Raw genomic sequence first — 115343 nt, 5'->3', positions numbered from 1 at the left:
GGCCAGCTGCGGCTGCGAGACGGGCAGCATATCTGCCACCCGCAGCGTGCGCCCGGCGTGGCCGCCGAACTGGCCGAGGGTAAAGGTGGCGCGGCTGCCGAGGTACTCGGGCACGTCAAGGCCGTTTCTCACCGCCAGATAGGTGCGGCAGCCCTGCTGTGCGCGGCCCAGCGTCAGCGTCTGCCCGGCCCTGACCTGCACCGGCTGCCAGTACGCCACGGGCTGGCCGTCAAGGTCTGCCGGGCAGTCGGCACCGGTCAGGGCGATCAGCGCCGCGCTGTGGAAGCGCAGCGTCGGGCCCTGCAGGGTAAACTCCAGCCCGGCGGCGGCGGCATGGTTGCCAACAATGCGGTTGGCCAGCCGGAACGCCTGGTCATCCATCGGCCCGGAGGGCGGCACGCCGATATCCCAGTAGCCGAGGCGGCCGGGGTAATCCTGAACGGTGCTGAAGGTACCGGGCTGCAGCACCTCAATCACCGGCGATGCGGCACTGAAGCCGTCGAGCCAGCGCGTCCACACCTCGCCGCTGCGAAACGCGTCGGCGGCGACGATCTGCCGCAGGTAGTCGAGGTTGGTGGCGATACCGTGCAGCTGGGTGGCGGCCAGCGCCGCCTGCATTTTCTCCAGCGCCGCCTCGCGGGTGTCGGCGTGTACGATCAGCTTGGCGATCATCGGGTCGTACCACGGCGACACCTCGCTGCCGCTGGCTACCGCGCTGTCAACGCGCACGTCGTGCGGGAAGCTGACGTGGGTCAGGGTGCCCGGGCTGGGCTGGAAGTTTTTCAGCGGATCTTCGGCGTAGAGCCGCACTTCAATCGAGGCCCCCTGCGGCGGCTGCTGCAGACGATCCCAGTCGATGGCGTCGCCGGCCGCCACCTGCAGCATGCAGGCCAGCAGATCCAGCCCGGTGACGCACTCGGTTACCGGGTGCTCCACCTGCAGGCGGGTATTCACTTCGAGGAAGTAAAACGCGTCCTGCTCTGCGTCGTAGATAAATTCCACCGTGCCGGCGCTGCGGTAGCTGACCCGCTCACCCAGGCGCACCGCGGCGGCCAGCAGCGCGTCGCGGGTGGCGGCGGGCAGATGCGGAGCCGGGGTCTCTTCCACCACTTTCTGGTTACGGCGCTGTAGCGAGCAGTCGCGCTCGCCCAGTGCCACGACTTTGCCGTGGCCGTCACCAAAGATCTGCACTTCAATATGCCGGGCGCGATCGATGCAGCGTTCAAGGAACACACCGGCGTCGCTGAAGAACTGCTCGCCGAGGCGGCGCACGCTCTCCCAGGCCTGGCTCAGCGCTGCCGCATCGGCACAGCGGGTCAGGCCGATACCGCCGCCACCGGCGGTACTTTTCAGCATCACCGGATAGCCAACCTCAGCGGCGGCCAGCAGCGCGGCGTCGAGCGAGGCCAGCAGCGGGGTGCCCGGCGTCATCGGTACGCCGGCCTCGGCGGCCAGCTCCCGCGCCCGGTGCTTCAGGCCGAACTCGCCGATCTGTTGCGCGGTCGGGCCAATAAACACCAGTCCGGCCTGTTCACAGGCGTCGGCAAAGGCCAGGCTTTCGGAGAGAAAACCGTAGCCGGGCCACACCGCCTGCGCGCCGCTGGCCTCCGCGGCGGCAAGGATTTTATCAATGCGCAGATAGCTGTCGCTGGCCTTGTCGCCGCCGAGGGCGATCGCCTCGTCGGCGTCTTTAACGTGCAGCGCGTTGCGGTCGGCGTCCGAGAACACCGCGACGCTTTTAATCCCCAGACGTTTCAGGGTGCGGATCGCGCGGCAGGCAATTTCACCGCGGTTGGCAATCAGAACGGTATGGAACATGTTAGCGACTCCCCTCAGTGGCCAGCCAGTGACGCCAGCCGCCTGATGCAGTAATGTCCAGCGCGTTGCTCAGCGCCAGCCCTTCACAGATAAAGCCCTTCACCACCCGGCCATCGGCCAGCGTCAGGCTGCCGATGCCCAGCGGCGCCGGGACCTCGGCGACAAACTCGCCGAAGCGCGCCAGCGGGATATCCCACAGCTCGACGACGATCGCCCGGCCACTGTCGCTATCCGCCCGCATCAGGCCCGGCTTCTTCACCGGTCCGCCCGGCAGGGCAAACAGCCGGTAGCAGGGGGCGGTGGTGGTCTCTTCAACCCACACCGCCCGGCGGCTGGTGAGCTGGAAATTCAGCGGCATGCCGCTGAGGTGCGCGCCGACGACGGCAACGCGCACGTGGCTGGCTGAAGGGGGCAGCGGTGTCGCAGTGGCAGGCAGTGGCCGTGCGGTGGCACCCGGTGCCAGCGCCAGATGCTGCTGCCAGCGCTGACCAAAGTCCGCCAGCGCCCGGTCATGCCACGCCGGGGCGATCAGCGTGATGCCGGCGGGCAGGCCGTCGGCGCGGAACGGCGCGGGCAGCGCCAGCGCCGCCAGGTCGGCGAGGTTGGTGAAGTTGGTGTAGGTGCCAAACTGCGAGTTGAAGCGCACCGGCTCCTGCTGCATCTCGTCAAGGGTATGAATGGTGGGAGAGGTGGGGACCAGCAGCGCATCGACCTCACCTAACGCGGCGTTAATCTGCCGGCTGAGCTCCGCGCGCTGATATTCGGCGTTCCACGCGTCCACCGCGCTGAATTTTTTCCCCTGCGAGATGATGTGGTGGACGGTCGGGTCCATCTCACCGGGGCGATCCAGCATCGAACCCACCGCCGCGGTGCGCTCTGCCACCCACGGGCCGGTATAAAGCTGTTCGGCCAGCTGAGAGAACGGCGTGAAGTCGATGGTTTTGAAACGCACGCCCAGTGCCTGCAGCTGCGACAGCGCCGCCTGCCAGGCGGCCCCGGCCTGCGCGTCGCCGAAGAAGGTGACCTCGTCCGGGATAGCCAGCAGCGGCGACGGCGGCAGGGCCGCCGGGGCGCAGGCCGGATCGCGGCGTGAATAGGCGTCGGCGGCATCCTCGCCTGCGGCCAGCGTGGCAACCAGGAAGGCATCGGCCACCGTCAGGGCAAACACCGAGAGGGTGTCGTTCAGCCGGCAGGCCGGTACCACGCCGCTGGCCGACAGCCAGCCTTTGGTGGGTTTCAGGCCGACGATATTATTGAAGCCGGCCGGTACGCGGCCGGAACCGGCGGTGTCGGTGCCCAGGGCAAACGGCACCAGGCCGCGCGCCACCAGCGAGGCAGAGCCGGCGCTGGAGCCGCCGCTGACGTAGCGCGGGTCAAAGCTGTTTTTCACCGCGCCGTAGGGCGATCGCACGCCAACCAGCCCGGTGGCGAACTGGTCGAGATTGGTTTTGCCGATGACGATGGCACCTTTCGCCTTCAGCCGCGCCACGGCGCTGGCGTCACGCTGCGCCTGATAGCTGAACGCCGGGCAGGCGGCGGTGGTTGGCCAGCCGGCGATATCAATATTGTCCTTCACCGCAAAGGGCACGCCAAATAGCGGCAGGCTGTGCGGATCGTCATGCAGCTGCGCCAGCAGCGGGATCAGCTGATCGGTAATCTGCTGCGGCGTGGCGCGGTAAATCCACGCCTCATCGTCTGACGGTAATGAGGCGAGATAGTCCGTTAAAATCGTTGCGGCATCGCTGGCATGCAGGCTGAGGTGCTGGTGCCATTCACCGATTGTGTAGCCACTGAATATGCTCATTGATGAATCCCTGCTGGTATACAAGATGGGATTCATATAGCAAGGGCTGTGCCATTAATATCAACGCGTTGATTTTATTGTTTTAATTTTAATTTCTGGCGCAATTTAGCCTGTATTTATTATCTTGTTTTTTTTAATTGCACCAGCGCGGGTGATTGTCAGCGAAACAGTCCCCGTGATGGTGCGCACTATTATAAACGGCGCAATATCAGCGGCCAGCTGGCAGTTTTCTGGTGGTTTTCAGGAATAATCCGGAGGGAATAACGGGGGGGAGGAGGAAATAAGCGGAGCGGGCAGCAGGTTATTCTGCCGCCGCGCCCGCCCTCTGCGCAACGAACTAGTTCTGCAGCAGCGCCAGCACCGCCTGCGGCTCCAGCTTCGCCTTTGCCAGCAGCTGGCTGCCGGACTGCTGCAGGATCTGCGCCCGGCTCATCGCCGAGACTTCGCTGGCGTAGTCGGCATCCTCAATGCGTGAACGGGCGGCAGCCAGCGCCACGCCGGTGCTATTTTGCAGGTTCTGTACCGAGCTCAGGCGGTTCGAAATCGCCCCCAGCTGGGATCGTTTGCTGTCGACGCGGGCGATGGCGGCATCCAGCGTCGCCAGCGGGTTATCCGGGTGGCGCAGGCGGATTTCCGCGCCGACTTCGCGCACCGTCATCACCGTGTAGTTGGTGCTGGTGTCGGTGCTGGCGCTGACGGTGGCCCTGAAGTAAATCTGCACGTCACCGACGCCGTTGCTGGTTTTTAACAGCAGCGTGCCGTCGCTGTCCTGGCTGACCAGCGTGGCGGTTTTGCCCATGCCCGGCAGGTCTAACAGATAGCCGCCGTTGCCGTCGGAACGCAGCACGTCGGTGGCCGTTTCACCTTTGGCGCTGGTGTAGTTGAGTTGCACCTTTGCCGGGTCAAGGGTCACCGTTGAGGTGCCAGTGATGGTGGTCACCGCGCTAAAGCTGTTGAGATTAATGGCGTCGGTGGCGCGCACCGCCAGCGTCGTGCTGCTGCCGTCGGTCTCCGCCGCGAAGGTGGCGTTAAAGTACTGCGGGTTGCCGCTGCCGTCATCCACCTGCAGCAGGTACTGGCTGCCCGACTTCAGCAGTCTGGCATCCCCTGCGGGCAGCGGATTGCCGCTGGCGTCGCTGTAGCTCAGTGCGGCGCTGGTGGTATCAACGGCTGGCGTGGTGGTGACCTGGGCCGGCAGCGGGGAAAACGCGTTGTCCAGCTGGCCGCCGGCCCCGGTCAGGGTGGCGGTGGCGGCACCGCTGGCGTCAAAACTCAGCGTCGCCGGGTAGTAGATATCATTCTGCTCAACGTAATACTGACCGTTGCTGAGGGTCAGCGACGGGGCCGGGCTGGCGGGCAGCGCGGCGTTGTTGTCATCAAGGTAACTGTAGCTGGTGATGCTGCGAGCGGGGATCTGCGGTACGTCCGCGTAGAGCGGGCTGGTGCTACTGGCATCTACGGTAATGTAACCCTGGCCGGTAGCGGTATCCCAGCTGCCGGCACGGACGGCCGGATAGTAAACCGTCTTGCCGTCGCTGTCGTTACCCTGAATATAGAGCTGGTTGTTGGCGCTGCTTCTGACCAGCTGCCTGTCGCTCAGCGCGGTCGGCGTGGTGAAATTCACCGCCACGTTAGGATCGGCAAGCGACAGATTGCTGGCGCTGCCGATCACCCTGTTAACCGTGGTGACGGCGCTTTTAATACCGTTGATCACCAGGTCCTTCAGACCCAGTTCGTCAATGCTGAAGCCTGGGGCGGAGAGATCCACACTGACAGAATCGCGATCGTTAGCCCCCACCTGAATAGCCAGTTTACCGGCGCTGCCGTCCAGCACGCTGATGCCGTTAAAGCTGGCGCTGCCGTTCAGTCGGGCAATCTCTTTCAGGTTGAGGTTGATCTCGGCCTGAATGGCGTCGCCATCTTCCAGCGTATTAACGTCGCTCAGCCCCTGTACCGCCAGCTGGCGGATGCGCTGCAGGCGGTTGTTGATCTCGCTCAGCGCCCCTTCGGTGGTCTCCACCAGCGAGATACCGTCGCCGGCGTTACGACTGGCCTGCGCCAGCCCGCTCTGCTGGCTGCTCATGCGGTTGGCGATCGCCTGACCTGCCGCATCATCCTTAGCACCGTTGATACGCATGCCGGAAGATAACCGAAGAATGGCGTCCGCCAGCGAGCTGCCGCTTTTGGCCGCATTGTTTTCGATCTTTAACGCAGAGAGGTTGGTATTAAGGCTGAGCATAACGCGATCCACTGAGTGACTCCTGTCGCAGATTATCGGCAGCGGCAGATTTTACTTAAGCCATTTTTTAGTTATGTCACGCGGGCCAGGGCCCTATGCCGCCGCTGCAGCCCCTTTGCCAGCCCGGCCAGCCCGCTGCACAGCAGGTAACAGAGCACGCCGACCAACAGAAACATCTCCGCCGTGTAGATCTGTTCACGGTTGTTCACCAGGCTGGACACGGTGGTCAGTTCCGGCTCGTTGACTTATCGCAAACAACGCTATGGCGTAGCGGGGGCGGTGGTGAATATTTTTCAGGGATTTCTTTCAGATAGCATAAGGACAGGGAAATTAATTTTCATTTTTTTGTATAAATGGATTTATTACTAGTGACATTTGAAGATTTATTTCAGGTAAGTACTGATCTCATCGCGCGATCACAGATTTTTTTAAATCATGACTTATGGCAACTTAAGCTCTTGATCTGTTTTTTATACTGATGTATCACATGTTGAATGGACATTCAGAGAGGGATTTGATATGAAGATCGCTGATGTTGGAGGAACAAAGCTTTTAAAATTGCCCGGCTTGGAATTTAATGGGAACAAACTATTTGCAAAGTGTGAGCTTTCAAATCCTAGTGGGAGTCATAAGGACAGAACGTATCTACACATCCTCAATACGTTAGAAAACGAAGGGCGTATTCACCCGGGAATGACTCTGGTTGATTGTTCAACAGGAAATGGTGGAGCCGCTTTGGCATGGATCGCAAGAGAGAAAGGTTATAAGGTTGTTATATTTATGCCTGCCGGCATGACCCAGGAGCGAATTGAACAGATTAAAAGTTTTTCAGCAAAAATCATCGAAACTCCTGCCAGTGATTTTTTGAATGGATCAGTTGAAGCGGCTGAGAAATATTCGGAAGGAAAGAAGGATGTATATTTTATAAATCAATCCTCTAATACCTTGAATATGGAAGCATTTTACTCATGTGGGAGAGAGATTGTTAATGATCTCACTATAATGAGCGTGGTTCCTGATTATTTTGTTTGCTCAATTGGCACGGGGGGAACATTTTCAGGAATTGCAAGTGTACTTAAAGACGTATACCCGAATATTGAAACAGTAGGTGTTGAGGTGGATAAATCTTCACCCGTTTATGCAATTCGACACCATTTGAATTTTAAACACCATAGTCATAATTTAATGGGTTTGGGTGCAGGGGTGTTATCTGCAAATACAAAGTTAAGTGTTATAGACGATATCAGGTTGGTAAATGGTGATGCAGCATGGAAAAGAATGAAATCATTTATAAATAGTGAAGGTTTAGGCATCGGGCCAACATGTGCTGCAAATTTGATTGTAAGTGAGGAGATAATGAAAAATATAAGTAACAAAGTCATTGTTACACTTTTTTTTGATAGTGCATGGAAATATAAAAGCCGTTGGGCTGGTGTATATCCTGAGTACTCATGCCAGGAGGGAAGAAAATGCTAATTGAAGAGGTATATAAAAATGCTTTAGTAGTCAGTTCCGGATGTAAACTTACTACAGTCAACGAATTCACCGATCAGCTGCCAGCCCTCAGACCTGAAGTGCTGATTGAGGTTGCTTATGGCATGATTAAAAAAATAGATTGTGATTTTGATAAGGTGGTTACAGAGGAAGACAAGGGGGCACCAATTGCTACAGCCATATCAATGTTAACGGGAAGACCTCTTGCAATGGCAAGATGGTATCCCTACAGAATAAATAATATCAACAATAATATAGTTAAAATAAATTCGGAGTACTTTGACGGTGAAATGTATCTGAATGGGATAAACGAAGGGGATCGAGTTATCATTGTCGATGATACTTTAAGTACTGGAGGAGCCGTTGTTTCTTTAATTAAAGCGATAGAGTCGGCGGGAGGTATCGTGAGCAAGGTGATTTGTGCTGTGGAAAAAATACAGAACAACGGTCGAAAAAATGTAAGAGATAAAACGGGTCATGATGTGATAACACTATTAAAAAAATCTCTTAGCGCTGAATCGGTCACGGTTATGGAATGACTTAATATTAGTCTCAGGGAGTAAGGAAATGATGAGCAAAATTATTGCAAGCGGCATTACCTGCGGCATTATGTTTTGTGTTATCAGCGCTATGTCGGATGTATATATCGCTAAAGTGACTCAGGCACTCGACTCTTCAGTGTTTATCACCTGGTGTTTTGCAATGGCAACAATGGTTTTTTTGACTCTGGCACTGATGCGCAATGGTCGTGCTTATCTGACTAAGGTGAACAAGAATAAAAAAAATCTGCTGCTGATTAATGTTGCGGTATTGCTCAACTGGGGTGGGCTTATCATCTCGTTGAAATACCTTGAACCGGCGGTAGTCGGGATTGCTTCTGTGGCATGTGGCCCGGCACTGACGATCATTTTATCGCGATTTCTCTCCGGTTTTACTACCAGGCCGGATAAAGCCGAGTCGGTCATTTCCTGGGCGGTTATGATCGGCGTAATGATTATGCTGATTAATTCATGGGTTGGCAGTAGCGGAGTGACCTCCACCAGCGCGACGGAGAGAGCCATCGGTATCATCTGTGTATTACTGAGTGCAGTGGGAACTGTGCTCTATACTTTGTTTTCCAAATCATTAGTAAATAAGAAATGGAGTGCCAGTGAAATCCTCGGTTGCAGGAATGTATTAATTCTTTTTACCGCGTTACTGTATAGTGCTGTTATGCATATATCTCTGCAGCTTGATGTGATTTATTTTTTTATTGTGGTGTTACTGTCTGTTGTTGGTCATATTATTCCCATTTTTCTTATACAAAAATCCATTGGGGCACTCAGTCCTCTGCATGTTGCCTTTCTGATGTTGTTGATTCCTGTATTTACCCTTGCATTTCAGTTTACCGACAGGCGTATTGCCGTGTCATGGCAGACCATCATTGCGGTGTTAGCTCTTACGGCACTGTTGGCACTGCTTGGTATCAGTAAGTATTTCTCTGCAACACAGTCGGGAGGTGAAAAATGAACAGGATCGTAGTGGTTGATGGTTTTTCTTCAGGTAAATTTATTGCCCGTCATTTAAGCGAGGCGGGCTGTAAAATGATACATATCGCCTCGGACACCTCACTGGATGACTACTACTACCAGGGATTTGATTCTACCATTTATCAACACTGTTATTGCCATTCCTCCCCTGGGTTAACACTGGATATTATCCGTGAGTTCGGTGCGGAAGGCGTACTGTGCGGCGCGGAAACGGGCGTCGAACTCACTGACTGGATTAACCAGTCACAGAACTTTAAATACAGAAATGATTTTTCACAGCGTGCTGCCCGCCGTAACAAGTTTGAGATGATTGAATCGCTGCGTGAAGCCGGTATAACCGCCACGCCTCAGTGCAAAGTCTGCCGGTGGCCACAGGCGGTAAACTGGCTGAGCGAACAGCCTTATCCGGTGGTGGTGAAACCGCTGGATAGTGCCGGTTCAGATGGCGTATTTATCTGCAACAGCGAAGACCGGGTCAGGTCGGCGTTTGACCGTCTTATTAATCAAAAAAACCGCATGAACAGCACCAATGATGCCGTTCTGCTGCAGTCCTTTCTGACGGGAACAGAATATGTGGTGAATTTTGTCTCTCTGAATAGCCTCAGGCTGGTCACGGAAGTGGTGCGCTACCATAAACGGCAGCTGGCGGGAGGCAATGTTGTCTATGATATTGATGAAATTATCGATGCTTCAGCCGACGAGTTTGCCGGGCTGGTGGCCTACACGCACCGTGTTTGCGACTGCCTGGGTATTGAAAACGGCCCCAGCCATGCAGAAGTGATGTTAACCGCCGACGGGCCCTGCCTGGTCGAAATTGCCGCCCGTAGCGATGGCATACTGCGTCCGGAAATTGTCGACTGCACGACGGGAATGGGGCAACTGCGGGCGACGGCACTCTCACTCTCTCAGCCACAGCGGTTTACGGAGCTGACAAAAGAGCCGGTTTACCGGCTGAAAAACCACGCTTTTAATGTCAGCCTGATCGGTCCGCGAGCCGGGCGCTTTGCCAGCGGGGCGTTTCTGGCACGGCTGCAGGCGTTGCCGTCATTTAAAAAGGTCGAATTCTATCTGGCTGACGGCCAGGCGGTCAGTGAGACCAAAGATGTGTTCAGCCAGCCCGGTACGGTGTATCTGGTCAGTAACGATAAACATCAGTTGTGGCGTGACTATCGGGTCATTCGTGAACTGGAGGCTGAAGGGATTTACTATCAATAGCCTGTCAGCAGTTAAAAGAGGGTCAGTCAGCTCAGGTGATCGAGAGTGAAGTGCGATACCCAGGCCGATAATGCAGTAAAAATTTGGCCTGACGCACAAATCTCCATTTTTCTCTTGTTAGGATTATTCCTGGATCATATTATCGCTCCTGCCCCTCGCAGAGCTAACACCAGTGAGTGCCGGAGATAAGCGCCGGAAGGGGTAAAAAATTAACGGCAAAAGGCCCATCGCCAACGCGGTGGGCTTTTTGTTTTCTGTCGCCTGCCAGCACCAGCACCAGCACCAGCACCAGCACCAGCACCAGCACCAGTAGCCAGTAGCCTGTTGTATCAGCGCATCAGCGATTCCAGCTGTTGATAGAGCTGCGCGAAGCGCGCGCGCTGCGGCTGATAGGCCTGGTGGCGTGCGGCGTCGGGCCGGTGGCGCTGCAGCAGCGGCAGCGCGGGCAGCAATTCGGCCAGCGGCACATCCGGATTTAGCGCCATCCGCGCCAGCTGTGCGGCACCCAGCGCCGGGCCGACCTCGCCTCCCTCTACGTAGTCCAGCGTCTGTCCGCTGACGTCCGCCAGCATCTGCCGCCACAGTTCGCTGCGCGCGCCGCCGCCGATCAGCCGGATGCTCTCCGGCCGTACGCCGCAGGCGTGAACGGCGTCCATGCCCTCCGCCAGCGCAAAGCTCACCCCTTCAAGCACCGCCCGCGCCAGCTCCGGCCGCCCGTGCTGATGGGTCAGGCCAAAGAACACCCCGCTGGCCGCCGGATTGTTATGCGGCGTGCGCTCGCCGGAGAGGTAAGGCAGAAACAGCGGCAGCGGCCGATCGTCGCTGGCGCGTTCGGCCTCCGCCAGCAGCGCCGCCACGTCGGCACAGCCGGTCAGCCGTGCCGCCCAGTCAAGGCAGGAGGCGGCGCTGAGCATCACCGACATCAGGTGCCAGCGCCCCGGCAGCGCGTGGCAGAAGCTGTGCACCGCCCGCTGCGGGTTGCTGGCAAAGCCGTCGCTGACCACAAAATAGACCCCGGAGGTGCCGAGCGACAGCATCGCCTGGCCCGGTTCCGTCAGGCCAACGCCGATCGCCCCGGCGGCGTTGTCACCGCCGCCGGCCACCAGCGGCACCTCGCCGATCCCCCAGCGTTTTGCCAGCGCCGCGCTGAGCCGTCCGGTAAAGGCGTTACCCTCCACCAGCCGCGGCATCTGTGCCCGCGTCAGGCCGCAGGCGGCCAGCAGCGGTTCGCTCCAGTCGCGCTGCGCCACGTTCAGCCACAGGGTGCCGGCGGCATCCGACATATCGCTGGCAAACTCGCCGCTCAGCCGCCAGCGCAGCCAGTCCTTCGGCAGCAGCACTCTGGCGATGCGGGCAAAGTGCTGCGGTTCGTGCTCTTTAAGCCACAGCAGCTTCGGTGCGGTAAAGCCCGGCATCATCAGGTTGCCAGTAATGCTGCGGGCCTGCGGCACCGCCTCCTCCAGCGCCGCGCACTGGGCGGCGCTGCGCCCGTCATTCCACAGGATCGCTGGGCGAATTGTCCCGCCGTCGGCGTCCAGCAGAGTGGCACCGTGCATCTGGCCGCTCAGACCGATGGCCCGTACGCCGCTAAGGTCATGCTGCTGCGCCAGCCCGCGCATCGCCTGGTCGGTGGCCTGCCACCAGCTCTCCGGATCCTGTTCGCTCCACAGCGGCCGCGGGCGTGAGACGTCGAGCGGCGCGCTGTGGCTGGCCAGCAGCCCGCCGTCAGCGTTGAGCAGCACCACCTTCACGCCGGAGGTGCCGAGATCGATGCCTATTACCATGTGCCCATCTCCAGTCAGGTTAACGATCGAACAGATAGCCGTTCACCAGATTTTCCAGCAGCTCCTGGCGGCCGCTCTGGTGCTGCGGCAGGAAGTTGTGCTGGCTGGCGTGCTGCGCCAGGCCGTCGAGGGTGAACTCGCCCTTAAGGATCTGCTGGCCCATCTCGCCGTTCCAGCCGCTGTAGCGGCGCGCCACGCGCTGGTCGAGTTCGCCGCTTTCAATCATCTTCGCCGCCACCTTCAGCGCCAGCGCCATGGTGTCCATCGCGCCGATATGGCCGTAGAACAGATCGTATTTATCGGTGCTCTGGCGGCGCACCTTGGCGTCAAAGTTCAGGCCGCCGGTGGTGAAGCCGCCCGCCTTGAGGATCTCATACATCACCAGCGCGTTCTCCTCCACGCTGTTCGGGAACTGATCGGTATCCCAGCCCAGCTGCGGATCGCCGCGGTTGGCGTCCACCGAGCCGAAAATGCCGAGGGCGATGGCGGTGGCGATCTCATGGTGGAACGAGTGGCCGGCGAGGGTGGCGTGGTTGGCCTCGACGTTGACCTTGATCTCTTTTTCCAGCCCGAACTGTTTCAGGAAGCCGTACACCGAGGCAACGTCATAGTCGTACTGGTGCTTGGTGGGCTCCTGCGGTTTCGGTTCGATCAGCAGCAGCCCCTGGAAACCGATTTTGTGTTTGTGCTCGACCACCATCTGCATAAAGCGGCCGATCTGCTCGCGCTCCTGGCGCAGGTCGGTGTTCAGCAGGGTTTCATAGCCCTCGCGGCCGCCCCACAGCACGTAGTTTTCCCCGCCCAGTTTGTGAGTGGCGTGCATCGCGCTGGTCACCTGGCTGGCGGCCCAGGCAAACACCTCCGGGTCCGGGTTGGTGGCCGCACCGGCACCGTAGCGCGGGTGGGTAAAGCAGTTGGCGGTGCCCCACAGCAGTTTCACGCCGCTCTGTTCCTGTTTCTCCAGCAGCACGTCGGTGATCTCCGCCGCGTTGGAGAGGTAGGTGCGCAGCGAGTCACCCTCCGGTGCCACGTCGATGTCGTGGAAGCAGTAGTAGGGCACGTTGAGCTTGTGGAAAAACTCAAAGGCGACGTCGGCTTTCTGCCGCGCCAGCGCCATGCCGTCGCCGTTGCTCAGCCACGGACGATCGAAGGCGCTGACGCCGAACATATCGGTGCCGCCCCAGCAGAAGGTGTGCCAGTAGCAGGCGGCGAAGCGCAGGTGCTGCGCCATGGTTTTGCCCAGCACCCGCTGGTCAGGATTGTAGTGGCGGAAGGCCAGCGGATTGGTGCTCTGTGGGCCTTCATACTGAATACGGCCGATCTGGTCGAAATAATCCTGCATCTGAAACTCCTTAGTGCGGAAGTAGGGTGAGCGAGAAGATGCGGTGATTGTTACCGGTGACGGCGGGGCGCTCAATTATGTTATTTCACTCTGAGATTAAGATAATTGCTAACTGTGAGTTGCCTCCCGAATGACAAAAAACATAACGGCAGGAGGAAAATCTGTAATTGCCGGCCCGCCAAAACCCGGTCAACAATTCAGCAGCCCGTCACCCTGTACCCTGATAACAACAACCGCAACTGAAAGGGATCAACGATGAAAATGAAAATCACCCTGCTTGCCGCCTGCGCTGCGCTGGCATTGTTCAGCCAGGCCGCCACGGCGAAAGAGGTAAAAATCGGTATGGCGATCGATGACCTGCGGCTGGAGCGCTGGCAGAAAGATCGCGATATTTTCGTCAGCAAGGCCGAAGCGCTGGGGGCGAAAGTGTTTGTGCAGTCGGCCAACGGCAATGAAGAGACGCAGATGGCGCAGATTGAAAATATGATCAACCGCGGCGTCGACGTGCTGGTGATTATTCCCTATAACGGCCAGGTGCTGAGCAACGTGATAAAAGAGGCCCACCGTGAAGGCATTAAGGTGCTGGCCTACGATCGGCTGATTAATAACGCCGATATTGATTACTATATTTCGTTTGATAATGAGAAGGTCGGTGAACTGCAGGCGCAAAGCCTGGTCAGCCGCGTGCCTTCCGGTAATTATTTTCTGATGGGCGGATCCCCGGTGGATAATAACGCCCGCCTGTTCCGCGCCGGGCAGATGAAGGTGCTGCAACCGCTGATCGACAGCGGAAAAATCAAGGTGGTGGGCGATCAGTGGGTCGACGCCTGGCTGCCGGAGAATGCGCTGAAGATTATGGAAAATGCCCTGACCGCCAACGGTAATAAGATTGATGCCGTGGTGGCCTCCAATGACGCTACCGCCGGCGGCGCCATTCAGGCGCTGAGCGCCCAGGGGCTGGCGGGTAAGGTGGCGATCTCCGGTCAGGACGCCGACCTGGCGGCGATGAAACGGCTGGAGAACGGCACCCAGACCATGACCGTCTACAAGCCGATTACTAAACTGGCCGCCGAGGCGGCGCGCATTGCCGTCGAGCTGGGCGAAGGCAAGACGCCCGCCGGTAACGCCACGCTGAACAACGGCCTGAAAGAGGTCCCTGCCTGGCTGCTGACGCCGGTTTCGGTGGATAAATCCAATATCGACAGCACCGTGGTGGCCGACGGCTTCCATAAGAAAAGCAGCCTGTAAGCGGAACGCCGCCGCGCCAGCTGGTGCGGCGGCTCAGCAAGTGAGGTGACACCGTGGCAAGACTGCTGGAAATGAACCATATCACTAAGCGTTTTGGCAGCGTTAAGGCGCTGGATGACGTCAGCCTGCAGCTGGACGCCGGGGAAGTGCTGTCGCTGTGCGGCGAAAACGGCTCCGGCAAGTCGACGCTGATGAAGGTGCTGTGCGGGCTCTATCCATATGGCGAGTACGAGGGGGAGATCCGCTTTGCCGGCGAGGAGCTGCGTGCGGCAACGCTGCGCGACAGCGAACGGCGCGGCATTGTGATTATCCACCAGGAGCTGGCGCTGGTGCGTCAGCTGACGGTGCTGGAGAACATCTTTCTCGGCGCGGAGATCGCCCGCTTCGGCGTGGTCGATGATGAAACCATGACCCTGCGCTGCCGCCAGCTGCTGGCGCGCGTGCGGCTGGACGTCGACCCGGCCACCCGGGTCAGCGAACTGTCGCCCGGCCAGCAGCAGCTGGTGGAGATCGCCCGCGCGCTGAACAAGCAGGTGCGCATTCTGGTGCTCGATGAGCCGACCTCGTCGCTGACCGCGCCGGAGACGGCGGTGCTGCTGGAGATTATCAACAACCTGCGCGAGCACGGCATCGCCTGCATCTATATCTCACACAAGCTCAGCGAGGTGAAAGCCATCTCCGACACCATCTGCGTGATCCGCGACGGTAAGCCGATCGGCAGCCGTCCGGCGGCGGCGATGAGCGAGGATGACATTATCACCATGATGGTCGGGCGCGAGATGAGCGCCATCTACCCGAGCGAACGCCATACGCCGGGAGAGGAGATCCTGCGGGTGGAAAACCTGACCGCCTGGCACCCGCTCAACCGCAATGTTCGCCGGGTGGATAACGTCTCGTTCAGCCTCAGGCGCGGCGAGATCCTCGGCATCGCCGGGCTGGTTGGCGCGGGGCGCAGCGAGACGGTGCGCTGTCTGTATGGCGACTGGCCGGGGCGCTGGCAGGGGCGCATTCTGCTGGACGGCCAGCCGGTGACCATTAACAGCTGCGCGCAGGCGATTGCGCTGGGCATCGCCATGGTGCCGGAAGACCGTAAAAAAGACGGCATCGTGCCGCTGATGGCGGTGGGAAAAAACATCAGCCTGGCGGCGCTGGATCAGTTCAGCGGCCCGCTGACGGTGCTGGACGAGGCCGCCGAGCAGGAGGCGATTCAGCAGGGGCTGGCGCGGCTGCGGGTGAAAACCGCCTCCGCCGATCTGGCGATCGGCCGGCTGAGCGGCGGTAACCAGCAGAAGGCGATTATCGCCCGCTGCCTGCAGCTTAACCCGCGCATTCTGATCCTCGACGAACCGACGCGCGGCATCGATATCGGTGCCCGCGTTGAGATCTACCGGCTGATCGCCGAACTGGTGCGCCAGGGGATTGCCATCATCGTTATCTCCTCGGAGCTGCCGGAGGTGCTGGGGCTCAGCGATCGGGTGCTGGTGATGCACGAAGGGCAGATCAAAGCCGACTTACTCAACCACAATCTGAGCCAGGAGCAGGTGATGGATGCCGCCCTGAGGAGTCCACATCATGCTTAAAACCGATTCTGCCGCCGCGCCGGCGGCCGGGCAGCCCGCAGCAACGGGCAAAGGGCGCACGATCAATATGCAGGTGCTGGTGATGCTGGCGGCGATCCTGCTGATCGGCCTGTTTTTCAGCTGGATGACCGACGGCGCGTGGCTGAGCGCGCGCAATATCTCCAACCTGCTGCGCCAGACGGCGATCACCGGCATCCTGGCGGTGGGGATGGTGTTCGTCATTATCTCGGCGGAGATCGACCTGTCGGTCGGCTCAATGATGGGGCTGCTGGGCGGCGCGGCGGCAATTTTTGACGTCTGGCTCGGCTGGCCGCTGCCGCTGACCATTGTGGTCACGCTGCTGATGGGCCTGCTGCTCGGCGCGTGGAACGGCTGGTGGGTGGCCTACCGCCGGGTGCCGTCGTTTATCGTTACCCTCGCCGGGATGCTGGCGTTTCGCGGCATCCTGGTCGGCATCACCGACGGCAGTACGGTGGCGCCGACCACGGCGGCAATGTCGCAGATCGGCCAGAGCTACCTGCCGGACGGCATCGGCTTTGGCTGCGGGGTGCTCGGGCTGGGATTGTTTGTGCTCTGGCAGTGGCGGCTGCGGCTGCGGCGCATCGCCATGGGGCTGCCGCAGCCGGCGGCGGGCGGCACGATCGGGCGGCAGGCGCTGACCGCGGTGCTGGTACTGGGGGCGATCTGGCTGCTGAACGACTACCGCGGCGTGCCCACCCCGGTGCTGATCCTGACGCTGCTGCTGCTGGCCGGGCTGTTTATGGCTACCCGCACCGCCTTTGGCCGCCGCATCTACGCCATCGGCGGCAACCTCGATGCCGCCCGGCTCTCCGGCATCAACGTGGCACGCACTAAGCTGGCGGTGTTCGCCATCAACGGGCTGATGGTGGCTATTGCCGGGCTGATCCTCAGCTCGCGACTGGGAGCCGGTTCGCCCTCGGCGGGCAATATCGCCGAGCTGGACGCCATCGCCGCCTGCGTGATCGGCGGCACCAGCCTGGCGGGCGGCGTCGGTTCGGTGGCCGGCGCGGTGATGGGGGCGTTTATTATGGCCTCGCTGGATAACGGCATGAGCATGATGGACGTGCCGACCTTCTGGCAGTACATCGTCAAAGGCGGGATCCTGCTGCTGGCGGTGTGGATGGATGCCGTTACCCGCCGGCGCGCCTGAGCAGCGTGGCCCGGCGATGCACAACGCGCCGGGCTGTGCTATTGATGATGCAGGAGCCCCGTGCGGGCAGCAGAAGGAAGAGGCCGCAGTTATGAGTGAAAAGCGTTACCGCATCACGCTGTTATTTAATGCCAACAAGGTCTATGACCGTCAGGTGGTGGAAGGGGTGGGGGAGTATCTGCAGGCCTCACAGAGCGACTGGGATATTTTTATCGAGGAGGATTTTCGCTGTCGCCTCGACAATATTCGCGAGTGGCTGGGCGACGGGGTGATCGCCGACTATGACGACCGGGCGATCGAAAGCGTGCTTAACGCGGTGGGGGTGCCGGTGGTCGGCGTCGGCGGCTCCTATCACCGGGCGGAGGACTATCCGCCGGTGCACTACATCGCCACCGACAACCGCGCGCTGGTCGAGAGCGCCTTTCTGCACCTGAAAGAGAAGGGCATCAACCGCTTTGCCTTCTACGGCCTGCCGGCCGGCAGCGACAAGCGCTGGGCCGCCGAGCGCGAGCACGCCTTCCGCCAGATCGTCGCCTCAGAGCGCTATCAGGGGGTGGTCTATCAGGGGATGGAGACCGCGCCGGAGAACTGGCAGCACGCGCAGAACCGGCTGGCCGACTGGCTGCAGACGCTGCCGCCGCAGACCGGGATTATCGCCGTGACCGACGCCCGCGCCCGCCATCTGCTGCAGGCCTGTGAGCACCTGAAGATCCCGGTGCCGGAAAAACTCAGCGTGATCGGCATCGATAACGAGGAGCTGACCCGCTACCTGTCGCGGGTGGCGCTGTCGTCGGTGGCGCAGGGCACCCGCCAGATGGGCTATCAGGCGGCGAAACTGCTGCACCGCCTGCTGGAGCCGCAGGTGTTACCGCTGCAGCGCATCCTGGTGCCGCCGGTGAAGGTGATCGAGCGGCGTTCCAGCGACTACCGCTCGCTGCGCGATCCGTCGGTGATCCAGGCGATGCACTACATCCGCTTTAACGCCTGTAAAGGCATTAAGGTCGAGCAGGTGCTGGATGCGGTGGGCATTTCGCGCTCCAATCTGGAGAAGCGTTTTAAGGAGGAGACCGGCGAAACCATCCACGCGGCGATCCACACGGAGAAGCTGGAGCGGGCGCGTACGCTGCTGGTCACCTCGTCGCTGTCGATTAACGAGATTTCACAGGTGTGCGGCTACCCGTCGCTGCAGTATTTCTATTCGGTGTTTAAGAAGAGCTATGCCAGCACGCCGAAGGAGCACCGTGACCGCTTCGGCGAGGTGCTGGTTTAGGCCTTAGAGGCACAGGGCGGGCCCAGCCATTACAGGAAGGAGTGCGTGCCTTACAGGCACGCGTGCCGATCGGCCTCACGCGCGGCCTGTTTACGCCGCGCTTTATCCTGATACATCGCCGCGTCGGCTGCGCGCACCGCCTGGTCCGGGGTGAGGTGCGGGTCCACCGCCAGGATGCCAAGGCTGGCCCCGGCGTAGTCAATGGTGCACTCTGCCAGCGGATAGCGTCCGGCGAGAAGCGACGTCAGCTGTTCGCGCAGCGCCTGCAGCGATTCAGCGGCGTCGCTCTGCTGCAGCGGGCCGGGGCAGGCGACGATAAACTCATCGCCACCCAGCCGCCCGAGCACGCTGTCCACCGCCGCAAAGCTCTGCAGCCGCAGCGCAATTGCCTGCAGGAAGGCATCGCCGGTTTCATGGCCGTAGCGGTCGTTAATCTGTTTAAAGCCGTCAAGATCGACAAACGCCATCAGCACCGAACGGGTCTCCAGGCTACAGCGGGCGAACAGCCCCGGCAGGCGATGGAACACCGCGCGGCGGTTGGGCAGGCGGGTCAGTTCATCGGTATAGCTGACGGCGGTCAGCGCGTCGTTCGCCTCACTCAGCTCCTGCAGCAGCTGTTCGCGGCGGATGTGCTGGGCGATCAGCTCGGAGAACAGCATCAGCACCTGATTAGCGCGCTGGGTCAGCGGTTTGCTCTGCGAGCTGGCCGCGCACAGGGTGCCGAAGATCGCGCCGTCGGCGAGGGTCACCGGGGTGCTGACGTAGGTGGTGATGCCCAGCGCGCCGGCCGCCTGTGAGTCGCCCCACACTTCCGGCACGTTACAGGTGTAGGTGCGGCCTTCGTCCAGCGCCCGCTTGCACAGCGTGTCCTGCCAGGGCACCGACAGGCCTTCCGGGATCTGCATCTGCTGGCTGTTGCGGGCAAACAGGATATGCTGCTCAACCCGATCGTCATCAATCCGCGTCAGGTAGGTGGATTCCATGCCGGTGACCAGTTCAAGCATTTCAAGCAGCTGGCGCACAAAGCCTTCCAGCGTTTTTTCTGAACCCAACGCCGTCGAAATGCGTTCGATGAAATTATCGCTCATAGTGTAATTCCTGGTCCCGGATGTTGGTGTTGAGGTAACGAGGCGTAAAACGCAAACGGCAGCCGTCAGGCTGCCCGAAGGTGACTTTTCATGGCGGTCCGCTGCTTTTTTACTACCGGGCAGCGGTACCGCCAGTGGGGCTATCGTAAAAACTTTTTGTCCTAAACTCAAATCAGAAAAGATAATCCGTTACGCGGCCACCTCGTCCGGCCGCCCGTCATCTTCGGTCTGGAAGCGGGTCACCGACTGCTGCAGATGCACCACCTGCTGCTGCAGGGCGCTGGCGGCGGTAGCCACTTCGGAGACCAGCGAGGCGTTCTGCTGGGTGACGCCGTCCATCTGGTTGATGGCGATATTGATCTGCGAAATGCCGCGGGTCTGTTCGCCTGAGGCCAGCATCACCTCATCCATAATGTCGACCACCTTTTTCACGTCGACCATCACCTCATCCATGGTATTGCCGGCGGTTTTGACCAGCCCGGCGCCCTTGCCGATATTGCTCAGCGAGGCGTCGATCATGGTGCCGATCTCTTTGGCCGCCGTAGCGCTGCGCTGCGCCAGCACCCGCACTTCCGAGGCCACCACCGCAAAGCCGCGGCCGGCTTCACCGGCGCGCGCCGCTTCGACGGCGGCGTTCAGCGCCAGCAGGTTGGTCTGGAAGGCGATGCCGTCAATCACGCTGACGATATCACCGATGCGCGCCGAACTCTGCTCAATGGCCTGCATGGTCTGGATCACTTCGGCCACCACCTCGCCGCCGCGCGACGCCGAGTCAGACGCCTGCTGCGCCAGGTCGTTGGCCTTACGGGTGTTGTCTTCGTTGTTTTTCACCGTCGACATAATCTGTTCCATGCTCGAGGCGGTTTCATCCAGCGACGCCGCCTGCTGTTCGGTGCGGCTGGAGAGGTCGATATTGCCGGAGGCGATCTCTTCCACGCCGGAGCCGATTGAGTTGGTGCCGTAGCGCACCGACAGCACCATGCTCTCCAGCCCGTCGCGCATGCGCTGCACCGAGGAGAACAGCCGGGCGATCTCATTTTTGCCGCTGACGTCGATGCGCGCGCGCAGGTCGCCTTCGGCGATGCGGTCAAACACGCCGATCGCCTGATTCAGCGGTTTTACCACCAGGCAGGTCATTACCCACCACGCCAGACCGGCCAGCAGCAGGGCAACCACGATGGCGAAGGTCAGCGTCAGCTGCATGCTTTTCACCCGCGAGTTAGACTCTTCCCAGGCGAGGTCGATGCTCTGCAGCTTAAAGGCGACCAGCGCTTTAGAGGCCTTATCAAAGGCGGCGTACAGCGTGGTGGACTGGCCGGCGCGCTGGCGATATTCGTCGAGGTTGCCCGCTTCCAGCGCGGCAAACGCCGGGGTGATAAAGGTGGTCATCAGCGTGTCACGGTGTGCCGCCATCTCATCGGCAATCACCTTTTCTGCCTCAGACTGCGGGAAGGTCAGGTACTGCTGCCATTTGGCTGCGGCACCCTCGACCTTGCCCCGCGCGCGATCCAGCGCCACTTTCGCCGTGGCGGTGTCGCCTTTGCCGATCAGCGATTCATACAGGCGCAGATCGAGCCGGCCGCGCAGCAGCAGCTCGGAGCTCTCATTCAGCGCCACCAGCCCCGGCAGCACTTCTTTATCCACGTGGGCAAAGGATTTGTTGCCCGACTGCACGGCAACCAGCCCGAGCAGGCCAACGCAGAGCAGCAGCGCGGTCAGTGAAAAAACCATCAGGCTGAGCGCGGTACGGATTTTTATTCGACGAAGCATAAGGTGTTCCCTGTTGCTGGTTGAGTCAGTAGTCAGACAGTGTGCGTAAGGCGCGCGCGGTGCGATCGGTAAACGCCGGTGCATCGCGCGCGTAATATTATTTTTTATCGTTCTGTTTCAGGAACGCGTTTAATTCTTTTTCATACAGCGCGGCCGACATCATGGTGCCGTGCCCGCTGGTTTGTTTCCCGGTCGGAATTAACAGCAGCTCGGCACGTTTTAATTTTTTCAGATCGGCGGCCAGCGATCCGGTTTCCGGCGGATTACGTTCGTCGTCAGCCGAATTAACGATCAGCAGCGGTGCCTTAATACGCGACAGATCGCGCTGCGCATTATAATTCGCCGACGATCCCCACAGGTAAATAAAGTCATTGGCGTCGGCGGTGACCGGCGCGGCCAGCCGTTCCTCAACGCGCTGGTCGGCAGCGGCGCGGGTGGGTGCCTTCTGCTGCCAGCCGAGCGTGCCGCCGGTGGTGGCGACGCTGAACATTGTACTGGCATATTTCAGGGCCGGAGGTTGCTGTTGATAGTTGCCCTGCTGCCATGCCGGGTCGCCTTTGATCGACTCAATCAGCAGCCGGCGCATCATCCAGTTGCGGCCGGAAAGTTCGGCAGGCTGTGCGGCCATCGGCACCAGCTGGTCCATCATCGTCGGGTATTTTTCTCCCCACAGCCAGGTCTGCATGCCGCCCATCGAGTAGCCCATCACCAGCCGCAGGTGGCGGATGCCCAGCCCCTCTGTTAATAAACGGTACTGCGCGGTGACCATATCGCCGTAGTCAAACTGCGGAAACGCCATGCGCAGGCCGTCGGAAGGCTTCGACGACTGACCGGAGCCGATACTGTCCGGCATAATGATGAAATATTTATTACTGTCCAGCGGCTGGCCAGGGCCAAATAACCGCCCGCCGAAGTTGTCGGCCAGCAGGGCTTTAATTGGCTGATTGGTTCCGTGAAGTAATAATACCGCTGGTTTATCAGGTGAGCCCAGCGTGGTGTAATGAATGCGCAGGCCTTTCATTTTTTCACCGCTGTTAAACTGAAATTCAGCGGCGGTCCAGTTTCCCTCGCTGGGTGCTAACGGCGCGGCCAGCGGTGCAGCAACGGGCGCCAGCGTCAGCAGGGAAAAAATAGCAGCAGAGTAAATTTTCACAGACATAAACCACTCGGGTTACGGGGAGTGCCGGGACGGCGATAATAAGGTTAATCACTATTATCCCCAATGAACCCGGCAATAAAATCGTCTAAAAAAATATAATCTGCTGTCGGTTGTCCTTAGCGCGCCAGGATCTCCAGCCGGTTGCTTTTAGGTAAGCAGAAACGTTATTTCACTTTAGTTTTCTTTCGATACAGGCGCCGCGGATGGCCGATATTACCGTAGAGCATCTCCACCTGGACCCAATCGCTGGCCACGCAGTGCTCCAGATAGCGCCGGGCGGTGGTTTTGCTGATGCCGGCCTGTTCCACCACCTCTTCTACGGTGTGGGCAACGTCCGGCTGCTGTTCAAACAGCTGCTGCACCAGCGCCAGGGTATTGGCCTCAATGCCTTTTGCCGCCGGTTCAGCGGCAAACTGTTTGGACTGCAGGTTGTAGAGCGCGTCGACGCTGTGCTGGTCAATCACCCGGTAGCTGTGCTGAGTCTGCACAAACTGCATAAAGCGCTCCAGCGAGTTGCGCAGCCGTTTGTACGACAGCGGCTTAATAATATAGTCGAAGGCGCCGTTGCGGATCGCCTGGCTGCAGGTGTGCATATCGCTGGCGGCGGTGATAAACACCACCGAGCAGCTGGCGGCTTTGACCGCCGCGCTCTCCATCAGCTCAATGCCCTGACCATCCGGCAGGAAGTTGTCCAGCAGGATCAGCCGCGGCTGATGCAGCGCGGCCAGCCGTTTTGCCTCGGCCAGCGTGGCGGCCGTGGCCACCACCCGCAGGTTAAAATGTTGTTCGATAAACTCGGCGTGCAGGCGGGCCAGCAGCGGTTCATCTTCTACGATCAAAACGTCGAGGGCTTCAGACATAGTCGGGTGCTCGGGAGGGTCGGGTGTTGGGAATAAACAGCGAGAAAATGGTGCCGTGCGGATCGTTGTCCGTCACTTCGATGCTGCCGTGCGCCTGGGAGACGTAACGCGCCACCAGCTGCAGGCCGATGCCGTGATCGCGGGCGTCGGCTTTGGTGGTGATCCCCGGCTCGAACAGCGTATCACGAATGTGTCCGGCGATGCCGCCGCCCTGGTCCGCCACTTCGATCACCAGTTCGCCGCTGGCGTCGCTGAGATAGAGCGCAACTGGCCGGAGCTGCGGGCCGCGCAGCGTGGCCTCGACGGCGTTATCCAGCAGGTTGCCGACCACCGACATCAGCTCGCTCTCGTTCAGCCCGTCCGGCAGCGTGCTTAGCTGGCAGGCGGGATCGAAGCGCAGTTCAATGCCTTTTTCGCGCGCGCTGGCGTATTTTCCCAGCAGCAGGCCGCACAGCGCCGGGGGAACAAACCGCGTGGAGATAAAGTCGAGGATCTCCTGCGCGCCTGCCGACTGGGCCTCGACGTAGCGTCGCGCTTCGTCATAGCGCTGCATCTGCAGCAGGCCGGCCAGCGCGGCGGTCCAGTTCAGCTGTTCGTGGCGCATCACCCGCAGGCTGTCGGCGTAGCGTTGCACCTGGCTGAGCTGGCTGCTCAGGGTATTGATATCGTTTTCGCTGCGGAAGGTCACCACCCAGCCCAGCAGCTCCTGCTGCTGCATAATGCGCACCCGGCTGGCAATCACCCGCAGCGATCCAAACCGGCACACCTCGTCGTGGGTATCCTGCTGCTGCCCGCTGCTGAAAAAGTCGGGCTGGCTGCTCAGCACTTCGCTGACCGGTTTACCGATCGCCGCGTCGGCGCTCTGGCGTAAATCCAGCAGCTCGCGCGCCGCCCGGTTGAGCGTAATAATGCGCCCGCTGGCATCGATGGCGATCACCCCTTCGTAGATCGCTTCCAGCAGCGCGCTTTGCTGGCGCACCAGCAGGGCAATCTCTTTCGGCTCCAGCGAGAACATCTGCCGCTTAAGATTTTTAGACAGCAGCCAGGAGAAAATAAACAGCGCGATAAACAGCAGAATAATCGCGGCGGAAATTTGCAGCAGCGTGCGGGTGGTTAAATTATCAATATGCGACTTTAAATAGCCGACGGAAACAATGCCGATAACCCGGCCATTGTTATCCCGTACTGGCGCTTTACTGCGCAGCGAAACGCCAATGCCACCTTTACGCACGGTAATAATGGTTTTTCCGGCCAGCACCTCGCTGTTATCGCCGCCGACCATCGGCTGGCCAATACGGCCGGCATCTTCAGAGTGATAAAGGTGGCGGCCCTGGCTGTCGCCGACCACGATATAGCTGGCGTCGCTGCTGGCGCGAAAGGGTTTCATTAATGCGGCAACCTGCCGCGGATCGTCGGCCTGCACCGCCGCCACCAGCGGGGGGATCAGCGCAATCTCCCGCGCCTGCACCTGCGCCCTGGCCCCGAGGTCGCGGTGCAGCTGGGCGTCGAGCTGATACCAGCTGTAGCCGGCAATCGCCGCCAGCAGCAGGCAGGAGAAGGCAACCAGGCACAGGAACAGCTTAATCTGAAAAGAGAGTTTTAGGCGCATGGCCGGAATTTACCGCTCACAAGAGTCAGCCATTACCCTACCATGTGCAGGGAATCAGACAAGATTGCGCCCGATCAACTTGTGATCGCTGACACGCGTTTAAGCTGAATTGCGATAACGCTTAAATGCAGCAGAGTCGATAAGATTATCCCGCTAAATAACCTTAACACCATTAACTCCACGCGCTGTTTTACATAATGTCAATTAACGCCATAGAAACCATAAGCACCATTAAAAACCCGTTTTAAATTTGAACAGAATCACAGCAGGTTAATAAGGCCTTTCACTATGATGTCGGTGAAACTTAATAAGAGGCCAGACTATGAGCACAACTGATGATTCTTATCTCGTCGCCAGAGAGAAAACCGCCGATATCCCGCTGCGGGAAAAATGGTGGCGGGTTATGGATAATTACAAGGTCGGCATCGTACCGCTGCCGCTGTTTCTGCTGGCCGGTTTTCTGATCCTGCTCGACTGCCTGGCCGGTAAAATGCCGTCTGATATCGTGGTGATGGTCGCCACGCTGGCCTTCTTTGGCTTCGCCTGCGGTGAGTTCGGTAAACGCCTGCCGCTGGTGGGCAAGATGGGCGCGGCGGCGATCTGCGCCACCTTTATCCCCTCCGCGCTGGTGCACTACGGCCTGCTGCCGGACGTGGTGGTGCAGTCCACCACCCAGTTCTACAAAAGCACCAATATTCTCTACCTCTATATCTGCTGCATTATCGTCGGCAGCATTATGAGCATGAACCGTCAGGTGCTGATTCAGGGCTTCCTGCGTATTTTCGTGCCGATGCTGTGCGGTGAGATTGTCGGCATGCTGGCGGGGATGGCGGTCGGGCTGGCGCTGGGGCTGGAGCCGTTCCAGATCTTCTTCTTCCTGATCCTGCCGATCATGGCCGGCGGCGTCGGTGAAGGGGCGATCCCGCTGTCGATGGGCTATGCGGCGATCCTGCATATCGAGCAGGGCGTGGCGCTGGGGCGCATCCTGCCGATCGTAATGCTGGGCAGCCTGACGGCGATCGTGATTGCCGGGCTGCTGAACCAGCTGGGTAAACGCTACCCGCACCTGACCGGCGAAGGCAGCCTGATGCCCGGCGGCCAGGCGGACGGCGAGGCGTCGGCAACGGAGAAATTCAGCGGCAAAATGGAGGTCACCACCCTGGCCTGCGGCGCGCTGCTGGCGATCCTGCTGTATATGGTCGGCATGCTGCTGCACCGGCTGATCGGCCTGCCGGCACCGGTGGGGATGCTGTTTGCGGCGGTCGCGGTCAAGCTGGCACACGGCGTGTCGCCGCGTATTCAGCAGGGATCGCAGATGGTCTACAAATTCTTCCGAACCGCGGTGACCTATCCGATCCTGTTTGCGGTCGGCGTGGCGATTACGCCGTGGCAGGAGCTGGTCGACGCCTTTACCCTGCAGAACCTGCTGGTGATCGTCACCACCGTCAGCGCGCTGGTGGTGACCGGCTTCTTCGTCGGTAAAAAGATCGGCATGCACCCGATCGACGTAGCGATTGTCTCCTGCTGCCAGAGCGGGCAGGGCGGCACCGGCGACGTTGCTATTCTGACCGCCGGTAACCGTATGTCGCTGATGCCGTTTGCGCAGATCGCCACCCGCATCGGCGGTGCGATCAACGTGTCGCTATCCCTGCTGGTGCTGGCGAAGTTTTTTGCGTGATGTCGAAGTATGACGTTTGAAGTCGAAGCCTGAAATCTGTGTACCTTTGCTACGTTGAACTGTCCGAGCTTTATCCCCGCCACGGCGGGGATTTTTTTATCCGGCAACGGGCGTTACCAGCGGCGTTCGCTGCCTTCCCAGTCGATATAGTGGTGGCCGCCTTTGCCCTGCCACTCCTGCAGCCGGTCGGCGATGCCGTTAACGCTCTGTGCGATGGTCAACGTTGCTTCCGCACCGCCCATATCGGTCTGCACCCAGCCCGGATGCACGCACAGCAGGGTTTTGCCCTGTGACTGTGCTTCCGGCAGCAGCCCGCGCGCCAGCATATTCAGCGCCGCCTTGCTGGCGGAGTAGAGCGGATAGGTGGCGTGCGGGTTCTCGTTGAGGCTGGCGAGGTCGGAGGACATCAGCGCCATAATTCCGCTCTGCTCTTTTACCAGCGGCAGCAGTTGGGTGGCGCAGCGCACCGGCGAGATGGCGTTACTCAGGAACAGCGCCGCCAGCTCGTCGTCACTGGTCTGCGTCAGATCCTGCGCCGCCGGGCCAAACACGCCGGCGTTGATAAAAATGGTGTCAAACTGCCGGCCGGCCAGCGCCTCGGCCAGCTCGTCACGCTGCTGCTGCCGGTTAATATCCAGCGTCAGCCACGCAATATTCGCGTCGGTGTGCGGCGTTGCACCGCGGGTGGTGGCCGTCACCTGCCAGCCGCGTTCCGCCAGCGTGGTCGCCAGCCCTAAGCCAATGCCGCGCGATGCGCCGATAATCAAAGCCTGTGGTGTGGTCATTGCCGTTCCTTTTCGTCGCCGTTGAGTAGATAAACGAGGTTAGCAAAGAAACGGGCGCAGCCCGTAGACGGTAATGCCTTACCAGCAGCAGGGACATTTGATATGGCCTGCTGTCCTGCCTGAAGCCTGAAGCCTGAAGCCTGAAGCCTGAAGCCTGAAGCCTGAAGCCTGAAGCCTGAAGCCTGAAGCCTGAAGCCTGAAGCCTGAAGCCTGAAGCCTGAAGCCTGAAGCCTGAAGCCGGGTGGGCTTCACGTCACCTTAGCTGCCCGGTGCCGCCGCGCCGGAAGCGATAAACCAGACCAGAAAGGCCATAGCGGCAATAAAAATCACGGTGGGAGCAATGGCTCTTTTATTCACGGCGGGTCACCTCGGCGTTGAGTTTGACAGGGGGCACCGGAGGTTTCCGGGCGGGTGCCGAGTGTAACACAGACCGGGTACAGCACGGCACCGGTCATCGGGGTGGCAGGGGCGATAAACCGGTAATATGATAGCGCAAACATTTTTCAGGCGGTGGGGCAGTGATGAAAGAACATAGTGAGCTGGGTGGCGTAGCGCCAGCACGTACCGTCACGCTGGAAGACGTGGCGCGGCTGGCGGGCCTGTCGCCGATGACCGTCAGCCGGGCGATCAATAAGCCGCAGGTGGTGCGTCCCGCCACCGTGGCGCGGGTGATGGCGGCGATCCAGGCCACCGGCTATATTCCCAACCTGCTGGCCGGCGGGCTGGCCTCGCGCCGCACCCGGCTGATCGCGGTGGTGGTCCCGCAGATCAACAACAGCATGTTTGTCGACACCGTGCAGGCGATCAGCGACCGGCTGGCCGCGCGCGGCTACCAGATGCTGCTGTGCGTCACCGGCTACTCCAGCGACAACGAGGCGGAAACCGTTAACACCATCCTGTCGCGGCGGCCGGACGGCATGGTGCTTACCGGCATTCACCACCATGCTGAACTGCGTAAAACGCTGCTGAACGCCGCGCTGCCGCTGGTGGAGATCTGGGATCTGACGCCGACGCCGCTGGATATGCTGGTGGGCTTCTCCCATGAAAAAATCGGCCAGCGCATCGGCGAATACTGTCTGCAGCGCGGCTACCGCAGCCTTGGCCTGGTGTGGGCCGGTGACCGGCGCGCTCAGCTGCGGCGCAGGGCGCTGGCCGAGGTGTTGCAGGGGCAGCCGGGCTGCCGCCTGCAGGGGGTGAACGCGCCGGTGCCGACCTCGCTGGGTGCCGGACGTCAGGGGCTGAGCCAGCTGCTGGCGGCGGGGCAGCGCTTCGACGCCATCGTCTGCAGTTCGGACACCCTGGCGCAGGGGGTAATTATGGAGGCGCAGGCGCGCGGGCTGCGCGTGCCGGAAGATCTGGCGGTGATCGGCTTTGGTGACCTGGCCTTTGCGGAACATAACCAGCCGGCGATCACCACCGTCGCCATCGACCGGCTGAAGATGGGGGAGCTGGCCGCCACGCTGCTGGCCGATAAAATCGAGGGGCAGGCCCCGGCGGAGGCGGTGGTCGATCTCGGTTTTACGCTGCGGGTGCGCGAGTCGGGCTGAATTTTACGCTGCGGGTGGGTGAGTCGGGCCAGATTTACACTGCAGGTGCGTGAGTGGGGATAGATTTACGCTGCGGGTGCGTAAGTGGGGATAGATTTTACGCCGGGGTGGGCGAGTCGGCCTGGTTTTACGCTGCGGGTGCGTGAATCAGGCCAGGTTTTGTCCCCAGAGCGCGCAGGGGAATAGACGAATTGTTTGAGTTTGTTCAGCCAGGTGACTATTGCAGAAACGCCACGCTCACGGCGTTTTTTTCCCCGTCAGCCTGCTTCAGGTGCCGGAATTTCCCTTAATAGCGGTGTGGTTAACCCTGTGGCTAACCCGGCGAGGAATGGTGGCATTGTTATAAAATGTTAGAGCAATCATTCCTGTTTAACTAAAAATATTATCTCTTCAATTTTTACATTTTGAATCATCTGTATCGCTAACATTGCGGCCATGTAAAAAAATAAAACCATTTTTTAACCTTCGGTTTCCCCCCGTGGCAACCCTTTACTGGCATGTGAGAGTCGTAACGCTATGCTCCTTCAAAAAGAAACCACCCGTCGTAAGTTTTTACTCGGGTCGCTGCTGGCATTACCGCTGGGCGAGATGGTGTTTAAAGGGCTGACCGCAGCCCAGGCCGCAGAGATGGCCGCACCTGAGCTGGCGGATTATCAGCCGATCTTCTTCAGCCCGGCCGAGTGGCGGTTTATCCTCGCCGCCTGCGACCGTCTGATCCCCGCCGGCGGCGAGGGCAAGGCCCCCGGCGCGCTGGAAACTAACGTGCCGGTCTTTATCGATCAGCAGATGCACGGTGATATCGGCAACGAGATCTACATGCAGGGGCCGTTTGATTCCCAGGCCGCCGCCACCCACGGCTACCAGATCCCGTTCCGCCCGCAGCAGATCTACCAGACCGGCATTAAGCTGGCCAACCAGTGGTGCCAGCAGCAGCACCAGCAGGACTTCCATCAGCTGCCGGTGGCAGAGCAGGAAGCGGTGCTGACGCATCTGCAGAAAAACGAGATCAAATTTGCCGATCTCGGCGAGCCGGATCTGAAGGCATCGCAGTTCTTCAGCGGCCTGCTGAACGATAGCAAACACGGCTACCTCTCCGATCCGATGTACGGCGGCAACAAGGGGATGAAGGCGTGGATCGCCATCGGCTTCCCCGGCGCGCGCGCCAGCTACCTCGAGTGGGTAAAGCAGCACAACGTGCCGTATCCGCTTGGTCCGGTCAGCATTCAGGGCCTGCGCGCCTGATTCCATTTTCTCGTTTTAATGCTGCCCGGCAGGGCTGGCGGCAGGGGCGCTCACGTCTCTGCGGCGGCCGTGCGGGGTAAACAGGGTTTATCATGGCAAAGATTAATAAAGAAGAAGTCGACGTCGTTGTTGTCGGCCTGGGATGGGCCGGCTCGCTGATGAGCATTGAGCTGGCGCTGGCCGGCCTGAAGGTACGCGCGCTGGAGCGCGGCGGCGATCGCGGCTACGAAGAGTTCGCTTACCCGAAACCGGCGGATGAATTTGCCTACGCGGTGCGCAATAAGGTGATGGCCACCCCGGCGGAAGCGGCGGTGACCGTGCGCTATAACATGAGCCAGACCGCGCTGCCGACCCGTAAGTGGGGGGCGTTCTGCCCCGGTACCGGCGTGGGCGGCTCCGGCCTGCACTGGACGGCGGTGCTGATCCGCCCGACGCCGACCGACCTGAAGCTGAAAACCTACGCCGACCAGGCCTACGGCCCTGGCGTGCTGCAGGACGATATGCGCATTATGGACTTCCCGTTCAGCTGGGAGGAGATCGAGCCTTACTACGAGAAGTTCGAGATGATCTGCGGCCAGTCCGGCAATACCGGCAACCTGCGCGGCCAGATCCTCGAAGGCGGCGATCCGTTCGAAGGCCCGCGCGCCAATCCGATGCCGCTGCCGGCGCTGGACGACACGCTGAACAATACGATGTTTGTGAAGGCGGCGAAAAAGCTTGGCTATCATCCGTTCCCTAACCCGTCGGCCTGCGTCTCTCGCGCCTGGACTAACCCCTACGGTAACCAGATCGCGCCGTGCAACTACTGCGGCTACTGCAGTAAGTATCCGTGCCTGAACTACTCGAAGGCGTCGCCGCAGACCGCGGTGATGGACTCGCTGAAGCGCATGGACAACTTCTCTTATGAAGTGCACGCCAACGTGATGAAAGTGGTGCTGCATGACGATAAGAAGACCGCGAAGGGCGTTGTCTATATCGACAAAGACGGCAACGAGTGCTTCCAGCCGGCAAAAATCGTGGTGCTGAGCAGCTTCCAGTTCTGCAACGTGCGTCTGATGCTGCTCTCCGGCATCGGCAAGCCGTATAACCCGATCACCGAAGAGGGGGTGATTGGCCGTAACTACGCCTTCCTCAGCAACGGCGGCGCAACGCTGTTCTTTAAGGACAAGAACTTTAATCCGTTTGCCACCGCCGGGGCCACCGGGCAGATGTTTAACGATATCTCGCCGGGCAACTTTGACGGCCCGTCGCTGGGCTTTATCGGCGGTGCCAAGATCCACAGCTCGCAGGCCACCGGTACGCCAATCAGCACCGCGCTGCCGAAGGGCACCCCGGCGTGGGGCAACGGCTGGAAGCAGGGGCTGGAGGAGTGGTACGGCCACTCGATGAAGATCAGCATCACCACCACCTGTATGTCGTATCGCGATATCTATCTGGATCTCGACCCTAACTACACCGACGAGTACGGCTATCCGCTGCTGCGCATGACCTTTAACTGGAAGCAGAACGAGCTGAAGCTGCAGCAGTATCTGAAGGGCATCGTTGGCAACATTACCAAAGAGCTGAACCCGGACAGCTACAGCGAGAGTTTCCTCGCGATGGATGCCGATTTCGATCTGACCAAATATGTCTCCACCCATAACGTCGGCGGTGCGGTGATGGGCGACGATCCTAAGACCTCGGCGCTGAACCGCTATCTGCAGAGCTGGGACGTGCATAACGTGTTTGTGCCGGGTGGCAACGCCTTCCCGCAGAACTTCCAGGCTAACCCGACCGATACCATCGGCGCGATTACGTTGATGGCGGCGCAGGCAATTAAGGATATCTACCTGAAGAATCCGGGTCCGATGGTGCAGGCATAAGGTGATGAAGATGAAACTGACACGCACGTTAATCGCGTCCGGCCTGCTGGCCGGCATGTCTGCGCTGCCTGCTGCTGCTGCGGACGATCTGGTGAAGCAGGGCGAGTATATTTCACGCCTCGGCGACTGTGGTGCCTGCCACACTATTCCGGGCAAGCCGGCGTTTTCCGGCGGGCTGGCGATTGAGTCGAACCTTGGCACGATCTATTCGACCAACATTACGCCGGATAAAGAACAGGGTATCGGTAAGTACAGCGAGCAGCAGTTCTCGGACGCGGTGCGTAAGGGCGTGCTGCCGGACGGTAAGCGTCTCTACCCGGCGATGCCCTATCCGGACTATGCGAAGATCAGCGATGCCGATATGCACGCGCTGTACGTTTACTTTATGCAGGGCGTGAAGCCGAGCGCGGAGCAGCCGCCGGAGACCGATCTGAGCTTCCCGTTCAGCCAGCGCTGGGGCATGCGTTTCTGGAACTGGGCGTTTACCGGGGATACGCCGTTCCGGCCGATCGGCGGGGCGAGTGCCGAGGTGAATCGCGGTGCCTATCTGGTGGAGAGCCTTGGCCACTGCGGCAGCTGTCATACGCCACGCGGCATCGGTATGAACGAGAAGGCGCTGGACAGCGGCGACGAGAAGTTCCTTGCCGGCGGCAGTCTTAACGGCTGGGAAGTGCCGTCGCTGCGCGGGTTGCCGCACTGGACGGAGCAGGAGACCGTCGATTATCTGGCGACCGGACGTAACGATAAGGCGGCGGTGGGCGGTGAGATGACGTCGGTGGTTGAGCACAGTACGTCGTGGATGACCGATGCCGATCTTAAGGCGATTAGCGCGTATCTGAAGTTCCTCGGCGGGAATCCGCCTGCGCCGGCGAAGGCGGCAGAGGCGGTGAGTGCCACCGAGGCGAAGCTGACGGCGGCGAAGAGTCTGACCACCGGCGAGCGGTTGTATCTGGATAACTGCGGGGCCTGTCATTTTGTGACCGGTAAGGGTGCGCCGCGCATTTTCCCGGAGCTGGACGGGGCGACGATAGTTAACGCGGGCGATCCGACCGGGTTGATCCATACGATTCTGGCCGGAGCGCAGCAGCCTTCAACCGCGAAGGCGCCGTCGACGCTGGCGATGCCGGGCTTTGCGGCGCGGCTGAGTGATGATGAGGTGGCGCAGCTGGCGACCTTTATTCGTCAGGGCTGGGGGAATAAGGCGGATGCGGTGAGTGAGAAGCAGGTGCGGGAAGTGCGGGAGACGCTGAAGCACTGATGCTTTGACATTGTGCACAGGTCTTGTTCTGGCACTGTGCACGGGTCGTCTGTTTGCTGGCACTGTGGACAGGTCGTCTGTTTGATCGAGATTCCCGGGCCTGTCAGCGGGCGACCCTGCGCGGCATAAGCCGCTCCGGGCTCATCCCGCTGCCCTCCCTAAAAATGGGCTGTGTGGTGGCCTGTTTGGCAAGGGCTTAGGGCTTAGAGCTTAGTGCGTAGGGATTTAAGGGCGTGTTGTCTGTTTGATCGAGATTCCCGGGCCTGTCAGCGGGCGACCCTGCGCGGCATAAGCCGCTCCGGGCTCATCCCGCTGCCCTCCCTAAAAATGGGCTGTGGGGTGGCCTGTTTGGCAAGGGCTTAGGGCGTAGGGATTTAAGGGCGTGTTGTCTGTTTGATCGAGATTCCCGGGCCTGTCAGCGGGCGACCCTGCGCGGCATAAGCCGCTCCGGGCTCATCCTGCAGCCCTCCCTAAAAATGGGCTGTGGGGTGGCCTGTTTGGGAAGGGCTTAGGGCTTAGTGCGTAGGGATTTAAGGGCGTGTTGTCTGTTTGATCGAGATTCCCGGGCCTGTCAGCGGGCGACCCTGCGCGGCATAAGCCGCTCCGGGCTCATCCCGCTGCCTTCCCTAAAAATGGGCTGTGTGGTGGCCTGTTTGAGGTTGGGGGGTGGGGGTTATGCTCAGGATGTCTGGGGGGAAGAGACATTTCTTATTTTGGTTTTTTATGGCTGTTCAGTTGATTTATTCGTCTCTGTGGGTCAGGGACTTTTTTTATGAGCGGCCCTTTTTTTTGAAAGCAACACCATTCCACTCAGCCCTGTCAGCGCTATTAATGATGTCATTATCGTAAAGGAAATCATCAGGCTTACGGTGGCAATCAGTCCTGACATTAATCCTGATGCAGCTTCAGCGGTGTTGGCGAGTGTTGAGAAAACACCAAAGTTTTTTCCGATGTTTTCTTGTTCTGAGTGTAACTGTATGGTCGTCACCAGCGTTATATCAACAAATGCTCCACAGACTCCCAACACAAAGGATAGCGGTAAAAGTAAGGAGAGTGAAGAACGTGTTGCCAGGGACATGGTCAGCATCAGAAGGCCATAAACAAACCAAAAAAACATCAATTTATCAGGCGTTACCCGGTGTACAGTTCGGCTGTAAAGCAACCCGCCGAGAATGGTTCCGGCTGCCATCAGAGAAAACAGGTAGCTGGTGAAGATCTCACTTTTATCTGAGTTTACCGCAATCGCCGGAATCACAAAGCGAAGCACTGAACCTGTAAATAAAATGCACACCGCTGAGCCGATAATAGAAATGAAGAGCTCATGGCCTGAGTGATACATCTTTTTGATACACGAACTGGTTTCCCGGTATGCCTTTGATATATGGAAAGGAGTGCGTGGGTGTTGGCGAAAATCATCAAGCGTAATAATAATGAGTGCAGATATAAAATAAGTCAGGGCGTTGAACATCAATACCCAGGCTTTATCAGCAATTAACAGGATAAGCGAACAGGCCAGTGGACCAGCGACCGTGGCGGTTTCTTCCGCTACCTGTGCAATGCTGTTTGCACGAGTAAGATCACCATCACCAACAACTCGGGGTATCGCAGTCTGGAAACTCGGCTGAAAGATGCTGCGGCCTGTAGTTGTAAAAACAGAGGCAATGCACAGAATGACAATGGTAATAGCCCCGTTAAGATAAGTGAAAAAGAGGAGGAGAGAAACAGTCAGCCTCACCCATTCACTAAGCAATAAGTTCTTCTTAAGTCGGCCATTGTCTGCCAGCCAACCGCCAACGGGCCCAAAAAACAGAAATGGAATAAAACGGAAAAAGTAAACCACACCTACCTGGAAATAATCATTTCGGGTGGTTTCCAGTACTATAAAAACGAATGCAACCTCATAGGCATAGTCTCCTGATTTTGAGATAAACAAAGATGATATCAATGCAGGGAAATCCTTAATTTTCAGAAAGCTCATTATTTTCAACCTTTATAATCTCAACGTATCGTTCTTAATGCTGCGGTGCCTGCGCCAGTTCTGAAATTTTGACTTCCTTTAATTTATAATGACTGTGTAAAAAATCGGCGCAAATTGTAGCAAAACCAGGCATTGCATCTGCTCACTGGCTGACACCACCCTGCTTCTGCTTCTGCTTCTGCTTCTGCTTCTGCTTCTGCTTCTGCTTCTGCTCCGCCGCAGTGACGTTTTACGAACGGATGTTTTCACCAGTAACGATACGGGGGACTGTTTTGTTGGCGCTGATTACCAGGATTTGACTGACGGCAGCGGCGAAAACGGTTGCACAGCACGGATGAACATTGCACGATAAAGCTAAATAAAAATCATTATCATCGGAGTGGGCCGTGTCTGAGAGTCCTGTGGCAGGTCAACTGCCACAGAAATACAACCCGGGTTGCACCGGCACCGGCGACAGGAGCAGCGCGGCTGACGCAGTGACTGACCGCCACAGGCAGGGGGGAGAAGTGACAAACCATTTACCTGATGAGTTATCCGCTGACTGGCAGCATGCCGTCCGGCAGGCGGCCGGAAATTTACCGGAACCGGCGCGGCTGGCTTCGCTGGCGGCGTTTCTGGCGGAAAGCGCCAGTCTGGCGCCACAGCTGATGCTGCACGCGCTGCAGCGTAGCGGGTTTACCGACCCGGCCAGCTGGCAGATTGCGTCGCGCTGTCGCGAGCTGCGTCTGGATGCCTGCTTTACCCCGTTGCTGGAGCGCTGGCATCTCCAGCTTTGGGAAGAGGGCTGGCTGGAAAACGCCGACGAGGGCTGGCGGCTGGCCGGTCATGCGCCCGACCTGGGGGCGCTGGAGCAGCGCACAGATGACGCCAGACACCGCCTGCGTCAGCTGATGGGCTGGCTGGAGCAGGGGCATACGCTGGCCGCAGCGCTGTTCAGCACCCCGGAACAGCTGGAGGACTGGCTGGCGGCCCCGGTGCTGCTGCCGTCAACAGTACCCGGGTTGCATCAGCTGCTGCATCAGCCGGGGATTATTGACGACTATTTCAGCGGCATCCTGGCTGAAATTGTACCGCTGCTGCTGGCGGAGCAGGGGAGCGATGCGCCGCTGTTAATCGGCTGTCGGCACACCCTGGCGTTCCGTCGCGGCCTGCCGCCTGGTGCACCGCCTTCCGTGGTAATCGATTTGCAGCAGCCGCTGGCGGCGCAGCTGGCGGCCGGTGAACGGTATACGGCTCTGCTGACCAGCGGCCTGTTCAGCCATCGCGCGCCACAACAGCTGCTCGGCGAACTGCACGGCTGGCTGCAGCCCGGCGCGCCGCTGCTGCTGGAGAACAGCGCAGAGCGACCGCTGCACTGGGTGACGCCTGCCGCGCTCAGGGCACATGCCGTCGGTGACAGCGACTGCCCGTTCAGCGCCGCCGCCGATGAAGCCCGCTGCCGCCAGCAGCTGGAGCAGGCTGGCTATCAACTGCTGGCCGTCTGGCCGCAGCCCGCTACGGCAATGGCGTTCTGCGGCCAGCGGCTGTTGCTGGCCCGGGTCGCGCGCGGATGAGGTCTTGCCCCTGGCGCTATTACGCCATGTTGCAGGAGCAGGAGCAGGAGCAGGTGCAGGTGCAGGTGCAGGTGCAGAAGCAGGGTGGGATACCCGCGTATGCAGGGGCGGAATGTAGCCGGAATCGTCTGTAAAACGGGCGGTCGCCGGTGAGAATATGCAGAGTGTCTATACTGGTAGCTGATGTTAACTAACGGAGGATAACCATGACCATTCATAAGAAAGGCCAGGCACACTGGGAAGGCGATATCAAACGCGGTAAAGGCACCATCAGTACCGAGAGCGGTGCGCTGAGCGCGCAGCCCTATGGCTTTAACACCCGCTTTGAAGGGAAAGCCGGCACCAACCCGGAAGAGCTGGTTGGGGCGGCCCATGCGGCCTGCTTCTCGATGGCGCTGTCGCTGATGCTGGGTGAGGCCGGCCATACGCCTGAAAGCATTGATACCACCGCTGACGTGTCGCTGGATAAAGTGGATGGCGGTTTCGGCATTACCAGAGTGGCGCTGGAGAGCAAAGTGACGCTGCCGGGTATCGATAAAGCCGAGTTTGACAAGATTATTCAGCAGGCCAAAGCCGGCTGCCCGATCTCGAAGCTGCTCAATACTGAGATCACGCTGGACTATCAGCTGAATAACTAATCTCCACACTGTGCAGGGTGCGTCAGGACTGTGTTAAGCCAGAGCAAAGTTAGTGCTAATCCGGTCGTTTTCGGAGTTGAAGCGATACGGAAGTGTTGACGAATGTCCGATAGTGCGGTGAACGGCAGCGGTCAGGCCGTCGGCCAAACTGAGGACATCAAGATGAAAAAAACAACACTGGCACTGGTTATCAGCATTTTCACAGCAGGCACCCTGTTCTCCTCTCTGTCGCAGGCGGAGGGTCCGGGCAATGGCCCGGATCGCCAGTGGCAGCAGCAGGGCGGTCATGATAATCGCGGTAACGGCGGCGGCCATGATGCCCGCAGCGATCGTGGTGGTCAGGATCGTCATGACGCGCGTAACGATCGCGGCGGCCCGGATCGCCATGATGCCCGTAACAATCGCGGTGGTCCGGATCGTCATGATGCCCGTAATGACCGTGGCCCTTCGCCGCAATTCCACCGCGTGGAACGCGATCACTTTGCCTGGAGCGGCCACGACTTTCGTCGCGGCCACCCGATGCCGCCGCGTTTCCGTGGCGATGATTATCGCGTTAACGACTGGCGCGACCGCGGTCTGTACGAACCGCCACGCGGCGCACACTGGGCCTATGTCGACGGCAACTATGTGCTGATCGCGGCGGCAACCGGGATCATTACCGCTATCCTGCTGAATGGCGCGCTCAGCCAGTAAGATGTTACCTCTCCGGCAGCGCCCGCTGCCGGATTTATTGCTTTGCCTCTCCCCAGCATTCAGACCCGTTCTCCCCTTTGTTAAAGCAACGCGTAATCGATATTTTTCAATAAATTAGCGTTGCATTGCATTACATTGTTGTTTTCCGTAGCGGCTCGCAGAAAACCGGCTACTGTATGCTTGTTAATCATCTTGTGGTGGATTTATCATCATGCTGTCAGAACATAATTAAGGATGAGAAAATGGAAAACAGAGTCGAGAAACTGGAAGACAAGTTCACCACGTTGCAGGGAGACGTAAATATTCTTAAGCAGGATGTCACCGTGCTTAAGCAGGATGTGACTGTGCTTAAGCAGGATGTCACTGTGCTTAAGCAGGACGTCACCGTGCTTAAGCAGGACGTCACCGTGTTGAAGCAGGATGTATCCGTCTTAAAAGAAGACGTTAAAATACTTAAAGAGGATGTTAACGGCATCAAGATAGATGTTGCGGTGATCAAGTCAAACTATGTGACGAAAGAAGAGTTCCATCAGCTGGATAAAAAGTTTGATACTAAATTCGAGATGTTACGCAGCGAGCTGCATCAGTCTCTGGCGTCACAAACAAAATGGTTTGCTGCATCGCAAATGGCGCTGCTGGTGGTTGGCCTGGGTGCCGCCAAAATAATCTTCTGAACGCACTCCTTAACGATGGTCAGCGGATGCCGGCGTGGCCAGTGGTTCTCCGCGGGGCGGCGGAATCGCTACAATTCTGAGCGTTACGCTTCCCCCTTCGCTCATTTCCTGTAGAAGCTTATCGTGATTTAAGCATATAGACGTCTGGACATGTAGCCATCACTTTCTGTAGCATGCTGCCATTAGAAAAATCTTACCGGGAGCAGGCTGATGGCGCATAAAATTGCAATTCTGGATGGTGGTATGGGGCGAGAGCTGGCGCGGGTTGGTGCACCATTCCGTCAGCCGGAGTGGTCGGCGCTGGCGCTGTATGAAGCGCCGGAGCGGGTGCGCGAGGTGCATGACAGCTTTATCGCCGCCGGTGCCGGTACGCTCACCACCAACAGCTATGCCGTGGTGCCGTTCCATATTGGCGACGCACGCTTTGCCGCCGACGGTCAGCGGCTGGCCGCGCTGGCCGGCCGGCTGGCGCGCGAGGCGGCCGACGCCGCCCCTGAGCCGGTGCGCGTTGCCGGCAGCCTGCCGCCGGCCTTAGGCTCCTATCGCCCCGACCTGTTTGACCTGCCGCAGGCACTGGCTATCCACCGCGTGCTGATCGATGCTCAGGCCCCGTTTGTGGACGTCTGGCTGGGCGAAACCGTCAGTTCGATCGCCGAAGCGGAGGCGATTCACCAGGCGCTGGCCGGTCAGCCGCAGCCGCTGTGGCTCTCCTTTACCCTCAATGATGAAGCGGAACAGTATGATGCCGTCAGCACCCTGCGCTCCGGCGAAAGCGTGACGGCGGCGGTAACCCGCGCCGTGGAGCTGGGGGCAGAGAACGTGCTGTTTAACTGCAGCCATCCGGAAGTGATGCTGTCGGCGGTACGGCAGGCCGCCGCCGTGCTGAAGCAGCTGAATGCGTCGGTGGGCATTGGTGTTTATGCCAACGCCTTTGAGCACGGCAGCAACGGCGGCGGGGCCAATGAAGGTCTGAGCGGCCTGCGTAAAGACAGCGATCCGGCAGGCTATCTGCACTGGGCGCAGGAGTGGGTGGCGGCCGGTGCCACGCTGATTGGCGGCTGCTGCGGCATTGGCCCGCAGCACATTCAGCGGCTGGCGGAAGCGCTTAAGTAAGACGGACACCGGGTCAGTGCCGCTACGGCGGCAATAAAAAAAACAGCAGAAACTACAGGACACCACCACATGAACCGTCGCAACTTTATTAAAACGACCGGGGCACTTTCCGTTGCAGCAGCCTGCACCGGCTGGCCGCTGCAGTCAGCATGGGCCGCGGACGCCGCGCCCGCTGCCGAGGATGCCACACCGAAAAAAGGCGGGCACCTGATTATCGGCATGGATAACGCCTCCAGCACCGATCGGCTCGATCCGGCGTTCTGGTTTGAGTCCTGGATGTATTTCTTTGGTTCGCAGCTGTTTAACTGCCTGGCCGACGTGGATGAAAACGGCAGGATCGTGCCGTCGCTGGCCGAGAGCTGGGAAACCGCCGACGGCAGCAAAACCTGGCTGCTGAATATTCGTCAGGGCGTGCAGTTCCACGACGGCCGTGCCCTGACCGCCAGAGACGTGGTCTACTCGCTGAACCACCACCGCGATGAGAAGTCCACTTCGTCGGTGAAAGGTTACCTCGACCCGGTGGTGTCGCTGGAAGCGACCACGCCGCACCAGGTGACCATTAAGCTGAAAGAGCCGAACGTTGAATTTATCGCCCTGCTCAGCGACGTTCACTTTGCCATTACCCCGGAGAATGAAAACTTCGATAAGGGCATCGGCACCGGCGCCTTTATCCTTGAGAGCTTTAAGCCGGGCGTGCGCGGGCTGGTGAAGCGTAACCCGAACCACTGGAACCCCAACCGTGGCCACGTTGATTCGGTGGAAACCCTGGCGATGAACGACTCGACGGCGCGCGTGGCGGCGCTGGCCAGTGGTTCGGCGCACATGATTAACCGCGTGAACCCGCGTATCGTCGATCGCCTGAAGGCGCTGCCGACCATTCAGCTGCTGCGTTCGAAAGACAGCCAGATCTTCACCTTCCCGGGGCTGGCGAACGTCGCGCCGTTTAACACCCTCGACGGCCGCCTGGCGCTGAAATACGCCATCGATCGTGAGCAGATGATCAAAACCGTGCTGGGCGGTTACGGCACCGTCGCTAACGATAACCCGGTTTTCCCGTCCAGCCCGTACTTTGCCAAAGATATTCCGCAGCGCCCTTACGATCCGGAAAAGGCCAGATATCACTGGCAGAAATCCGGCTTCAGCGGCCCGCTGGTGCTGTCGGTGGCGGAGAGCGGTTTCCCGGGCGCGGTGGATGCCGGCCAGCTGTACCAGAACTCGGCGCAGCGCGCCGGCATTCCGCTGCAGGTGGAGCGCGTGGCGGATGACGCCTTCTGGGACAACGTCTGGATGAAGAAACCCTTTGTCTCCTCTAACTGGTCGCTGCGCCCGACCGCCGATGCGCTGCTGTCGCTGGTGTTTACCAGCAACGCGCCGTGGAACGAGTCGCAGTGGAAAGAGCCGGCCTTTGACCAGCTGGTGACCGCCGCCCGTGGCGAGCAGGATGAACAGAAGCGCCGCCAGATTTATCACGATATTCAGGTGATGCTGGTCGAGAAGGGCAGTGAGGTGATCCCGCTCTACGCCGATGCGCTGGACGCGGCCAGCAGCAAAATTAAAGGGTTTGTTGCCATTCCGGGCTTCACCATGAGCGGCAACCGCGCTGCGGAAAAAGTCTGGTTTGCGTAATTGTCGATGAGTGATTCTCCTTCTATCCGCGGGAAAGGCCATTTCCCGCTGCTTAAGATGATCGTCCAGCGTCTGCTGGCCGGGGTGGTGATGCTGCTGGTGGTGTCGGCGCTGATTTTTGTCGGCATCCAGCTGCTGCCGGGCAACGCCGCGACGGCGATCCTCGGCCAGACGGCCACCCCGCAGGCGGTGGCGGCGCTGAATCAGCAGCTCGGCCTCGATCAGCCGGCCCTCAGCCGCTATCTCAGCTGGCTGGGCGGCGTGCTGCAGGGCGACTTCGGCCACAGCTTTACCAGCCGCGAGGCGATCGCGCCGGTGCTGCTGGAGCGGCTGGGTAATACCCTGTCACTGGCGTTCTTCACCGCTATCGTTGCCGTGCCGCTGGCGCTGGCGATCGGTTTTGCTTCCGCCCGCTACCAGGGGCGCTGGCCCGATCGGCTGCTGAACCTGTTTACCCGCGCGGCGGTGTCGCTGCCGGAGTTCTTCTCCGGCTACCTGCTGATTCTGATTTTCTCGATCACCCTGTTCTGGCTGCCGAGCAACAGCAGCATCGCCGACGGTATGCCGCTGGGCGACAGGCTGCTGGCGATTGCGCTGCCGTGCCTGACGCTGATCTTCGCTATTCTTGGTCATATGAGCAATATGACCCGCGCCGCGCTGGTCAGCGCGCAGAATGCGGCCTGGGTGGATACCGCGCTGATGAAGGGGCTGTCGCCGTCGGCGATCCTGTTCCGCCACGTGCTGCCCAACGTCTGGGGGCCGGTGATTAACGTGATCGTGCTCAACCTGGCCTGGCTGATGGTCGGGGTGGTGATCGTCGAGAACGTGTTTGTTTACCCGGGCCTCGGCCAGTATATGGTGGACAGCATCAGCAAACGCGATATCCCGGTGATCCAGGACTGCGCGCTGCTGCTGGCCGGGATCTATATTCTGCTCAATCTGCTGGCCGATGTGGTCACCCTGCTGGCTAACCCGCGCCTGCGCCACGCCCGTTAATCCCTTTTAGAGGCCAGCCTGGCGTACCGCGAAGGCACGCCGGGCTGACAAGGAACTGATGTTGATGTTAAGGCTGAAACTTGCCGTGCTCCCCGGTGCCATCGGGCTGAGCCTGTTTATTCTGGTGGCGCTGCTGGCCCCGCTGCTGTCGCCCTATGCGCCCGATCAGGTGGTGGGCAGTGCCTGGGCGGGGGTCTCACCGCAGAACTGGCTGGGCACCGATAACCTCGGCCGCGACCTGCTGTCGCGGCTGATCTGGGGCACCCGCACCTCGATCGGCGTTAGCGTGGTGGCGACCCTGCTGGCGTTTGCCATCGGTATTTTCCTCGGTTTCCTCGCCGGCTTCTGCCGTGGCTGGGTCGATCAGCTGATTTCACGGGTGAACGACGTGCTGATGGCGATCCCTACGCTGATCCTCGCGCTGGTGGTGCTGGCGATGCTGCCGAAAACCATTCCGGTGATCGTACTGGTGCTCGGCCTGCTGGAGTCGACGCGGGTGCTGCGCGTGGCGCGTTCGCTGGCGCTGGATATTGCGGCGCAGGAGTTTATCGAAGTCGCCCGGCTGCGCGGGGAGCGCCTCGGCTGGATCCTGTGGCGCGAGATCCTGCCCAACGCCCTGACCACGCTGGTGGCGGAGTTTGCGTTGCGCTTTATCTTTATTCTGCTGTTCCTGTCGGCGCTGTCTTTCCTTGGGCTGGGCATTCAGCCGCCAACCGCCGACTGGGGCGGGCTGGCGCGGGATAACAAAGACGGCATTCTGTTTGGCGTGTGGGCGGCGCTGATCCCGGGGGCGGCGATTGCGCTGCTGGCACTGGCGCTGAACAGCGTCGCCGACTGGCTGATGAGCCAGCACAGCCGCAGCTGGCAGGAGTAATTAATGCAGTCACAACCGTTGTTAAGCGTGCAGCAGCTGCGCGTCACCGCCGGCAGCGCGGTGCTGGTGGACGATATTTCTTTCACCCTGAATAAAGGCGAAGTGCTGGGGCTGATCGGCGAGTCCGGTGCCGGTAAATCCACCATCGGTCAGGCGATCCTTGGCCACTGCCGCCACGGGATGAAAATCAGCGGCGGGCAAATTATCTTCGCCGGACAGCCGCTGAACGGGCTCTCCGAACGGCAGATGCGCAGCGTGCGCGGCGTACAAATCGCCTACGTGGCGCAGTCGGCCAGCGCCTCGTTCAACCCGGCGAAAACCATCGGTGAACAGGTGATTGAGGTGGCGGTGCGCCACCGGGTGCTGGACCGCCGGGCGGCGATCCAGCGCGCGATGGCGCTGTTTGTACAGCTGCAGCTGCCGCAGCCGGAGCAGTTTTTCCACCGCTATCCGCACCAGGTCTCCGGCGGCCAGCTGCAGCGGGCGATGATTGCGATGGCGATCTGCGCCGGGCCGCAGCTGATTATCTTCGACGAACCGACCACCGCGCTGGACGTGACTACCCAGCTGGAAGTGCTGAAGGCGATTCAGCAGGTGATTGCGCAGAGCGGCGTGGCCGCACTCTATATCAGCCACGATCTGGCGGTGGTGGCGCAGCTCAGCCAGCGAATTATGGTGCTGCGGCACGGCCGTCAGGTAGAGACAGGTGCTACCCCGGCGCTACTGGATCAACCGCAGCAGGCTTATACCCGTGAGCTTCTGCACAGCCACGCGCAGCCGCATACGCCGCGCGGTTCCACTCTGCCGCTGCTGGCCGCGCGTGAGGTCAGCGTTGATTATCAGGGGGAGCGGGTGCTGCACAATGTGTCGCTGACCGTCGGCCGCGGCCGTACCCTGGCGCTGATCGGCGAGTCAGGTGCCGGCAAGTCAACCCTCGGCCGGGCGATCTGTGGGCTGGTCTCCCCGGCGGAGGGCGAGGTGCGCTTTAACGGCCAGCTGTTGCCGCCGGCGCTGCGCCAGCGCAGCCGCCAGCAGCTGCAGTGGGTGCAGATGATCCACCAGCACCCGGACACCGCGCTCAACCCGCGCCTGACCATCCGGCTGCAGCTGGAGCGGGCGATGGTCTGCCTGACCGCGCTGACCGCCCAGCAGCGTAAAGCGCGGGTGGAGACGCTGCTGGAGCAGGTCGGGCTGCCGGTACAGCTGGCGGACCGCTATCCGCACGCGCTCTCCGGCGGTCAGAAGCAGCGCGTCTGTATTGCCCGCGCGCTGGCGGTGGAGCCGCTGCTGATCGTCTGTGATGAACCGACGTCGGCGCTCGATCCGCTGGTCGGGCGTGAGGTGCTGGCGCTGCTGAAGAGGTTACAGGAACAGACCGGCGTCTCGCTGCTGTTTATCACCCACGATCTGCACGTGGTGAACGCCGTTGCCGATGAGGTCATGGTGCTGCGCCACGGCAGAACGGTGCGCCAGGGAGCGTTAGATCTGGTGTTTAACGCGCCGCTGGACGACTATACCGCCCAGCTGCTGCGCGCGGTGCCGCAGATGCGTGCCGGTTGGTTAGAGGAAGTCAGTGCGGTAGTCTGAGCAAATTCAAACAACGGAACAGATCCGGAGGGAAACAATGAGCGTGTTCTTTATTCTGGCAGTGGTGTTTGGCGCGGCAGCCTTGCCGATGCTGGTGCTGAGCGTCACCCAGCGGCGGCGCAGCCCGTGGCTGGCGGCGGGGATGGTCAATCTGCTGCTGGCGCTGGTGTTTGCCGCCAGCGCCCTGTTTGCCTGAACCTGAGCCGAGAAACCGGGCGCTTATTGCCGTCCGGACACCCGTTGAATAACGGCTAAAGCAACGGGTTAAAGGGCAATTGCCGGGCGAGATATTCCGGCCAATGGGCCGGAGGGTGGTGTCAGGCAGGCTTCCTGCCTGCACATCGACAGGCAGGTTCTGTGCCCTGTGCCGTCAGACGATTACTGATGGGCTATCACCGACGCGATCACTCCGGTCGCTACGGCGATCAGCACGTAGTTACCGTTGACGTTCTGCCAGCGGTGCCCGGCCGGCGGTGCCTTCAGACCGTGTTTTTTCCAGTCATTTACCTGATAACCTGCGCCGCGATACTGTCCCGGCAGGGCGTGGCCTTTACGGAAGTCAGGCTGCTGGCCGTGCGGTGCTTCATTGCGTGCCGTTTGCCGTGCGTTTTGCTGTGGCTGGCCCTGGTGTACAGACTGCCCGCGATCCTGCTGCGGGCGCTGCTGCTGTTGCTGGTGCTGAGATTGCTGCGGATGCTTCAGCGGCTGCTCAGGCCCCTGCGCAGAGGCTGCCGCGCTGGAGCCTGCGGCGATCAGAACGGAGAGGGCGATCGAGGCAATTTTTTTCATCTTGTTATTCCTTGCGGGTAGTTTCTGTGTGCCGACGGGGGAAATGTGGCGTTCACAGGCCGCGCTAACAAGGTAAAAAATCTGAAGCCGCCGGATTTAACGCAACCTTTAATCCGGCTTTACGCAAAACTGTCACAGTGCATCAATTGTGTACGCTGAACACCTGCTCCGGCAGCCAGCGCTGCTGCCGCCAATCGCCACCACGCGTCGAATGCGTCCGCGCCAGCACGACTCCCAGCCATCGATCTCATCGGGTGAGGCTTCGTGGCTGACCACTTCAGTCTTATCGGTTAATGGCCGCCCGGGCCTGGGCAGGTGAAGGTGATGGCCCGATCCTGCGGCGAATTAATGATGCTGAAGCGGGTGTCGGAGACGCGCTGTGCCAGCCAGCCGTCGCGGGTGACGGCCGAGGGAATATAGAGCTGACGGTCGCCCGACCACAGTGGGCCGCTGTCGAGGGTGCGGTCAGGAAGCGTCACGGAAAAGGCGCTGACCCGGTCAATAATTTTTCCCTCAACCGTGCCCAGCGGCTGGCCGCTCAGGGTGGTCACCTCGCCATTGCAGGTTGTCCCCTGGTATTTTCCGGCGCAACCGGCCAGCAGCAGCAGGGCAGCACACAGCAGCGGCCTGATGGCCAGCGGGGAGGTAGGGATGAAAGGGGAGAGTCGTGGACATCCGGAAACGGGCATGGTGCATCCTGTCACTGTCACAACGGTTTAACAATCCGTTGAGTATAGCCTGACGGTGATGGCGCGTGTTAGTGGTGCGTGGATTTTGCGGGGTGCCGCCAGAAAGCCTTAAAAACCCCTTAAAAACGCAGGTTAATTATCTGAAACCGGTTACTGAATCAATTCAGCAAAATTGTTAACAACTCTGATAAGCGGTGCTACAATCCGCGCACATTGTGATTTGTATCACATATTTTCGGTAGGGATTCGTGATCCTGGTCAGCGACAAATGTTAAATATTATGAATTATAAAACATAACGCGGTGGCTGACTGCGTAATCCTGTTACATACCGATATACTTTGACAGGTCTGCCTGGCAGCGCATGTAGCGCACTTTGTCAGGGAAAGGCGGGCGCCTGAAATTTCCGTTCTGCATCATTATTGCCGGGCGAAAACGGGCCTGAAACGTTGCTCACTAATGATGAATCACTCCCGTGAATAATAAAAAAACCTCTGCTTATCTTCTGACGCCGCTGTTTGCCCTCTCTGCGGTTGCTGCCAGCTGCGCACAGGCGGCTACCGCCGCCTCTCAGTCAGACTCCTCCACCCTGATGGTCGTCAGACACGTCACCGGGCTTTCGGAGCTGGATACGCCCGCCGCCGTCAGCGTGGTGGACGGCGACGATCTGCGTAACAGCACGGCGCAGGTCAATCTGTCGGAAACGCTCGGCAGCGTGCCGGGCCTGCAGCTGCAGAACCGCCAGAACTATGCCCAGGATCTGCAGCTGTCGGTGCGCGGCTTCGGCAGCCGTTCGACCTTTGGCGTGCGCGGCGTGCGCATGTACGTGGACGGTATTCCTGCCACCATGCCGGACGGCCAGGGGCAGACCTCCAATATCGATATTAACTCGGTAGGCAGGGTGGACGTGCTGCGCGGCCCTTACTCGGCGCTGTACGGCAACGCCTCCGGCGGCGTGGTGAATATTGAGACCGAGACCGGCACCCAGCCGCCCACCCTGGAAGCGGGCACCTACTTTGGCAGCTTCGGCAGCTGGCGTAACAGCGTTAAGGCCAGCGGCGCGACCGGTGACGGCACTCAGGCCGGCGACGTGAATTACACGATTTCCGGCTCGCGTTTTACCACCCACGGCTACCGTGACCACAGCGGCACGCAGAAAAGCCTCGGTAACGGTAAGCTGGGCGTGCGTATTGATGACGTCAGCACCCTGACGCTGATGCTGAACAGCGTGTCGGTGGATGCGAACGATCCAGGCGGTCTGACGGCGGCGGAGTATCAGGCTAACCCGCGCCAGTCGCCGCGTGGCGACCAGTACAACACCCGCAAGAGCCTCGATCAGACCCAGTTCGGCCTGCGCTACCAGCGTGAAATGAGTGAGAACGACCAGCTGACGCTGACCACCTGGCACGGCGAACGCCACACGACTCAGTACCAGTCAATTCCGGTCGGCACCCAGGCTAACCCGGCCTATCCGGGTGGGGTGATCGTGCTGGAGCGTAAGTATCAGGGGATCGACACCCGCTGGAAGCATGACGGCAAGCTGGGCTCCATGCCGGTGACGCTGATCGGCGGGCTGGACTATGAAACCATGACCGAACGTCGTCAGGGATTCCTTAACTACAACACGGTGAACGGTGTTAATCAGCTCGGCGAGAAGGGCGACCAGCGCCGTAACGAAAAGAACACCATGTGGAACCTCGATCCTTACCTGCAGAGCAGCTGGCAGCTGAGCGATAAGTGGTCACTGGACGCCGGTCTGCGTTACAGCACCGTCAGCTTTGATTCCACCGACTACTACATCACCACCGGTAACGGCGATGACAGCGGCAGCGCGCGCTACCATAAGCTGCTGCCGATGGGCTCACTCAACTATGCGGCGACCGATGCATGGAACCTCTACTTCTCCGCCGGTCGTGGTTTTGAAACACCAACCATTAACGAACTCTCCTACCGCTCGACCGACGGTACGCAAACCGGCATGAACCTCGGCCTGAAGCCGGCCACCAGCGACACCTTTGAGCTGGGCAGCAAAACGCGTATTGGTTATGGCCTGCTGACGGCGGCGATTTTCCAGACCAGTACCGATAACGAGCTGGTGGTTGAAAGCAGCAGCAACGGCCGTGCGGTGTATAAAAACGCCGGTGAAACCCGCCGTCGCGGCCTGGAGCTGGGCTTCGACCAGCAGTTCGCTCAGGACTGGAAAATGAAGCTGGCGTGGACGCTGCTGGACGCCACCTACCGTAATGAAACCTGTAATGCTGCCGCGACGTCCTGTACGCCCGCAGGTAACCGCCTGCCGGGCATCGCCCGCAATATGGGCTACGCTTCGCTGCAGTATGCGCCGGAAAGCGGTTTCCACGCCGGGGCGGATATCCGCTATATGAGCAGTATCAAGGCTAACGACGCCAATGACGCCGAAGCCGGCGCATATGCGGTGACCAGCCTGAACAGCGGCTACCGCTTTAACTGGAGCCAGTGGTCGCTGGATCTGTTTGGCCGCGTCGATAACCTGTTCGATCGCCAGTACGCCGGATCGGTGATCGTCAACGAAGGCAACAAGCGTTACTACGAATCGGCCCCTGGCCGTAACTGGGGCGGCGGCGCCACCCTGGCGTATCAGTTTTAAGCATTAAGCGGATCGTCTCCCGGCCCTCTGGTGAGGGGGCAGCCCGGCAGCCTGCACCTGATCTCATTCCGGGCAGAGCGTCAGGCTGATTCGCCGGGCAGATTGCGCGCACCGCGTGCCAGACTTATGCACCGGGCAAACCCCGGTCACAGAATCCAGCAGTAACCGGCCAGCGGGAAGGGGAGCTTCCCGCTGGCCGGCACGGAACACCGGATGGATGGTTAAAACAAAACCGGGTGTTTCAAAAGATTAAGCCTACGCTTAATCGGTGACTTTTCATTTTTGGTAAGGTTCAAACTATGCAAAGTAAAGCATCAAGAGTGCTTCTGCTGCTAACGGCGATATTTGCCGCGCTGAGCGGCCTGTATCTGTTAATTGGCGGCATCTGGCTCGCTAAATTAGGTGGTTCGCTGTACTACATCATTGCCGGTGTGGTGCTGCTGATTACTGCTGTGCTGCTGCAGCGTAAGCGCGGTGCCGCGCTGACGCTCTACGCCCTGTTCCTGCTGGCTACCACCGTGTGGGCGCTGTGGGAAGTGGGTTCCGACTTCTGGGCGCTGACCCCGCGTCTTGACGTCACCTTCTTCTTCGGCCTGTGGCTGGTGCTGCCGTTTATCTGGCGCGGCCTGGTGTCGAAGGGCGCGTTCCCACGCGCGGCGCTGAGCGCGGTGCTGGTGTTCGTCGTCGCGGTACTGGCGTACTCGGTGTTTAACGACCCGCAGGAGATCAACGGTACCCTGAGCCCGGAGCAGGCGGCAGAAGCCACCCCGGCGGATGACGGTATCCCGGCCGGTGACTGGCCGGCCTACGGCCGTACCCAGGGCGGCACCCGCTACTCGCCGCTGAAGCAGATCACCGACCAGAACGTCGGCGAGCTGAAGCAGGCGTGGTCTTTCCAGACCGGCGACCTGAAACTGCCGAGCGATCCGGGTGAGATCACCAACGAAGCCACGCCGATCAAAATTGGCAACGCGCTCTACCTGTGTACCGCGCACCAGAAGCTGTTCGCGCTGGATGCGGCCACCGGTAAAGAGAAGTGGCACTTCGACCCGAAAATGAAGACCGACCCGACGTTCCAGCACGTGACCTGTCGCGGCGTCTCTTACTATCAGACCCCGGAAGCGGCAACGGCACCTGCCGGTACGCAGCTGGCGCTCTGCTCACGCCGCGTGCTGCTGCCGGTCAATGACGGCAGCCTCTACGCGCTGGACGCGGAAACCGGCGCGCTGTGCCCGGAATTTGGCGACAACGGTAAGCTGAACCTGCAGAGCAATCTGCCGTACAACAAGGTCGGTTCTTACGAGCCAACCTCGCCGCCGATCGTCACCGATAAGGTGATTGTGATGGCCGGTGCGGTGACCGATAACTACTCGACCAAAGAGCCTTCCGGGGTGATCCGCGGCTTCGACGTCAACAGCGGCAAGCTGCTGTGGGCCTTCGATACCGGCGCGAAAGATCCGAACGTGATTGCCGAGGGTGAGCAGAACTATACCGCCAACTCGCCGAACTCATGGGCACCTGCGGCCTATGATGCGAAGCTGGATCTGGTTTACCTGCCGATCGGCGTGTCGACGCCAGATATCTGGGGCGGTCACCGTACCCCGGAGATGGAGCGTTTTGCCACCGGCGTGCTGGCGCTGAACGCCACCACCGGTAAGCTGGGCTGGTTCTATCAGACCGTACACCACGATCTGTGGGATATGGACGTACCGGCACAGCCGACGCTGGCGGATATCAATGATAAAGACGGCAATAAAGTGCCGGTTATCTATGTACCGACCAAAACCGGCGATCTGTTTGTGCTGGACCGTCGCGACGGTAAGCCGGTGGTGCCTGCACCAGAGATGAAGGTGCCGGGCGGTGCGGCGAAAGGCGATCGTGTGTCGCCAACCCAGCCGTACTCTGAGCTGAGCTTCCGTCCGAAGGAGCATCTGGCCGGTAAGGATATGTGGGGCGCCACCATCTATGACCAGCTGATCTGTCGCGTGATGTTCCATCAGCTGCGCTATGAAGGCCCGTTCACCCCGCCATCCGAGCAGGGCACGCTGGTGTTCCCGGGTAACCTGGGGATGTTTGAGTGGGGCGGCATTTCGGTGAACACCGATCGTCAGGTGGCGGTTGCCAACCCGATGGCGCTGCCGTTTGTGTCACGTCTGATCCCACGCGGTCCGGGTAACCCGATCGAGCCGGATGAGAACGATAAGGGCGGTACCGGTACCGAGTCCGGCGTGCAGCCGCAGTACGGCCTGCCGTACGGCGTGACGCTGAACCCGTTCCTGTCGCCGTTAGGTTTCCCGTGCAAGCAGCCTTCATGGGGCTATATTTCGGCGATCGATCTGAAGACCAACGATATCGTGTGGAAGAAACGTATCGGTACCGTGCGCGACAGCTCACCGGTTCCGCTGCCGTTTAAGATGGGGATGCCGATGCTGGGCGGCCCGGTATCTACCGCCGGTAACGTGTTCTTTATTGCGGCCACCGCGGATAACTACCTGCGCGCGTTTAACCAGTCTAACGGTAAGCAGCTGTGGGAAGCCCGTCTGCCGGCCGGTGGTCAGGCGACGCCGATGACCTATGAGGTTAACGGTAAGCAGTACGTGGTGATCGTGGCCGGTGGTCATGGTTCCTTCGGGACTAAGCTGGGCGATCACGTGATTGCCTATGCGTTGCCGGACAGCAAATAAGTTTTAATGCTGTGGCAGAAGGGGGCGACTTTAGGGTCGCCCCCTTTTTTTGTGCCTGCGCTTTGGGGCCGGGTCGCTTTGAGGTTGGGTGCCTGGCTTAATCGGGGTTATCCGGATCGCGGACACGCCAATAACGTCCCTGGGCTCTGCCGGGCGCATCCCTGCGCCCGAAGGTCCGCTAACCCGGATAACCCCGATTGCCTGTAATCACTGGTGTTGCTGTCCTGAAATATTCTATATCTGCGCTCAAACGTCAAAACATCAAAACATCAAAACATTAATACGGGTCTTTAATACGGGTCTTTTTGGCTTTTAAGGCAGCAACTCAATTGCTGAAAAGGGAGGCCGTTGGCGAGCAGGTTAGCCGGGCGTATGCCGCACGGATGCGGCATCCGAGCCTCCAGGGATGGATTATTTTTTAAAGCCCGGATTTTTGGGCTTTAAAAAATTAACGGCGTCCCGGCGTTCTGTCGCCAACGGCCGAACCCGTCATCGAAACTAAACGCGATGCCCTTAACAGCAACACAATCGCCGAATCCGCCCCGAAACAAAAAGCCGCATTAGCCCTGGCGTAAACCAGCGGTTGCCGCCAGCGCCTGCAGGGCGGCGATCTGCTCGTGCCAGCGGGCGAGGGCGCTGGCTTCGTCGTTGAGGCTGAAGGTCAGGCCGTGGGTGACGGTGGCGTAAGGCGCGCGGTGGGCGATGACCTGATGAACGGTGGCGCTGAACACGCTCAGGTTGAGATCGGTCAGCGTCTCGTTGCGCTGCACAACCAGCAGCTGAATCTCCCAGATAGCCCCGTCCAGCACCAGCGCCAGCGTGGCCTTGCCGTCACGCTGCAGATTGCGGGTGGTGGTGGAGTGCGGCCAGATGGCAAACAGCAGCTGCCGGGGTGTGAGGGCGAGGATTTCACCGAGGCTGAGCTGAGCGGCGTAGGCCCAGCCGTTATCGCCGACGCTGGACAGGCGAATCGCCTGGTGCAGGTGGCTGGCGGGCAGCGAGCCGTCGAGCAGCGCCAGCAGCGCCGGGGGTAAGAGGGTGTCAGTCATGATCGATTCCTTGATGTCTGGGCGGTCAGTGTAGCCCGCCTGCCCGCAGGCCACCACCTGAGATGTTGCTGACAAAGTAAAGTGACAAAATGATGAAATCTTGCTTATGTTTAAGTGCTGTTGATGTTGTGCGATGAACGGCAGCGTTCTGAACATAAACGGCGATTAAACCTGCGTCAGGTTGCCCTGCACGACATGCTGTTCTTAATCTTTCCCTAATAATTTTCGTTTAACGTGCATATATCCGGGTATTGCTATGCTCTTTTGGGTAATAAGTAGCGCTTTGTCGTTGTTTTTTTAATCTCACGGGCCCTGTGAGGAATAATCTGCTGGCCAGCATCGTTAACGCAGCAGGTTGATTTATTTTTAATCACAACCGTCGTTTTCGATCTTCTTCAGCTAACGTTATTGCTATCAATAGTTTATTGGGATTAATCAATGTCTGAGTTTTTGCCTTTCTCACGCCCGGCAATGGGTGACGCAGAGCTGGCCGCGGTCGACGAGGTCCTGCGCTCCGGCTGGATCACCACCGGACCGAAAAATCAGCAGCTTGAACAGGCATTCTGCCAGCTTACCGGCAATCGCCACGCCATTGCCGTCAGTTCGGCCACGGCCGGGATGCACGTCACGCTGATGGCGCTGGGGATCGGGCCGGGCGATGAGGTAATCACCCCGTCGCTGACCTGGGTCTCCACCCTGAATATGATCGTCCTGCTGGGGGCTACGCCAGTGATGATCGACGTCGATCGCGATACGCTGATGGTCACGCCTGAGCTGATTGAAGCGGCGATTACGCCACGGACCAAAGCGATTATTCCGGTGCACTATGCCGGCGCACCGGCGGATATCGACGCCATCCACGCGCTGGGCGCGCGTCACGGCATCGCGGTCATTGACGATGCCGCCCATGCGGCCGGTACTTACTATCGCGAGCGCCATGTCGGCAGCAGCGGTACCGCCATTTTCTCGTTCCACGCGATTAAAAATATGAGCTGCGCCGAGGGCGGGCTGGTGGTCACCGACGACGCTGCGCTGGCGGACCGGGTGCGCAGCCTGAAGTTCCACGGGCTGGGCGTTGATGCCTTCGATCGTCAGACCCACGGCCGCGCGCCGCAGGCGGAAGTGATTATGCCTGGCTACAAGTACAACCTGGCCGACATCAACGCGGCGATTGCGCTGGTGCAGCTGGATAAGCTGGCGGCCAACAACGCCCGCCGGGCGGAGATTGCCGGCCGCTATCTCACCGAACTGGCGGATACGCCCTTCCTGCCGCTGCGTCAGCCCGACTGGCCGCATCACCACGCCTGGCATCTGTTTATTCTGCGTATTGACCCGCAGCGTTGCGGCATCGGCCGCGATGAGCTGATGCAGGCGCTGAAAGATCAGGGCATCGGCAGCGGCCTGCACTTCCGTGCCGCCCATACGCAGAAATACTACCGCGAGCGCTTCCCGCAGCTGTCGCTGCCGCACACCGAGTGGAACTCGCAGCGCATCTGCTCCATTCCGCTGTTCCCCGGCATGCACGACGGCGACGTCGATCGGGTGATCGGCGCGCTGCTTACGCTGGCAGGAAAATAACCATGTTTGAACAAGCCATTACTAAAGTATCGGTAGTGATCCCGGTCTGGAACGAGCAGGAGAGCCTGCCGGAGCTGATCCGCCGTACCGACGCCGCCTGCGCCACCCTGGCGCTTGATTATGAGATCCTGCTGGTGGATGACGGCAGCAGCGACCGTTCGGCGGAGATGATGGTCGCCGCGGCTGAAGCGCCAGGCAGCCACGTGGTGGCGGTGCTGCTTAATCGTAACTACGGCCAGCACTCGGCGATTATGGCCGGCTTCAGCCACGTCAGCGGCGACCTGGTGATCACCCTCGACGCCGATCTGCAGAACCCGCCGGAGGAGATCCCCCGGCTGGTTGCCGCCGCGCAGGAGGGATATGACGTGGTCGGCACCGTGCGGCAGAACCGCCAGGACAGCGGGTTCCGCCGGCATGCGTCGAAGCTGATCAACCATCTGATCCAGCGCACCACCGGCAAGGCGATGGGCGACTACGGCTGCATGCTGCGCGCCTACCGTCGCCATATCGTCGACGCCATGCTGCACTGCCACGAACGCAGCACCTTTATTCCGATCCTCGCCAACACCTTTGCCCGCCGGGCGATTGAGATCCCGGTGCTGCACGCCGAACGCGAGTTTGGTGATTCGAAATACAGCCTGATGCGGCTGATTAACCTGATGTATGACCTGATCACCTGCCTGACCACCACGCCGCTGCGCCTGCTGAGCGTGTTCGGCAGCGTGATTGCGCTGTGCGGCTTTGTGCTGTCGCTGGTGCTGATCCTGATGCGGCTGTTTCTCGGGCCCGAGTGGTCGGCGGAAGGGGTATTTATGCTGTTTGCCGTGCTGTTTATCTTTGTCGGCGCGCAGTTTATCGGCATGGGCCTGCTCGGCGAATATATCGGCCGCATCTATAACGACGTGCGTGCGCGTCCCCGCTACTTTATTCAGCGCGTGGTCAGCCGTGACGACGCATCTTCCTCTCAGGATAAATCATTATGAAAGCTGTGGTCTTTGCCTACCATGATATTGGCTGCGCCGGCGTGCGTGCGCTGAACGACGCGGGTTTCACCATCGAGGCGATCTTTACCCACGCCGACCAGCCCGGTGAGAATCACTTTTTTGCCTCGGTGGCGCGCACCGCGTCCCGCATGGGTATTCCGGTCTATGCCCCCGATGACGTTAACCACCCGCTGTGGATTGACCGCATTCAGGGCATGCAGCCGGAGGTGATCTTCTCGTTCCACTACCGCGATATGCTCGGTGAGGCGCTGCTGGCCTGCGCCCCGCAGGGGGCCTTCAACCTGCACGCCTCGCTGCTGCCGAAGTACCGCGGCCGCGCGCCGCTTAACTGGGTGCTGGTCAACGGCGAGCAGGAGACCGGGGTCACGCTGCACCGCATGGTGCAGCGGGCCGATGCCGGGGCGATCGTCGCCCAGCGGCAGGTGGCGATTGCGCCGGAAGATGATGCGCTCAGCCTGCACCACAAGGTGTGTCAGGCGGCGGAGCAGCTGCTGACCGACGCGCTGCCGGGCATTCTCCGCGGTGATTATCCGCAGCGCGAACAGGACGAGCGCGAGGCAACGGTGGTTGGCCGCCGCACGCCGGAAGACGGCCGCCTTGACTGGCAGTGGCCGGCCACCCGCAACCACAATCTGGTGCGGGCGGTCAGCGATCCCTGGCCTGGGGCGTTCAGCTGGGTGGGCAGCAGCAAATTTATCGTCTGGCAGTCGAAGGTGCGCAGCGACCTGCCGGCGGCGAAGCCGGGCACCGTTCTCTCGGTGAACCCGCTGACCATCGCCTGCGGCGAGGGGGCGCTGGAAGTGGTCACCGGCCAGAGCGAGAGCGGCATCTATATGCAGGGCAGCCAGCTGGCGCAGACCCTCGGCCTGGTGGCCGGCGCGCTGCTGCACAATCAGCCGGTGTCGGTGATTAAACGCCGCACCCGCGTGCTGATCCTCGGCGTTAACGGCTTTATCGGTAACCATCTGACCGAGCGCCTGCTGGCCGACGATAACTTCGAAATCTTCGGCCTGGATATCGGCTCCGACGCTATCAGCCGCTTTGTCGGCCACCCGCGCTTCCACTTTGTTGAGGGTGATATCAGCATCCACTCCGAGTGGATCGAGTATCACATTAAGAAGTGCGACGTGGTGCTGCCGCTGGTGGCGATTGCCACGCCGATCGAGTACACCCGTAACCCGCTGCGGGTGTTTGAGCTCGATTTTGAAGAGAACCTGAAAATCATCCGCGACTGCGTGAAGTACAAAAAGCGCATTATCTTCCCGTCCACCTCAGAGGTGTACGGCATGTGTACCGACGACACCTTCGATGAGGATCGCTCCAGTCTGGTGGTCGGGCCGATCAACAAGCAGCGCTGGATCTATTCGGTGTCGAAACAGCTGCTGGACCGGGTGATCTGGGCCTACGGTGAGAAAGAGGGGCTGCGCTTTACGCTGTTCCGGCCGTTTAACTGGATGGGGCCGCGGCTGGATAACCTCAACGCCGCGCGCATCGGCAGCTCACGCGCCATCACCCAGCTGATCCTTAACCTGGTTGAAGGCTCACCGATCAAGCTGATCGACGGCGGCCGGCAGAAGCGCTGCTTTACCGATATCCGTGACGGCATCGAGGCGCTGTTCCTGATTATCGAGAATAAGCAGGGCAACTGCGACGGCCAGATTATCAATATCGGCAACCCGGAGAACGAAGCCAGTATTGCCGAGCTGGCGGAGCAGCTGCTGGCCAGCTTTGAGCGTCATCCGCTGCGCGGGCAGTTCCCGCCGTTTGCCGGGTTCCGCGAGGTGGAGAGCAGCAGCTATTACGGCAAGGGTTATCAGGACGTGGAACACCGCAAGCCGTCGATCCGTAACGCGAAGCGCCTGCTCGGCTGGCAGCCGACGGTGGAGATGGGGCTGACCATTGACGCCACGCTCGACTTCTTCCTGCGCACCGTCGAGCCGGGAGTGACGGAGGAATGATCGACGTCGGTCTGCGTATTGACGTGGATACCTGGCGCGGCACCCGCGACGGCGTGCCGCGCCTGCTGACGATACTGGCACAGCAGCAGGTGCGGGCGACGTTCTTCTTCAGCGTCGGGCCGGACAATATGGGCCGCCACCTGTGGCGGCTGCTGAAGCCACGCTTTCTGTGGAAGATGCTGCGATCGAACGCCGCCTCGCTGTACGGCTGGGATATTCTGCTGGCCGGCACCGCCTGGCCTGGCCGGCGCATCGGTGCCGGCCAGGCGCGGGTGATTCGTGCGGCGGCGGAAGCGCATGAGATCGGGCTGCACGCCTGGGATCACTTCGCCTGGCAAACCTGGGCGGGCGTCTGGCCTGCGGCGACGCTGACGCAGCAGATCCAGCGCGGGCTGGACGAACTGGTCGCGATCACCGGCCAGCCGGTCAGCTGCTCGGCGGTCGCGGGCTGGCGGGCCGACGGGCGGGTGGTGGTGGCGAAGCAGCCGTTTCACTTTGCCTACAACAGCGACTGCCGGGGGACGCGGCCGTTTCGCCCCAGACTGCCCGACGGCAGCCTGGGCACGGTGCAGATCCCGGTGACGTTGCCGACCTGGGATGAGGCGATCGGCAGCCGGGTCAGCCGTGAAGGCTACAATGCGTATATTCTCGACCGCATCGTCAGCCAGCATGAAAAGGAAAACCAGGTGCCGGTCTATACCATTCATGCCGAAGCGGAAGGCGGCGTGCTGAGCGAGCTGTTTGCTGAACTGCTGGTGATGGCGCGCCAGCGCGGCATCCGTTTCTGCCCGCTGGGCGAGCTGCTGCCGCAGGATCTGACGCAGCTGCCGCTCGGGGAAATTATTCGGGGTAGCCTCCCCGGTCGGGAAGGCTGGCTGGGATGCCAACGGTTATCAGGGTCAGAGTGAATGAAAATAACCCGTTATGCGCTGACGCTGCCGGTACTCTACGCGCTCTATTATCTGATCCCGTTAGAGTTTCGCGCCCTGTGGCAGCCGGATGAGGTGCGTTACGCGGAGATCAGCCGCGAAATGCTGCTCAGTGGCAACTGGATTGTGCCGCACTTCCTCGACCTGCGCTATTTTGAGAAGCCGGTAGCCGGTTACTGGATCAATAACCTGAGCCAGTGGCTGCTGGGCGGCAATAACTTCTCGGTGCGCTTCGGTTCGGTGTTCTCCATTACCCTCAGCGCGCTGCTGGTGTACTGGCTGGCGCTGCGCCTGTGGCGGCAGCGGGCGACCGCGCTGCTGGCCGCGGTGATGTTCCTCACCTGCCTGCTGGTGTACGCCATCGGCACCTATGCGGTGCTCGACCCGATGATCACCCTGTGGCTGGTGGCGGCGATGTGCAGCTTCTGGCTGGCGGCCGAGGCGGACAAGCGCTGGCACAGGGCCGGTGGCTGGCTGCTGCTGGGGCTGGCCTGCGGCATGGGCTTTATGACCAAGGGCTTTCTGGCGCTGGCGGTGCCGGTGGTGGCGATTGTGCCGTGGATGATCGCTCAGCGGCGCTTCAGGGAGCTGCTGCTGTATGGCCCGCTGGCGCTGCTCTCATGCGCGCTGATTTCGGCCCCTTGGGCGCTGAGCATCGCGCGGCAGGAGCCTGATTTCTGGCACTATTTCTTCTGGGTGGAGCATATTCAGCGCTTTGCCGAGCAGGATGCCCAGCACAAAGCGCCGTTCTGGTACTACATCCCGGTGCTGATCGCCGGCACGGTGCCGTGGCTGGGGCTGCTGCCGGGGGCGCTGCGGCGCGGCTGGAACGGGCCGGAGAGCGCGAAGAGCCGCTATCTGCTGAGCTGGGTGGTGATGCCGCTGCTGTTTTTCAGCATCGCCAAAGGCAAGCTGCCGACCTATATTCTGCCCTGTTTTGCGCCGCTGGCGCTGTTGCTGGCGCACCATGCGCGTCACCTTGCGCTGAACGGCGGCCGCGGGCTGAAGGCCAACGCGGTGATAAATATCGCTTTTGGCACCCTGCTGGCGCTGGTTGTGCTGCTGGTGCTGGCCCCCTGGGGCTGGGCGCATCATCCGGTCTACGATCGCGACGAGGGAGGCAAGGTGTTGCTGGCCGCCAGCGCATTTCTGTTCTGGGCGCTGATCGGCGTGGTGACGCTGGTATCCGGCGCCTGCCGCTGGCGGCTGGCGGCGCTGTGCCCGCTCGGGCTGGCGCTGGTGCTCGGCGCGGTGCTGCCGGATAAGGTGATTAACTCCAAGCAGCCGCAGTCGTTCCTGACCGCGATTGGCCCGGACCTGCCGGACAGCCGCTGGCTGCTGGCGAATAATACCGGCATGGCTTCGGCGCTGGCATGGCAGCTTAAACGCAGCGACGTGCGGCTGCTCGGCGAGCCGGGTGAACTGAGCTACGGCGTTAGCTATGCCGACGGTGCCGACCGGCGCGTGACCAACCAGAAGTTTGCCGACTGGCTGAGCGTGCACCGCCGCCAGGGCAGCGTGTCGCTGGTGATGAAGCTGGCGGATGAGCAGCGCCCGGATGACCCGACGCTGCCGCCGCCCGATCGGGTTTACCAGCAGGGCCGCATGCTCTGGTACCTGTATGAACAGCGCCCATGACGCTGCTGCTGATCGTACTGACCAGCCTGCTCAGCTGCGCCGGACAGCTGTGCCAGAAGCAGGCGATGAGCAAGCCCGCCACGCCAGCCTCCGGCCACCTGCTGCGCTGGCTGGCCGCCAGCGTGCTGCTGTTGGGGCTGGCGATGCTGGTATGGCTGCGGGTATTACAGACCACACCGATCGGCGTGGCTTATCCGATGATGAGCCTGAACTTTATCCTAGTGGCGATTGCCGCCCGCTGGCTGTGGCATGAACCGGTCAGCCTGCGTCACGGGCTGGGGATCGCGCTGATCGTTGCCGGCGTGGCATTGATAGGGAGCTACACCTGATGGGCTGGCTGTTGGCTTTTTCCAGCGTGTTGCTGGTCAGCGCAGCGCAGCTGCTGCTGAAGTGGGCGATGGTGCAGCTGCCCGCCGTCGGCCAGCTGCTGCCGTTTTTAAGCCTGCTGCGCCATTTTTCCCCGCCGGTGCTGGCGCTGCTGGCCGGGCTGCTGGCCTACGCGCTGTCGATGCTGTGCTGGCTGCTGGCTCTACGACGGCTGCCGCTGGGCCGCGCCTATCCGCTGCTTAGCCTGAGCTATGTGCTGGTGTGGGCCGCCGCGCTGTGGCTGCCGGGGTTGAACGAGCGCTTTTACTGGGGTTCGCTGGCGGGGGTGGCGCTGATCGTCGCCGGGCTGTTGCTGATCGGCTGGCCGCAGAAAAAGTCGCGCTGAGGGTGTTATCATCTGCTCCTCTGCCTTTACCCACCGGATATCGCCTTTGAACGCATTCCCCCTGCTGCAGGTTAGCGGCATTACCTTTAGCCGCGGGCCTCAACGCCTGCTGGCACCGATCACCTTCACCCTGCAGCGCGGCGAATTTGTCTGGCTGACCGGGCCGTCCGGTGCCGGCAAAACCACGCTGCTGAAAATCCTCGCCAGCCTGCTGGAACCCACGGCGGGTGAAGTCCGTTATAACGGCCAGCCGCAGACGGCGCTGTCGCCGGAGGTGTGGCGCCAGCGCGTCTCCTACGTGTTCCAGACGCCGCAGCTGTTCGGCACCAGCGTGTATGACAATCTGGCGCTGCCTTATCAGATCCGTCAGCAGCCGGTGCCGCGTGCACGTCTGGCAGAGACGCTGGCGTGGCTGAATCTGCCCGCCGACCTGCTGGATAAAGCGGTGGATACGCTCTCCGGCGGTGAGAAGCAGCGGGTGGCGCTGTTGCGTAATCTGCAGTTTCCGCCAGAGGTGCTGCTGCTGGATGAGGTGACCAGCGCGCTGGATGAGGAGAACAAGCACCGGGTGCGCCAGCTGATTGCGCAGCAGGCGGCGGCGGGCGTGGCGGTGCTGTGGATCAGCCATGACCGGGAAGAGCTGAACGGCGGCCAGCGGGTGCTGACCCTCACGGCGGCGGGGGAGGAACAGCATGAATCAGCATAACATCAGCAGTGGGTCTCTGATGCTGGCGGCGGCGGCGAGGGAGGAACAGCATGAATCAGCATAATATCAGCAATGAATCCCTGCTGCTGGCGCTCGGGCTGGTGCTGATCGCACTTGTGGTAAGCCGTAAAGAGCGGCTGGGGCTGGAGAAGGATATCGTCTGGAGCGTGGCGCGGGCGATCGTGCAGCTGACGCTGATCGGCTACGTGCTGAAGTTTATCTTCGACCTGAACAACAACGTGCTGACGGTGCTGATGGTGCTGTTTATCTGCGTCAATGCGGCGCTGAATGCGAAAAAGCGCAGCAAAGCGATCGATCGCGGCTTCCTGATTTCGTTTATCGCCATCACCACCGGCACCACGCTGACGCTGACGATTCTGGTCAGCAGCGGTGCCATCGCGTTTTTGCCGATGCAGGTAATCCCAGTCTGCGGCATGATCGCCGGTAACGCGATGGTGGCGGTGGGGTTGTGCTTTACCAGTCTCAATCAGCGCTTTCACGACAACCGGCAGCAGGTGGAGGAGATGCTCAGCCTCGGTGCCAGCGCCAGACTGGCCAGCGGCAGCATCGTGCGCGGCAGCATCCGTGCGGCGATGATCCCCAGTATTGATGCGGCAAAGACCGTCGGGCTGGTCAGCCTGCCGGGGATGATGTCCGGGCTGATCTTTGCCGGTATCGATCCGGTGAAGGCGATCAGGTATCAGATGATGGTCACCTTTATGCTGATCGGTACCGCCAGCCTGGCGACTATTATCGCCGCTTACCTCGCCGCGCGGCGTTTTTACACCGCGCGGGTACAGCTGAAGTAAGCCGGCCGGCAGGGTGCCGGTCGGTGATCAGAAGTTGACGTTGGCGCTGATGCCGCCGATAAACGCGTCTTTTACACCGCTGACCGCGCCAGGTGAGGCGACATACTGCAGGCTGGGGCGCAGATTGAGCCAGCGGGTGGCTGCCACGTTGTAGTAGAGCTCGTAGTTCCACTCTGCGCCGTGCTGGATCGGCAGATAGCGCGGGTCGTCGTAGCGGCTGACGCCGTGAAAATCGTTGGCGGCACGCTGCATGCGGCCGTAGTCGCTGTTAACGTGGATGCGCGCGATGCCGAAACCGATCTCATCCCCAACGCGGCTGGCGAACGGCCCCTTCCATACCAGCTGAAATGCCTGATAGTTGTCGGTTTTTGAGGTTTTATCGTCGTTAAGTACCGTCTGTAATGCCAGCACCAGCCCGCGTGCCACGTCGCCGTCGGTGGCCGTCACCTGCTGTTGCAGCAGCAGATACCCGCCGTACGCGTGATCCTGGCGGCCATATTCTCCCCGGTTATAGCTGGAGTAGCGTGGCCCGTTGACCGAGGAGAAATAGCCGCCAATGCGGTAATTGCCCGGTAGTTTTTGATCGCCCAGCAGCGGCTTCCAGCCGAATTCCACCGGCAGCAGATTGCCGAGGGTAGGGCTGCCGTCGAGGTAGAAACCGTTGCCGCGATCGTAGTTATTGCGGTTCTGATTGTAAAAACCGACCTGGAAGAAGAGATCCTGCGGCAGGTTAAGTTTAATACGCCCACCCCACTGGGAAACCGGCCAGTTAAACCAGCGGTCGCCGCGCCAGTTACCGGCCTGGCCGCCGCCAAAGGCCAGGTTTTCGAACTTGCTGTCGAGGGTATCGAAGTCCTCGCCGACGGTGACGCGCCCCGCCTTGACCTCAACCTGATGATTAAAAAACCCTTTGTTCAACCAGAACTGGGTCAGCCGCCAGGTCTGGCCACGGCCCCACACCTCTTCCACCGAGGAGAGCCCGCCGCTGCGCGGATCGTTTATGTACGGCGTCAGGTCCTGCCCGTTACGGCTGGTAAGGGTGAGCTGAAACTGCGCGTCGTCGACGTTCAGCAGTTTTTCCAGATCGAGAGTGGTGCCAAACGCCCACTGGTCGGTGTAGCGCATGCTGGTGGCGCTGTGATAGCCGCCGGCAAGGTTAGCCGCGGACTCCATGGTGTAGTTGAGCTGGAAATCTGCTCCCCGATCTTTCAGCCGGCTGCGATAACCGTCCCAGTCGCCGAACAGGTAGTCGGAGTCCACCGCCAGCGGCGCCATCTCCGCGTGCACCGTCGCCGACAACAGGAACAACGCGCTGCCGCAGAGCAGCATTCCGGAGGTTGACTGCCGTTTGCCGTCTATTTTTCTGTTCATTTCTGATTTCCTTTTAGCGTTATTACCCATCGTCTGACGTGAATATTCAGCGTAATGATGGGCGTAACTTTTTATGTGTGCTGAAGTAGCCTCTGCCTGCTGCTCATAAAAAACAGCGGAGCTATGTCAGCACGGCAGGAAATTAAACCGATTATGGCTTTGTGCCAGATTTGAAAAGAAGAGGTAATAAACGGTATGTAAATAGCGGAAGCTGTTAAGAGTTGTATCAATCTTGTCTGTGCAGGTTAATTATTATCAGGCATAAAAAAACGCCCCGCAGGGCGTTAGTTATCAGAACCGGGTAACGTTAACGGCGACCCAGAATTTTTGCGGCCAGGAAACCCACGCCAGCAGCAATTGCCAGTGAAACCAGCGGTGAGTCTTTAGTCTTACTTTTCACGCAGTCAAGCGCGTCGTCGATGGCATAAGAGGCGCGTGCGGCCTGCTGGCGCGCTTTGCCCTTGAATTCATGCTCAGGGGAGTCGAAGGCTTTGCCCAGTTCTTCCTGACCTTTGCCGATCGCTTCTTCTGCTTTATCGTTCGCTTTATCAAACAGACTCATACTTTCTCCTTAGATGGCATGATTTCCTCAATCAGAACCTAAAGCGTAGACCATCTGCGCCGCAACGGGGCGTGACCGCGTCGAAAAAAGGTTTTTACAGATAATTCTGTAACCGGCGGCGGTAATTAACGCCGGGCGTCAGGTTCGCTCAGTAAGCCGATAAAAAAAGGGCGCAGAGTGCGCCCTTTAACAGGTTCAGGAGCTCAGGCCGGTTAGCCTTATCGCCTGAAAATCAGTGATAACCTTCGTCCGGCTTAATTTTTCCGCGGAACACGTAGTAGCTCCAGAAGGTGTAACCGAGGATCACCGGAATAATCAGCAGGCCACCGACCAGCATAAAGCCCTGGCTCTGCGGCGGCGAGGCCGCCTGCCAGATGGTGATCGACGGCGGAATGATATTCGGCCAGATGCTGATGCCCAGACCGGTAAAGCCGAGGAACACCAGCGCCAGCGTCAGCAGAAACGGCGTGTAGTGCGCGTGGCGTTTCAGCGCACGCAGCAGGCCCCAGGCCACCACCAGCACCAGCACCGGCACCGGCAGGAACCAGAACAGGTTAGGCAGCGTGAACCAGCGCGCCATAATGTCGGCGTGGGCCAGCGGCGTCCAGATGCTGACGATGGCAATCACCAGCAGCAACGCCAGCAGCAGCGGTTTGGTCAGCGCGGTCATTTTGCGGTGCAGGTCATTTTCGGTTTTCATGATCAGCCAGGTGCTGCCGAGCAGCGCATAAGCCAGCACCAGACCGACGCCGCAGAACAGCGAGAACGGCGTCAGCCACGCCATATACGGGCCGCTGTAGGTGCGGTTGGTCACTTCAAAACCGTTGATCACCGCGCCCAGCACCACGCCCTGGCTGAAGGTGGCGATTACCGAACCCCAGATAAAGGCTTTATCCCAGAACGGGCGGTGCTCTTCGGTGGCCTTAAAGCGGAACTCAAAGGCCACGCCGCGGAAAATCAGCCCGATCAGCATAATGGTCAGCGGTGCGGCCAGCGCGGTGGTAATCACCGCATAGGCCAGCGGAAACGCGCCGAACAGCGCAGCGCCACCGAGGATCAGCCAGGTCTCGTTGCCATCCCACACCGGCGCGACGGTGTTCACCATCATGTCGCGCTCGGTCGGGTCTTTGATAAACGGGAACAGAATGCCGATCCCCAGGTCAAACCCGTCCATGATGATGTACATCAGGGTCGAGAAGATGATGATGGTAAACCAGATAATAGAGAGATCGATGCCCATCTTATTTTCCCTCATCCGACGGGGTTAATTTTTCCTTCACGGCCGACAGCGGGCGTGCAGGCGTGTGCGTGGTACCGGGACCGCCTTCGCCATGGTCGTCGCCTTCACCGGTCTGCGGGCCTTTCTTAATCAGGTTCGCAAGATAGGTGTAACCGACGCCGAACACCGAGATATAGACCACGAAGAACACTGCCAGGCTGATGGCCATCTGCAGCGTGCTGTGCAGCGAAACCGCGTCGCGGGTGCGCAGCAGGCCGTAGATCACCCACGGCTGACGGCCGATTTCGGTGGTGATCCAGCCGGCGACCAGCGCAATCAGGCCGGAAGGCCCCATCAGCAGCACAAACCACAGGAACGGACGCGAAGTGTAGAGGCGCTTTTTATGACGCATCCACAGGCTGACCACGCCGGTGAGGATCATCAGCATGCCGAGGCCGACCATAATGCGGAACGACCAGAACACCACCGGTGAGTACGGGCGGTCCTCTTTCGGGAAGCTTTTCAGCGCCGGCACCTGTTTGTCGAGGCTGTGGGTGAGGATCAGGCTGCCGAGGTACGGGATCTCCAGCGCGTATTTGGTGCGCTCTTCCTGCATATCCGGCAGGCCAAACAGGATCAGCGGCGTCGCTTCACCCGGCGGGTTCTCCCAGTGCCCTTCGATCGCGGCAATTTTCGCCGGCTGGTGTTCAAGGGTGTTCAGGCCGTGGGCATCGCCGATCATCGCCTGAATCGGCGAGACGATCAGCGCCATCCACAGCGCCATCGACAGCATTTTGCGGATTGCCGGGGTGTCGTTGTGACGCAGCAGGTGCCAGGCGGCCGAGGCGCCGACGAAGAAGGCGGTGACCAGGAACGCGGCAACGGACATGTGCAACAGGCGGTACGGGAACGACGGGTTAAAGATAATCGCCAGCCAGTCCGCCGGCACCACGATGCCGTTTTCCAGCGCATAGCCCTGCGGCGTCTGCATCCAGCTGTTAGAAGCGAGGATCCAGAAGGTGGAGATGATAGTGCCGAGGGCGACCATGCAGGTGGCGAAGAAGTGCATGCCACGACTGACGCGGTTCCAGCCAAACAGCATCACGCCAAGGAAGCCCGCTTCGAGGAAGAATGCGGTCAGCACCTCATAGGTCAACAGCGGGCCGGTGATACTGCCGGCAAACTGCGAGAATCCGGCCCAGTTGGTACCGAACTGATAGGCCATCACCAGGCCGGATACCACGCCCATACCAAAGTTCACGGCGAAGATTTTCGACCAGAAATGGTAGAGGTCGCGGTACACGTCATTTTTGGTTTTCAGCCACAGGCCTTCGAGCACGGCCAGGAAGCTGGCCAGACCGATGGTGATGGCCGGGAAGAGAATGTGGAAGGCTACGGTGAAACCAAACTGTATCCTTGCCAGATGGAACGCATCTAATCCGAACATTGCTTACCTCGAGCGAACATAAAAGAGCTGCCTTTTATTTTTTTACCCACTATTAACAGATAGACCACATTTGCGGCCGTGGCCGATCGGTTAAGCGCAGGCTTTCAGCGAAAATTCGATCCTAAGATCAAACCAGATGAAGAAGAAGCAACAGTAATATTGATCTGGCATATAACAGTAGCGATTAATTTGAGCTTTTGTTTCGTCGGCAGGTTAAATCGACGGTGGGAAATGTTAAACCAGGCTAGTGAAATGATACTCGCATGTAAAATCCATGTAACGCCATGTCCGAAAAGAACTTTTTATGCGTCGGTGGTCAGGTCTCCTGCCGGATTAGGCTAACACTACCGGCCCGTTCAGGATGCCAGGCAACCTGTTTTTATATAGCAAAATTAAGCGTGAAGGTCTGCTTTAATAAACGTAAAGATATAATAACCTTGCAAAATATGACGTTTTTATAGGTATTTGTGAAGGTTATGTTATCTGCAGGAAAAAATAGCCCTTAAGCGAGTGCCGCATACATTCCAGACCCCTGATGTATGTCACGTGACAGGGGATGATGAGGTGATGCGCCAAAAAGATGTTAAAGATGTAAGCGTCTGCAGCAGGCTTTTTGAAATATTTAGTTACACTATTTGTTCGGATATCATCCTGTTAGCTGTCTGAAATCAAAAGCTGAACCAACGTTGCGTGCTGTAGCGGCCGGAAATCTGCCTGTGCTATAACAGCCCTTTATGAAAAAACGTTACGGGTTATGACCCAAAGGAGAGAGTATGGAAACCCTGTTAGCGCTTGTGCCCGTCTGGGGCGCTTACCTGCTGGGTACCGCCAGCCCGGGGCCGAGCAATATGGCAATTATGGCTACCGCAATGAGCCAGGGGCGCAGGTCGGCGCTGCTGCTGGCAGCCGGCGTGATCAGTGGCTCTCTCTGCTGGGCGCTGCTGGTCGCCACCGGTCTCTCCACGCTGCTGCTGGCCTGGGCGGAAGCGGTCACCCTGATCAAGGTGGTGGGTGGCCTCTATCTGCTGTGGCTGGCCGTGAAGGCCGCGCGCAGCGCAGCCAGGAGCGACTCGCCAGCCCTGCAGCAGGACGCGAGGGTATCTGTTTCAGGAGCGGCGCTCTATCGCCGTGGTTTGATGATGCACCTGAGTAACCCGAAAGCCATTATGGTGTGGATGGCGATTATGTCGCTGGGCCTGCAGCCGGGGGCGGCTACCTCTGTGCTGCCGGCGATCGTCGGCGGCTGTGCCCTGCTGGGTGTGGCGGTATTCAGCGGCTATGCGTTGCTGTTTTCTACGCCAGTGATGGTACGGGGCTACCGCAGATGCCGCCGTGGTATTGAAGGGATACTGGCGCTGTGCTTTACCGCTGCCGGGCTGAAGCTGCTGTTCTCGCGTTGAGCAGGCTTAAACCCCGATCCTCCCTGTTCCACCTGCAGCTTGCGGGATAATTAATCGGGCATGTTGCCAGGTCGCCCGAAGCAATCGTATACTATTACCTTGATTCTTATTGATTTTTTGACTAAAGCCAAATTTTTATAAACAGCATCCGCGGTGTTTCAGCCGGGAGTGATGCTTTACCGTTACGCGTTCTGCGGCGGTATTTTCCTTATTTATTAGCAGGTTTCCCCTGCTTATTTTCTATGGTTACGGGCGATATTCTTGGGGTGAGCAGCAGTATGGAAAGTGAACAGAGCGAAGTCAGGACCCTGCCGTTGCTGGATATGTCGGCGATCCCGCAGGAGATTATGCAGCTTGGCAAGCGGCTGGCGGACACCAAATACCAGATTGACCTGCTGGGCAAGGCCGGCTGGGGGGATCTGACCGCCAATCTGCACGGCCTTGAGGCCAGCGGTGAGTGGCACGGCCCGGACGATGCACTGACCTTTTTCAGCAAGATTTTTCCGTTTGCCATCCTGCCTTCCGAAACGGAACCCGTCGGCGTTTTTCAGGTGCCGACTGAGCAGGTCATCGGCCGCAGCTGGCGCTGGTGGCCGGAGCATCTCAACGGCAACAGCGAGAAGAAGCTGCATGAGCACCTGAACGGGCCTTACGCGGCCGACAGCACCTCCTACTATTTCATCTCTGCGCTGGCCGTGTTGCTGGCCGTACAGGGGCAGAGCCGGGTCACCTACTGCCGCCAGCGGCATATTCCGTTGATTGCGGCCAGAGTCACCTATCTGGCCTACCCACCGGCTGACCGTCTGAAGCTCTATCACGTCAGTAAAGGCAAAACGCGGCAGAGCTGGGTGGTGCTGCAGGATCGTTATCTGCAGGCGGTGCAGTGGCCGCGCATTACGCTGCCGGCGCTGGCTACCTACGGCGTACACGGCGGCAGTTGGCCGGCGCATTTCCCGCCGATTGACCAGGTGTTTGAAGAGCTGCACGATCCGCAACCCGCTGAGGACTTTGTTGCCCCCTGCGTCGATCTGCAGACCTTAATGCAGCGGGTGGTTGAGGAACAGCAGCAGCAGCAGCTGGCGGCTAAACCGGTAAAAATGGCGCTGAGCGACATGGATATCGCCAACCTCTGGCCGATCAGTATGACGCTGATGTTCTTCTTCCTGGTATCGCTGGTGGCCGCGGGGGTCAGTGCCGGACAGGGCTGGCTCGGTGCCGTCAGTATGCTGATCTGCGGCATGTCAGGCAGCGTGCTGCTGTTTCTCGCCGCACCCATTTTTCAGGCCAGCCAGCGCCTGCGCAGCCAGCGGCGGCAGGTGAGCGAACAGCCGGAAGAGACGGAAGCCGAACCGACGCCGCCGGTTTCCTGAGGGTAAAAAAAAGCCCACGCACGAGTGGGCAAGTGTTAACTATTAGCGACTTTGCGGTCGGTGATTCCGCTAAATGATTGCATAATTTCCGTATAAATAATAAGTGGTTATATCGATCGATAGCGTTAAATTGATCGCCTGAACCGATTTTGCCTGGCGCCACGCGGTGTGAGCGCGATCGCCGTTTCGCTGCACCACTGGCCTGGTGTGCCGGCTACACGGCAAGGATCACATCCAGATCGCGCTGCGCCAGTTCCTGACGTGCCGGACCCGGTAACTGCGGGTCGGTGATGATGCAGTCGAAAGAGGTCACCGGCAGTGCGAGGAAGGAGGCGATCTTATTGTATTTGGAACTGTCCGCCAGCAGCACCCGTTTGCCGCTGACCTCACAGGCGGCCCGTTTAACCGCGATTTTCTCTTCGTCCGGGGTGAAAATACCGCGCTGGCTCCAGCATGATGCCGAGATAAAGGCGATATCCACCGACAGCCCGCGCAGCGTCTGCGCTGCCGCATCACCCGCGCAGGAGCGGTTTTCCCGATACAGGGTGCCGCCGGTGTGGATCATCCGGCACTGGCTGTTGTCGATAATAAAATTAGCGATGACGAAGTCATTGGTCACGATCAGCAGGTCGTCGCGCGGCTCCAGCTCGCGCGCCAGCGCCAGCGTGGTGGTGCCGGCGTCAAGGTAGATACAGCTGTTGCGTGGAATGTGCCGTGCGGCCATCGCACCAATCGCGCGTTTTTCTTCGCTGAACAGGCTGGTTTTATCAAAATGTGAGGGCTCGCTGGCCAGCCGCTCGGTGGAACGCACGCCGCCGGAGACCAGCAGCACCGCGCCATTCTCTTCCAGTTTCTGCAAATCACGACGGATGGTCATATGCGACACGCCCAGTCGCTCGGTCAGTTCGGCAATGCTCACCACGCCGCGTTGTTCAACCAGCGTTAAGATTTGTTGATGGCGCTCTACCGGGATCATCTCGGTTTCATCTCCTGAGCCTGATGTTTTTATCAATTTATCACATTATGCCGCGCGCAGGCTGTGAAATTGCGAGCGGGTTTTGATTATCTTATTGTAAGTATTGGTTTTTATATTTTTCTCGTCATCCCTGCATTGTTAATTACTGTGAATTAAACGCCTCTGCATGTTAATTATTGTGAGTTGCATCACCAAATCTGCCGTTCCCGACGGTTATACTTCACACAACAAAACAAATCATCACCAAAATTAACATGGAGAACCTATGTCTGACGCAACATCATTATCGGTCTGTGTGGTTGGCCTCGGTTCGATGGGCATGGGGGCGGCGCAGTCCTGTCTGCGCGCCGGGCTGAAAACCTGGGGCGTGGATCTCAATCCGCAGGCGTTGCAGACCCTGCGCGACAGCGGTGCTCAGGCGGCGGAGAGCCGTGCTGACGGTTTTGCCGCTGAGCTGGACGCGGTGCTGCTGCTGGTAGTCAACGCCGCGCAGGTGAATCAGATCCTGTTTGCCGGGGGCGGGCTGGCCGCTCAGCTGAAGCCGGGCTGCGCGGTAATGGTGTCGTCGACCATTTCAGCCGGGGATGCGCAGGCGATCGCGCAGCGGCTGGCAGAGCATCAGCTGATCATGCTGGATGCGCCAGTTTCCGGCGGTGCGGTTAAAGCCGCCAGCGGCGAGATGACGGTAATGGCCTCCGGCAGCGATGAAGCCTTTGCTCGCCTGCAGCCGGTGCTGGACGCGGTGGCCGGCAAGGTGTACCGCATCGGCAGCGAGATCGGCCTGGGTTCCACGGTAAAGATTATTCATCAGTTGCTGGCCGGGGTGCACATTGCCGCCGGTGCCGAAGCGATGGCGCTGGCCGCCCGCGCCGGAATTCCGCTCGACACCATGTACGATGTGGTGACCAACGCGGCGGGCAACTCATGGATGTTTGAAAACCGCATGCGCCACGTGGTGGACGGTGACTACTCGCCTAAATCCGCCGTGGATATTTTCGTGAAGGATCTCGGCCTGGTGGCCGAGACGGCCAAAGCGCTGCGCTTCCCACTGCCGCTGGCCTCGACCGCCTTTAACATGTTCACCTCCGCCAGCAACGCCGGCTATGGTCGTGAGGATGACAGCGCGGTGATTAAGATCTTCAGCGGCATTACGCTGCCGGAAAAGCAGGAGGGCCAGTGATGCGTCTGGGGGTGATTGCCGATGATTTTACCGGCGCGACCGATATCGCCAGTTTTCTGGTGCAGAACGGCATGGCGACCGTGCAGGTGAATGGCATACCGGAGAGGGGTGTCGGCAGCGCAGCGCAGGCAATTGTGGTCAGCCTTAAGTCGCGCTCCTGCGCGGTGGAGACTGCCGTTGCCGACGCGTTGCGGGCGCTGCGCTGGCTGCAGCAGCAGGGCTGCGAGCGTTTCTATTTTAAATACTGCTCCACCTTCGACAGCACCGCACGGGGCAATATCGGCCCGGTGACCGATGCGCTGCTGGCCGAACTGGGCGAGGCGCTGACGGTGATCTCGCCGGCGCTGCCGGTTAACGGCCGCACGGTGTATCAGGGGCACCTGTTTGTGATGGACCAGCTGCTGTCGGACTCCGGCATGCGTCACCACCCGGTGACCCCGATGACCGACAGCAGCCTGCTGCGGCTGATCGAGGCCCAGGCCAGCGGTAAGGCCGGGCTGGTCGCCGCGCAGACCCTCGATCGCGGCGCGGAGGCGGTGCGCGAGGCGCTGACGGCGCTGGCCGGGCAGGGGGTGCGCTATGTGGTGCTGGATGCGCTGAATGAACAGCATCTGCTGACTCAGGGGGAGGCGCTGCGCGAGATGACGCTGGTCACCGGCGGTTCCGGCCTGGCGATTGGCCTTGCCCGTCAGTGGGCCAGCCACGAGCATAACAGCACGGCGGCGCAGGCCGCCGGCGCGCCGGTGGCGGGGAAAACGGTGGCGATCTCCGGCTCCTGCTCGGCGATGACCAACCGTCAGGTGGCGTGCTACCGCCAGCAGGCCGCCGCGCAGGCGATTGACGTGGCCCGCGCTATTACCGGGGGCGACGCTTACGTCATTGAGCTGTGCGACTGGGTGGCCGCGCATCAGCAGGACCCGCTGGCGCCGCTGCTGTATGCCACCGCCGAGCCGGCGCTGTTACAGCGCATTCAGCAGCAGTATGGCGCTGAAGCCAGCAGCGAGGCGGTGGAGCAGCTGTTTGCCCGCGTGGTGCGTGAGCTGCAGCAGCGTGGCTGGCAGCGCTTTATCGTTGCCGGCGGTGAAACGTCCGGCGTGGTGGCACAGACGCTGGGGGTGGAGGCGTTCCATATTGGGCCGACCATCTCCCCCGGGGTGCCGTGGGTGCGTGCCACCGAACGCCCGCTGTCGCTGGCGTTGAAATCCGGTAACTTTGGCGATGAGAACTTCTTTGCCCGCGCACAGACGGAGTTTGTCTCATGACCGAACAGCAGGCACGTGAAGAGATGGTGCGCCTGGGGGCGTCGTTTTTCCAGCGCGGCTACGCTACCGGCTCGGCCGGCAACCTGTCGATGCGCCTGGAAGACGGCACCCTGCTGGCGACGCCGACCGGCTCCTGCCTCGGTGAACTGGTGGCGGATCGGCTGTCACAAGTGACCGCCGACGGCGAGTGGATCGGCGGCGATAAGCCGTCGAAAGAGATTAGCTTCCACCGCGCCATCTATCTGAATAATCCGGCCTGCGGTGCTATTGTACACCTGCACTGCCTGTACCTGACCGCGCTCTCCTGTCTGGAAGGGCTGGATACGCAGAACTGTATTCGCCCCTTTACCCCCTACGTGGTGATGCGGGTGGGTGACGTGCCGGTGGTGCCTTACTACCGTCCGGGAGACCCCCGCCTGGGCGAAGACCTTGCCCGGCTGGCGCCGCACTACAGGGCGTTTTTGCTGGCCAATCATGGCCCGGTGGTGGTCGGTAAAACGCTGCGTGAGGCGGCGGATAACACCGAAGAGCTGGAAGAGACCGCCCGGCTGATCTTTACCCTGGGCGATCGCCCGATTCGCTATCTGTCCGATAGCGAAGTGGCTGAATTACGGAGCTGAACCAACCATGCCAAAGTTTGCCGCCAACCTGTCGACCCTGTTCACCGAACTGCCGTTCCTGGAACGCTTTGACGCCGCCGCCGCCGCCGGATTTCGCGGGGTGGAGTTTCTGTTTCCCTACGACTATCAGCCTGAGCAACTGAAGCAGGCGCTCACCCGCAACCGGCTGGAGCTGGTGCTGTTTAATACCGCGCCTGGCGACAGCGCGGCGGGGGAGTGGGGGCTGGCGGCGATCCCGGGCCGCGAAGCCGACGCCCGACGCGATATCGACCGCGCCCTGGAGTATGCGCTGGCGCTGGAGTGCCGCCAGGTACATCTGATGGCATCGGTGGTGCCGCCTGCTGCCGATCGCCAGCAGTGGTCTGAGACCTTTATCAGCAACGCGCGCTACGCGGCGGAGCGTTTTGCCCCGCAGGGTATCCGCGTGCTGCTGGAGGCGCTTAACCCGATAACCAAACCTGATTACCTCTACGCCAGCCAGTATCAGACGCTGGAGATGGTTAAACGCATCGATCGTCCGGGGGTGTTTACCCAGCTGGACCTGTTCCACGCGCAGCGGGTGGACGGCAACCTCAGCCACCTGATCCGCGAGTATGCCGGCCAGTATCAGCATATTCAGATCGCCTCAGCGCCGGACCGGCACGAGCCGGACGAGGGCGAGCTGAACTATCCGTGGCTGTTCGATCTGCTGGATAGCAGCGGCTATCAGGGCTGGATTGGCTGCGAATACCTCCCGCGCACCACGACCCTTGCCGGACTCGGCTGGCTGGACCCTTACCGCCCGCTGTAATCTGACCTGATTGCCCGTTTTATTGTTCAGCGGCCTGCTCCGGCAGGCCGCTCAGGAATTCTGTTGCCCGTATCCGGCCACCCGCCGGGGAAAATAAAGAGGGTGCCAACGGCACCGCATAAATAATAAGCCCTCAGAAGGTAAAGAAAATGTCTACCGCCCTGTTGTTAACCATCGCCGTGGCCAGCGTGCTGCTGCTGCTGGTGATGGTGATTAAAGCCAAGGTTCATCCGTTTGTTGCTCTGCTGGTGGTCAGCCTGCTGGTCGCCCTCGCTACCGGCATGCCGGTGGATAATATTATGAAGGTGATCGTCGACGGCATGGGGCACCTGCTGGGAGCCATCACCATTATCATCGTGCTCGGGGCGATGCTCGGCGCGATTATCGAGTCGTCCGGGGGCGCGGAGTCGCTGGCCCAGCGCTTTACCCGCTCTCTGGGAGTGAAGCGTACCGTGGCTGCGTTGACTATTGCCGCCTTTATTCTCGGCATTCCGGTATTTTTTGAGGTCGGCTTTATTATCGTCATCCCGCTGATCTACGGCTTCACCAAGGTGGCGCGCGTGTCGCCGCTGAAGTATGGCCTGCCGATGGCCGGCGTGATGCTGACGGTGCACGTGGCGCTGCCAACCCATCCGGGGGCCGCCGCTGCCACCGGCCTGCTGCACAGCGACATCGGCTGGGTGATGCTGCTGGGCATTCTGGTGTCGATTCCGGTCGGCGTGGTCGGCTATTTTGTGGCGAAGGCGATGAACCGCCGTCAGTATCACCTGTCGCTGGACGTGCTGGAGCAGATGCAGCTGGCGAAGCCGGAAAGCGCGACGCCGACCGACGGTCAGCGGCCACCGGGGGCCTGGCTGATCTCCGGGCTGATCGTGGTGCCGATCGTATTGATCGTGCTGGGGACCCTGGCGCATACGGTGCTGCCGGCGGGCAGTGCCCTGCGCCAGCTGCTGTCTCTGGTCGGCACGCCGGCAATTGCCCTGCTGATTGCGCTGGCGCTCTCCGCCTGGCTGCTGGGCCTGCGCCGCGGCTGGAGTAAAGACCGCCTGAGCGAGCTGCTGGAGCGGGCAATCCCGGGATCGGCCGGGGTGATTCTGGTGGCCGGGGCCGGCGGTGCCTTTGGTAAGGTGCTGGTGGAGTCCGGCGTCGGTAAGGCGCTGGCGCTGTCGCTGGAGACCATCAACCTGCCGCTGATCCCCGCCGCCTTTATTCTGTCGCTGGCGCTGCGCGCGTCGCAGGGCTCTGCCACGGTGGCGATCCTGACCACCAGCGGGCTGCTGGCGCAGGCGGTCAGCGGGCAGAGTGAGATCCAGCTGGTGCTGGTGACGCTGTCGGCCTGTTTCGGCGGGCTGGGGTTGTCCCACGTTAACGATGCCGGTTTCTGGGTGGTGACCCGCTACCTCGGGCTGTCGGTGGCGGACGGGCTTAAAACCTGGACGGTGCTGACGACCGCGATGGGCGTTACCGGGTTTGTACTGGTCTGGCTGATCTCCCTGCTGGTGTAGGCGGACGCGCGAAATGAGGATCTTCTTCTATACTTAACTCACTGACCCCAATACCGAAGTGATAAAGGTAACGGGTATTTGACTGACTGAGAGGGCATGGAATGAAAATTATTCTCTGGATTATCGCGATTATCTTTATTGTGGGCTTACTGACCCTGACCGGCGTCTTTAAACTGCTGTTCTGACCCGTTCGCGGGCGGCACGTGGCACTCTGTCCGTCCGCCCGCGGCACCCCCCCTCTGCAGCAAAACACGATACGTGCGCTGACGTTAAACCGCCGTTCAACGCGGCGCTGGCGACGGATGTCATCTCCCTGTGGCTGGATATACTCCCGAGACTTCAATGGTGAAGTGTAAGGAGTGACCATGGACTGTCGTAATGAACGTCTGCTACTGGATGAAGCCCGCTACTGTTCGCATGGTGACACGGTTCACTATGTTAACCCGCCGAAGGTGTTTGACCGCTGCGAAGGCAGCTACCTTTACGATGCCGGGGGTACGCCCTATCTCGATTTACAGATGTGGTACTCGGCGGTAAATTTTGGTTATGCCAACCCCCGTCTGAACAGCGCCCTCAAGCGGCAAATCGATCGCCTGCCGCAGCTGGCCAGCCAGTATCTGCACCCGAGTAAAGTCGAACTGTCGAAAGTGATTGCCCAGGATATGCAGCAAAAATTTGGCCTGCCCGGCCGCGTGCATTTTAACGTTGGCGGCGCGCAGTCAATTGACGACTCGCTGAAGCTGGTGCGCAATTTTTGTCAGGGGAAAAGCCGCATGTTTGCGTTTGAAGGCGGCTACCACGGCCGCACCCTGGGCGCCTCCGCTATCACCTCCAGCTATCGCTACCGCCGTCGTTTTGGCCACTTTGGCGAACGGGCGCAGTTCATCCCTTTTCCCTATCCCTTCCGTCGCCAGAAAGGCATGACCGCAGAAGAGTATGCCGATAAGCTGGTAGCCGATTTTGCCCGTCTGTTTGAAAACGAATATCACGGCGTCTGGGACCCGAAAGCCGGGCAGTCTGAATTTGCCGCGTTTTATATTGAACCGGTGCAGGGGACCGGCGGCTATGTTATACCACCGCGCAATTTTTATCCGGCGCTGAAGAGGGTGCTGGACCGCTATGGCATTTTACTGGTGGTGGATGAGATCCAGATGGGATTCTACCGCACCGGCAAACTGTGGTCGGTTGAGCATTTCGGCATCACCCCTGACGTGCTGGTGTTTGGCAAGGCGCTGACGAACGGGCTTAACCCGCTGGCCGGCATCTGGGCGCGGGAAGAGATGATCAATCCGCAGACCTTCCCGCCGGGCTCCACCCACTCCACCTTTGCCTCTAATCCTCTCGGCACCGCCGTCGGGCTGGAGGTGATGCAGATGCTGGCGGAGAAAGATTACGGGCGGCAGGTGGCAGAAAGCGGCGCTTACTTCCTTGAGGGGCTGCGGTCATTGCAGCTGCAGCACCGGGAGATCGGCGACGTGGATGGACTCGGACTGGCGCTGCGTGCGGAGCTCTGTACCGCTGACGGCATCACCCCTGACCGGGGCCTGCTGGATAAAATGGTCGACATCGGCCTGTCGGGCACGCTGGATGACGCCGGTGAAAAATGCGGCCTGGTGCTGGACGTGGGGGGCTACTACAAAAATGTGATTACCTTTGCGCCATCGCTGGAGATTAGCCGCAGCGACATCGATCGGGCAATCAGGCTGCTTGACCAGCTGCTGGTACGTGCGAAGCGGGAACGCTGAGCCTGTTGATGACCCCGGGTGCCGTCAGGCACCCCGTTAGCGGACACTTCCCCTTTGAACGTGCTGCCTCCCCGTTACCGTAATCAGCTGGAGCCGTCGGAGCTATTGAACGGCTTTGTTCAGCACCCGCCGCCGGGCTTCGACGCGCAGCGTGCTGACAATGGACTGATAGGTTTTACCACCCGGCTCGATCTGTTGACCACGGCGGCCCCCTCGCTGCGCGCCCGGCTGCGCCGCTGGCCGGGTTATCGCCGCTGGAAACAGCTGTTATGGCTGGAAACCTGCTTTATCGGCGCCACTACCAGTGAGTATGCGTGCCTGCCGCAGCAGCCTGAACCCGTCGAGCTGCTTGACTGGATCGCGGACCACTGCAGCCAGCAGCCGTTAACCATTATTAAAGATCTGCCCTGCGCCTCGCCGCTGCTCACGCAGGAGGAGAATGACTACAGCGACCGCCTGAGCGCGTTAGCGCAGCAGCGCGGATTTATCAGCGTGGCGGGCCAGGCGCTGGCGTGGGTGGCGATTGATTTTACCAGCATCGATCACTATCTGATGCGGCTGTCGCACAGTCGCCGCCGCCATATCCGCCGTAAGCTGCGTAGCCGCCACCACCTGCGCATTGAACGGCTGCCCTGTGGTGACGCGCGATTCAACGACGCCGGCTGGCAGGCCCAACTCTATCAGTGTTATCTGGCCGTCTGGCAACAGAGTGATATCCACTTTGACCGGCTCAGCCCGGCTTTCTTTAACCATCTGCTGCAGGATGCGCAGAGTGACGGAATGGTGTTTTGCTACTGGCATCAGCAGCAACTGGTGGGATTTAACCTCTGCTACCGCTATCAGGGCCGGCTGGTCGATAAGTACATCGGCTTTGACTACGCGCTGGCGCTGAAATTTAACCTGTACGTGGTGAGCTGGATGGTTAATCTGGAGTATGCGCTGGCGGAGGGGCTGCAGGCCTATATCGCCGGCTGGACCGACCCGCAGGTGAAGGCCAGCCTCGGGGCACAATTCACCTGGACCCGGCACCTCGTCAGGGCGCGTCATCCGCTGCTGCGCGGGGCGCTGCGCTGTTTTCGTCACCACCTGGAGCACGACAGCCGGATGCAGCAGGGGGGGAGCCTGTGATGAACTCCCGGCCACCGGCAATCCTCGATTTTGATGGTTCGGTCAGCGGCATTGAGCGGGCGACCGTTCTACCCCTGCAGCCGTGGCAGGAGACGATCCGCTTCGGCTGCCGCTGGCGGGACTTTCAGCGGCTGGCGTCGTTGCTGGCGGTTCGGCTTCCCGCGGATCCCGGCTGCGTGTTTACCGGTAGCGGCGATTACCACCACCTCAGCTACCTGCTGCTGCAGCGGGTGACCCAGCCGCTGCAGCTGATCGTCTGCGATAACCACCCGGATACCATGCGCTATCCGCTGGGGATTCACTGCGGCTCCTGGGTGTACTGGGCCAGCCGCCTGCCGCAGGTCAGGGCGATCCACGTGCTGGGGATCTGCTCGCACGACATCAGCTGGCGTCACCGCTGGGAGATCCATGCCGGTCCGCAGCTGCGCCGCAAGCTGACCTACTGGAGCCTCGACGTCAGTACCCGCTGGCTGAACTGGCCGGGACGGCGGCCCGATCCGCACTGTTTTCACGATGCGGATACGCTGATGGCGAGGTTTCTGTCACAGCTGGCACCGTTGCCGGTTTATCTGTCGCTGGATAAAGACGTGCTCAGCCCGCAGGTGGTGACCACCAACTGGGATCAGGGGCGTTTCCTGCCGCAACATCTGCTGCGACTGATCCGCGCCTGCCGCGGACGGCTGCTCGGTGCGGATATCACCGGCGAGGCCTCCGTTTATCGCTTTCAGCGCCGTTTTAAACGCTGGGTCAGCGCGCTGGACGGCCAGCCGCTGGCCGACCCGGCGCAGCTGGAAGCGTGGCAGCATCAGCACCGGCAGATCAACCGGCTGCTGCTGGCCGAGATTACCCCGGCGCTGGCAGCACCTGACCCAGCGCGCTAAGGATACGGGCAAAGTCGGCGTCGCTGAGCCACGGGCTGTTGCTGAGGGTCAGCGAGCAGGCGGCAAGGCGATCCGCGTTGGGGGTCTGACTGCGCAGGGAGAGCAGCGGCAGGACGTCAGGGTAGTGGCGCAGCGTGCTGATAAACAGCCGGCTCACCCCCAGCCCGGCACACCACAGCCGTTCCAGCGCCGCGTCGCGGCTGGCGCGGTCGGGCATCAACAGCAGCATAAACGGCCAGACGCCGTCATGGCGATCCTGAATCACGGTCACGCCCGGCAGCCGTGCCAGTAGGGCAACCCTGGCCTGCGCCCGCTCACGGCCCTGCAGCAGCCACGCGGGCAGGCGCCGCAGCGCCGCCGCCGCCGCCCGCTGGCGGTAGCGCCCCAGCCGGTGCAGCGGGATCGCCGCTGCGGTGAAGTTCTCGCCCACCGCGCTCAGCCAGTCGCCGCGCGCCAGCGCCCGCCGTAGCGGGCGGCCATACACCCACTCAAGACGGTCCGGGTGATAGAACAGCCGGTAGCCCCACAGCGTGGCAATGCGGCCCAGCTCTGCCAGCGGGCGGTGCGGCAGGTCGCTGGCGATCTGCCGGGCCAGCGCAGCGTGCAGCGTCGGCAGGCGGCTGAACAGGATGCCCCCTTCGGCGGTGGTCAGCCCTTTCCCCAGCGCCAGGCTGAAAAACGCGATCTCGCCGATCAGCCCGACGCTCTGCCCCCCGCGGCGCGCGCCCAGCGCCTGGGCGCAGTCTTCAATCAGCACCGCGCCGCAGCGGGCGGAGAGCCGTGCGGCGGTCGCGGCGTCGGCCACCCGACCTGCCAGGTGGGTGACCACCACCGCCAGGGTACGCGTGGTGCAGAGCTGGCTCAGCTGGCGTGGGTCAAAATCAATGCGCCCCGGCTGCAGATCGCAGGGGACGATCTTCAGCGGCGGGCAGTGCCAGGCGGCCAGCGCCACCAGCGGGCAGGTAAACGCCGGCACGATCACCTCATCACGCTGCGGCTGCTGCTGCTGCAGGGTGCGCAGCGCCACGATCAGCGCGGCGGTGCCGGAGCAGGTCAACAGCGGTGCGGGAATACCAAATTCGGCCGCCAGGGCGGCGGCAAAGTCCGGCCGGCCAGCCAGAAGATCGCGCCAGCGCAGCGGCAACCCGGCGGTCGGCGGCAGTTCGCGGCGCGCGGCGTAACGCATCAGTGTGACGACTTCACGGAGGGGGATTGCGCCTGCCCCGCGCCGGCCAGCGCCGCTTCGCCTTTCGCCAGGCAGGCGACGCCGGCGAGGATCAGCCCCGCGCCGGCCAGGTTAACCTGCGTCAGCGGCTCACCGAACAGCCAGGCGGAGGCCAGCATGACGCTGAGTATCTCAAGGTGCGAAGCGGCAAACGCCGGGCCGACCGGGGCGGATTTCAGCAGCGACAGCCAGGTGAAAAATGCGCCAAGGTAGCCCGCGATTGCGCCATAGATCCAACCGTGGCCGAACACCCGCCACAGCCAGGCAGCATCTGCGCCGAGCGGCTGGGCATGCAGGGCGGCAAACTTAAAGCTGACCTGAGCCAGGGTGTCAAACAGCAGCAGGCTCAGAAAGCCACCCCAGGCGAGGCGCTTCATCCCTGCACGCCCACCAGCGCCACGCCCAGCGAGATCAGCAGCATTCCCGCCAGCCGCCAGCCGGTCAGGCGCTCGTGGAACAGCAGACGCCCCGCCAGCATGATCAGCACGATGCTCAGCGAACCCAGCATCACACCTTTCGCGAGGGGCACCCGGGTCAGGAAGGCCAGCCACAGCACAAACTCCAGCAGGTAACAGGCGATGCCCAGCCACAGCCAGCCCCTGGAGGGCAGCTGTCGCCAGTACTGCCAGCCGGTGTGCTCTGAGCCGGTTTGCGCCGCCGCTTTAAACGCCAGCTGCCCGCCGCAGTCCACGGTTACGTTCAACAGCCACAGGGCCAGCGTCAGCGTGCTCATCCTGCGCCTCCGGTCTGAGAAATCCACCTGCAGTCGGGCTGTAAAGGCGGCGCTGACTGCTGGCGAACAAAATCTGTTGAGCGGCGGAACACTTCGCTGCGGTCATTATCGATGGTAATCATATGATAGCTGTTTGCCAGCAGCACCAGTTCTGCCGGGCCGCTGACCCGGTCGCGCACCCACTCGGCGTTGCGTCGGTGAGAGATATCATCTTCTGCCGCATGCAGGATCAGGCAGGGGGCGGTCACCCGGTACAGGTGACGACGCAGGTGGCGCGACAGGCGGCTCATCTCATTCAGGGCCGGCCAGGGGTTGCCGGGCAGGCCAGCCGCCACGCTGTCACCGCTGAACATCTTCGCGGCAATCTTCCTGCGCAGCACCTCATTTCGGATGCCGTAAGGTGGGGTTTCATAGAAAATCCGTTTACGGCCAAGCCTGAGCCAGCCGGTGAACGGCAGCAGCCAGCGCGACGCCAGGCGCGACAGCACGGGAATGCTCCAGCCGTCGTAGCGCAGCGTAATGCTGTACACCAGCACGCCGCTGACCCGCTGCGGGTAGTCGGCGGCATAATTCAGCGCCAGCACCGCGCCCATCGACAGCCCGCCGATAAACAGCCTGTCGACCCGGGCTGAGAGCGCCTCAGCACCCGTAATGACGCTTTGATACCAGTCCCGCCAGCCGCTGTTGACCAGGTCTTCCGGCGTGCCACAGTGGCCGGCCAGCTGAGGGACATAGACGGTATAACCCGCCTGGTTAAACGCGCGCGCCACGCCACGCATCTCCTGCGGGGTACCGGTCAGGCCGTGAACCAGCAGCACGCCCACCGGTCCGCCGGGCAGCCAGTAATCATGCTTTGCGGTCATGTTGCCTCCGCGGGCCCTGGGCTGCATGCTGCGCCTGTAACCGGGCCAGCGCGGCCGGTAGCTGAGGGAAGCGGTCAAAAGGGGTGAACGGCAGCGATGCGCGCCGGCACTCGGCGATAAGGCGGGCACGGGCAAAGACGTGATCGGCCCGCGAGGCGACGCAGAAGTCGGAAAGGCCATCACCGATCACCAGCAGCCTTTGCGGTGCCAGCCGTTGCGCGAACTGGCATTTGCAGTTACCGCTGGCCTGCAGGCATTGGGGATGGCGATGCGGAAAGTCAATGCGCCAGCGGCGCTCCGCGGTCTGCACCAGCCGGTTGGCAAATACCGGCAGCGCGGGTAGCCGCTGATGCTGCAGAATATGGTGAATGGCGATGTCCAGCCCGTCGCTGACGATGGCGATAGGGATCGCACTGGCCTGCGCCTGACGGACAAAACCGGCAAATCCTGCATCGACGGTGATGCGTTCGAGGCAGGCCTCCAGCTGCGAACGCGACATGTCCAGCAGCGCGATTTGTTCGCTCAGACACTGTGCAGAACCTATCTCACCGCGCATCCAGCGCTGTTCTGCATCCTGCCAGCCTGGCTGGCCGAAATTTTCCAGTAAGGTATCGGTGACGTCTTCAACACCGATGGTGCCGTCAAAGTCACATAATATAGTCCACTCTGCCGGGCGGTCGGGGGAAGTACTGCCTGGTCCACACGCATGCATATAACAGGTTCCGTTGATTCACCGGAAAAGATCCGCGTGAATCTTTATCCGAGAGGTTATTTACCTCTCTCACGTTATAAGCTTGGGTCTCAATGGTGAATCAACAACGGCAGAGGAGTGTCCGCCGGAGTGGCGGTTGACATTTATTGCACGTTTTACGACATGTGTTAAAAACAAGCGTGTGAATCAATAAAAGGCTGCGCTGGCGATCGCTCAGGAAGATTCAGGAAAGGGCGGCGGCGGGGATGGATTTTCTCGGCTGGATGAAGCGCCCACGGTGGGCGTAGCCGGGCTGGCGGCAGTATCGTGGACATTAAGGCGCTTATGACAAAATGCACAGAGGGCACCATGATGGGGGCCCCATTCGTCGCCGGATGTTGTGTAGAAAAATTTAGCGCTGCCGCATCTGCCACACCTGAACATCACCACTCTCCTCTGTCCTTGCATCCTTTTGGATAAGAAATATCTTAACAAAAAACGTGCGGAGATCTATCAGAAATATTTATTATACAAAACAGAGGATTTTATTTTAAATTGTTGTTTTGTATTGTGTTTTTTGTTTTCTTTGCGCATTTTTTCTTTTTAATGATAAATAATTTGTTTTAAAACGCTGTTTTAATGATCTGTGTCAATTTTTCTGGAGTCATTTGGTTGGTTTTTTCTGGTAACTTCTATTATCTGAAGTGATGCTGTCTTTTCCTCTCCTTATCGCCCATATCGCTCATGTTTTTACTAAGATTGAGAGAAATCCTAATATTCAAAAATACTAATCTATATCAATAGGTTATGTTTAAATTCTCCCGGATATTTGTATCAGCTATCGGTTGTTTATTCATGGAGTATTTAAATTAAAACGTTATAATTGTGCAGCTATTACAACGCATAGTAAAAGATTTTAGCTGGATAATCTGGCGTTATCTGGCAATTTGAAGCCGGGAATTGAGATGAGAATACACAGCACACTTATTTTTACCTGCCTGCTGGCGAATATGAGCGCAGCCAGCGTTCAGGCTTCCACCCTGAGCGAGGGTATTTCCTCCTCGTGGAATACCTTTACCGGCAATATCAGTAAGACCTGGAATGAGCCGCAGGGCGTCGATCTCTATATACCTGCCATTACCTGGCACAACCGCTGGACGTACGATAAAGAAAAAACCGATCGCTACAACGAACGTCCCTGGGGCGCGGGGGGCGGTATCTCCCGTTATGATGAGCAGGGGAACTGGAACGGTCTTTATCTGATGGCCTTTAAGGACTCCTACAACAAGTGGGAGCCGATTGGCGGTTACGGCTGGGAGAAAACCTGGCGTCCGCTTAACGATCCTGACTTCCATCTGGGCCTCGGTTATACCGCCGGGTTTACCGCACGCGATAACTGGAAATATATTCCGGTTCCGTTAGTCTTACCGCTGGCATCGGTGGGTTACGGCAGGGCAACCTTTCAGATGACCTATATTCCAGGTACTTACAATAATGGGAATGTCTATTTTGCCTGGTTACGCTGGCAGTTTTAACCTCACCGGGATGAGACAAAACTGACTCAGAGTAAAAAAAAAGCGATTTTTATCACTTTTTCGTAGCTGGCTACTGGACAAACGCCTCGGCAATTGCTGTACTAACCCTGACACAGATTAGTGTCCATTTTTCATGTAAAGGTAATATTAGATGTCTAAGATCAAAGGTAGCGTTAAGTGGTTTAATGAGTCCAAAGGATTCGGTTTCATTACTCCTGAAGATGGCAGCAAAGATGTGTTCGTACACTTCTCTGCCATCCAGAGCAATGGTTTCAAAACTCTGGCTGAAGGTCAGCGCGTAGAGTTCGAAATCACCAACGGTGCCAAAGGCCCATCTGCTGCTAACGTTGCCGCTATTTAAGTTATCAGACAGAATTCTAAAAACCCGCCGAATGGCGGGTTTTTTTTTGCGCTAAAAACATCAGACGGGGTTCAGCGGCCAAAAAACTGCACCAGCCAGGCTGCTGCCGCTGCGCCGGCAATCAGTACGGTCAGGCCTTCGTTAAAGCTTCGGGGAACAGCGTTCATCATCGTTATCCTGGAAAGTGTCGTGGCTGCCAGTGTGGCGAAAGAAGATTAAGAAAAGATTAAACCCTGCGCAGCACGGGCCACAGCACGCCACCTTTACATTACTCAGTTTTTGTAACATCACTCTGTGATCGCTGCGCTTGCGCGCCACCCGAAACGAAGGCTATAAACAGAGGGTCATTTTTTAACGTGCCCGACCCGCGCACCTCTGTGGAGATTTGGATGAAAATTCGTCTGGCTGAATCGAAAGATGCTTTTGCCCTGAGTGCGCTGTTGGCGGAACTGGGCTATGAAGGGACCGCCCCGTTTATTGAACGCCGGCTGGCGCAGCTGATAGCGGATGATACTGAACGCCTGCTGATGGCCGAGCATGACAACACCGTACTTGGCTTTCTCTCCCTGCACTTTATACCGCAGCTGGCGCTGGCGGGTGATTTCGCCCGCATCAGCTACTTCAGTATCGCCGAAGGTGAGCGCAGTAAAGGGGCCGGGCAGGAGCTGTTGCAGTATGCGGAGCAGCTGGCGCAGGAGCGTGGCTGTGACCGCATGGAGGTGCACTGCCATCAGCGGCGTGAAAAGGCCAATGCCTTTTACGAACGCGAGGGCTACACTGAATCTCCGCGATACCATATTAAGGAGTTGACCCCACCATGAAAGTTGCCCTGGGACAGTTCGCGGTCAGCCGCGAGTGGCAGGAGAATGCCGCCACCTGTGGCGAGCTGATGGCGCAGGCGCAGCGGCAGGGTGCCCGCCTGCTGGTGCTGCCGGAGGCGGTGCTGGCCCGTGATATCACCGATCCGCAGCTGGTGATCCGCGCCGCGCAGCCGCTGGATGGCCCGTTCCTCAGCCAGCTGCTGGCGGCCAGCCGCGGCGACGACCTGACCACCGTTATGACCCTGCACGTGCCGGCCGGCGAGGGGCGGGCGCTTAACGTGCTGGTGGCTATCCGGCGCGGTGAGATCGTTGCCCGCTATGACAAACTGCATCTGTACGATGCCTTTGCCGTGCAGGAGTCGCTTAACGTGGATGCGGGCAATGTGGTGCCGCCGCTGCTTGAGGTTGATGGCATGAAGATCGGGCTGATGACCTGCTACGACCTGCGTTTCCCCGAGCTGGCACGCCGGCTGGCGCTGGACGGTGCCGAGGTGCTGGTGTTGCCCGCCGCCTGGGTGAAGGGGCCACACAAAGAGCGGCACTGGGAGGTGCTGGCGGTGGCGCGGGCACTTGAGAATACCTGTTATCTGCTGGCGGTGGGCGAATGCGGCCCGAAGAATATCGGCAGCAGCCTGGTGGTCGACCCGCTCGGGGTGATTACCGCACGCGCCGGCGAAGCGCCGATCCTGTTGCTGGCTGAGGTCGATCCTGAACGGATCCGCAGCGTACGTCGCGAGCTGCCGGTGCTGACCAATCGCCGTTTTGTCCGACCAGAACTACGGCAAAAGGCTGTCTGACGGCGCTGTGGTTCAGTGTCACCGTTCCCTGTATGAACCGCGCCATCCCGGCAATCCGCAGCGGTTCTCACCTCTGATCCCGCCCTGCGGCTGATATTCTGTTACAGTTTGACGTTAGTAATCGCCTGCTAACTGCGCGTTAATAAGCCGGTTAACGGGCAGGTCGCGTTCGCGGCCAGATTCACTGAAAGAAGGTCTATATGGAAGGTATCAGTCTTGCCAAGCTGCTGATCGTGGGTGCGCTTATCGTGCTGCTGTTCGGCACCAAAAAACTGCGCACGCTGGGCGGCGATTTAGGTTCAGCAATTAAAGGTTTCAAAAATGCGATGAGCGATGACGATGCGGCCGCGAAGAAAACCGCCGCCGAAGAGCAGCACGCATCCCGGTTGAACCACAAAGAGTAACGCCGCCGCCAGCTAATAAAAAAACGGATGACCCACGTCAACCTGAGGGTGCCAGCCACCAGGGCGGCACCGGGTTAATCAATGGGGCATCCGTTTCTTTTCCGCAACCGTACCCTGTGGTTACTTAACTTCCAGACCTTTTGCCTGCATGTCAGCATGGTAAGACGAGCGCACGAACGGGCCACAGGCCGCATGGGTGAAGCCCATATCCATCGCCGCAGCTTTCATCTCATCGAACTCAGCCGGGCTGACGTAACGCTGCACCGGCAGGTGGTGGCGGCTCGGTGACAGATACTGGCCGAGGGTCAGCATGGTGACGCCGTGGCGACGCAGGTCGCGCATCACTTCGACGATTTCCGCATTGGTTTCACCTAAGCCGACCATCAGGCCCGATTTGGTCGGCACCTCGGGGTGCGCCTCTTTGAAGCGTTCCAGCAGCTTCAGCGACCAGTCATAGTTAGCGCCCGGGCGAACCTGACGGTAAACGCGCGGCACGTTTTCGAGGTTGTGGTTGAAGACGTCCGGCGGGGTGGCGTTGAGGATTTCCAGCGCGCGATCCATACGTCCGCGGAAGTCAGGCACCAGCGTTTCGATTTTGATGGCCGGGCTTTTCTCACGGATGGCGGTAATGCAGTCGGCAAAGTGCTGGGCACCGCCGTCACGCAGGTCGTCGCGGTCAACCGAGGTGATTACCACGTAGCGCAACGCCATATCAGCAATGGTCTGCGCCAGTTTACCCGGCTCACTGGCATCAGGCATGTTCGGCCGGCCGTGGGCCACGTCACAGAACGGGCAGCGACGGGTGCAGATGGCACCGAGGATCATAAAGGTGGCCGTACCGTGGTTAAAACACTCAGCAAGGTTAGGGCAGGAGGCCTCTTCGCAAACGGAATGCAGACCATTTTTGCGCATGGCGGCTTTGATGCCCTGAATACGGCTGGAGTCGGCGGGGAGTTTGATTCTCATCCATTCCGGCTTACGTAAGATCTCAGTCCGTTCGGTGACCACGGTTTTCACCGGGATCAGGGCCATTTTGTCTGCGTCGCGGTATTTAACGCCGCGTTCCATCACAATCGGTTTACTCATAATCTTGCTGATTCCAGGTTGGATGACGGCGAGCCACTCGGTAAAGAGGTTTAAACGCCCGCATAACACTCAATGAGTTTATTGATTTAAACTTTTTTTGAAAAGCGCAAAAAATTATATCATTTCCCTCTGCCAGAAACAGCCAGTTAGCGGCAGAAAGCGTTACAGAATTGTAAATCAGAGCGCACAGTTTAGCGATAAACTGGCATCATTTCGCCACTGCACGTCACCGGCTGACAGCAGGCGGGCAAAATTCTCTACCAGCAGGGGTTGCAGATCGGCAGTCGTGATTCCGTGATGCCAGGCACTTACCTGAGTCATTTCCATCCCGGCATAACCGCAGGGGTTAATGCGCAGGAACGGCGCCAGATCCATCGCCACGTTGAGCGCCAGACCGTGGAATGAACAGCCCTGCCGAATGCGCAGGCCCAGCGAGCAGATCTTTTTGCCGTCAGCGTAGACCCCGGGCGCGTCGGCGCGGGCTGCGGCGCTAATGCCGAGGCCGGCAAGGGTATCGACCACCGTCTGTTCAATACAGCTGACCAGCTGGCGCACGCCCAGCTTACGGCGCTTCAGATTGACCAGCACGTACATCACCTGTTGTCCGGGACCATGATAGGTCACCTGGCCGCCGCGATCGCTCTGCATTACCGGGATATCACCGGGAACCAGCAGGTGTTCGGTTTTCCCCGCCTGGCCCTGGGTGAATACGGGGTGATGCTCGACCAGCCAGATTTCATCCGGCGTATCGTCAGACCGGCGTTCGGTAAACTGATGCATAGCAAGGGAGACGGGTGCCCAGGGCTGCAGGCCCAGCTGGCGGACAATCAGAGTATCGTAAGGCAAAACGGACAATCCGGTAGGGAGTGAGGCGTGCAGTATAGCGCTGGTGGTGGGCAAGAACCAGCTTGCCCACACCACTGTCGGGGGGTTACAGCACCATGCGGACAATTTCAATCTTGCCCAGCTCTTCATACAGCGTTTCCACCTGCTCGATGTGCGTGGCGGTAATGGTGATTGACACCGAGTGGTAGTTGCCTTTACTGCTTGGCTTAACGTCCGGAGAGTAATCGCCCGGTGCATGACGCTGCACCACTTCAACCACCTGGTCGACCAGCTCCGGCTGTGCCAGGCCCATCACTTTATAGGTAAAAGAGGTGGGGAATTCGAGCAGTTCTTTAAGATTGGTTTTCATAGGGGCTCCGGTATCACAAACAAGGACTCCCGCCGTAGCGGGAGTTTTACAGATACTAACAATATGGGGTGACCCGCGCCCAATTTCAAGCGCGAGAGGCGGGCATCAGGCGAACCAGTGGTGGAAGGTCAGCTTGATGTAATCGATGATGCGGCCAAAGAAGCCGCCTTCCGGCATATCGTTGAGTACCACCAGCGGATGCTGTTCGATGGTTTTACCATCCAGCTGGAAGTTGATGCTGCCCACTACCTGGTTTTTCTGCAGCGGTGCGTGCAGTTCGGTGTTGGTCAGGGTATAGCTGGCCTTCAGGTCTTTCATCCTGCCGCGCGGGATGGTCAGGAAGGCATCTTTTTCCACGCCAAGCTGCACGCGGTCACTGTTGCCGAACCACACCGGTTCAGAGGCGAACTCTTTGCCGGCCTTCAGCGGTGCCACGGTTTCAAAGAAGCGGAAGCCCCAGGTCAGCAGTTTTTTGCTTTCGGTTTCACGGCCTTTGTAGGTGTGGCCGCCCATCACGGCGGAGATCAGACGCATCTGGCCTTCGGTGGCGGAGGCCACCAGGTTGTAACCGGCGGCGTCGGTGTGGCCGGTTTTGATGCCGTCAACGTTCAGGCTGGTATCCCACAGCAGGCCGTTACGGTTCATCTGGCGGATATTGTTAAAGGTGAACTCTTTTTCATGATAGACGGCGTACTCATCCGGCACGTCGCGGATCAGTGCACGGCCAATCAGCGCCATATCACGCGCCGAGCTGTACTGGCCCTCGGCGTCGAGGCCGTGTACCGTCTGGAAATGCGTGTTCTGCAGGCCCAGCGCCTTGACGTAGTTGTTCATCAGGCCGACGAAGGCGTCCTGGCTGCCGGCGACGTAGTCGGCCATAGCCACACAGGCGTCGTTGCCCGACTGCAGCACGATGCCGCGCGTCAGCTGGGAAACCGGCACGCGATCGCCGGGCTTAAGAAACATCAGCGATGAACCGCGGAACACCGGATTGCCGGTCGCCCAGGCATCTTTACCGACGGTGACGATGTCATCGTTGTGAATTTTACCCGCTTTAATCGCCTGGCCGATGACGTAGCTGGTCATCATCTTGGTCAGGCTGGCCGGATCGCGGCGTGCGTCAGCGTTCTTCTCAGCCAGCACCTTGCCTGAGTTGTAATCGATAAGCACATAGGCTTCAGCATCGATTTCCGGTACGCCGGGGATCATGGTTTTAATGTTAACGTCGTCCGCGTAGGCCACCACGTTAAGGCTGAGTGCGATCAGCGAGGCCACGGTCAGGCGTTTGATCAGTCGGGAAGGGGTCAGAGTGCTCATGTTAAGAACGACTACATCCTGGGCTAAGTTAAAAAAAGTGACTCACTATAGCAAAATCATGCCGCGACAACCCGCCCTAAATCGGGCGGATCGTGACAGCATTACATTGCGTTCGGTGCGACGGTGATAAAGGATTGCTGCTGCGCTTCGGAGGCCAGACGCTGCTGCAGCGCGGCCGCCTGCTGGCGGGTGCTGAAGCGGCCCAGCTGAACACGATAAACGTTACCGCGGGCGTCGACCGAGCCGGGAACGCCAAACTGTTTGCCGAGGCTGCTGGCCAGCTGACGTGCGCGGTTGGCGTCATTGAGCGCACCGACCTGAACCACGAAGTTACCGCCGGTGGCTGCCGGGGCAGAGGTGGAGGCCGCAGCAGAAGCCCCTGCCGTCGCCGCTACTGCCGGGGCGGCGACAACCGGCTCACTGCCCTCCAGCACGCCGTTGCGCAGCGGCTGCGGCGCACCGAGGAAGCCACCGCTGTTAACCGGCGCACCCAGCGATTCGCTGCTGTTCAGGGTGCTGTTGTCCACCGGACGCACGTTGTCGTTGCTGAGCGCAGGCTGCGCGCTGGCCGCTGGCGCAGGCTGGTAAGCCGGCGTGGCAGCGGGCTGGCCGGTCAGTGACGGTGCTTCGCTGTAACCGCCACTGGCGGCTGCGCCAGCGCCCAGCGGGGTCAGGCCGCCGCTGATGTCAGGGCGAGCAGGCAGGGCATAACTCTGTTTGGCGACCGTGGTGCCGATGGTGCCGGGGCCGAAGAGGGTCCCGTCCGGCGCAACGCTGATGTAGTCCAGCTTCACCCGCGAGTTGTTGGAGATATTCAGACGGTCACCGGCGGCACGGGTCAGATCGATAATCCGCCCCGGCGTGTAGGGGCCGCGGTCGTTAACGCGAACCACGATCATCCGGCCATTCGCCAGGTTGGTGACGCGCACGTAGCTCGGCAGCGGCAGGGTAGGGTGCGCGGCGGCCATTGCGTTGGCGTCAAACGCTTCGCCGCTGGCGGTGCGGCTGCCGTTGGCCTCTTCACCGTACCAGGCGGCAAGGCCGGTTTCGCTGAAGTTTGCCGGATCTTTGATCACCTTGTACTTTTTGCCGTTGACCTGGTAGTCCTGCAGCGTGCCCGGATTAAAGGGTTCGTAGTGCGGTTCTGCGCCGCCAATCTCCACCACCGGGCCGTTATAGGCCTGCTGCTGGGTGACCGGTGCCTGTTGCTGGGTGTCGTTAGTACAGGCTGCCAGCATTGCTGACGCCAGGGCAATCCAAAGCCAGTCCTTACGCATCTCTCTGCCTCTTTAAACGCTTTTCGACAATAGTTTACGATGGGTGTGAATCGACATGATGATGCCAAATCCTGCCATCAGTACAATCAGAGCAGAGCCGCCGTAGCTGACCAGCGGCAACGGAACCCCTACCACCGGCAGAATGCCGCTGACCATGCCAATATTAACAAAAACATAGACAAAGAAGATCAACATTAATCCACCGGCCATTACCCGACCAAAAGTCGTCTGCGCGCGTGCGGCCATCATCAGCCCGCGCATGATCAGCAGCAGGTAGAGTGCCAGCAGAATGATAAAGCCGACCAGACCCAGCTCTTCCGCCAGTACGGCGAAAATAAAGTCGGTATGGCGTTCAGGCAGAAACTCCAGCTGGGACTGGGTGCCGTGCAGCCAGCCTTTGCCGCGCAGGCCGCCGGAGCCAATGGCGATCTTCGACTGAATAATATGATAGCCGGCCCCGAGCGGATCGCTTTCCGGATCCAGCAGCATCATCACGCGGTCGCGCTGGTAGTCGTGCATCAGGAAGAACCACAGGATCGGAATAAAGGCGGCGACCAGCACCACGGCGACAGCGATCAGCTTCCAGCTCATTCCGGAGAGGAACAGCACAAACAGGCCGGACGCGGCGATCAGGATCGAGGTGCCCAGGTCTGGCTGCGCCGCCACCAGCAGCGTAGGCAGGAAGATCAGCACCAGCGCGATGGCGGTGTTCTTCAGCGTCGGCGGGCAGACGTCACGGTTGATAAAGCGTGCCACCATCAGCGGCACGGCAATTTTGGCAATTTCGGAGGGCTGGAAACGCACAAAGCCGAGATCCAGCCAGCGCTGCGCCCCTTTACTGATCTGGCCGAAGGCGTCGACGGCGATCAGCAAAATGACGCAGACGATGTAGAGATAGGGCGCCCAGCCTTCATAGACCCGCGGCGGGATCTGCGCCATCACCAGCATCACGATGGTGCCCATGGCGATCTGGCCGATTTTACGCTCCATCATGCCGGGATCCTGGCCGCTGGCGCTCCACATCACCAGCGCGCTGTAGACCAGCAGCGCCACGATAATCAGGCAAAATAGCGGATCGATATGGATACGGGTCCAGATCGAGCGTTTCTGGTGGCTGTCGTTCATATCCGGTTATTCACCTTCGTAGCCCGGCGGCACAGGCGCGGCGTCGGGCAGGTTAGTATTGTTATCGCCAAGAATGATGTGGTCGAGGACCTGGCGCATAATGGTGCCGACCGCCGGCCCCGCGCCGCCGTTTTCGAGGATCATCGCCACGGCAACCCGTGGGTTCTCGTAGGGCGCATAGGCGGTCATCAGCTTATGGTCTCGCAGGCGCTCAGAGATTTTGTGTGCGTTATAGGTCTCATTGGCTTTCAGGCCAAAGACCTGGGCCGTACCGGATTTGGCGGCGATTTTATAGGGCGCATTTTCAAAACTCTTGCGTCCGGTGCCGTTTGGCCGGTTAGCCACGCCGTACATGCCGTCTTTGGCGATCTCCCAGTAACCGTTATGAATATCGGCAATCGGTGCGCTGACCGGCTGACGCCACGGCACCTTAACGCTGCCCTGCATGGTGTCCATCATCAGGTGCGGCGTTTTCACCATGCCGTCATTAATCAGCGTCATCAGCGCTTTGTTCATCTGCACCGGGGTTGCGGTCCAGTAGCCCTGGCCGATGCCGACCGGGATGGTGTCGCCCTGATACCACGGCTTTTTAAAGCGCTTCATTTTCCATTCGCGGGTCGGCATATTGCCCGGCGTCTCCTCGATCAGGTCAATGCCCGACAGGTGGCCGTAACCAAACTTGCTCATCCACTCGCTCAGGCGGTCGATCCCCATATCATAGGCCACCTGGTAGAAGAAGGTATCCGCCGACTCTTCCAGCGATTTAGTGATGTTCAGGCGGCCGTGCCCCCAGTGTTTCCAGTCGCGGAAGCGCTTCTCCGAACCCGGTAGCTGCCACCAGCCCGGGTCAAACAGGCTGGTATTGCGGGTGATCACCCCCGCGGTCAGCGCCGAGACGGCAATATAGGGTTTGACGGTGGAGGCCGGCGGATAGGCCCCCTGGGTGGCGCGGTTGATCAGCGGCCGGTTCTCGTCATTCAGCAGACGGTTGTAATCCTTCGACGAGATGCCGTCGACAAACAGGTTCGGGTCGTAGCTCGGCATTGAGACCATCGCCAGCACTTCGCCGTTGCGCGGATCGGTGACCACCACCGCCGCGCGGCTGCCGGCCAGCAGCGTTTCAATGTACTGTTGCAGCTTAAGGTCAATGGTCAGATGGATATCACGCCCGGCCTGCGGCGACTGCTCATGCAGCTGGCGGATCACCCGGCCACGGTTGTTGACTTCGACCTCTTCATAGCCGGTCTTACCGTGCAGCACGTCTTCGTAGTAGCGTTCGATGCCCAGCTTGCCGATATCATGGGTGGCCGCGTAGTTGGGCCATTTACCCTCTTTATCCAGCCGTTCGACGTCACGGTCGTTGATTTTCGACACGTAACCCAGCACGTGGGTCAGGGCGGAGCCATAAGGGTAGTAACGGCGCTGATAGCCTTTGACCTCAACGCCGGGGAAGCGGTACTGGTTGACGGCAAAGCGGGCCACCTGCACATCGTTAAGGCCGGTTTTTACCGCGATCGAGGTGAAACGGCGCGAACGCTTGCGTTCTTTCTCAAAGGCGTCGATATCTTCGTCGGTCAGATCGACGATCGGCTTGAGGTCCTGCAGCGTCTGTTTGAGGTTATCGACCTTCTCCGGCACCAGTTCAATCTGGTAAATGGTGCGGTTAAGCGCCAGCGGAATGCCGTTACGGTCATAAATAATGCCGCGGCTGGGGGCGACCGGCACCAGCTTGATGCGGTTTTCGTTAGAACGCGTACTGTAATCATCAAAACGGACAATTTGCAGGTGGTACAGGTTAGCCACCAGCACGCCGGACAGGGCCAGGATGCCGAGAAAGGCGACGATGGCCCGGCGAACAAACAGCGTTTGCTCGGCGGTGTAGTCACGAAAAGAGTTGCGTTGTAATTTCATCCGCTGCTTTGTCTGTCCGGTTAGTCCTGGCCGTTATTCACGGTGATAAGGATGATTCGCAGTAATGCTCCATGCACGATACAAACTCTCTGCAACCAGCACGCGTACCAGCGGATGGGGCAGGGTCAGCGCTGAGAGTGACCAGCTTTGCTCCGCCGCGGCCTTGCAGGCGGGTGACAGGCCTTCCGGGCCGCCGATAAACAGGCTGACGTCGCGGCCATCCTGCTTCCAGCGCTCCAGCTGGCTGGCGAGCTGTGGGGTTTCCCACGGCTGGCCGGGAATATCGAGGGTCACGATGCGGTTACCTTTACCGGCGGCAGCCAGCATCAGTTCGCCCTCTTTTTCCAGAATACGTTTGATATCCGCATTCTTACCGCGCTTGCCGGCGGGAACTTCAACCAGCTCGAACGGCATATCTTTCGGAAACCGGCGCAGGTATTCCATAAAACCGGTCTGGACCCAGTCGGGCATTTTGGTGCCAACGGCAACCAGCTGCAGCTTCACGGCTTAACTCCAGAGCTTTTCCAGTTCGTAGAGCTGACGGCTCTCTTCCTGCATAACGTGCAGGATCACTTCACCGAGATCGACGACCACCCAGTCAGCGGCGGCACGGCTGTCAACGCCGAACGGCTTCAGGCCGGCCTGGCGTGCTTCCTGCACCACATTTTCGGCAATCGCCACCACGTGACGGGTAGACGTACCGGTACAGATCACCATGCAGTCGGTGATGCTTGATTTACCCTGAACGTCGATGATCACGATGTCCTGAGCTTTGAGATCGTCAGCTTTATCAACGACGAAGTCTTGGAGTGCTTTACCTTGCAAAAGGTTCCCCCTTGGGATTTTGAGTACGCAGGGTTATCGCACAGTTGTCACCGAAGTGAAAAACGATAACCGTAACATGATGTATCGGCTCTTTACCTGCGCGCGACCTGATGACGCTGGCACGGCGGCGGAAAAAGCGGTGAACCGGGCAGTAGCCCGAAAAATTAGCGGCGCAGTGTATCACGCGTAGCGGGATTCCGATACAGACCCTCGCGATCGATATAGTCGCTGACCGCCTGAGGGAGCAGATCCTGGTCTGAACGGCCCTGATGGCGGCGCTGGCGGATCTCCGTGGCGGAGATGGCAATCTGTGGCGTGTCGGCGAGAAAGACCCGGCCGGCCGGGCGGTTGTGCAGTTCTGCCGCATCAGCGGCGAGGTGTTGATCCAGCCAGCGCTGCATTTCCGCGTCCGGCATGCGGGTAGCGTAGCCGGGGCGCTGGCACACCAGCAGATGGCACACCGACAGCAGTGCCTCCCAGCGGTACCACTTATGTAAGCTTAGCAGTGAATCCTGGCCAACGATAAACGCCAGCGGCTGAAGCGCGCCGCGCTCGGCGCGCAGCTCGGTCAGGGTATCAAGGGTATACGACGGGGTGCTGCGCTGCATTTCGCGCAGGTCGAGATCGAACAGCGGGTTGCCGGCAATCGCCAGACTGACCATCGCCACGCGCTGGGCCGGGCTGGCCTCGGGCTGCGGACGGTGCGGCGGCACGTTGTTTGGCAGCAGGGTGACCTTACTCAGCCCGACCTGGGCGGCCAGCGCCTCGACCGGCCGCAGGTGGCCGTAGTGGATCGGGTCAAAGGTGCCGCCGAACAGCGCGTGCAGGGCTTCAGACATCGTCAAATCCTGCCGGAAACGCCGGATTGCACAGCAGCAGCGACAGCGTTTCCAGCTCGCTCCACACCGAACGGCCGTAATCCTGCTTGAGGGTCAGTTCGATACGTGCCAGCAGCCGCACCGCCTCGCGCAGCCGTGCGCCAGACAGCCGTTCCAGCGCGCTGCTGAACAGCGTCCGGCGGTTTTGCCAGACGCGCTGCTGATCGAACAGCGTGCGTAGCGGCGTCTGCGCCTGCTGGCGCTGCAGGTTGACCAGCAGCAGCAGATCGCGCTGCAGGGTGCGCAGCAGGATCACCGGTTCGCTCTCTTCCGAGCGCATCTGATGCAGGATGTGCAGCGAACGTTTGCCCTTGCCGGCCAGTAGCGCATCAACCCAGTGAAACGGAGTGAAATGGGCTGCGTCGTTTACCGCCTGTTCAACCCGCGGCAGGGTCAGCTTGCCGTCCGGCCACAGCAACGACAGCCGCTCCAGCGCCTGCGCCAGCGCCAGCAGATTGCCTTCATAGCAGTAACAGAGCAGCTGGTTGGCCGCGTCGTCCAGCTGCAGCTGCAGCTTTTTTGCACGGGTGCTGACCCAGCGCGGCAACTGCGCCTGTTCCGGCGTCTGGCAGGGCACCAGCACGCCGTTATGGCTTAGCGCCTTGTACCAGGCGCTGTTCTCCTGGGCTTTGGTGAGTTTGCCGGTGCGCAGCACCAGCAAAATATCCGGGTGCAGCAGGGTTCCGAGGGTCAGTAACTGCTCGCTCATCGCGGCAGTGGGGCCGTTATCCGGCAGAATAAGCAGCAGCGTCTGGCGGCTGGCAAACAGGCTTAACGACTGGCAGAGTGAAAAAATATCATCCCAGTCGGTGCCCGCTTCCAGCGTCACGCTGAAGTGTTCGGTAAAGGCCTGCTGCTGCGCGGCGGCCCGGATCGCATCCTGGGCTTCCTGCAGCAGCAGCGGCTCGCTACCTTGCAATAAGTAGCAGGCGCGCAGCCCCTCACGGAGCTGCGCGCCTAGCTGTTCAGGGTAAATCCTGATCATCGGCTGTAAGAACTGTCCGTCACGGCGTTGGCCGCCGGCAGTTTGTCCGTCGCCGACGGGATATGATCCTGCGTATTGATCGCGGCGTCATTTTCCGCCGCATGCACCGTCAGCAACTTGCGCACCAGCTGCTGGGCAGCCAGAGTACGCATCTCACCGACGATAATCTGCTGCTCGGAATCTTTTGCCAGCGCGGCCAGCGGGTTATCGAAGAATGAGCGATAGACCGTGGTGCTGATCGGGTAGATGCCTTTATTCGGCACCAGTACCTGAGCGTTTACCACCATCATCATCGAGTACTCTGCGGTTTTCCCGTCCTGGAAAACCGAGGCGGAATCACGGCTGATGCTTTCGGCCTGCAGACGCAGTGATGGCACATCGGTCCGCGCGTCTGAGTCGTCAACCACCTTCACGTTATTCAGGCGCAGTTGTTCACGTACCGAACGCGCCAGCGGCCCGTAAGGGTCAGACGTGTCCAGCCGCAGCGTTTTCATTTCCGGCGGCACCGAGGTGGTGCCACGCAGGTGATAACCACAGCCGGCGGTGACCAGCACCGCCAGCGTGAACAGCAGAGAGACTATCGGATGTCGCACAATTCCTCCTGACATCAACCCACAACCAGGTTCAGCAGCTTGCCCTGGACGTAAATGACTTTGCGAACGGTCACGCCGTCGAGATACTTGGCGACCAGATGCTCCTGTGCCGCCCGCGCCTGTACGGCTTCCTGCGTGGCATCGGCCGCGACGGTAATTTTGCCGCGCACCTTGCCGTTCACCTGTACCACCACCAGCACCGACTCTTCGACCATCGCCGCTTCATCAGCCTGTGGCCATGCAGCGTTATCGATCTCACCAGCACCGCCCAGCGCCTGCCACAGGGCAAAGCTGGCGTGCGGGGTAAACGGATACAGCATCCGCACCACCGCCAGCAGCGCTTCCTGCATCAGCGCGCGATCCTGTTCGCTCTCCTGCGGCGCGCGCAGCAGCTTGTTCATCAGTTCCATAATCGCCGCGATCGCGGTGTTAAAGGTCTGACGGCGGCCGATATCATCGGACACTTTGCTGATGGTTTTATGCAGATCGCGACGCAGCGCCTGCTGGTCTTCAGTAAGCGTAGCAACATCCAGCGGTTGGGTAGCCCCTTTCTCAGTATGTTCGAACACCAGACGCCAGACGCGCTTCATAAAGCGGTTCGCGCCTTCCACACCGGACTCCTGCCACTCGAGGGTCATATCGGCCGGTGAAGCAAACATCATAAACAGACGCACAGTATCCGCACCGTAACGTTCAACCATCACCTGCGGGTCGATGCCGTTGTTTTTCGACTTCGACATTTTGCTCATGCCGGCGTAGACCAGCTCGTGGCCTTCTGCGTCGCTGGCTTTGGTAATGCGGCCTTTCTCGTCGCGCTCAACGGTGACGTCAACCGGAGAGACCCAGTTACGTTCGCCGCTGGTGCCGGTGTAGTAGAAGGCGTCAGCCAGGACCATGCCCTGGCACAGCAGGCGTTTGGCCGGCTCGTCAGAGGTCACCAGGCCCGCGTCGCGCAGCAACTTATGGAAGAAGCGGAAGTAGAGCAGGTGCATAATCGCATGCTCAATGCCGCCGACGTACTGATCGACCGGCAGCCAGTAGTTCGCCGCCGCAGGATCCAGCATGCCTTTATCAAAGTCCGGACAGGTGTAGCGGGCGTAGTACCAGGAGGACTCCATAAAGGTGTCGAAGGTATCGGTCTCACGCAGCGCCGGCTGGCCGTTAACGGTGGTCTTCGCCCACTCCGGGTCAGCTTTGATCGGGCTGCTGATGCCGTCCATCACCACGTCTTCCGGCAGGATCACCGGCAGCTGGTCTTCCGGCGTTGGCATCACGGTGCCGTCTTCCAGGGTTACCATCGGAATCGGTGCGCCCCAGTAGCGCTGACGGGAAACGCCCCAGTCGCGCAGGCGGTAGTTCACCTTGCGCTCGCCAACGCCTTTCTCTGCCAGTTTACTGGCGATGGCGTTGAAGCCCTCTTCGAACGAGAGGCCGTCGAATTCGCCTGAGTTAAACAGTACGCCTTTCTCGGTCATCGCGGCTTCGCTCAGATCCGGGGCAGTGCCGTCGGCGGCCAGGATCACCGGCTTGATCTGCAGATCGTATTTGGTGGCGAACTCCCAGTCGCGCTGGTCGTGGCCAGGCACGGCCATTACCGCACCGGTGCCGTACTCCATCAGCACGAAGTTAGCTACCCAGACAGGCACGGCTTCGCCGGTCAGCGGATGCACCGCCGACAGGCCGGTGGCCATGCCTTTTTTCTCCATAGTAGCCATTTCTGCTTCGGCAACTTTGGTGTTACGGCACTCGGCGATAAAATCGGCCAGCGCCGGGTTAGACGCAGCAGCCTGCGCCGCCAGCGGGTGACCCGCCGCTACCGCCAGGTAGGTGACGCCCATAAAGGTGTCCGGGCGGGTGGTGTAGACGCGCAGCGTCTCTTCGCTGTCGGTGACGTTAAACTCGATTTCCACCCCTTCAGAGCGGCCAATCCAGTTGCGCTGCATGGTCTTAACCTGTTCAGGCCAGCTCTCCAGCGTATCCAGGTCGTTCAGCAGTTCGTCGGCGTAGTCGGTGATTTTGATAAACCACTGCGGGATCTCTTTACGCTCAACTTTGGTATCACAACGCCAGCAGCAGCCGTCGATCACCTGCTCGTTGGCCAGCACGGTCAGATCGTGCGGGCACCAGTTCACCGCAGAGGTCTTTTTGTAGACCAGGCCTTTCTCATACAGCTTAGTGAAGAACCACTGTTCCCAGCGGTAGTACTCCGGCTGACAGGTGGCCAGCTCGCGGCTCCAGTCATAGCCAAAGCCCAGCAGCTTCAGCTGGTTCTTCATGTAGTCGATGTTGGCGTAGGTCCACGGGGCCGGCGCGGTGTTGTTCTTCACCGCCGCGCCTTCTGCCGGCAGGCCGAAGGCATCCCAGCCGATTGGCTGCAGTACGTTTTTACCCAGCATGCGCTGGTAACGGGAAATCACGTCGCCGATGGTGTAGTTACGCACGTGGCCCATATGCAGGCGGCCGGAAGGGTAGGGCAGCATCGAGAGGCAGTAGTACTTCTCTTTACCTTCGTCTTCGGTCACTTTAAACGTTTGCTGCTCATCCCAGTGCTGCTGTACATGGGATTCTATCTCTTCCGGGCGATATTGCTCTTGCATGGTGGCCAGTAGTCCTTTGTAGAAACTTTTTTCGTGTTCATTCAGATCGGCATAGCATAGCCGATCCCGCCCCACCCCAACAACACTAAGCAGACCGACGGGCGGCATTTCTCTGCAGGCTGGAAGCCGGGCTGCAAAATCGGTGGTGAAAATAAGGCAAAAGGCAGGTAGCGACTAGACTGAGAGGAAACGCCATCGTTATCAATAAGGAGAGTCTATGAACAAGGTTGCTCAGTACTACCGTGAGCTGGTGTCGTCGCTGACCACGCGCCTTGAGCGTGGTGAGCGCGATATTGATGCGCTGGTGGAGAGCGCCCGCCAGCGCATGCAAAACCGGGGTGAACTCACTCGCCACGAAATTGATGATGTGACGCGCGCGGTGCGCCGCGACCTGGAGGAGTTCGCCCGCAGCTACGAGGAAGAACAACCGCTCAGCGACAGCGTATTTATGCGAGTGATCAGCCAGAGCCTGTGGAAAGAACTTGCGGACATTACCGATAAGAGCCAGCTGGAGTGGCGCGAGGTGTTTCAGGATCTCAACCACCACGGCGTTTACCAGAGCGGTGAAGTGGTCGGCCTCGGCAATCTGGTGTGCGAGCAGTGTCAGTTTACCCGTGCCATCTATACCCCGGAAATCCTCACCCGTTGCCCGGAGTGCGGCCACGATCAGTTTGTGCGTCAGCCGTTTTCACCGTAATGACGGATCAAGGGTAACGCGGAGCCAGGCTGGCCTGGTTCCGGTGCGGACAGTACAGCATTTTCGGCAGAAACGCTGTTGCCCTGTCAGAATTTGATGGATCCGTTCACTGAATCTGAGTTGCGATGTTTAGCGTGCGCACAACCCTACGCAAATGGAGCAAAAATTCTTACTAAAAAATCATCCGGCAATGAAGATTTTCATCCGTTTCAGGATCTTATTCGCTGCGTCCTGAGGCAACGTAATACCCACTACGGTGTTTATTTCGTGATTGATGTCAAGCCCTTCTGTTTCAGAGAAGTCACAGTAGCTCAGGTTTACGCGACGAAACTCAGAATACGAAAAATGAGAGTTCGTAAAATTGCTTTTCTTTAGATTACAATCTGCGAAAGAGCACTCTCTGAAAGAGCAGTTACTGAAGGTGCTTTTCTGTAAATCCATATTGAAAAAATCAACGAGGTTAAGTCTGCAGTTGTAAAAAGAAACCGAGTGAGGAAATGATATGTTATCAAATGAAGTTCCCTGAATGAAACAGTTGCGAAAGATAACATCATTTATTCTAAGAAATGAGTGGCTTATCTGTTTAAATGAGCAATCATTAAAACTGCAGTTCTCAAACTCATTGTTACGTAAGAGGAGGTTTTCAAATGTACAATCTGTAAAGTTACATCTCACAAACGTCCGGTTTTGACTCAACACCTCCCTGGCTCGCAGGCCTGTGTAAGTTTTTTGCAGATGCTCAGTCATTATTTCCTCCTGGTTATCACCTCATTGATGAAAGCATCTTCCAGACTCAGGCTGTTTTCCTCTTTCTAAGGCCCGGCCAATCAAAAATGTAGATGAGATTAAATATTAGTCACGCGACATTAGGCTTGATTATGGTTTTAGTTTTACATGAAAGTATATTATCGATGTTTTACCCGCCTGTTAGTACACCTAAGGGTGCCTTTTTTCGCTGTTGGTGCTTATTACGTATCGACGTTTGGTGTTGATTAAAAAATTACATTCCCCAGAGGCTTTAATCGTTATTTCTTATGCGGTTACCTGTATCAGGCATTATCAGCCTGTTATGAAGAAATCTCACGCTGTAAAAACATAAAAATGGGTGAGAAAATAGTGTGGTGGGTGAATCAACCAGCAGCGGCATCGTTGAACGATGCTGCTGCTGGAATGTTGATGCGATAAGTCGTGATGATAATTTCAGGCTTATCAAACGGCTGCATAATCGCTGCTAACAAGATGATTTATGATTTCATCATGTTAAGCTCATCCTTCGGCTTAATGCAGGATTTTCGCCAGGAAATCTTTCGCCCGTTCGGACTGCGGGTTGTTAAAGAACTCATCTTTCGGTGAGTCCTCAACGATTTTCCCCTCATCCATAAAGATCACCCGGTTGGCCACCTTGCGGGCAAAGCCCATTTCGTGGGTTACCACCATCATGGTCATGCCTTCGTTGGCCAGTTCGACCATCACGTCGAGCACCTCGTTGATCATCTCCGGATCGAGCGCTGAGGTCGGCTCATCAAACAGGATAGCGATCGGATCCATGCACAGCGCGCGGGCAATCGCCACGCGCTGCTGCTGGCCGCCGGAGAGCTGGCCGGGGAATTTGTTGGCGTGCGCGGCAAGGCCAACGCGCTCCAGCAGCTTCAGCCCCTTCTGCTTTGCCTCTTCTTTATTACGCTTTAATACCTTGACCTGCGCCAGCGTCAGGTTGTCGACGATGGATATATGCGGGAACAGCTCAAAGTGCTGAAACACCATGCCGACCCGCGAGCGCAGCTTCGCCAGATTGGTGCGCTTGTCGTTGACGGCGGTGCCGTCGACTTCAATGGTGCCCTGCTGCACCGGCTCCAGGCCGTTAACGGTTTTGATCAGGGTGGATTTGCCGGAGCCGGACGGGCCGCACACCACCACCACTTCGCCTTTTTTCACTTCGGTCGAGCAGTCGGTCAGCACCTGAAATTGACCATACCACTTAGAAACATTTTTCAGGGAAATCATTTATGCCGTCCTTTTTTTCTTTAAATGGCTGACCAGCAGCGAAGCGCTAAGGCTGATAACAAAGTAGATTGCGCCGGCAAACAGCACCATTTCGATCTCTGTACCGTTATTGATGCCGATGGTGTCGGCGGTACGGAAGAAGTCCGCCAGGCTGAGCACGTAGACCAGCGAGGTATCCTGGAACAGCACGATGCCCTGGGTGAGCAGTAGCGGCACCATGGCGCGGAACGCCTGCGGCAGGATCACCAGCCGCATCGACTGCCACTGGGTCATGCCCAGCGCCAGCGCGGCGTTACCCTGACCGCGGGCGATGCTGAGGATGCCGGCACGAATAATTTCGGAGTAGTAGGCGGCTTCAAACAGCGAGAAGGCCACCATCGCCGAGATCAGACGAATATCGGTCTTCGGCGACAGCCCCAGCACCTGCTGCAGGAAGCTTGGCACCACCAGATAGAACCACAGCAGCACCATCACCAGCGGCACCGAGCGGAACAGGTTGACGTACAGGCGGGCGAACCAGCTGATCGGTTTAAAGCTGGAAAGGCGCATCACCGCCAGCAGGGTGCCCCAGACGATACCGAAAATCACCGCGGTGACGGTAATCTTCAGGGTAACGAGCATCCCGTCCCACAGGTAAGGCAGGTTGGGTACGATAGTACTCCAGTCAAATTGATACATTATTTGCCCCCCGGCAGACGAACTTTGCGTTCGACCAGACTCATCAACAGCATGATCACCGCGTTAATCGCGATATAGGCGAGCGTGATGGCGGTAAATGACTCATAGGCGTGGGCCGAATAGTCCAGCAGCTTGTTGGCCTGGGCCGCCATATCCACCAGACCGATGGTCGAGGCGATGGCGGAGTTTTTCACCAGGTTCAGCATCTCGGAGGTCATCGGCGGCACGATCACCCGGTAGGCGTTAGGCAGCAGCACGTAGCGGTAGGTTTGCGGCAGCGTCAGCCCCATCGCCAGCCCGGCATTTTTCTGGCCGTAGGGCAGCGACTGGATCGCGGCACGTACCTGCTCGCAGACGCGGGCGGCGGTAAACAGACCAAGACAGAGCACCGAACAGGTAAAGAACTGAATATTCGGGTCGAGCTCGGATTTAAACCACATGCCCAGCCCTTGCGGCAGCAGCTCCGGCACCACCAGGTACCAGATAAAGAACTGCACGATCAGCGGGACGTTTCGGAACAGCTCAACGTAGCAGGTGCCGATAGCGGCCAGCAGGCGGTTAGGCACGGTGCGCAGGATGCCGAACAGTGAACCGACCAGCAGCGCGATAATCCAGGCACATACGGAGACGGCAATGGTGACCTGAAAACCAGACCACAGCCAGCCGAGATAGGTGGTGTTGCCGAAGGGGGCCTGTTGCAGGAAGATCCCCCAGTTCCAATCGATAGACATAAAAGACTCCGGTAAAAAAAGGGTAGCGACCGCTACCCTGAAGATTGATGAAAGGCCCTTGCGTAACCACCGGGGAACGACCGGTGACTACCTTCGCCCGACCGTATGGCGTCCGCCATATCAGCCGGGCTGGGTCTGTCCGGGCCTGTGTTCAGCAATCGTAGGGCAGCAGTGCCGCCCTTTTAGCCTGGCTGATGACCCTCTGCGTAACGCAACAGGAACACCGTGCAGGCGTGTTGTCATTATTAATTCATTGCCTTGTCGTTAGGGGCTTTAAAAAGTGCCTTCATGTCGTCGGACAGTTCGAAGTCCATCGTCATATTTTTCGGTGGGATAGGCTGCTTGAACCAGCGATCGAACCACTTAGCGGCTTCACCGGAGGTCTGCTCCTGGGCGATGGTGGTATCCAGCAGTTTTTTGAAGTCCGCATCGTCTTTACGCAGCATACAGCCGTAGGCTTCATGCGACTGTGGCGTACCGAGGATCTCCCAGTCTGACGGCTTTTTGGCTTTCGCACGTTCACCCGCCAGCAGGGCGTCATCCATCATAAATGCCACGGCGCGGCCGCTCTCCAGGGTACGGAATGAGTCACCGTGGTCTTTGGCGCTGATGATGCGCATATTCAGCTTCTGCTCATCGTTCATCTTGTTCAGTAGGATCTCAGAGGTGGTACCTGAAGTGACCACCACCGTTTTGCCTTTCAGGTCGGCGAAATCTTTAACCGGGCCGCCTTTCTTCACCAGCAGACGGGTGCCGACCACAAAGATGCTGTTAGAGAAGGACGCCTGCTTCTGGCGCTCCAGGTTGTTAGTGGTGGAGCCACATTCGAAATCGTAGGTGCCGTTCTGCAGCAGTGGAATACGGTTCTGCGAGGTGATCGGCAGGAATTTAACCTGCAGGTCCGGTTTGTTCAGCTGCTTCTTGATCGCGGCAACGATAGCGTCAGAGTAAGCCTGTGAATAGCCGACGACGTTACGCTGGTTATCGTAGTAAGAGAACGGGACGGAGGATTCACGGTGGCCGACAACGACAACGCCGTTTTTGGCAATTTTGTCCAGCGTGGCACCCTGGGCAGCCGGTGCAGCATCCTCTGCGTAAGCAACGCCTGAGATGACGCCAGCCAGTGCAAGGCAAAGTGCCAGTTTCCGTAATGTCATGTTCCTGCTCCTGTGTGGTTTTTGGCGCCTGTAGCGCCGACGTGATGTGTGTGTTTCTGCTGTTTATCTGTTTTTATTCCAGCGTTAACGCGCGCTGTTCCTCCATAACATAGCCGAATGTTAACGGCTTGATATGAATTCTTTGTGTATTTGCGAGGCATGCCGCACCACTTGGGGGCGAAAAAAGATCGACTGCTCAAAAATGGTGCATCACCTGCACTCTGATGAGGCAAAAAGTCTTTCATCGCAGGCGGATGCCAGGCCAGCGCGCGTTTCTACAGAAATATTTTGCAATCATCGTGCCAACGGCGGTTTTTTAACAGAAATGCAGCATAAGCTGCCCGGCAGGCAGGCAGGCAGGCAGGCAGGCAGGCAGGCAGGCAGGCAGGCAGGCAGGCAGGCAGGCAGGCAGGCAGGCAGGCAAGACAGGCAGGCAAGACAGGCAGGCAAGACAGGCAGGCAAGACAGGCAAGGCAAGGCAAGGCAGGCAAGACAGGCAAGACAGGCAAGACAGGCAAGACAGGCAAGGCAAGGCAAGGCAAGGCAGATTCGGCGGTAGCGTGGGGGAGGGCGATATCCTTGAGAGTGCCGCTCCGGTGTTATTTACGGGATAATGACGTCTGTCGTGAGAAGAGAGGTGGCCGTCGTGCGGCGTTTATGAGCAGGAGATCGCGCGCGTATTTCGGCAATCAGCAAAACAGCCGGCGGGCAATCCCTTGCCCCCGGCGATGTAGCGGATACAGATTACATCCGGCGGCGCGAGCGCCACGCCATCAGCGAGCCGGCGGCGGCCAGCAGCAGCGACAGCAGCCAGACGCCCCCGTTTCCGATACGGGCATACGGTGTCAGCCCGCTGGTGGGGGTGACCTTAGCCGCCAGCACGCCGGCTTCAAACTGCGGGATGGTCTGCGCAATGTTGCCACTGGCGTCGACCACCGCGGTTACGCCGTTATTGGTGCTGCGCAGCAGCGGGCGGCCCAGCTCCAGTGCGCGCATCTGCGCCATCTGCAGGTGCTGCCACGGGCCGATCGAGTGGCCGAACCAGGCATCGTTCGAGATGGTCAGCAGGAAGTTGGTGTCCGGGCGGAAGTTATCGCGCACCTGCTGACCGAGCACGATCTCGTAACAGATCGCGGCGGTCAGGTTGTAACCGGCCACCTGCAGCTGTGGTTGCACGTAGCTGCCGCGGCTGAACGAGGACATCGGCAGGTCGAAGAACGGCGCCAGCGGGCGCAGCAGCGACTCCAGCGGTACGAACTCGCCAAACGGCACCAGATGGTTCTTCTGGTAACGGTTGCCGCTGAAGTAGTTATACGGCTGCGGGCCACCGAGCACGATAATCGAGTTGTAGTCGTGGTAGCGGTTCGCTTCCAGCCGCGAATCGACGATGCCGGTGATCAGGCTGCTGCCGGCGCCGCGCAGCTGCGCATCCACCGTCTTCAGGAACGGCTGCTGATTGGTCTCCAGATCCGGGATGGCGGATTCCGGCCAGATAATGATTGGTGCTTTGCCCAGGTACGGGCGGCTGAGCGTGGCGTAGGTGTTCAGGGTGGTGACCAGATGGTTCGGGTCCCACTTCAGCGACTGGGCGATATTGCCCTGCACCAGCGCAACCTCCACCGCCCGTTCCGGCAGCGGCGTAAACCAGTTTACCAGCCGCAGCGGCCAGGGCAGCGCCAGCAGCGCCAGCGCGGCGACGGCAGCCGCCGCACGGCGGTGGATCGCGGCGTAAACCGCCAGCCCGGCAATCACCATCAGCAGCAGGGTGATCCCCTCTACGCCGACCAGCGGAGCCAGCCCTTTTAGCGGGCCGTTAATCTGGCTGTAACCAAACTGCAGCCACGGGAAACCGGTCAGGATCCAGCCGCGCAGGAACTCGGTGATTTGCCACAGCACCGGTGCCGCCACGGCCAGGCGCAGCAGCGAGGCGCGCGGCAGCAGGCGGTTGAGCAGTGCGGTAAACAGCATTGGGTAGAGCGACAGGTAAGCGGCCAGCAGCACCACCAGGAAGATATTCACCGGTCCCGGCATGCCGCCAAAAGTGGCGATGCTGACGTAGACCCAGTTAATGCCGCTGCCGAACAGGCCAAAGCCCCAGGCAAAACCGATGGCGCAGGCCTGACGGGTGGTGCGGTGCAGCGTCAGCGCCTGCAGCCCGAGCAGCGAAACCAGCGCCGCGGGCCAGAAATCATAAGGTGAAAAAGAGAGGGTGCCAGCGGCACCCGTTAAAAGCGCCAGCAGCAGGCGAACCCGCTGGCGCTGAAGTAAGGAGGCAATTGCCATACGGTGATTACTCTTCCAGAGTGGGTTGCGGCGAGTTGTCCGGGATCCTGACGTGAATCTGAATGATGCGGCGGCTGTCGGCCATCGCAATTTTAAACTGGTAGCCGTCAATGGTAATGCTTTCACCGCGCGCCGGCAGATGGCCGAAGCCCTGCATCACCAGGCCGCCAATGGTGTCGACCTCTTCATCGCTGAAGTGGGTGCCGAACGCCTCGTTGAAATCTTCGATCGGCGTCAGGGCACGCAGGGTGTAGGCGTGACGGCTAAGCTGACGGATATCACTCTCTTCCTGGTCGTCGTATTCATCTTCAATTTCGCCAACGATCAGTTCAAGAATATCTTCAATGGTCACCACGCCGGAGACGCCGCCAAACTCGTCAATGACGATCGCCATGTGGTAACGCTGTGAGCGGAACTCTTTCAGCATGCGGTCAACGCGCTTGCTTTCAGGCACCACTACGGCCGGGCGGAGCACTTTCTCAATACTGAACGGTTCAGAACTGCTGCTCATAAACGGCAGCAGGTCTTTGGCCATCAGGATGCCTTCAACGTGGTCTTTGTCCTCGCTGATCACCGGGAAGCGGGAGTGGGCGGAGTCGATAATCACCGCCAGGCACTCTTCCAACGTCTGGTTACGCCGCAGCGTGATCATCTGCGAACGCGGGATCATGATATCGCGTACGCGCTGGCCGGCGATATCCATCACCCCCTCCAGCATGTCGCGGGTATCGGGGTCGATCAGCTCGTTCTGCTCGGAATCGCGAATCAGCTCCAGCAGGTCATCACGGTTTTTCGGTTCGCCGTGGAACAGCTGGTTGAGGATCAGTGAAAAGAAGCCCTTTTTACTGGCGGGACTGTCGTTGTTCTGTGAATGGTCATCGCTCATGGCGTTTTTGAGTTTTTCTCTCTCTTAAGAAATCGGCTGCCCCGGCGGGGCAGGCGGATGGCACAGGCCCGGGTGCGGCAGAGGCCTCGCCCGGGGGAGTAGCGTGCCGCTACTTATTCTTTCTCCGAAATGTACGGATCGGCATAGCCAAGAGCAAGCATTATCTCGGTCTCCAGCGATTCCATCTCTTCGGCTTCGTCATCTTCAATATGATCATAACCCAGCAGGTGCAGGCTGCCGTGGATCACCATGTGCGCCCAGTGGGCCTCCAGCGCTTTTTCCTGATCGGCGGCTTCCTGCTCCACCACCTGACGGCAGATGATCAGGTCGCCCAGCAGCGGCAGCTCAATACCCGGCGGCGCCTCGAACGGGAACGACAGCACGTTGGTCGGCTTATCTTTAGCGCGGTAGGTGTGATTGAGCTCGCGGCTCTCTGCTTCATCGACCAGACGTACGGTGACTTCGCTCTCAGGTTGAAACTGCGGCAGCACCGCCTCCAGCCAGCGTTGAAAATCGGCTTCCGCCGGCAGGCCCTGCTCGCTGGCGCAGGCAATTTGCAGATCAAGAATAACAGAACTCATTTGCTCTCCTGTGAAGCCTGTTGCAGTGCCAGCGCTTCACGTTTACGTTCTTCGGCCTGAGCATCGCGCCGTTTCTGATCGGCGGCTTCCCAGGCTTCATAGGCGACCACAATGCGTGCCACCACCGGGTGGCGCACCACATCTTCACTGTGGAAGAAATTAAAACTCAGTTCAGGCACCCCGGAGAGCACCTCAATCGCGTGGCGCAGACCGGACTTCAGGTTGCGCGGCAGGTCAATCTGGGTGACGTCACCGGTGATCACCGCTTTGGAGTTAAAGCCGATGCGGGTCAGGAACATCTTCATCTGTTCGATGGTGGTGTTCTGGCTCTCATCGAGGATGATAAAGGCGTCGTTCAGCGTGCGGCCGCGCATATAGGCCAGCGGGGCGACTTCGATCACGTTACGTTCGATCAGCTTCTCAACGCGTTCAAAGCCGAGCATCTCAAACAGCGCGTCATACAGCGGGCGCAGGTAAGGATCGACCTTCTGACTGAGGTCGCCGGGCAGAAAGCCGAGCTTTTCACCTGCCTCAACGGCCGGGCGGGTCAGCAGGATGCGGCGGATCTCCTGGCGCTCCAGCGCGTCGACCGCCGCCGCCACCGCCAGGTAGGTTTTACCGGTACCGGCCGGGCCGATGCCGAAGGTGATGTCGTGGTCGAGAATATTGGCCACGTACTGCGCCTGGTTAGGCGTGCGCGGTTTAATCACTCCGCGTTTGGTCTTGATATGGATCGCCTTGCCGAACTCCGGCACGCTGTCGGCGGTCTGTTCCAGCACGCCGCTCTCTTTGATCGCCAGGTGGATTTGCTCCGGGTCGATATCCGGGATATGGCCGCGCACCGGGGCGGTATCCACGTAGAGATCGCGCAGAATATCGACGGCTGCATGCACGCAGAGGGCACGGCCGGTCAGTTTGAAGGCGTTATCACGACGGACAATTTCAATCCCCAGCCGGCGCTCCAGCTGCTTGATATTGTCATCAAAGGGGCCACACAGGCTGAGCAGCCGGGTGTTATCAAACGGTTCTACGCTAATTTCACGTGTTTCAATATTCAAACTAATCCTTTGGGTCACTCAGGGCCGGGTTGAGAAATTGAGGGCAGCTTACCCGCTGCACGCCACTGTCATAGTGAATTATTTATGGCACGGCGCGAAGGTGCAAGCCTCAACCGGGATATTTGGGCAGAGTGTTCAGAAAGCAAGCGCAACCCGATGAAAACTCGCGGCAAACTGCGAGGCTTGCCGCAAAAGGCGGGGCTCAGGGCTGGTGAAGGCCCACGCCGAGCTCGTTTTCCTTACGGGTACGGGCAATCACCGCGGCCGGCGTTTCGCTAAGCCGCAGCCCCATCTGTTCCTCACCGCGCAGGAAGATGCCGCGCAGCGAGTTGGCGTAGACGTCGACAATCTCCACGTCGACAAACTTACCGATGTGCTCCGGGCTGCCTTCAAAGTTGACCACGCGGTTATTCTCGGTGCGACCGGAAAGCTCCATCACGTTTTTACGCGAGATGCCCTCGACCAGAATCCGCTGTACGCTGCCGAGCATCCGTCGGTTCCAGGCCAGCACCTGCTGATTGAGGCGGTCCTGCAGGATATACAGGCGCTGCTTCTTCTCGTCGTCAGAGACGTCGTCCGGCAGGTCGGCCGCTGGGGTGCCGGGGCGGGATGAGTAGATAAAGCTGTAGCTGGTATCGAAGTTGATCTCGCCGACCAGCTTCATGGTCTGCTCGAAATCGGCCTGGGTCTCGCCCGGGAAGCCGATAATAAAGTCCGAACTGATCTGAATATCCGGGCGGACCGCCCGCAGTTTGCGGATGATGGCCTTATACTCCAGCGCGGTGTGGGCGCGTTTCATCAGCGTCAGAATGCGGTCCGCGCCGCTCTGCAGCGGCAGGTGCAGGAAGCTGACCAGCTCCGGCGTATCGCCATAGACCGCGATGATATCGTCGCTGAACTCGATCGGGTGGCTGGTGGTGAAGCGAATGCGGTCGATGCCGTCGATCGCCGCCACCAGCCGCAGCAGTTCGGCAAACGAGCAGATGCCGCCGTCGAAGGTGGCACCGCGGTACGCATTTACGTTCTGCCCGAGCAGATTGACTTCACGCACGCCCTGCGCCGCCAGCTGCGCAATTTCAAATAAAACGTCGTCCGACGGGCGGCTGACCTCTTCGCCACGGGTGTAGGGCACTACGCAGAAGGTGCAGTATTTGTTACAGCCTTCCATGATCGACACGAAGGCGCTCGGGCCATCGGCGCGCGGCTCCGGCAGGCGATCAAACTTCTCGATCTCCGGAAAACTGACGTCGACCACCGGGCTGTTGCTGCCGCGTACGCGGTTGATCATCTCCGGCAGGCGGTGCAGCGTTTGCGGGCCAAAGACGATATCCACGCAGCTGGCGCGCTGGCGCAGCTTGTCACCCTCCTGCGAGGCCACGCAGCCGCCGACGCCGATAATCAGGTCGGGGCGCGCTTCTTTCAGCTTGCGCCAGCGGCCAAGCAGCGCAAAAACTTTTTCCTGGGCCTTTTCGCGAATAGAACAGGTGTTAAGCAGCAGCACGTCGGCGTCTTCCGCCTCGTCGGTCAGGGTGTAACCGTGGGTGCTGTTTAACAGGTCAGCCATTTTGGATGAGTCATACTCATTCATCTGACAGCCCCAGGTTTTGATATGCAGTTTTTTTGTCATCGACTTGCCATATGTCATGCAGAAAGAGAGGCCGGGCGCGTAGGATACGTTCACAGCCAGGCAAAACCGCCGTACGGTATGCCGTATGTGAAGGAATTTCCGGTACAATTAAGGGATATCCCCTAAGGTTGGTCAGGATAACAGAATTACCCCTGCAAAGTGTAGAGGTACCGCACGGCGGATGCTCCCGGTTGAAGGAAAAACAATGACAGAGAATAAGCATAAGGTGGACGTTGCCATCGTCGGTGGCGGCATGGTCGGCGCGGCGCTGGCCAGCGGGCTGGCGCAACAGGGCTTTAGCGTGGCGGTGCTGGAACAGCGTGAACCCGCCGCGTTTGACGCCGCCAGCAACCCGGACGTGCGCATTTCCGCCATTGGCGCAGCGTCGGTGGCGCTGCTCAGGCAGCTCGGCGTCTGGCCGGACGTGCTGGCCATGCGCGCGGTTCCCTACCGTCAGCTGGAGACCTGGGAGTGGCAGAGCGCAAAAGTGGCGTTTGATGCTGCCTCGCTGGGGCTGCCTGAGCTGGGCTATATGGTCGAGAACAGCGTGCTGCAGCGCGCCCTGTGGCAGCGCCTGCAGCAGCAGCCGGTGCAACTGCTGTGCCCGGCGCAGCTGCAGGATCTGCAGCCGGTTAACGGCGGCTGGCGCTTAACGCTGGCGGACGGTGAGGCGCTGGACGCGCGGCTGGTGGTGGGGGCCGACGGGGCCAATTCACAGGTGCGGCAGCTGGCGGGGATTGGCGTGCACGGCTGGAACTATGCTCAGTCCTGCATGCTGATCAGCGTACGCGGCGGGCAGGACGCCGGTGATACCACCTGGCAGCAGTTTACCCCGCAGGGGCCGCGAGCCTTCCTGCCGCTGTTTGACCGCTGGGCGTCGCTGGTGTGGTACGACAGCCCGGCGCGTATCCGCCAGCTGCAGGCGATGCCGCTGGCACAGCTGCAAAAAGAGATTCAGGCGCACTTCCCGCCGCGCCTCGGGCCGGTGGAGGTGGCAGGCCGCGGGGCCTTCCCGCTGGTGCGTCGCCACGCCTCACGCTATGTGCTGCCGGGGCTGGCGCTGGTTGGCGATGCGGCGCATACCATCAACCCGCTGGCCGGGCAGGGGGTTAACCTCGGTTACCGCGACGTGGATGCGCTGACTGGGGTGTTATGTGACTCACGCTCGCGGGCGGAGGACTGGGCGTCCGAAGCGGTACTGCAGCGTTACCAGCGCAAACGGCGGCTGGACAACCAGCTGATGCAGAGCGGCATGGATCTGTTCTACTTTGCCTTCAGCACCCCGGCCGGGCCGTTAAAGGTGCTGCGCAACCTTGGGCTGCTGGCCGCCGAGAACTCTGGCGTGCTGAAACGTCAGGCGCTGCGCTACGCGCTGGGCCTGTAGCGCCCGGCAGAGGCTTGTGGCGTTCCGCTGCAGGTCGCTACAGGCTCCTGATCGTGCATAAGCCGGCGCAAGCCGGTTTTTTTGTGCCGCAGCGGCAGAGGATCCCCGGCAGGAAGGATTCAGTGGGCAGTGCAGAATGTCGGAACGGTAGCTGGCAGATCTGGGCAGGAGGTGCGGATGAGCCAGAGGCTATACAAACGCCAGACGCAAAAAAGCCCGCGTAAGCGGGCTTCTTTACTGATTGGCTGGGGTGCAGGGATTCGAACCCCGGAATGCTGGTATCAGAAACCAGTGCCTTACCGCTTGGCGACACCCCAATTATCATTGCGACCGGTTAACCCGAGCGACTTGTACTTTGCGACCAAACTAACCAGCCGTCTTGATATGGCTGGGGTGCAGGGATTCGAACCCCGGAATGCTGGTATCAGAAACCAGTGCCTTACCGCTTGGCGACACCCCAATAAATTTGGTGGCTACTACGGGAATCGAACCTGTGACCCCAGCATTATGAGTGCTGTGCTCTAACCAGCTGAGCTAAGTAGCCTAAATTTACTGCGTTACTGCTTTTACTCCCTGCTGACTGGCTGGGATACCTGGATTCGAACCAGGGAATGCCGGTATCAAAAACCGGTGCCTTACCGCTTGGCGATATCCCAATGTCCGCATCACAGTCTCGTGATCAGTCAAACAGATACTTCTAAAAAAACTGGCTGGGGTACCTGGATTCGAACCAGGGAATGCCGGTATCAAAAACCGGTGCCTTACCGCTTGGCGATACCCCATCCGTGCAAGCCAACTATGGAAATGGTGCGGGAGGCGAGACTTGAACTCGCACACCTTGCGGCGCCAGAACCTAAATCTGGTGCGTCTACCAATTTCGCCACTCCCGCAAAAAAAAAGATGGTGGCTACTACGGGAATCGAACCTGTGACCCCAGCATTATGAGTGCTGTGCTCTAACCAGCTGAGCTAAGTAGCCTTCTTTTTTTGCGTAACCTTCATCGGCGTTGCGGGGCGCATTATGCGGAGTTGGCCCAAAAGCGTCAACACCTTTTTTGCCGTTTTTTGTCATAAACGTGTTGTTTGGCTGGCCTGTAACCAGTCTGGCGATTTAATCGGCGAAAACAGCGGGTATCATAAGCAAACGCAAAAAAAAACGGGCCGTCAGGCCCGTTGGTTAGTACAACATCATCTTGATTAATAAGCTGACTGGTGTACGCCGACGGCGCGGCCAGACGGGTCGTCCATGTTCCTGAACGCTTCATCCCACTCTATCGCTTTCGCCGAAGAACAGGCGACTGACGGGCCGCCAGGCACGCACTCGGCCGC

Annotated in this window: 103 protein-coding genes, 7 tRNA genes and 1 pseudogene (2 of these 111 cut by a window edge); 51 read left to right on the top strand and 60 right to left on the bottom strand. The window is 59.7% G+C overall.

Features of this window, described 5'->3' with window-relative positions; translation table 11 throughout:
- From uca to GKQ23_RS18050, 4 genes are all read right to left on the bottom strand, one after another.
- A protein-coding gene (gene uca, locus GKQ23_RS18065; RefSeq protein ID WP_212409067.1) for an urea carboxylase crosses the window boundary here: on the bottom strand, positions 1–1818 show its 5' portion. It extends 1800 nt beyond the left edge of the window; only the first 1818 of its 3618 coding nucleotides appear in the window; it begins with the start codon at positions 1816–1818; its stop codon lies beyond the left edge, outside the window.
- Between the two features lies 1 nt (position 1819).
- Positions 1820–3622, bottom strand: a complete 1803-nt coding sequence (gene atzF / locus GKQ23_RS18060; protein WP_212409066.1) for an allophanate hydrolase — start codon at positions 3620–3622, stop codon at positions 1820–1822.
- A 337-nt stretch (positions 3623–3959) separates the two neighbouring features.
- Positions 3960–5873: a flagellin gene (locus GKQ23_RS18055; protein WP_212409065.1), complete on the bottom strand. Its 1914-nt coding sequence runs from the start codon at positions 5871–5873 to the stop codon at positions 3960–3962.
- A gap of 59 nt (positions 5874–5932) precedes the next feature.
- Positions 5933–6082, bottom strand: a complete 150-nt coding sequence (locus tag GKQ23_RS18050) for a hypothetical protein (protein ID WP_212409064.1) — start codon at positions 6080–6082, stop codon at positions 5933–5935.
- Positions 6083–6380: 298 nt separating this feature from the next.
- On the opposite strand from GKQ23_RS18050, the gene GKQ23_RS18045 reads away from it, so the two are divergent.
- Genes GKQ23_RS18045 through GKQ23_RS18030 form a run of 4 tightly spaced genes read left to right on the top strand, consistent with a single transcriptional unit; the run spans position 6381 to position 10099 of the window.
- Positions 6381–7337: a cysteine synthase family protein gene (locus GKQ23_RS18045; protein ID WP_212409063.1), complete on the top strand. Its 957-nt coding sequence runs from the start codon at positions 6381–6383 to the stop codon at positions 7335–7337.
- Complete coding sequence (locus GKQ23_RS18040) at positions 7331–7894, top strand: phosphoribosyltransferase family protein (protein WP_212409062.1); 564 nt, start codon at positions 7331–7333, stop codon at positions 7892–7894. The genes GKQ23_RS18045 and GKQ23_RS18040 overlap by 7 nt, the downstream gene beginning before the upstream one ends.
- A 28-nt stretch (positions 7895–7922) precedes the next feature.
- Entirely contained in the window at positions 7923–8864 is a 942-nt protein-coding gene (locus tag GKQ23_RS18035; RefSeq protein ID WP_249168424.1) for a DMT family transporter, read from the top strand.
- On the top strand, positions 8861–10099 hold the full coding sequence (locus GKQ23_RS18030) for an ATP-grasp domain-containing protein (protein WP_212409061.1): 1239 nt from the start codon (positions 8861–8863) through the stop codon (positions 10097–10099). The genes GKQ23_RS18035 and GKQ23_RS18030 overlap by 4 nt, the downstream gene beginning before the upstream one ends.
- A gap of 163 nt (positions 10100–10262) precedes the next feature.
- Here the strand turns inward: GKQ23_RS18030 and GKQ23_RS18025 are convergent, their stop codons facing one another.
- The 3 genes from GKQ23_RS18025 to xylA are packed head-to-tail and all read right to left on the bottom strand — an operon-like array spanning position 10263 to position 13225.
- Positions 10263–10406: a hypothetical protein gene (locus GKQ23_RS18025; protein WP_212409060.1), complete on the bottom strand. Its 144-nt coding sequence runs from the start codon at positions 10404–10406 to the stop codon at positions 10263–10265.
- A 22-nt stretch (positions 10407–10428) separates the two neighbouring features.
- A complete protein-coding gene (gene xylB, locus GKQ23_RS18020; protein WP_212409059.1) occupies positions 10429–11883 on the bottom strand; it encodes a xylulokinase in 1455 nt (484 codons plus the stop codon).
- 19 nt (positions 11884–11902) lie between these two features.
- A complete protein-coding gene (gene xylA / locus GKQ23_RS18015; RefSeq protein WP_056240205.1) occupies positions 11903–13225 on the bottom strand; it encodes a xylose isomerase in 1323 nt (440 codons plus the stop codon).
- Between the two features lie 255 nt (positions 13226–13480).
- Between xylA and xylF the strand changes: the two genes are divergently transcribed.
- From xylF to xylR, 4 genes are all read left to right on the top strand, one after another.
- Complete coding sequence (gene xylF / locus GKQ23_RS18010; RefSeq protein ID WP_056240203.1) at positions 13481–14473, top strand: D-xylose ABC transporter substrate-binding protein; 993 nt, start codon at positions 13481–13483, stop codon at positions 14471–14473.
- Positions 14474–14526: 53 nt separating this feature from the next.
- A complete protein-coding gene (locus GKQ23_RS18005) occupies positions 14527–16053 on the top strand; it encodes a xylose ABC transporter ATP-binding protein (RefSeq protein ID WP_212409058.1) in 1527 nt (508 codons plus the stop codon).
- Entirely contained in the window at positions 16046–17224 is a 1179-nt protein-coding gene (xylH, locus tag GKQ23_RS18000; protein ID WP_212409057.1) for a xylose ABC transporter permease XylH, read from the top strand. Before GKQ23_RS18005 ends, xylH begins: the two co-directional genes overlap by 8 nt.
- 91 nt (positions 17225–17315) lie before the next feature.
- On the top strand, positions 17316–18494 hold the full coding sequence (xylR, locus tag GKQ23_RS17995; RefSeq protein WP_212411875.1) for a D-xylose utilization transcriptional activator XylR: 1179 nt from the start codon (positions 17316–17318) through the stop codon (positions 18492–18494).
- A 50-nt stretch (positions 18495–18544) separates the two neighbouring features.
- Here the strand turns inward: xylR and GKQ23_RS17990 are convergent, their stop codons facing one another.
- From GKQ23_RS17990 to GKQ23_RS17970, 5 genes are all read right to left on the bottom strand, one after another.
- Positions 18545–19582, bottom strand: a complete 1038-nt coding sequence (locus tag GKQ23_RS17990; protein ID WP_212409056.1) for a sensor domain-containing diguanylate cyclase — start codon at positions 19580–19582, stop codon at positions 18545–18547.
- Between the two features lie 189 nt (positions 19583–19771).
- Positions 19772–21352 (bottom strand): methyl-accepting chemotaxis protein, encoded by a 1581-nt coding sequence (locus GKQ23_RS17985; protein WP_212409055.1) that lies wholly within the window; start codon positions 21350–21352, stop codon positions 19772–19774.
- Positions 21353–21449: 97 nt separating this feature from the next.
- Positions 21450–22511: an alpha/beta fold hydrolase gene (locus tag GKQ23_RS17980; RefSeq protein ID WP_212409054.1), complete on the bottom strand. Its 1062-nt coding sequence runs from the start codon at positions 22509–22511 to the stop codon at positions 21450–21452.
- 164 nt (positions 22512–22675) lie between these two features.
- Complete coding sequence (locus GKQ23_RS17975) at positions 22676–23371, bottom strand: response regulator (RefSeq protein WP_212409053.1); 696 nt, start codon at positions 23369–23371, stop codon at positions 22676–22678.
- A complete protein-coding gene (locus GKQ23_RS17970) occupies positions 23364–24980 on the bottom strand; it encodes a sensor histidine kinase (protein WP_212409052.1) in 1617 nt (538 codons plus the stop codon). Before GKQ23_RS17970 ends, GKQ23_RS17975 begins: the two co-directional genes overlap by 8 nt.
- Before the next feature lie 322 nt (positions 24981–25302).
- Between GKQ23_RS17970 and GKQ23_RS17965 the strand changes: the two genes are divergently transcribed.
- A complete protein-coding gene (locus GKQ23_RS17965; RefSeq protein ID WP_056240178.1) occupies positions 25303–26658 on the top strand; it encodes a 2-hydroxycarboxylate transporter family protein in 1356 nt (451 codons plus the stop codon).
- 113 nt (positions 26659–26771) lie between these two features.
- Here the strand turns inward: GKQ23_RS17965 and GKQ23_RS17960 are convergent, their stop codons facing one another.
- Both GKQ23_RS17960 and GKQ23_RS17955 read right to left on the bottom strand, forming a co-directional pair.
- Positions 26772–27443 carry an SDR family oxidoreductase gene (locus GKQ23_RS17960; protein WP_101506722.1) on the bottom strand — a complete coding sequence of 224 codons (672 nt, stop codon included), beginning with the start codon at positions 27441–27443 and terminating at the stop codon, positions 26772–26774.
- A gap of 258 nt (positions 27444–27701) precedes the next feature.
- Positions 27702–27800, bottom strand: a complete 99-nt coding sequence (locus GKQ23_RS17955) for a YoaK family small membrane protein (RefSeq protein WP_199177707.1) — start codon at positions 27798–27800, stop codon at positions 27702–27704.
- 164 nt (positions 27801–27964) lie between these two features.
- Here GKQ23_RS17955 and GKQ23_RS17950 point away from each other — a divergent pair, with 164 nt between their 5' ends.
- The 4 genes from GKQ23_RS17950 (at position 27965) to GKQ23_RS17935 (ending at position 33352) form a co-directional block, all read left to right on the top strand.
- The gene (locus GKQ23_RS17950; RefSeq protein ID WP_212409051.1) at positions 27965–28990 is read left to right on the top strand and encodes a LacI family DNA-binding transcriptional regulator; all 1026 of its coding nucleotides are present in this window, start codon (positions 27965–27967) and stop codon (positions 28988–28990) included.
- Between the two features lie 516 nt (positions 28991–29506).
- Complete coding sequence (locus GKQ23_RS17945) at positions 29507–30232, top strand: gluconate 2-dehydrogenase subunit 3 family protein (RefSeq protein ID WP_101506721.1); 726 nt, start codon at positions 29507–29509, stop codon at positions 30230–30232.
- A gap of 92 nt (positions 30233–30324) precedes the next feature.
- Complete coding sequence (locus GKQ23_RS17940) at positions 30325–32094, top strand: GMC family oxidoreductase (protein ID WP_101506720.1); 1770 nt, start codon at positions 30325–30327, stop codon at positions 32092–32094.
- 4 nt (positions 32095–32098) lie between these two features.
- Positions 32099–33352, top strand: a complete 1254-nt coding sequence (locus GKQ23_RS17935) for a cytochrome c (protein WP_369814400.1) — start codon at positions 32099–32101, stop codon at positions 33350–33352.
- Positions 33353–34109: 757 nt separating this feature from the next.
- Here GKQ23_RS17935 and GKQ23_RS17930 read toward each other — a convergent pair.
- Positions 34110–35330 carry an MFS transporter gene (locus GKQ23_RS17930; RefSeq protein ID WP_212409050.1) on the bottom strand — a complete coding sequence of 407 codons (1221 nt, stop codon included), beginning with the start codon at positions 35328–35330 and terminating at the stop codon, positions 34110–34112.
- A 506-nt stretch (positions 35331–35836) separates the two neighbouring features.
- Here GKQ23_RS17930 and GKQ23_RS17925 point away from each other — a divergent pair.
- From GKQ23_RS17925 to GKQ23_RS17880, 10 genes are all read left to right on the top strand, one after another.
- Positions 35837–36883 carry a hypothetical protein gene (locus tag GKQ23_RS17925; protein ID WP_212409049.1) on the top strand — a complete coding sequence of 349 codons (1047 nt, stop codon included), beginning with the start codon at positions 35837–35839 and terminating at the stop codon, positions 36881–36883.
- Positions 36884–37089: 206 nt separating this feature from the next.
- On the top strand, positions 37090–37521 hold the full coding sequence (locus GKQ23_RS17920; RefSeq protein WP_101506504.1) for an OsmC family protein: 432 nt from the start codon (positions 37090–37092) through the stop codon (positions 37519–37521).
- 162 nt (positions 37522–37683) lie between these two features.
- Positions 37684–38214, top strand: a complete 531-nt coding sequence (locus GKQ23_RS17915; protein ID WP_101506517.1) for an RcnB family protein — start codon at positions 37684–37686, stop codon at positions 38212–38214.
- A gap of 242 nt (positions 38215–38456) precedes the next feature.
- On the top strand, positions 38457–38888 hold the full coding sequence (locus tag GKQ23_RS17910; protein WP_233209036.1) for a hypothetical protein: 432 nt from the start codon (positions 38457–38459) through the stop codon (positions 38886–38888).
- Positions 38889–39098: 210 nt separating this feature from the next.
- Entirely contained in the window at positions 39099–40001 is a 903-nt protein-coding gene (locus tag GKQ23_RS17905; protein WP_212409048.1) for a homocysteine S-methyltransferase family protein, read from the top strand.
- A 69-nt stretch (positions 40002–40070) separates the two neighbouring features.
- On the top strand, positions 40071–41627 hold the full coding sequence (locus GKQ23_RS17900; protein ID WP_212409047.1) for an ABC transporter substrate-binding protein: 1557 nt from the start codon (positions 40071–40073) through the stop codon (positions 41625–41627).
- 6 nt (positions 41628–41633) lie between these two features.
- Positions 41634–42623, top strand: a complete 990-nt coding sequence (locus GKQ23_RS17895; protein WP_369814399.1) for an ABC transporter permease — start codon at positions 41634–41636, stop codon at positions 42621–42623.
- 64 nt (positions 42624–42687) lie between these two features.
- Positions 42688–43497 carry an ABC transporter permease gene (locus GKQ23_RS17890; RefSeq protein ID WP_056240146.1) on the top strand — a complete coding sequence of 270 codons (810 nt, stop codon included), beginning with the start codon at positions 42688–42690 and terminating at the stop codon, positions 43495–43497.
- A gap of 3 nt (positions 43498–43500) precedes the next feature.
- Positions 43501–45084 carry an ABC transporter ATP-binding protein gene (locus GKQ23_RS17885; protein ID WP_212409046.1) on the top strand — a complete coding sequence of 528 codons (1584 nt, stop codon included), beginning with the start codon at positions 43501–43503 and terminating at the stop codon, positions 45082–45084.
- 37 nt (positions 45085–45121) lie between these two features.
- Positions 45122–45280, top strand: coding sequence for a hypothetical protein (locus GKQ23_RS17880; RefSeq protein ID WP_156365623.1), 159 nt, complete (start codon positions 45122–45124; stop codon positions 45278–45280).
- Positions 45281–45462: 182 nt separating this feature from the next.
- On the opposite strand, the gene GKQ23_RS17875 is transcribed toward GKQ23_RS17880, so the two are convergent.
- The 3 genes and pseudogenes from GKQ23_RS17875 to GKQ23_RS17870 form a co-directional block, all read right to left on the bottom strand.
- Positions 45463–45873 (bottom strand): RcnB family protein, encoded by a 411-nt coding sequence (locus GKQ23_RS17875; RefSeq protein WP_212409045.1) that lies wholly within the window; start codon positions 45871–45873, stop codon positions 45463–45465.
- 180 nt (positions 45874–46053) lie between these two features.
- Positions 46054–46170, bottom strand: a pseudogene (locus tag GKQ23_RS24210) (iron-containing alcohol dehydrogenase); the annotation flags it as partial.
- The gene (locus tag GKQ23_RS17870) at positions 46164–46562 is read right to left on the bottom strand and encodes a hypothetical protein (protein WP_249168423.1); all 399 of its coding nucleotides are present in this window, start codon (positions 46560–46562) and stop codon (positions 46164–46166) included. The pseudogene GKQ23_RS24210 and the gene GKQ23_RS17870, both read right to left, overlap by 7 nt.
- 474 nt (positions 46563–47036) lie before the next feature.
- Between GKQ23_RS17870 and pqqU the strand changes: the two genes are divergently transcribed.
- Positions 47037–49187, top strand: a complete 2151-nt coding sequence (pqqU, locus tag GKQ23_RS17865) for a TonB-dependent receptor PqqU (protein ID WP_371820023.1) — start codon at positions 47037–47039, stop codon at positions 49185–49187.
- Positions 49188–49486: 299 nt separating this feature from the next.
- On the top strand, positions 49487–51871 hold the full coding sequence (locus GKQ23_RS17860; protein WP_212409044.1) for a glucose/quinate/shikimate family membrane-bound PQQ-dependent dehydrogenase: 2385 nt from the start codon (positions 49487–49489) through the stop codon (positions 51869–51871).
- Positions 51872–52431: 560 nt separating this feature from the next.
- On the opposite strand, the gene GKQ23_RS17855 is transcribed toward GKQ23_RS17860, so the two are convergent.
- Positions 52432–52920 carry a pyridoxamine 5-phosphate oxidase gene (locus GKQ23_RS17855; RefSeq protein WP_212409043.1) on the bottom strand — a complete coding sequence of 163 codons (489 nt, stop codon included), beginning with the start codon at positions 52918–52920 and terminating at the stop codon, positions 52432–52434.
- Positions 52921–53358: 438 nt separating this feature from the next.
- On the opposite strand from GKQ23_RS17855, the gene arnB reads away from it, so the two are divergent.
- Genes arnB through fetB form a run of 9 tightly spaced genes read left to right on the top strand, consistent with a single transcriptional unit; the run spans position 53359 to position 62254 of the window.
- Entirely contained in the window at positions 53359–54498 is a 1140-nt protein-coding gene (gene arnB / locus GKQ23_RS17850; protein ID WP_212409042.1) for a UDP-4-amino-4-deoxy-L-arabinose aminotransferase, read from the top strand.
- A 2-nt stretch (positions 54499–54500) separates the two neighbouring features.
- The gene (gene arnC, locus GKQ23_RS17845) at positions 54501–55481 is read left to right on the top strand and encodes an undecaprenyl-phosphate 4-deoxy-4-formamido-L-arabinose transferase (protein ID WP_056240129.1); all 981 of its coding nucleotides are present in this window, start codon (positions 54501–54503) and stop codon (positions 55479–55481) included.
- On the top strand, positions 55478–57460 hold the full coding sequence (gene arnA, locus GKQ23_RS17840) for a bifunctional UDP-4-amino-4-deoxy-L-arabinose formyltransferase/UDP-glucuronic acid oxidase ArnA (protein WP_212409041.1): 1983 nt from the start codon (positions 55478–55480) through the stop codon (positions 57458–57460). Before arnC ends, arnA begins: the two co-directional genes overlap by 4 nt.
- A complete protein-coding gene (gene arnD, locus GKQ23_RS17835; RefSeq protein ID WP_212409040.1) occupies positions 57457–58368 on the top strand; it encodes a 4-deoxy-4-formamido-L-arabinose-phosphoundecaprenol deformylase in 912 nt (303 codons plus the stop codon). Before arnA ends, arnD begins: the two co-directional genes overlap by 4 nt.
- A complete protein-coding gene (arnT, locus tag GKQ23_RS17830) occupies positions 58369–60027 on the top strand; it encodes a lipid IV(A) 4-amino-4-deoxy-L-arabinosyltransferase (protein WP_212409039.1) in 1659 nt (552 codons plus the stop codon).
- A complete protein-coding gene (gene arnE, locus GKQ23_RS17825) occupies positions 60024–60356 on the top strand; it encodes a 4-amino-4-deoxy-L-arabinose-phosphoundecaprenol flippase subunit ArnE (protein WP_056240116.1) in 333 nt (110 codons plus the stop codon). The genes arnT and arnE overlap by 4 nt, the downstream gene beginning before the upstream one ends.
- Positions 60356–60739 carry a 4-amino-4-deoxy-L-arabinose-phosphoundecaprenol flippase subunit ArnF gene (gene arnF / locus GKQ23_RS17820; RefSeq protein WP_212409038.1) on the top strand — a complete coding sequence of 128 codons (384 nt, stop codon included), beginning with the start codon at positions 60356–60358 and terminating at the stop codon, positions 60737–60739. Before arnE ends, arnF begins: the two co-directional genes overlap by 1 nt.
- 46 nt (positions 60740–60785) lie before the next feature.
- The gene (locus GKQ23_RS17815) at positions 60786–61445 is read left to right on the top strand and encodes an ATP-binding cassette domain-containing protein (RefSeq protein ID WP_056240111.1); all 660 of its coding nucleotides are present in this window, start codon (positions 60786–60788) and stop codon (positions 61443–61445) included.
- Between the two features lie 50 nt (positions 61446–61495).
- On the top strand, positions 61496–62254 hold the full coding sequence (fetB, locus tag GKQ23_RS17810; protein WP_212409037.1) for an iron export ABC transporter permease subunit FetB: 759 nt from the start codon (positions 61496–61498) through the stop codon (positions 62252–62254).
- A 27-nt stretch (positions 62255–62281) separates the two neighbouring features.
- Here the strand turns inward: fetB and GKQ23_RS17805 are convergent, their stop codons facing one another.
- The 4 genes from GKQ23_RS17805 to GKQ23_RS17790 form a co-directional block, all read right to left on the bottom strand.
- Positions 62282–63625, bottom strand: a complete 1344-nt coding sequence (locus tag GKQ23_RS17805; protein WP_212409036.1) for a carbohydrate porin — start codon at positions 63623–63625, stop codon at positions 62282–62284.
- A 307-nt stretch (positions 63626–63932) separates the two neighbouring features.
- Positions 63933–64187, bottom strand: coding sequence for a hypothetical protein (locus GKQ23_RS17800; protein WP_056240104.1), 255 nt, complete (start codon positions 64185–64187; stop codon positions 63933–63935).
- A gap of 232 nt (positions 64188–64419) precedes the next feature.
- A complete protein-coding gene (cydB, locus tag GKQ23_RS17795) occupies positions 64420–65427 on the bottom strand; it encodes a cytochrome d ubiquinol oxidase subunit II (RefSeq protein ID WP_101506511.1) in 1008 nt (335 codons plus the stop codon).
- 1 nt (position 65428) lies between these two features.
- Positions 65429–66853: a cytochrome ubiquinol oxidase subunit I gene (locus GKQ23_RS17790; protein WP_056240095.1), complete on the bottom strand. Its 1425-nt coding sequence runs from the start codon at positions 66851–66853 to the stop codon at positions 65429–65431.
- Positions 66854–67626: 773 nt separating this feature from the next.
- Between GKQ23_RS17790 and GKQ23_RS17785 the strand changes: the two genes are divergently transcribed.
- On the top strand, positions 67627–68253 hold the full coding sequence (locus GKQ23_RS17785; RefSeq protein WP_212409035.1) for a LysE family translocator: 627 nt from the start codon (positions 67627–67629) through the stop codon (positions 68251–68253).
- Positions 68254–68531: 278 nt separating this feature from the next.
- Positions 68532–69623: a hypothetical protein gene (locus tag GKQ23_RS17780; RefSeq protein ID WP_212409034.1), complete on the top strand. Its 1092-nt coding sequence runs from the start codon at positions 68532–68534 to the stop codon at positions 69621–69623.
- Between the two features lie 214 nt (positions 69624–69837).
- On the opposite strand, the gene ygbI is transcribed toward GKQ23_RS17780, so the two are convergent.
- Positions 69838–70599, bottom strand: coding sequence for a DNA-binding transcriptional repressor YgbI (ygbI, locus tag GKQ23_RS17775; protein ID WP_056240086.1), 762 nt, complete (start codon positions 70597–70599; stop codon positions 69838–69840).
- Between the two features lie 265 nt (positions 70600–70864).
- Between ygbI and ltnD the strand changes: the two genes are divergently transcribed.
- The 8 genes from ltnD (at position 70865) to GKQ23_RS17735 (ending at position 79710) form a co-directional block, all read left to right on the top strand.
- Positions 70865–71779 carry an L-threonate dehydrogenase gene (gene ltnD / locus GKQ23_RS17770; protein WP_101506512.1) on the top strand — a complete coding sequence of 305 codons (915 nt, stop codon included), beginning with the start codon at positions 70865–70867 and terminating at the stop codon, positions 71777–71779.
- Positions 71779–73041 (top strand): 3-oxo-tetronate kinase, encoded by a 1263-nt coding sequence (gene otnK, locus GKQ23_RS17765; protein WP_305827329.1) that lies wholly within the window; start codon positions 71779–71781, stop codon positions 73039–73041. Before ltnD ends, otnK begins: the two co-directional genes overlap by 1 nt.
- The gene (locus GKQ23_RS17760) at positions 73038–73661 is read left to right on the top strand and encodes an aldolase (RefSeq protein ID WP_056240074.1); all 624 of its coding nucleotides are present in this window, start codon (positions 73038–73040) and stop codon (positions 73659–73661) included. The genes otnK and GKQ23_RS17760 overlap by 4 nt, the downstream gene beginning before the upstream one ends.
- Positions 73662–73668: 7 nt before the next feature.
- Positions 73669–74451, top strand: coding sequence for an HPr family phosphocarrier protein (locus GKQ23_RS17755; RefSeq protein WP_212409032.1), 783 nt, complete (start codon positions 73669–73671; stop codon positions 74449–74451).
- A gap of 149 nt (positions 74452–74600) precedes the next feature.
- Positions 74601–75956 carry a GntP family transporter gene (locus tag GKQ23_RS17750; protein WP_056240069.1) on the top strand — a complete coding sequence of 452 codons (1356 nt, stop codon included), beginning with the start codon at positions 74601–74603 and terminating at the stop codon, positions 75954–75956.
- Between the two features lie 365 nt (positions 75957–76321).
- On the top strand, positions 76322–77701 hold the full coding sequence (locus GKQ23_RS17745) for an aspartate aminotransferase family protein (protein WP_101506515.1): 1380 nt from the start codon (positions 76322–76324) through the stop codon (positions 77699–77701).
- Between the two features lie 60 nt (positions 77702–77761).
- Entirely contained in the window at positions 77762–78829 is a 1068-nt protein-coding gene (locus GKQ23_RS17740; protein ID WP_249168538.1) for a GNAT family N-acetyltransferase, read from the top strand.
- Positions 78829–79710 (top strand): hypothetical protein, encoded by an 882-nt coding sequence (locus GKQ23_RS17735; protein ID WP_212409030.1) that lies wholly within the window; start codon positions 78829–78831, stop codon positions 79708–79710. Before GKQ23_RS17740 ends, GKQ23_RS17735 begins: the two co-directional genes overlap by 1 nt.
- Here GKQ23_RS17735 and GKQ23_RS17730 read toward each other — a convergent pair.
- From GKQ23_RS17730 to GKQ23_RS17710, 5 genes are read right to left on the bottom strand one after another with little or no spacing between them, the layout of a single operon-like run.
- The gene (locus tag GKQ23_RS17730) at positions 79673–80896 is read right to left on the bottom strand and encodes a DegT/DnrJ/EryC1/StrS family aminotransferase (protein WP_212409029.1); all 1224 of its coding nucleotides are present in this window, start codon (positions 80894–80896) and stop codon (positions 79673–79675) included. The two genes, GKQ23_RS17735 and GKQ23_RS17730, sit on opposite strands and share 38 nt — an antisense overlap.
- Entirely contained in the window at positions 80896–81312 is a 417-nt protein-coding gene (locus GKQ23_RS17725) for a multidrug efflux SMR transporter (protein WP_212409028.1), read from the bottom strand. Before GKQ23_RS17725 ends, GKQ23_RS17730 begins: the two co-directional genes overlap by 1 nt.
- On the bottom strand, positions 81309–81668 hold the full coding sequence (locus GKQ23_RS17720; protein WP_212409027.1) for an EamA family transporter: 360 nt from the start codon (positions 81666–81668) through the stop codon (positions 81309–81311). The genes GKQ23_RS17725 and GKQ23_RS17720 overlap by 4 nt, the downstream gene beginning before the upstream one ends.
- Positions 81665–82531 carry a carboxylesterase gene (locus GKQ23_RS17715; RefSeq protein ID WP_212409026.1) on the bottom strand — a complete coding sequence of 289 codons (867 nt, stop codon included), beginning with the start codon at positions 82529–82531 and terminating at the stop codon, positions 81665–81667. Before GKQ23_RS17715 ends, GKQ23_RS17720 begins: the two co-directional genes overlap by 4 nt.
- Positions 82515–83243, bottom strand: coding sequence for an MtnX-like HAD-IB family phosphatase (locus GKQ23_RS17710; protein WP_212409025.1), 729 nt, complete (start codon positions 83241–83243; stop codon positions 82515–82517). The genes GKQ23_RS17715 and GKQ23_RS17710 overlap by 17 nt, the downstream gene beginning before the upstream one ends.
- A gap of 989 nt (positions 83244–84232) precedes the next feature.
- Here GKQ23_RS17710 and pagP point away from each other — a divergent pair.
- The 5 genes from pagP to tatE all read left to right on the top strand — a co-directional run bounded on the left by pagP (position 84233) and on the right by tatE (position 87140).
- Positions 84233–84757: a lipid IV(A) palmitoyltransferase PagP gene (pagP, locus tag GKQ23_RS17705; protein ID WP_233209054.1), complete on the top strand. Its 525-nt coding sequence runs from the start codon at positions 84233–84235 to the stop codon at positions 84755–84757.
- Positions 84758–84908: 151 nt separating this feature from the next.
- Positions 84909–85118 carry a transcription antiterminator/RNA stability regulator CspE gene (gene cspE, locus GKQ23_RS17700; RefSeq protein ID WP_004156612.1) on the top strand — a complete coding sequence of 70 codons (210 nt, stop codon included), beginning with the start codon at positions 84909–84911 and terminating at the stop codon, positions 85116–85118.
- Between the two features lie 389 nt (positions 85119–85507).
- Positions 85508–85939, top strand: a complete 432-nt coding sequence (locus GKQ23_RS17695; RefSeq protein ID WP_212409024.1) for a GNAT family N-acetyltransferase — start codon at positions 85508–85510, stop codon at positions 85937–85939.
- The gene (locus GKQ23_RS17690; protein ID WP_056240036.1) at positions 85936–86736 is read left to right on the top strand and encodes a deaminated glutathione amidase; all 801 of its coding nucleotides are present in this window, start codon (positions 85936–85938) and stop codon (positions 86734–86736) included. Before GKQ23_RS17695 ends, GKQ23_RS17690 begins: the two co-directional genes overlap by 4 nt.
- Positions 86737–86936: 200 nt before the next feature.
- Positions 86937–87140 (top strand): twin-arginine translocase subunit TatE, encoded by a 204-nt coding sequence (gene tatE, locus GKQ23_RS17685; protein WP_212409023.1) that lies wholly within the window; start codon positions 86937–86939, stop codon positions 87138–87140.
- Between the two features lie 120 nt (positions 87141–87260).
- Here tatE and lipA read toward each other — a convergent pair whose 3' ends face one another.
- The 13 genes from lipA to leuS form a co-directional block, all read right to left on the bottom strand.
- Positions 87261–88226 (bottom strand): lipoyl synthase, encoded by a 966-nt coding sequence (gene lipA / locus GKQ23_RS17680; protein WP_056240027.1) that lies wholly within the window; start codon positions 88224–88226, stop codon positions 87261–87263.
- A gap of 177 nt (positions 88227–88403) precedes the next feature.
- Positions 88404–89072, bottom strand: a complete 669-nt coding sequence (gene lipB, locus GKQ23_RS17675) for a lipoyl(octanoyl) transferase LipB (protein ID WP_056240025.1) — start codon at positions 89070–89072, stop codon at positions 88404–88406.
- 85 nt (positions 89073–89157) lie between these two features.
- Positions 89158–89421 (bottom strand): DUF493 family protein YbeD, encoded by a 264-nt coding sequence (ybeD, locus tag GKQ23_RS17670; RefSeq protein WP_048916777.1) that lies wholly within the window; start codon positions 89419–89421, stop codon positions 89158–89160.
- Positions 89422–89526: 105 nt separating this feature from the next.
- Positions 89527–90738 carry a D-alanyl-D-alanine carboxypeptidase DacA gene (dacA, locus tag GKQ23_RS17665; RefSeq protein ID WP_056240021.1) on the bottom strand — a complete coding sequence of 404 codons (1212 nt, stop codon included), beginning with the start codon at positions 90736–90738 and terminating at the stop codon, positions 89527–89529.
- A gap of 101 nt (positions 90739–90839) precedes the next feature.
- On the bottom strand, positions 90840–92015 hold the full coding sequence (gene rlpA, locus GKQ23_RS17660) for an endolytic peptidoglycan transglycosylase RlpA (RefSeq protein ID WP_101506639.1): 1176 nt from the start codon (positions 92013–92015) through the stop codon (positions 90840–90842).
- Positions 92016–92027: 12 nt separating this feature from the next.
- Positions 92028–93140 carry a peptidoglycan glycosyltransferase MrdB gene (gene mrdB, locus GKQ23_RS17655; RefSeq protein ID WP_056240017.1) on the bottom strand — a complete coding sequence of 371 codons (1113 nt, stop codon included), beginning with the start codon at positions 93138–93140 and terminating at the stop codon, positions 92028–92030.
- Positions 93141–93146: 6 nt separating this feature from the next.
- Entirely contained in the window at positions 93147–95051 is a 1905-nt protein-coding gene (gene mrdA, locus GKQ23_RS17650; RefSeq protein ID WP_056240015.1) for a peptidoglycan DD-transpeptidase MrdA, read from the bottom strand.
- 33 nt (positions 95052–95084) lie between these two features.
- Positions 95085–95555, bottom strand: a complete 471-nt coding sequence (rlmH, locus tag GKQ23_RS17645; protein ID WP_056240011.1) for a 23S rRNA (pseudouridine(1915)-N(3))-methyltransferase RlmH — start codon at positions 95553–95555, stop codon at positions 95085–95087.
- A 3-nt stretch (positions 95556–95558) separates the two neighbouring features.
- The gene (gene rsfS / locus GKQ23_RS17640; RefSeq protein WP_056240008.1) at positions 95559–95876 is read right to left on the bottom strand and encodes a ribosome silencing factor; all 318 of its coding nucleotides are present in this window, start codon (positions 95874–95876) and stop codon (positions 95559–95561) included.
- A 164-nt stretch (positions 95877–96040) separates the two neighbouring features.
- Entirely contained in the window at positions 96041–96715 is a 675-nt protein-coding gene (gene nadD, locus GKQ23_RS17635; protein WP_212409022.1) for a nicotinate-nucleotide adenylyltransferase, read from the bottom strand.
- Positions 96708–97739, bottom strand: a complete 1032-nt coding sequence (holA, locus tag GKQ23_RS17630; protein WP_212409021.1) for a DNA polymerase III subunit delta — start codon at positions 97737–97739, stop codon at positions 96708–96710. The genes nadD and holA overlap by 8 nt, the downstream gene beginning before the upstream one ends.
- A complete protein-coding gene (gene lptE, locus GKQ23_RS17625; protein WP_101506642.1) occupies positions 97736–98332 on the bottom strand; it encodes an LPS assembly lipoprotein LptE in 597 nt (198 codons plus the stop codon). Before lptE ends, holA begins: the two co-directional genes overlap by 4 nt.
- A 14-nt stretch (positions 98333–98346) precedes the next feature.
- Positions 98347–100929, bottom strand: coding sequence for a leucine--tRNA ligase (leuS, locus tag GKQ23_RS17620; protein ID WP_101506643.1), 2583 nt, complete (start codon positions 100927–100929; stop codon positions 98347–98349).
- A 217-nt stretch (positions 100930–101146) separates the two neighbouring features.
- Here leuS and GKQ23_RS17615 point away from each other — a divergent pair, with 217 nt between their 5' ends.
- Positions 101147–101626 (top strand): zinc ribbon-containing protein, encoded by a 480-nt coding sequence (locus tag GKQ23_RS17615; protein WP_212409020.1) that lies wholly within the window; start codon positions 101147–101149, stop codon positions 101624–101626.
- Positions 101627–101806: 180 nt separating this feature from the next.
- Here the strand turns inward: GKQ23_RS17615 and GKQ23_RS24205 are convergent, their stop codons facing one another.
- From GKQ23_RS24205 to miaB, 10 genes are all read right to left on the bottom strand, one after another.
- Complete coding sequence (locus tag GKQ23_RS24205; protein WP_056239992.1) at positions 101807–102373, bottom strand: pentapeptide repeat-containing protein; 567 nt, start codon at positions 102371–102373, stop codon at positions 101807–101809.
- A gap of 531 nt (positions 102374–102904) precedes the next feature.
- Complete coding sequence (locus GKQ23_RS17605) at positions 102905–103630, bottom strand: amino acid ABC transporter ATP-binding protein (protein WP_056239989.1); 726 nt, start codon at positions 103628–103630, stop codon at positions 102905–102907.
- Positions 103631–104308 carry a glutamate/aspartate ABC transporter permease GltK gene (gene gltK, locus GKQ23_RS17600; RefSeq protein WP_212409019.1) on the bottom strand — a complete coding sequence of 226 codons (678 nt, stop codon included), beginning with the start codon at positions 104306–104308 and terminating at the stop codon, positions 103631–103633. It abuts the gene before it with no gap.
- Positions 104308–105039 carry an amino acid ABC transporter permease gene (locus tag GKQ23_RS17595; protein ID WP_056239980.1) on the bottom strand — a complete coding sequence of 244 codons (732 nt, stop codon included), beginning with the start codon at positions 105037–105039 and terminating at the stop codon, positions 104308–104310. The genes gltK and GKQ23_RS17595 overlap by 1 nt, the downstream gene beginning before the upstream one ends.
- Before the next feature lie 245 nt (positions 105040–105284).
- On the bottom strand, positions 105285–106196 hold the full coding sequence (locus GKQ23_RS17590; RefSeq protein ID WP_212409018.1) for a glutamate/aspartate ABC transporter substrate-binding protein: 912 nt from the start codon (positions 106194–106196) through the stop codon (positions 105285–105287).
- A 744-nt stretch (positions 106197–106940) separates the two neighbouring features.
- Positions 106941–108479 carry an apolipoprotein N-acyltransferase gene (gene lnt, locus GKQ23_RS17585; RefSeq protein ID WP_212409017.1) on the bottom strand — a complete coding sequence of 513 codons (1539 nt, stop codon included), beginning with the start codon at positions 108477–108479 and terminating at the stop codon, positions 106941–106943.
- A 7-nt stretch (positions 108480–108486) separates the two neighbouring features.
- On the bottom strand, positions 108487–109365 hold the full coding sequence (gene corC, locus GKQ23_RS17580; RefSeq protein WP_056239969.1) for a CNNM family magnesium/cobalt transport protein CorC: 879 nt from the start codon (positions 109363–109365) through the stop codon (positions 108487–108489).
- A 113-nt stretch (positions 109366–109478) separates the two neighbouring features.
- Positions 109479–109946, bottom strand: a complete 468-nt coding sequence (gene ybeY, locus GKQ23_RS17575) for an rRNA maturation RNase YbeY (RefSeq protein WP_056239967.1) — start codon at positions 109944–109946, stop codon at positions 109479–109481.
- Positions 109943–111004, bottom strand: a complete 1062-nt coding sequence (locus tag GKQ23_RS17570; RefSeq protein ID WP_056239962.1) for a PhoH family protein — start codon at positions 111002–111004, stop codon at positions 109943–109945. Before GKQ23_RS17570 ends, ybeY begins: the two co-directional genes overlap by 4 nt.
- A 202-nt stretch (positions 111005–111206) precedes the next feature.
- On the bottom strand, positions 111207–112631 hold the full coding sequence (miaB, locus tag GKQ23_RS17565; RefSeq protein WP_056239960.1) for a tRNA (N6-isopentenyl adenosine(37)-C2)-methylthiotransferase MiaB: 1425 nt from the start codon (positions 112629–112631) through the stop codon (positions 111207–111209).
- A gap of 205 nt (positions 112632–112836) precedes the next feature.
- Between miaB and ubiF the strand changes: the two genes are divergently transcribed.
- The gene (ubiF, locus tag GKQ23_RS17560) at positions 112837–114015 is read left to right on the top strand and encodes a 3-demethoxyubiquinol 3-hydroxylase (protein WP_212409016.1); all 1179 of its coding nucleotides are present in this window, start codon (positions 112837–112839) and stop codon (positions 114013–114015) included.
- 242 nt (positions 114016–114257) lie between these two features.
- Here the strand turns inward: ubiF and GKQ23_RS17555 are convergent.
- The 8 genes from GKQ23_RS17555 to asnB form a co-directional block, all read right to left on the bottom strand.
- A tRNA-Gln gene (locus GKQ23_RS17555) sits at positions 114258–114332 on the bottom strand.
- A gap of 68 nt (positions 114333–114400) precedes the next feature.
- Positions 114401–114475 (bottom strand) — tRNA-Gln (locus GKQ23_RS17550).
- 7 nt (positions 114476–114482) lie between these two features.
- A tRNA-Met gene (locus GKQ23_RS17545) sits at positions 114483–114559 on the bottom strand.
- A 37-nt stretch (positions 114560–114596) separates the two neighbouring features.
- Positions 114597–114671 (bottom strand) — tRNA-Gln (locus GKQ23_RS17540).
- 51 nt (positions 114672–114722) lie between these two features.
- Positions 114723–114797: transfer RNA gene (locus GKQ23_RS17535), tRNA-Gln, on the bottom strand.
- 23 nt (positions 114798–114820) lie between these two features.
- Positions 114821–114905 (bottom strand) — tRNA-Leu (locus GKQ23_RS17530).
- An 11-nt stretch (positions 114906–114916) separates the two neighbouring features.
- Positions 114917–114993 (bottom strand) — tRNA-Met (locus GKQ23_RS17525).
- A 218-nt stretch (positions 114994–115211) separates the two neighbouring features.
- Positions 115212–115343 carry the end of an asparagine synthase B gene (gene asnB / locus GKQ23_RS17520; protein WP_212409015.1) on the bottom strand. Its footprint extends 1533 nt past the window's final position, so 132 of the gene's 1665 nt are visible here — the last part of the coding sequence; its start codon lies beyond the right edge, outside the window; the stop codon is at positions 115212–115214.

It is taken from the genome of Erwinia sp. E602 (genome assembly GCF_018141005.1).
Classification (GTDB): domain Bacteria; phylum Pseudomonadota; class Gammaproteobacteria; order Enterobacterales; family Enterobacteriaceae; genus Erwinia.
Note: the sequence above shows the minus strand (reverse complement) of the source record. Positions and strands in the feature narration are given on the sequence as shown.

Bases quoted from the DNA above. Each gene is read 5' to 3' on its own strand.
- atzF (WP_212409066.1), bottom strand. From the start codon at position 3,622: ATGAGCATATTCAGTGGCTACACAATCGGTGAATGGCACCAGCACCTC.
- GKQ23_RS18045 (WP_212409063.1), top strand. From the start codon at position 6,381: ATGAAGATCGCTGATGTTGGAGGAACAAAGCTTTTAAAATTGCCCGGC.
- GKQ23_RS18040 (WP_212409062.1), top strand. From the start codon at position 7,331: ATGCTAATTGAAGAGGTATATAAAAATGCTTTAGTAGTCAGTTCCGGA.
- GKQ23_RS18035 (WP_249168424.1), top strand. From the start codon at position 7,923: ATGATGAGCAAAATTATTGCAAGCGGCATTACCTGCGGCATTATGTTT.
- GKQ23_RS18030 (WP_212409061.1), top strand. From the start codon at position 8,861: ATGAACAGGATCGTAGTGGTTGATGGTTTTTCTTCAGGTAAATTTATT.
- xylB (WP_212409059.1), bottom strand. From the start codon at position 11,883: ATGGTAATAGGCATCGATCTCGGCACCTCCGGCGTGAAGGTGGTGCTG.
- xylA (WP_056240205.1), bottom strand. From the start codon at position 13,225: ATGCAGGATTATTTCGACCAGATCGGCCGTATTCAGTATGAAGGCCCA.
- xylF (WP_056240203.1), top strand. From the start codon at position 13,481: ATGAAAATGAAAATCACCCTGCTTGCCGCCTGCGCTGCGCTGGCATTG.
- xylH (WP_212409057.1), top strand. From the start codon at position 16,046: ATGCTTAAAACCGATTCTGCCGCCGCGCCGGCGGCCGGGCAGCCCGCA.
- xylR (WP_212411875.1), top strand. From the start codon at position 17,316: ATGAGTGAAAAGCGTTACCGCATCACGCTGTTATTTAATGCCAACAAG.
- GKQ23_RS17990 (WP_212409056.1), bottom strand. From the start codon at position 19,582: ATGAGCGATAATTTCATCGAACGCATTTCGACGGCGTTGGGTTCAGAA.
- GKQ23_RS17985 (WP_212409055.1), bottom strand. From the start codon at position 21,352: ATGCTTCGTCGAATAAAAATCCGTACCGCGCTCAGCCTGATGGTTTTT.
- GKQ23_RS17980 (WP_212409054.1), bottom strand. From the start codon at position 22,511: ATGTCTGTGAAAATTTACTCTGCTGCTATTTTTTCCCTGCTGACGCTG.
- GKQ23_RS17975 (WP_212409053.1), bottom strand. From the start codon at position 23,371: ATGTCTGAAGCCCTCGACGTTTTGATCGTAGAAGATGAACCGCTGCTG.
- GKQ23_RS17970 (WP_212409052.1), bottom strand. From the start codon at position 24,980: ATGCGCCTAAAACTCTCTTTTCAGATTAAGCTGTTCCTGTGCCTGGTT.
- GKQ23_RS17965 (WP_056240178.1), top strand. From the start codon at position 25,303: ATGAGCACAACTGATGATTCTTATCTCGTCGCCAGAGAGAAAACCGCC.
- GKQ23_RS17960 (WP_101506722.1), bottom strand. From the start codon at position 27,443: ATGACCACACCACAGGCTTTGATTATCGGCGCATCGCGCGGCATTGGC.
- GKQ23_RS17950 (WP_212409051.1), top strand. From the start codon at position 27,965: ATGAAAGAACATAGTGAGCTGGGTGGCGTAGCGCCAGCACGTACCGTC.
- GKQ23_RS17945 (WP_101506721.1), top strand. From the start codon at position 29,507: ATGCTCCTTCAAAAAGAAACCACCCGTCGTAAGTTTTTACTCGGGTCG.
- GKQ23_RS17940 (WP_101506720.1), top strand. From the start codon at position 30,325: ATGGCAAAGATTAATAAAGAAGAAGTCGACGTCGTTGTTGTCGGCCTG.
- GKQ23_RS17935 (WP_369814400.1), top strand. From the start codon at position 32,099: ATGAAGATGAAACTGACACGCACGTTAATCGCGTCCGGCCTGCTGGCC.
- GKQ23_RS17930 (WP_212409050.1), bottom strand. From the start codon at position 35,330: ATGAGCTTTCTGAAAATTAAGGATTTCCCTGCATTGATATCATCTTTG.
- GKQ23_RS17920 (WP_101506504.1), top strand. From the start codon at position 37,090: ATGACCATTCATAAGAAAGGCCAGGCACACTGGGAAGGCGATATCAAA.
- GKQ23_RS17915 (WP_101506517.1), top strand. From the start codon at position 37,684: ATGAAAAAAACAACACTGGCACTGGTTATCAGCATTTTCACAGCAGGC.
- GKQ23_RS17910 (WP_233209036.1), top strand. From the start codon at position 38,457: ATGGAAAACAGAGTCGAGAAACTGGAAGACAAGTTCACCACGTTGCAG.
- GKQ23_RS17905 (WP_212409048.1), top strand. From the start codon at position 39,099: ATGGCGCATAAAATTGCAATTCTGGATGGTGGTATGGGGCGAGAGCTG.
- GKQ23_RS17900 (WP_212409047.1), top strand. From the start codon at position 40,071: ATGAACCGTCGCAACTTTATTAAAACGACCGGGGCACTTTCCGTTGCA.
- GKQ23_RS17895 (WP_369814399.1), top strand. From the start codon at position 41,634: ATGAGTGATTCTCCTTCTATCCGCGGGAAAGGCCATTTCCCGCTGCTT.
- GKQ23_RS17890 (WP_056240146.1), top strand. From the start codon at position 42,688: ATGTTAAGGCTGAAACTTGCCGTGCTCCCCGGTGCCATCGGGCTGAGC.
- GKQ23_RS17885 (WP_212409046.1), top strand. From the start codon at position 43,501: ATGCAGTCACAACCGTTGTTAAGCGTGCAGCAGCTGCGCGTCACCGCC.
- GKQ23_RS17880 (WP_156365623.1), top strand. From the start codon at position 45,122: ATGAGCGTGTTCTTTATTCTGGCAGTGGTGTTTGGCGCGGCAGCCTTG.
- GKQ23_RS17875 (WP_212409045.1), bottom strand. From the start codon at position 45,873: ATGAAAAAAATTGCCTCGATCGCCCTCTCCGTTCTGATCGCCGCAGGC.
- GKQ23_RS17870 (WP_249168423.1), bottom strand. From the start codon at position 46,562: ATGCCCGTTTCCGGATGTCCACGACTCTCCCCTTTCATCCCTACCTCC.
- GKQ23_RS17860 (WP_212409044.1), top strand. From the start codon at position 49,487: ATGCAAAGTAAAGCATCAAGAGTGCTTCTGCTGCTAACGGCGATATTT.
- GKQ23_RS17855 (WP_212409043.1), bottom strand. From the start codon at position 52,920: ATGACTGACACCCTCTTACCCCCGGCGCTGCTGGCGCTGCTCGACGGC.
- arnB (WP_212409042.1), top strand. From the start codon at position 53,359: ATGTCTGAGTTTTTGCCTTTCTCACGCCCGGCAATGGGTGACGCAGAG.
- arnC (WP_056240129.1), top strand. From the start codon at position 54,501: ATGTTTGAACAAGCCATTACTAAAGTATCGGTAGTGATCCCGGTCTGG.
- arnA (WP_212409041.1), top strand. From the start codon at position 55,478: ATGAAAGCTGTGGTCTTTGCCTACCATGATATTGGCTGCGCCGGCGTG.
- arnD (WP_212409040.1), top strand. From the start codon at position 57,457: ATGATCGACGTCGGTCTGCGTATTGACGTGGATACCTGGCGCGGCACC.
- arnT (WP_212409039.1), top strand. From the start codon at position 58,369: ATGAAAATAACCCGTTATGCGCTGACGCTGCCGGTACTCTACGCGCTC.
- arnE (WP_056240116.1), top strand. From the start codon at position 60,024: ATGACGCTGCTGCTGATCGTACTGACCAGCCTGCTCAGCTGCGCCGGA.
- arnF (WP_212409038.1), top strand. From the start codon at position 60,356: ATGGGCTGGCTGTTGGCTTTTTCCAGCGTGTTGCTGGTCAGCGCAGCG.
- fetB (WP_212409037.1), top strand. From the start codon at position 61,496: ATGAATCAGCATAATATCAGCAATGAATCCCTGCTGCTGGCGCTCGGG.
- GKQ23_RS17805 (WP_212409036.1), bottom strand. From the start codon at position 63,625: ATGAACAGAAAAATAGACGGCAAACGGCAGTCAACCTCCGGAATGCTG.
- GKQ23_RS17800 (WP_056240104.1), bottom strand. From the start codon at position 64,187: ATGAGTCTGTTTGATAAAGCGAACGATAAAGCAGAAGAAGCGATCGGC.
- cydB (WP_101506511.1), bottom strand. From the start codon at position 65,427: ATGGGCATCGATCTCTCTATTATCTGGTTTACCATCATCATCTTCTCG.
- GKQ23_RS17790 (WP_056240095.1), bottom strand. From the start codon at position 66,853: ATGTTCGGATTAGATGCGTTCCATCTGGCAAGGATACAGTTTGGTTTC.
- GKQ23_RS17785 (WP_212409035.1), top strand. From the start codon at position 67,627: ATGGAAACCCTGTTAGCGCTTGTGCCCGTCTGGGGCGCTTACCTGCTG.
- GKQ23_RS17780 (WP_212409034.1), top strand. From the start codon at position 68,532: ATGGAAAGTGAACAGAGCGAAGTCAGGACCCTGCCGTTGCTGGATATG.
- ygbI (WP_056240086.1), bottom strand. From the start codon at position 70,599: ATGATCCCGGTAGAGCGCCATCAACAAATCTTAACGCTGGTTGAACAA.
- ltnD (WP_101506512.1), top strand. From the start codon at position 70,865: ATGTCTGACGCAACATCATTATCGGTCTGTGTGGTTGGCCTCGGTTCG.
- otnK (WP_305827329.1), top strand. From the start codon at position 71,779: ATGCGTCTGGGGGTGATTGCCGATGATTTTACCGGCGCGACCGATATC.
- GKQ23_RS17760 (WP_056240074.1), top strand. From the start codon at position 73,038: ATGACCGAACAGCAGGCACGTGAAGAGATGGTGCGCCTGGGGGCGTCG.
- GKQ23_RS17755 (WP_212409032.1), top strand. From the start codon at position 73,669: ATGCCAAAGTTTGCCGCCAACCTGTCGACCCTGTTCACCGAACTGCCG.
- GKQ23_RS17750 (WP_056240069.1), top strand. From the start codon at position 74,601: ATGTCTACCGCCCTGTTGTTAACCATCGCCGTGGCCAGCGTGCTGCTG.
- GKQ23_RS17745 (WP_101506515.1), top strand. From the start codon at position 76,322: ATGGACTGTCGTAATGAACGTCTGCTACTGGATGAAGCCCGCTACTGT.
- GKQ23_RS17735 (WP_212409030.1), top strand. From the start codon at position 78,829: ATGAACTCCCGGCCACCGGCAATCCTCGATTTTGATGGTTCGGTCAGC.
- GKQ23_RS17730 (WP_212409029.1), bottom strand. From the start codon at position 80,896: ATGCGTTACGCCGCGCGCCGCGAACTGCCGCCGACCGCCGGGTTGCCG.
- GKQ23_RS17725 (WP_212409028.1), bottom strand. From the start codon at position 81,312: ATGAAGCGCCTCGCCTGGGGTGGCTTTCTGAGCCTGCTGCTGTTTGAC.
- GKQ23_RS17720 (WP_212409027.1), bottom strand. From the start codon at position 81,668: ATGAGCACGCTGACGCTGGCCCTGTGGCTGTTGAACGTAACCGTGGAC.
- GKQ23_RS17715 (WP_212409026.1), bottom strand. From the start codon at position 82,531: ATGACCGCAAAGCATGATTACTGGCTGCCCGGCGGACCGGTGGGCGTG.
- GKQ23_RS17710 (WP_212409025.1), bottom strand. From the start codon at position 83,243: ATGCATGCGTGTGGACCAGGCAGTACTTCCCCCGACCGCCCGGCAGAG.
- pagP (WP_233209054.1), top strand. From the start codon at position 84,233: ATGAGCGCAGCCAGCGTTCAGGCTTCCACCCTGAGCGAGGGTATTTCC.
- cspE (WP_004156612.1), top strand. From the start codon at position 84,909: ATGTCTAAGATCAAAGGTAGCGTTAAGTGGTTTAATGAGTCCAAAGGA.
- GKQ23_RS17695 (WP_212409024.1), top strand. From the start codon at position 85,508: ATGAAAATTCGTCTGGCTGAATCGAAAGATGCTTTTGCCCTGAGTGCG.
- GKQ23_RS17690 (WP_056240036.1), top strand. From the start codon at position 85,936: ATGAAAGTTGCCCTGGGACAGTTCGCGGTCAGCCGCGAGTGGCAGGAG.
- tatE (WP_212409023.1), top strand. From the start codon at position 86,937: ATGGAAGGTATCAGTCTTGCCAAGCTGCTGATCGTGGGTGCGCTTATC.
- lipA (WP_056240027.1), bottom strand. From the start codon at position 88,226: ATGAGTAAACCGATTGTGATGGAACGCGGCGTTAAATACCGCGACGCA.
- ybeD (WP_048916777.1), bottom strand. From the start codon at position 89,421: ATGAAAACCAATCTTAAAGAACTGCTCGAATTCCCCACCTCTTTTACC.
- dacA (WP_056240021.1), bottom strand. From the start codon at position 90,738: ATGAGCACTCTGACCCCTTCCCGACTGATCAAACGCCTGACCGTGGCC.
- rlpA (WP_101506639.1), bottom strand. From the start codon at position 92,015: ATGCGTAAGGACTGGCTTTGGATTGCCCTGGCGTCAGCAATGCTGGCA.
- mrdB (WP_056240017.1), bottom strand. From the start codon at position 93,140: ATGAACGACAGCCACCAGAAACGCTCGATCTGGACCCGTATCCATATC.
- mrdA (WP_056240015.1), bottom strand. From the start codon at position 95,051: ATGAAATTACAACGCAACTCTTTTCGTGACTACACCGCCGAGCAAACG.
- nadD (WP_212409022.1), bottom strand. From the start codon at position 96,715: ATGTCTGAAGCCCTGCACGCGCTGTTCGGCGGCACCTTTGACCCGATC.
- holA (WP_212409021.1), bottom strand. From the start codon at position 97,739: ATGATCAGGATTTACCCTGAACAGCTAGGCGCGCAGCTCCGTGAGGGG.
- leuS (WP_101506643.1), bottom strand. From the start codon at position 100,929: ATGCAAGAGCAATATCGCCCGGAAGAGATAGAATCCCATGTACAGCAG.
- GKQ23_RS17615 (WP_212409020.1), top strand. From the start codon at position 101,147: ATGAACAAGGTTGCTCAGTACTACCGTGAGCTGGTGTCGTCGCTGACC.
- GKQ23_RS24205 (WP_056239992.1), bottom strand. From the start codon at position 102,373: ATGACTGAGCATCTGCAAAAAACTTACACAGGCCTGCGAGCCAGGGAG.
- GKQ23_RS17605 (WP_056239989.1), bottom strand. From the start codon at position 103,630: ATGATTTCCCTGAAAAATGTTTCTAAGTGGTATGGTCAATTTCAGGTG.
- gltK (WP_212409019.1), bottom strand. From the start codon at position 104,308: ATGTATCAATTTGACTGGAGTACTATCGTACCCAACCTGCCTTACCTG.
- GKQ23_RS17595 (WP_056239980.1), bottom strand. From the start codon at position 105,039: ATGTCTATCGATTGGAACTGGGGGATCTTCCTGCAACAGGCCCCCTTC.
- GKQ23_RS17590 (WP_212409018.1), bottom strand. From the start codon at position 106,196: ATGACATTACGGAAACTGGCACTTTGCCTTGCACTGGCTGGCGTCATC.
- lnt (WP_212409017.1), bottom strand. From the start codon at position 108,479: ATGGCAATTGCCTCCTTACTTCAGCGCCAGCGGGTTCGCCTGCTGCTG.
- corC (WP_056239969.1), bottom strand. From the start codon at position 109,365: ATGAGCGATGACCATTCACAGAACAACGACAGTCCCGCCAGTAAAAAG.
- ybeY (WP_056239967.1), bottom strand. From the start codon at position 109,946: ATGAGTTCTGTTATTCTTGATCTGCAAATTGCCTGCGCCAGCGAGCAG.
- miaB (WP_056239960.1), bottom strand. From the start codon at position 112,631: ATGACAAAAAAACTGCATATCAAAACCTGGGGCTGTCAGATGAATGAG.
- ubiF (WP_212409016.1), top strand. From the start codon at position 112,837: ATGACAGAGAATAAGCATAAGGTGGACGTTGCCATCGTCGGTGGCGGC.